At 42.1% G+C, this 115,343-nt stretch carries 85 protein-coding genes, 1 tRNA gene and 2 pseudogenes (2 of these 88 running past the window's edge); 17 read left to right on the forward strand and 71 right to left on the reverse strand.

Translation table 11 applies throughout. The features are described 5' to 3' along the window. The 3 genes in view from ACH9UM_RS12645 to asnB are tightly spaced (at most 31 nt apart) and all read left to right on the forward strand, a layout consistent with a single transcriptional unit that may run on beyond the window. Window positions 1-604, forward strand: the 3' portion of a protein-coding gene (locus tag ACH9UM_RS12645) for a dipicolinate synthase subunit DpsA (protein WP_004847896.1). 293 nt of this gene lie to the left of the window's left edge; the window shows 604 of its 897 coding nt (coding positions 294-897); the start codon falls outside the window, past its left edge; its stop codon occupies window positions 602-604. A gap of 31 nt (window positions 605-635) precedes the next feature. Next, window positions 636-1,229 carry a dipicolinate synthase subunit B gene (locus ACH9UM_RS12650; RefSeq protein ID WP_009243553.1) on the forward strand — a complete coding sequence of 198 codons (594 nt, stop codon included), beginning with the start codon at window positions 636-638 and terminating at the stop codon, window positions 1,227-1,229. Window positions 1,230-1,246: 17 nt separating this feature from the next. Beyond that, window positions 1,247-3,109, forward strand: coding sequence for an asparagine synthase (glutamine-hydrolyzing) (gene asnB / locus ACH9UM_RS12655; RefSeq protein WP_129794983.1), 1,863 nt, complete (start codon window positions 1,247-1,249; stop codon window positions 3,107-3,109). 75 nt (window positions 3,110-3,184) lie between these two features. On the opposite strand, the gene ACH9UM_RS12660 is transcribed toward asnB, so the two are convergent. Both ACH9UM_RS12660 and ACH9UM_RS12665 read right to left on the reverse strand, forming a co-directional pair. After that, window positions 3,185-5,590: a hypothetical protein gene (locus ACH9UM_RS12660; protein ID WP_009320332.1), complete on the reverse strand. Its 2,406-nt coding sequence runs from the start codon at window positions 5,588-5,590 to the stop codon at window positions 3,185-3,187. Between the two features lie 56 nt (window positions 5,591-5,646). Beyond that, window positions 5,647-7,734: an RND family transporter gene (locus tag ACH9UM_RS12665; protein WP_009243556.1), complete on the reverse strand. Its 2,088-nt coding sequence runs from the start codon at window positions 7,732-7,734 to the stop codon at window positions 5,647-5,649. A 178-nt stretch (window positions 7,735-7,912) separates the two neighbouring features. Between ACH9UM_RS12665 and ACH9UM_RS12670 the strand changes: the two genes are divergently transcribed. Continuing rightward, window positions 7,913-8,512, forward strand: coding sequence for a TetR/AcrR family transcriptional regulator (locus tag ACH9UM_RS12670; protein ID WP_400091515.1), 600 nt, complete (start codon window positions 7,913-7,915; stop codon window positions 8,510-8,512). A gap of 299 nt (window positions 8,513-8,811) precedes the next feature. On the opposite strand, the gene ACH9UM_RS12675 is transcribed toward ACH9UM_RS12670, so the two are convergent. Continuing rightward, window positions 8,812-11,886, reverse strand: a complete 3,075-nt coding sequence (locus tag ACH9UM_RS12675; protein WP_303145106.1) for a leucine-rich repeat protein — start codon at window positions 11,884-11,886, stop codon at window positions 8,812-8,814. 172 nt (window positions 11,887-12,058) lie between these two features. On the opposite strand from ACH9UM_RS12675, the pseudogene ACH9UM_RS12680 reads away from it, so the two are divergent. Then, window positions 12,059-13,445, forward strand: a pseudogene (locus ACH9UM_RS12680) (transposase). Between the two features lie 182 nt (window positions 13,446-13,627). On the opposite strand, the gene ACH9UM_RS12685 reads toward ACH9UM_RS12680, so the two are convergent. From ACH9UM_RS12685 to ACH9UM_RS12700, 4 genes are all read right to left on the reverse strand, one after another. After that, window positions 13,628-14,431 (reverse strand): penicillin-binding transpeptidase domain-containing protein, encoded by an 804-nt coding sequence (locus ACH9UM_RS12685; RefSeq protein ID WP_400091518.1) that lies wholly within the window; start codon window positions 14,429-14,431, stop codon window positions 13,628-13,630. Beyond that, a complete protein-coding gene (locus tag ACH9UM_RS12690) occupies window positions 14,424-16,094 on the reverse strand; it encodes an O-antigen ligase family protein (protein WP_004847035.1) in 1,671 nt (556 codons plus the stop codon). The genes ACH9UM_RS12685 and ACH9UM_RS12690 overlap by 8 nt, the downstream gene beginning before the upstream one ends. A gap of 95 nt (window positions 16,095-16,189) precedes the next feature. Next, window positions 16,190-17,017, reverse strand: a complete 828-nt coding sequence (locus ACH9UM_RS12695; RefSeq protein ID WP_004847034.1) for a cohesin domain-containing protein — start codon at window positions 17,015-17,017, stop codon at window positions 16,190-16,192. A 169-nt stretch (window positions 17,018-17,186) separates the two neighbouring features. Next, window positions 17,187-19,700 carry an Ig-like domain-containing protein gene (locus ACH9UM_RS12700; protein ID WP_350308039.1) on the reverse strand — a complete coding sequence of 838 codons (2,514 nt, stop codon included), beginning with the start codon at window positions 19,698-19,700 and terminating at the stop codon, window positions 17,187-17,189. Window positions 19,701-19,942: 242 nt separating this feature from the next. Between ACH9UM_RS12700 and ACH9UM_RS12705 the strand changes: the two genes are divergently transcribed. Together ACH9UM_RS12705 and ACH9UM_RS12710 are read left to right on the forward strand one after the other, a co-directional pair. Then, window positions 19,943-20,887 carry a DDE-type integrase/transposase/recombinase gene (locus ACH9UM_RS12705; RefSeq protein ID WP_370797429.1) on the forward strand — a complete coding sequence of 315 codons (945 nt, stop codon included), beginning with the start codon at window positions 19,943-19,945 and terminating at the stop codon, window positions 20,885-20,887. 232 nt (window positions 20,888-21,119) lie between these two features. Then, complete coding sequence (locus ACH9UM_RS12710; RefSeq protein ID WP_009242906.1) at window positions 21,120-22,094, forward strand: LysM peptidoglycan-binding domain-containing protein; 975 nt, start codon at window positions 21,120-21,122, stop codon at window positions 22,092-22,094. Between the two features lie 363 nt (window positions 22,095-22,457). Here ACH9UM_RS12710 and ACH9UM_RS12715 read toward each other — a convergent pair whose 3' ends face one another. The 36 genes from ACH9UM_RS12715 to ACH9UM_RS12890 all read right to left on the reverse strand — a co-directional run bounded on the left by ACH9UM_RS12715 (window position 22,458) and on the right by ACH9UM_RS12890 (window position 70,760). Continuing rightward, window positions 22,458-22,877 carry a DUF2871 domain-containing protein gene (locus ACH9UM_RS12715; RefSeq protein ID WP_004848314.1) on the reverse strand — a complete coding sequence of 140 codons (420 nt, stop codon included), beginning with the start codon at window positions 22,875-22,877 and terminating at the stop codon, window positions 22,458-22,460. A gap of 93 nt (window positions 22,878-22,970) precedes the next feature. Next, a complete protein-coding gene (locus ACH9UM_RS12720) occupies window positions 22,971-23,390 on the reverse strand; it encodes a hypothetical protein (RefSeq protein ID WP_004848311.1) in 420 nt (139 codons plus the stop codon). Window positions 23,391-23,422: 32 nt separating this feature from the next. Beyond that, window positions 23,423-23,980 carry a TetR/AcrR family transcriptional regulator gene (locus tag ACH9UM_RS12725; protein WP_009242907.1) on the reverse strand — a complete coding sequence of 186 codons (558 nt, stop codon included), beginning with the start codon at window positions 23,978-23,980 and terminating at the stop codon, window positions 23,423-23,425. A gap of 242 nt (window positions 23,981-24,222) precedes the next feature. After that, a complete protein-coding gene (locus ACH9UM_RS12730; RefSeq protein WP_055158686.1) occupies window positions 24,223-30,123 on the reverse strand; it encodes a glycosyl hydrolase family 95 catalytic domain-containing protein in 5,901 nt (1,966 codons plus the stop codon). Window positions 30,124-30,399: 276 nt separating this feature from the next. Next, on the reverse strand, window positions 30,400-31,167 hold the full coding sequence (locus tag ACH9UM_RS12735; protein WP_022003245.1) for a type III pantothenate kinase: 768 nt from the start codon (window positions 31,165-31,167) through the stop codon (window positions 30,400-30,402). After that, a complete protein-coding gene (locus tag ACH9UM_RS12740; protein ID WP_004848302.1) occupies window positions 31,151-31,966 on the reverse strand; it encodes an ECF transporter S component in 816 nt (271 codons plus the stop codon). Before ACH9UM_RS12740 ends, ACH9UM_RS12735 begins: the two co-directional genes overlap by 17 nt. A 110-nt stretch (window positions 31,967-32,076) precedes the next feature. Continuing rightward, entirely contained in the window at window positions 32,077-33,279 is a 1,203-nt protein-coding gene (gene coaBC / locus ACH9UM_RS12745) for a bifunctional phosphopantothenoylcysteine decarboxylase/phosphopantothenate--cysteine ligase CoaBC (protein ID WP_009242910.1), read from the reverse strand. Window positions 33,280-33,416: 137 nt separating this feature from the next. Next, complete coding sequence (locus ACH9UM_RS12750) at window positions 33,417-34,043, reverse strand: formate/nitrite transporter family protein (RefSeq protein ID WP_004848298.1); 627 nt, start codon at window positions 34,041-34,043, stop codon at window positions 33,417-33,419. Between the two features lie 881 nt (window positions 34,044-34,924). Next, a complete protein-coding gene (locus tag ACH9UM_RS12755; RefSeq protein ID WP_004848296.1) occupies window positions 34,925-35,956 on the reverse strand; it encodes a hypothetical protein in 1,032 nt (343 codons plus the stop codon). Then, entirely contained in the window at window positions 35,953-36,513 is a 561-nt protein-coding gene (locus ACH9UM_RS12760; protein ID WP_009242912.1) for an RNA polymerase sigma factor, read from the reverse strand. Before ACH9UM_RS12760 ends, ACH9UM_RS12755 begins: the two co-directional genes overlap by 4 nt. A gap of 388 nt (window positions 36,514-36,901) precedes the next feature. After that, on the reverse strand, window positions 36,902-37,927 hold the full coding sequence (gene queA, locus ACH9UM_RS12765) for a tRNA preQ1(34) S-adenosylmethionine ribosyltransferase-isomerase QueA (RefSeq protein WP_004848293.1): 1,026 nt from the start codon (window positions 37,925-37,927) through the stop codon (window positions 36,902-36,904). A 42-nt stretch (window positions 37,928-37,969) separates the two neighbouring features. Next, window positions 37,970-40,414 (reverse strand): phenylalanine--tRNA ligase subunit beta, encoded by a 2,445-nt coding sequence (pheT, locus tag ACH9UM_RS12770; protein WP_004848291.1) that lies wholly within the window; start codon window positions 40,412-40,414, stop codon window positions 37,970-37,972. Window positions 40,415-40,442: 28 nt separating this feature from the next. Beyond that, the gene (locus ACH9UM_RS12775) at window positions 40,443-41,480 is read right to left on the reverse strand and encodes a phenylalanine--tRNA ligase subunit alpha (RefSeq protein WP_004848289.1); all 1,038 of its coding nucleotides are present in this window, start codon (window positions 41,478-41,480) and stop codon (window positions 40,443-40,445) included. Window positions 41,481-42,051: 571 nt separating this feature from the next. Continuing rightward, window positions 42,052-42,519 (reverse strand): hypothetical protein, encoded by a 468-nt coding sequence (locus ACH9UM_RS12780; protein ID WP_009242913.1) that lies wholly within the window; start codon window positions 42,517-42,519, stop codon window positions 42,052-42,054. A gap of 4 nt (window positions 42,520-42,523) precedes the next feature. After that, complete coding sequence (locus ACH9UM_RS12785) at window positions 42,524-42,979, reverse strand: hypothetical protein (protein WP_004848285.1); 456 nt, start codon at window positions 42,977-42,979, stop codon at window positions 42,524-42,526. A gap of 57 nt (window positions 42,980-43,036) precedes the next feature. Continuing rightward, complete coding sequence (locus tag ACH9UM_RS12790) at window positions 43,037-43,549, reverse strand: hypothetical protein (protein WP_009321272.1); 513 nt, start codon at window positions 43,547-43,549, stop codon at window positions 43,037-43,039. Between the two features lie 82 nt (window positions 43,550-43,631). Continuing rightward, window positions 43,632-45,581 carry an LXG domain-containing protein gene (locus ACH9UM_RS12795; protein WP_004848282.1) on the reverse strand — a complete coding sequence of 650 codons (1,950 nt, stop codon included), beginning with the start codon at window positions 45,579-45,581 and terminating at the stop codon, window positions 43,632-43,634. Between the two features lie 172 nt (window positions 45,582-45,753). Next, a complete protein-coding gene (locus ACH9UM_RS12800; RefSeq protein WP_227077102.1) occupies window positions 45,754-46,206 on the reverse strand; it encodes a hypothetical protein in 453 nt (150 codons plus the stop codon). 66 nt (window positions 46,207-46,272) lie between these two features. Further along, window positions 46,273-46,590 (reverse strand): DUF5344 family protein, encoded by a 318-nt coding sequence (locus ACH9UM_RS12805; RefSeq protein WP_004848279.1) that lies wholly within the window; start codon window positions 46,588-46,590, stop codon window positions 46,273-46,275. A gap of 23 nt (window positions 46,591-46,613) precedes the next feature. Further along, on the reverse strand, window positions 46,614-47,066 hold the full coding sequence (locus ACH9UM_RS12810) for a DUF5082 domain-containing protein (protein ID WP_004848277.1): 453 nt from the start codon (window positions 47,064-47,066) through the stop codon (window positions 46,614-46,616). Beyond that, window positions 47,047-47,412 carry a DUF4176 domain-containing protein gene (locus tag ACH9UM_RS12815; RefSeq protein WP_004848275.1) on the reverse strand — a complete coding sequence of 122 codons (366 nt, stop codon included), beginning with the start codon at window positions 47,410-47,412 and terminating at the stop codon, window positions 47,047-47,049. Before ACH9UM_RS12815 ends, ACH9UM_RS12810 begins: the two co-directional genes overlap by 20 nt. 203 nt (window positions 47,413-47,615) lie before the next feature. Next, window positions 47,616-47,909, reverse strand: a complete 294-nt coding sequence (locus ACH9UM_RS12820) for a WXG100 family type VII secretion target (protein ID WP_004848272.1) — start codon at window positions 47,907-47,909, stop codon at window positions 47,616-47,618. A 58-nt stretch (window positions 47,910-47,967) separates the two neighbouring features. Beyond that, window positions 47,968-50,916: a type VII secretion protein EssC gene (gene essC, locus ACH9UM_RS12825; protein ID WP_400092455.1), complete on the reverse strand. Its 2,949-nt coding sequence runs from the start codon at window positions 50,914-50,916 to the stop codon at window positions 47,968-47,970. A gap of 9 nt (window positions 50,917-50,925) precedes the next feature. Beyond that, entirely contained in the window at window positions 50,926-52,491 is a 1,566-nt protein-coding gene (locus ACH9UM_RS12830) for an FHA domain-containing protein (RefSeq protein ID WP_009242918.1), read from the reverse strand. Between the two features lie 87 nt (window positions 52,492-52,578). Beyond that, window positions 52,579-52,827: an EsaB/YukD family protein gene (locus ACH9UM_RS12835; protein WP_004848269.1), complete on the reverse strand. Its 249-nt coding sequence runs from the start codon at window positions 52,825-52,827 to the stop codon at window positions 52,579-52,581. A 48-nt stretch (window positions 52,828-52,875) separates the two neighbouring features. Beyond that, entirely contained in the window at window positions 52,876-53,934 is a 1,059-nt protein-coding gene (locus tag ACH9UM_RS12840; protein WP_004848267.1) for an AAA family ATPase, read from the reverse strand. Between the two features lie 15 nt (window positions 53,935-53,949). After that, complete coding sequence (locus ACH9UM_RS12845; protein WP_009242919.1) at window positions 53,950-54,867, reverse strand: FHA domain-containing protein; 918 nt, start codon at window positions 54,865-54,867, stop codon at window positions 53,950-53,952. A gap of 39 nt (window positions 54,868-54,906) precedes the next feature. Then, window positions 54,907-56,559, reverse strand: coding sequence for a carboxypeptidase regulatory-like domain-containing protein (locus tag ACH9UM_RS12850; RefSeq protein ID WP_009242920.1), 1,653 nt, complete (start codon window positions 56,557-56,559; stop codon window positions 54,907-54,909). Between the two features lie 40 nt (window positions 56,560-56,599). Then, window positions 56,600-56,728, reverse strand: a complete 129-nt coding sequence (locus ACH9UM_RS12855; protein ID WP_009242921.1) for a hypothetical protein — start codon at window positions 56,726-56,728, stop codon at window positions 56,600-56,602. A gap of 100 nt (window positions 56,729-56,828) precedes the next feature. Further along, window positions 56,829-58,727, reverse strand: a complete 1,899-nt coding sequence (locus tag ACH9UM_RS12860) for a serine/threonine-protein kinase (protein WP_238094834.1) — start codon at window positions 58,725-58,727, stop codon at window positions 56,829-56,831. Between the two features lie 113 nt (window positions 58,728-58,840). Beyond that, window positions 58,841-65,191 carry a hypothetical protein gene (locus ACH9UM_RS12865; RefSeq protein WP_238094833.1) on the reverse strand — a complete coding sequence of 2,117 codons (6,351 nt, stop codon included), beginning with the start codon at window positions 65,189-65,191 and terminating at the stop codon, window positions 58,841-58,843. Further along, a complete protein-coding gene (locus tag ACH9UM_RS12870; RefSeq protein ID WP_227077101.1) occupies window positions 65,188-65,697 on the reverse strand; it encodes a hypothetical protein in 510 nt (169 codons plus the stop codon). The genes ACH9UM_RS12865 and ACH9UM_RS12870 overlap by 4 nt, the downstream gene beginning before the upstream one ends. A gap of 56 nt (window positions 65,698-65,753) precedes the next feature. After that, on the reverse strand, window positions 65,754-66,479 hold the full coding sequence (locus tag ACH9UM_RS12875) for a hypothetical protein (protein ID WP_227077100.1): 726 nt from the start codon (window positions 66,477-66,479) through the stop codon (window positions 65,754-65,756). After that, window positions 66,469-68,214 carry a serine/threonine protein kinase gene (locus ACH9UM_RS12880; RefSeq protein ID WP_370797314.1) on the reverse strand — a complete coding sequence of 582 codons (1,746 nt, stop codon included), beginning with the start codon at window positions 68,212-68,214 and terminating at the stop codon, window positions 66,469-66,471. The genes ACH9UM_RS12875 and ACH9UM_RS12880 overlap by 11 nt, the downstream gene beginning before the upstream one ends. 11 nt (window positions 68,215-68,225) lie before the next feature. Next, the gene (locus ACH9UM_RS12885) at window positions 68,226-69,011 is read right to left on the reverse strand and encodes a PP2C family serine/threonine-protein phosphatase (protein ID WP_009320402.1); all 786 of its coding nucleotides are present in this window, start codon (window positions 69,009-69,011) and stop codon (window positions 68,226-68,228) included. A gap of 60 nt (window positions 69,012-69,071) precedes the next feature. Next, window positions 69,072-70,760: a trypsin-like peptidase domain-containing protein gene (locus ACH9UM_RS12890; RefSeq protein ID WP_004848248.1), complete on the reverse strand. Its 1,689-nt coding sequence runs from the start codon at window positions 70,758-70,760 to the stop codon at window positions 69,072-69,074. A gap of 251 nt (window positions 70,761-71,011) precedes the next feature. On the opposite strand from ACH9UM_RS12890, the gene ACH9UM_RS12895 reads away from it, so the two are divergent. Then, complete coding sequence (locus ACH9UM_RS12895; RefSeq protein WP_022003253.1) at window positions 71,012-72,448, forward strand: helix-turn-helix transcriptional regulator; 1,437 nt, start codon at window positions 71,012-71,014, stop codon at window positions 72,446-72,448. 55 nt (window positions 72,449-72,503) lie between these two features. Here the strand turns inward: ACH9UM_RS12895 and ACH9UM_RS12900 are convergent, their stop codons facing one another. The 24 genes and pseudogenes from ACH9UM_RS12900 to ACH9UM_RS13015 all read right to left on the reverse strand — a co-directional run bounded on the left by ACH9UM_RS12900 (window position 72,504) and on the right by ACH9UM_RS13015 (window position 99,032). Next, the gene (locus ACH9UM_RS12900; RefSeq protein ID WP_009242930.1) at window positions 72,504-72,854 is read right to left on the reverse strand and encodes a DUF86 domain-containing protein; all 351 of its coding nucleotides are present in this window, start codon (window positions 72,852-72,854) and stop codon (window positions 72,504-72,506) included. Next, window positions 72,847-73,317: a nucleotidyltransferase domain-containing protein gene (locus ACH9UM_RS12905; protein WP_009242931.1), complete on the reverse strand. Its 471-nt coding sequence runs from the start codon at window positions 73,315-73,317 to the stop codon at window positions 72,847-72,849. Before ACH9UM_RS12905 ends, ACH9UM_RS12900 begins: the two co-directional genes overlap by 8 nt. Before the next feature lie 375 nt (window positions 73,318-73,692). Then, entirely contained in the window at window positions 73,693-75,966 is a 2,274-nt protein-coding gene (locus tag ACH9UM_RS12910) for a hydratase (RefSeq protein ID WP_004848240.1), read from the reverse strand. Window positions 75,967-76,210: 244 nt separating this feature from the next. Then, window positions 76,211-77,596 (reverse strand): DUF6612 family protein, encoded by a 1,386-nt coding sequence (locus tag ACH9UM_RS12915; protein WP_004848238.1) that lies wholly within the window; start codon window positions 77,594-77,596, stop codon window positions 76,211-76,213. 72 nt (window positions 77,597-77,668) lie between these two features. Then, the gene (locus ACH9UM_RS12920) at window positions 77,669-79,996 is read right to left on the reverse strand and encodes a transglutaminase domain-containing protein (RefSeq protein WP_400091536.1); all 2,328 of its coding nucleotides are present in this window, start codon (window positions 79,994-79,996) and stop codon (window positions 77,669-77,671) included. A gap of 87 nt (window positions 79,997-80,083) precedes the next feature. Then, complete coding sequence (locus ACH9UM_RS12925; RefSeq protein ID WP_009242933.1) at window positions 80,084-80,587, reverse strand: hypothetical protein; 504 nt, start codon at window positions 80,585-80,587, stop codon at window positions 80,084-80,086. Beyond that, window positions 80,571-81,092 carry an RNA polymerase sigma factor gene (locus ACH9UM_RS12930; RefSeq protein ID WP_004848233.1) on the reverse strand — a complete coding sequence of 174 codons (522 nt, stop codon included), beginning with the start codon at window positions 81,090-81,092 and terminating at the stop codon, window positions 80,571-80,573. The genes ACH9UM_RS12925 and ACH9UM_RS12930 overlap by 17 nt, the downstream gene beginning before the upstream one ends. Window positions 81,093-81,403: 311 nt before the next feature. Continuing rightward, window positions 81,404-81,476 (reverse strand) — tRNA-Ala (locus tag ACH9UM_RS12935). Window positions 81,477-81,675: 199 nt separating this feature from the next. Further along, window positions 81,676-82,150: pseudogene (locus ACH9UM_RS12940) on the reverse strand (hypothetical protein); the annotation flags it as partial. Window positions 82,151-83,053: 903 nt separating this feature from the next. Next, window positions 83,054-84,448: an ABC transporter permease gene (locus tag ACH9UM_RS12945; protein ID WP_004848227.1), complete on the reverse strand. Its 1,395-nt coding sequence runs from the start codon at window positions 84,446-84,448 to the stop codon at window positions 83,054-83,056. Beyond that, entirely contained in the window at window positions 84,449-85,324 is an 876-nt protein-coding gene (locus tag ACH9UM_RS12950) for an ABC transporter ATP-binding protein (RefSeq protein WP_009320405.1), read from the reverse strand. A gap of 71 nt (window positions 85,325-85,395) precedes the next feature. Further along, on the reverse strand, window positions 85,396-86,598 hold the full coding sequence (locus tag ACH9UM_RS12955) for a HAMP domain-containing sensor histidine kinase (protein ID WP_302013578.1): 1,203 nt from the start codon (window positions 86,596-86,598) through the stop codon (window positions 85,396-85,398). Further along, the gene (locus tag ACH9UM_RS12960; RefSeq protein WP_009242939.1) at window positions 86,586-87,266 is read right to left on the reverse strand and encodes a response regulator transcription factor; all 681 of its coding nucleotides are present in this window, start codon (window positions 87,264-87,266) and stop codon (window positions 86,586-86,588) included. The genes ACH9UM_RS12955 and ACH9UM_RS12960 overlap by 13 nt, the downstream gene beginning before the upstream one ends. A gap of 194 nt (window positions 87,267-87,460) precedes the next feature. Further along, window positions 87,461-88,279: a CvpA family protein gene (locus ACH9UM_RS12965; RefSeq protein WP_004848219.1), complete on the reverse strand. Its 819-nt coding sequence runs from the start codon at window positions 88,277-88,279 to the stop codon at window positions 87,461-87,463. Window positions 88,280-88,287: 8 nt separating this feature from the next. Further along, a complete protein-coding gene (locus ACH9UM_RS12970; RefSeq protein ID WP_004848216.1) occupies window positions 88,288-89,484 on the reverse strand; it encodes a DUF5711 family protein in 1,197 nt (398 codons plus the stop codon). A 79-nt stretch (window positions 89,485-89,563) separates the two neighbouring features. Beyond that, window positions 89,564-90,772 (reverse strand): LysM peptidoglycan-binding domain-containing protein, encoded by a 1,209-nt coding sequence (locus tag ACH9UM_RS12975; RefSeq protein ID WP_004848213.1) that lies wholly within the window; start codon window positions 90,770-90,772, stop codon window positions 89,564-89,566. Between the two features lie 171 nt (window positions 90,773-90,943). Next, window positions 90,944-91,885 (reverse strand): transketolase family protein, encoded by a 942-nt coding sequence (locus ACH9UM_RS12980; protein WP_400091542.1) that lies wholly within the window; start codon window positions 91,883-91,885, stop codon window positions 90,944-90,946. Beyond that, window positions 91,873-92,709 carry a transketolase gene (locus ACH9UM_RS12985; protein WP_009242941.1) on the reverse strand — a complete coding sequence of 279 codons (837 nt, stop codon included), beginning with the start codon at window positions 92,707-92,709 and terminating at the stop codon, window positions 91,873-91,875. The genes ACH9UM_RS12980 and ACH9UM_RS12985 overlap by 13 nt, the downstream gene beginning before the upstream one ends. A 71-nt stretch (window positions 92,710-92,780) precedes the next feature. After that, entirely contained in the window at window positions 92,781-93,377 is a 597-nt protein-coding gene (gene recR / locus ACH9UM_RS12990; protein ID WP_004848207.1) for a recombination mediator RecR, read from the reverse strand. Between the two features lie 2 nt (window positions 93,378-93,379). After that, the gene (locus ACH9UM_RS12995; protein WP_004848206.1) at window positions 93,380-93,733 is read right to left on the reverse strand and encodes a YbaB/EbfC family nucleoid-associated protein; all 354 of its coding nucleotides are present in this window, start codon (window positions 93,731-93,733) and stop codon (window positions 93,380-93,382) included. A gap of 2 nt (window positions 93,734-93,735) precedes the next feature. After that, window positions 93,736-95,355, reverse strand: coding sequence for a DNA polymerase III subunit gamma/tau (gene dnaX / locus ACH9UM_RS13000; RefSeq protein ID WP_004848205.1), 1,620 nt, complete (start codon window positions 95,353-95,355; stop codon window positions 93,736-93,738). A gap of 37 nt (window positions 95,356-95,392) precedes the next feature. After that, on the reverse strand, window positions 95,393-96,469 hold the full coding sequence (locus ACH9UM_RS13005) for a 6-phosphofructokinase (protein WP_004848203.1): 1,077 nt from the start codon (window positions 96,467-96,469) through the stop codon (window positions 95,393-95,395). Window positions 96,470-96,624: 155 nt separating this feature from the next. Continuing rightward, on the reverse strand, window positions 96,625-97,974 hold the full coding sequence (locus ACH9UM_RS13010) for a glucose-6-phosphate isomerase (RefSeq protein ID WP_044929464.1): 1,350 nt from the start codon (window positions 97,972-97,974) through the stop codon (window positions 96,625-96,627). 107 nt (window positions 97,975-98,081) lie between these two features. Next, a complete protein-coding gene (locus tag ACH9UM_RS13015; protein ID WP_004848199.1) occupies window positions 98,082-99,032 on the reverse strand; it encodes a hypothetical protein in 951 nt (316 codons plus the stop codon). A gap of 454 nt (window positions 99,033-99,486) precedes the next feature. Here ACH9UM_RS13015 and ACH9UM_RS13020 point away from each other — a divergent pair, with 454 nt between their 5' ends. Together ACH9UM_RS13020 and ACH9UM_RS13025 are read left to right on the forward strand one after the other, a co-directional pair. Beyond that, a complete protein-coding gene (locus ACH9UM_RS13020) occupies window positions 99,487-99,729 on the forward strand; it encodes a TIGR03905 family TSCPD domain-containing protein (protein WP_004848192.1) in 243 nt (80 codons plus the stop codon). 90 nt (window positions 99,730-99,819) lie between these two features. Beyond that, entirely contained in the window at window positions 99,820-100,923 is a 1,104-nt protein-coding gene (locus ACH9UM_RS13025; protein WP_004848190.1) for a histidinol-phosphate transaminase, read from the forward strand. A 55-nt stretch (window positions 100,924-100,978) separates the two neighbouring features. Here the strand turns inward: ACH9UM_RS13025 and ACH9UM_RS13030 are convergent, their stop codons facing one another. Next, window positions 100,979-101,686 carry a DUF4230 domain-containing protein gene (locus tag ACH9UM_RS13030; protein ID WP_004848189.1) on the reverse strand — a complete coding sequence of 236 codons (708 nt, stop codon included), beginning with the start codon at window positions 101,684-101,686 and terminating at the stop codon, window positions 100,979-100,981. 269 nt (window positions 101,687-101,955) lie between these two features. Between ACH9UM_RS13030 and ACH9UM_RS13035 the strand changes: the two genes are divergently transcribed. The 4 genes from ACH9UM_RS13035 to ACH9UM_RS13050 all read left to right on the forward strand — a co-directional run bounded on the left by ACH9UM_RS13035 (window position 101,956) and on the right by ACH9UM_RS13050 (window position 107,720). Next, window positions 101,956-103,272, forward strand: coding sequence for an IS30 family transposase (locus ACH9UM_RS13035; protein ID WP_004845211.1), 1,317 nt, complete (start codon window positions 101,956-101,958; stop codon window positions 103,270-103,272). Window positions 103,273-103,698: 426 nt separating this feature from the next. Further along, entirely contained in the window at window positions 103,699-106,305 is a 2,607-nt protein-coding gene (locus ACH9UM_RS13040; RefSeq protein WP_055158699.1) for a YfhO family protein, read from the forward strand. Between the two features lie 40 nt (window positions 106,306-106,345). Then, the gene (locus tag ACH9UM_RS13045) at window positions 106,346-106,792 is read left to right on the forward strand and encodes a GtrA family protein (protein ID WP_009242531.1); all 447 of its coding nucleotides are present in this window, start codon (window positions 106,346-106,348) and stop codon (window positions 106,790-106,792) included. Continuing rightward, window positions 106,776-107,720: a glycosyltransferase family 2 protein gene (locus ACH9UM_RS13050; RefSeq protein WP_004845996.1), complete on the forward strand. Its 945-nt coding sequence runs from the start codon at window positions 106,776-106,778 to the stop codon at window positions 107,718-107,720. The genes ACH9UM_RS13045 and ACH9UM_RS13050 overlap by 17 nt, the downstream gene beginning before the upstream one ends. 11 nt (window positions 107,721-107,731) lie before the next feature. On the opposite strand, the gene ACH9UM_RS13055 is transcribed toward ACH9UM_RS13050, so the two are convergent. The 3 genes from ACH9UM_RS13055 to ACH9UM_RS13065 form a co-directional block, all read right to left on the reverse strand. After that, window positions 107,732-109,630 carry an ABC transporter ATP-binding protein gene (locus ACH9UM_RS13055; protein ID WP_227077118.1) on the reverse strand — a complete coding sequence of 633 codons (1,899 nt, stop codon included), beginning with the start codon at window positions 109,628-109,630 and terminating at the stop codon, window positions 107,732-107,734. Continuing rightward, complete coding sequence (locus ACH9UM_RS13060; protein ID WP_022003285.1) at window positions 109,623-111,356, reverse strand: ABC transporter ATP-binding protein; 1,734 nt, start codon at window positions 111,354-111,356, stop codon at window positions 109,623-109,625. Before ACH9UM_RS13060 ends, ACH9UM_RS13055 begins: the two co-directional genes overlap by 8 nt. A gap of 104 nt (window positions 111,357-111,460) precedes the next feature. Further along, on the reverse strand, window positions 111,461-111,943 hold the full coding sequence (locus ACH9UM_RS13065; RefSeq protein WP_004845993.1) for a MarR family winged helix-turn-helix transcriptional regulator: 483 nt from the start codon (window positions 111,941-111,943) through the stop codon (window positions 111,461-111,463). Window positions 111,944-112,249: 306 nt separating this feature from the next. Here ACH9UM_RS13065 and ACH9UM_RS13070 point away from each other — a divergent pair, with 306 nt between their 5' ends. From ACH9UM_RS13070 to ACH9UM_RS13080, 3 genes are all read left to right on the forward strand, one after another. Beyond that, a complete protein-coding gene (locus ACH9UM_RS13070; protein ID WP_004845992.1) occupies window positions 112,250-113,389 on the forward strand; it encodes a glucose-1-phosphate adenylyltransferase in 1,140 nt (379 codons plus the stop codon). 1 nt (window position 113,390) lies between these two features. Then, window positions 113,391-114,506 carry a glucose-1-phosphate adenylyltransferase subunit GlgD gene (gene glgD / locus ACH9UM_RS13075; RefSeq protein WP_009242536.1) on the forward strand — a complete coding sequence of 372 codons (1,116 nt, stop codon included), beginning with the start codon at window positions 113,391-113,393 and terminating at the stop codon, window positions 114,504-114,506. A 179-nt stretch (window positions 114,507-114,685) separates the two neighbouring features. Continuing rightward, a protein-coding gene (locus tag ACH9UM_RS13080; RefSeq protein ID WP_009242537.1) for a PolC-type DNA polymerase III crosses the window boundary here: on the forward strand, window positions 114,686-115,343 show its 5' portion. It continues 80 nt past the right edge of the window; the window shows 658 of its 738 coding nt (coding positions 1-658); its start codon is at window positions 114,686-114,688; its stop codon lies beyond the right edge, outside the window.

Below are 115,343 nucleotides of genomic sequence, written 5' to 3' on the forward strand. Positions count from 1 at the left end.
TCTTCTGCGGCCCGGTCAGTCTTTGTTTGCCGGGGGCATCCCTCCTTCTTTTAAAAAAGAAGCCGCCGAAAATAACGTCGCTGTTTTTGATTATGCAGACGATATATCGCTTCCTGTTTACAACAGTATCTCGACTGCAGAAGGCGCAATCTGCGAAGCGATCCTCCACAGTCCTTTCAATCTGCACAAAAGCAGATGCGCAGTACTTGGATTCGGAAAATGCGGTCACTCTATTGTTTACCGTTTAAAGGGATTATCCGCAAACGTTTCCGTTTTTACAGATAACGCCGAAGAATCCGCCCGCGCGTCAGTTATTGCCGACAAAAGTTTCCCCTTAAAATCACTTTCCGATCACGCCGGAGATTTTCGCTTCATTTTTAATACTGTTCCGGCGCAATTTATAAATGAAGAGACTTTAAAAAACGTAGATCTTTCTGCTCTTATTATTGATATTGCCTCTTCCCCCGGAGGGGTCGATTATGACGCGGCTCAGCGTCTCGGCATATCTGCTCTGCACTGCTTAGGACTTCCCGGCAAATATGCTCCCGCATCTTCTGCCCGTCACTTAAAACAATTTATCGAATCAAAACTGTATCTCTCATAATTCATGCGCAAAATGAAAGGAGGAATCCCCTTTGTCCTTAAAAGAAACGCAGATCGGAGTCGCTTTTACCGGCTCGTTCTGCACTTACAAAAAAGCATTTCTGGAACTGCAAAAACTTTCAAACTGCTGTGGCTCTGTCCAGACAGTCTTTTCAACCGCAGCCGCATCCACAGACTCCCGTTTCGGTTCTGCCGAATCATTTTATAGGCGTGCAGAAGAAATTACGGGAAATAAACCGATGATGACTATTTCCGAAGCAGAGCCGATCGGTCCGAAAAACCTTTTCGACGCACTTGTGATCCTTCCGTGCACCGGAAATACGCTTGCCAAACTGGCAAACGGAATCACCGACACACCTGCTTTAATGGCGGCAAAAGCCCATTTACGCAACAACAAACCGCTTCTTTTATCTTTATCGACAAACGACGCCCTCGGTATGAATATGAAAAATATCGGACTTCTTTTAAATACGAAAAATATCTACTTTGTTCCGTTCGGGCAGGATGATCCCGAAAAAAAGCCGAATTCAATGACTGCCCATACCGATCTGCTTATCCCGGCTTTGGAAGCCGCTCTTGAGAACCGGCAGCTTCAGCCTGTCATACGCGATATTGTCAAAAAATAGAAGAAGGAGAATTTTCTATGTGCGGAATCGCCGGATTTTTTAACCCATCTGCGGATTATACAAAAGAAAAGAACTACAGAAACCACATTTTAGAAATGATGAATCAAGTTCAAAAGCACCGTGGGCCGGATGATGAAGGTACGTTTCTCTCCCCTCAATGCGGGCTTGCCCATGTTCGTCTGAACATCATCGACTTAGTCACCGGACATCAGCCGATGAGACGCGTCAGAGGCGATCACAGTTGTGTCATTGCATATAACGGTGAAATATATAATGCCCCGGAACTGAAAGCAGAATTGATTTCTGAAGGTGAACAGTTTCTGACGTCCGGCGATACAGAAGTAATCCTTGCCGGATTTATGCGCTGCGGACCATCTTTTATTAAAAAGTTAAACGGAATCTTTGCAATCGCGCTGTGGGATGAATCTTGTCAAACGCTTCATCTGTTCCGCGACAGGCTCGGTGTCAAACCTCTCTTTTATACAAAAAAAGACGAGACTACTATTTTTTCTTCCGAAATCAAGGGATTATTTGCCTATCCCGATATCGTTCCCGAACTTGACCGGAACAGCCTCAATGAAATATTCGCCTTAGGTCCTGCAAAAACATACGGAAAAGGTGTATTTAAAAATATTCTTGAAGTGCTCCCCGGCGAACACATTTCCATTAGTCACACTTCTTTCAAAAGACAGTTTTACTGGAAACTTAGCAGCTGCCTCCACGCTGATTCGCCTTCTGATACAATCGAAAAAACGAGATGGCTTCTCACAGATTCCATCAAAAAGCAGATGCTTTCAGACGTTCCCATCTGCACGTTTCTTTCCGGCGGAATAGACAGCAGCCTCGTCACTGCCGTCTGCGCCGGACATCTGGCAAAATCAGGGGAAAAACTAAATACTTTTTCTTTTGATTTCACGGAAAACAAAACGTATTTTAAATCCAATACATTCCAGCCAAGTCAGGATCGTCCGTTTGCCGAACAGATGGCAGAATTATATGAAACAAACCATCACTTCCTCGAATGCAGCAGTCAGGATCAACTGGATTATCTGTACAAAGCCGTAGACGCGCGGGATCTCCCCTGCATGGCCGACGTCGAGTCCTCTATGTTGTATTTCTGTTCACTTGTCAAACAGTTCAACAGCGTTGTCCTTACAGGCGAATGTGCTGATGAAATTTTCGGAGGCTACCCTTGGTTTCATAAAAAAAGCTCATTTGAAACGAATATGTTTCCATGGTCGCCTTCTATGCAGCCGCGGCAAGCATTGTTAGACGACGATTTTATTCACGAACTGAACATGGAAGAATATGCCCTTAACGCCTATGAACAGACGATTCGTGAAACGCCGGTTCTACCTGATGATTCTCCCGAAGAAAAACGTCGGCGTGAGATCGCCTACCTGAATATCCGCTGGTTTATGGCAACTCTTCTTGATCGGATGGACCGCGCCGGTATGTACAGCGGACTTGAAGCCCGCGTACCGTTTGCCGATTATCGGATCGTAGAATACGTTTTCAATATCCCGTGGGACATCAAATGTCCGGACGGAATTGTAAAAGGTCTGCTCCGCCATGCCGGAGAGGGCATCTTGCCAAAAGAGATCTTGTGGAGACGCAAAAGTCCTTATCCAAAAACTTATGATCCTCATTATGAAGCATTGCTCGCAGATCAACTAAAAGAAGTCCTCGCTTCCCCCAATGCTCCTATACGAACATTTCTTGATAAAAAGAAAGTATTGCGTTTCCTTGATACGCCTTCCGACTACGGAAAACCATGGTATGGGCAGCTTATGGCAGGACCTCAGATGCTTGCTTATATGCTGCAGGTCAATTATTGGATGGAAAAATGGAAGCATCCACTCCCAAGTGGATGCTCCTGAACAGAAGTTTATTTAATTGTCCTTATAAAAAATGCCTCTCCTGCGGCTCAGACAGGGGAGGCATTTTTTCTGCTTTTATTCAATCGCTTCTGTTTCGATTACAAATTTTACATTACCGTCCATCGCGCTGTCTTTTCCGCTGAACGTATCATAGCTGCACTCTTTAGATGTCAGCGCTTCTAACCGGTTCATCAATTCTCCGACCGCACCTTCAACCGTTGTTTTCAGTTTACTCGTTCCTTCTGCATCAAACGTCTTCATTCCGTCCGCCAGCGTCACAGCTCCTTCTGACAAAGTTTTCGCTCCGCTGTTCAAAGCCGACACTCCGTTTTTCAGTACGCTGCTGTTTTCTTTTAACTGCTCCGCTCCTGCCGTAAGCTGACTGTTAAAGCTGCCTAATTGTGTAAATCCTCCGTTTAGCTGTGCGATTCCGGAAGCCGCTTTCGGTACTGATACTGCAAGAGATTGATCTAAAGATGATAGATTCGTATGCAAAGATCCGATTCCACTGTTAAGCCCCTGCATTCCCGTATTTAGATCGTCGATCTTACCTGTCAGCGCTCCCAGTTGATCCAAAGGCAGGTTTTCTCCCGCTTTCTGGATTGCGTCTAATTTTTCTTCTACTTCGGGAAGTTTTGCATTCATTCCTGCAGCCGCAAGTTTTAATGTAAACAGATCTACTTTCATTTTTCCTACTGCATTTTGAACAGCCTGCACATCCACGCCTGACAGATCCGCCTGCACCGGATTTAGTTTTCCTTCTATAGAAGAAAGTTCCGGCATATCGGTCACTTCAGCCGCGGCGTTTTTCGCTTCATTCAGCGCCTGTATCGCATTATCAAGATCTGCAAGAGCCGCTGACTGAGGATCATTTTGTGCGATTTCATTTCTCTTCGCCGTCAGGGAATCTACCGCCTGTTGAATCGTCTGTGAACTTGAGATGGCTTTCGTCTTAGCTGACGTAATCTTTTCGTTATTCGCCGCAATCTGTCCATTATCGGCATCAATAACAGCATTATTTTCGTTTACCGCAGTATTTACGGCAGTACATGCATTTGTAAGATTCGTCTGCAAATCTGAAATTTTCTGAAGCTCTCCTGAAATTGCCTGTGCCTGCGCCGCAAGATCCTGAACCGGGGTTACGATTCCGTTTTGCAGACTTGTTTCCAGCCCTTTCGTTTCCTCAATGAGCGCCTTTCCCATCTCGATCATACTTGTCACCTGCTGCATCACAGCCTGAACAGCCTCTGTTCCGAGAACCTGTACAAGCTGCTGCGTTCCGTCTGCCAATTTCTGCGCTCCTGCCTTAATATCTTTCTCATTCACGCTTGTCAAACTTCCGTCTGTGGCTGCGCTAAGCTGACTCACTGCTGACTGAACCTGGGATAAGCCTGCGCTCAATTCCGTAAGGCTTTTTGCGCCGTCTGCTAACTGTTGTTCCCCATTTACATAAGATACAACTCCATTTGCCAACGTATCCGTTCCATCTGTATATTTCTTGATGCCGTCTTCTAATTCTGCCGCGCCGGAAGAAAGCTGCGCCGCCCCGGAAGACAACGTATCTGTTCCGCTTACCAGTTCCAACGCCGCATTTTCCAGCTCATCAAGAGCGCTTTGCAAAGAACTGTAATCAACGATTTCTTTCACATTCAAATCTTCCAAAATATCGGACAATGCGACCGTATAAGTAGAGGACATCGTAAAATCCGTTACGTCCGCGCTTATCTCAAGACTTTCAGGAAGCGATACCTGCGAAGACGACTGCGAGAAATCATTCATTCCCAGACTTTCTTTCATACCCGGAACAGCAAATCCAAGTACGATATTTCTATTCCCGTCTGACACTACTTTTCCGTTGTCGATCGCCACATTGCTAAACGTCTCATTCGGAAGTATCATTCCTGTCATCATTACAAACGGACTGCTTAGTTCTTCGGATTTTCCGCTTACATTCACCGATTTCTTTGTGTTATTTGTATAATCAATTTTGATCTTCAGATGTCCGCTTTTTCCTTTCAGCTCTGAAGGACTGATTTTCTTTCCATCCAGATAATAGGTCAGTTTCACGGAAACCGGAAGTTCTTTTTCAGTCGTTCCCTGATAATAAATATCTGCGCCGTTTGTATCCCACGTCAGATTATCGCCCGACTCCGAAAAGGTTTCTTCTCCTTTAATATTTTTAATACCGTCAAGTTCGCTGACATCTTTTAAACTTTCTGTCGTTCCCGCATTTTTCAGCCAATCCGAAACTGTTATAAGTTTTACCGCTCCGTTTGCATCTGCATTGACATAAACCGTTTCTTCTTTAAACAGGCCTTCGTCTGCCTGTTCTCCGCTTTTTGTACTTTCTGTTTTCACAGTTTCCGTCTGCTCTGCCGCATATACTGCTGCCGGAGCGATCTGTCCGAATCCGGTAAGCGCCGCCGCTCCGAAAGCCAGTGAAGCCGCTACTACATGTTTCATTCTTCTGTTTTTATTCATAACTGCCAACATCCTTTCCCGACATTCATAGTTTTACTTTTTGTTTCCATTACTTTTTATTGCGCCGTTTTCTTCGCCTTTTCTCCGAGAAATCCAATCGATGTCTTACAGATAATTTTATCAAATATCATAAACATCGCCGGAAGTACAAGTATAACTACGATCATACTGATGATCGCTCCCCTTGCCAACAATGTACATATAGAACCGATCATGTCTACTTTAGAGTAGCACGCCACTCCGAACGTCGCCGCAAAGAAACTTAAACCGCTGCTGATAATTGACGGCATGCTTGTTTTATGAGCGATCGCGATCGCTTCTTTTTTCGACCTTCCGCGTCCGCGTTCTTTCTGATAACGGCTCGTCATCAAGATCGCATAGTCAACAGTCGCTCCAAGCTGAATCGTTCCGATCACAATACTTGCCACAAACGGAAGTTCCGTTCCCATATAATATGGAAACGCCATGTTGACCGCTATTGCAAACTCGATAACCGATACAAGAATAACCGGAAGGGAAATTGACTTAAATACGATCATAATGATCAGAAAGATCGCCGCCATCGAAAGAACATTGACCATTGTAAGGTCTACATCCGTTACATCCTGAAGGTCTTTCATCAAAGGCGCTTCCCCGATCACCATAGCGTCATCGTCATATGATTTCACAATATCGTCGATCTGTGCGATCTGTGTATTTACCTGATCTGTTGCAGATGCATATTCCGAACAAATAAATGCCAGCTCATAGTGATCGCTTTTCAACATACTCTTAATATCGTCCGGGATCATCGAATCCGGCACGGACGGACCTATCAAAGAGTTCATGCTGATCGTCCATTTTACACCGTCAACTTCATCAACCTGATCGAGCATTTTCTGTTTCTGCACACCATCCATATTTTTATCCATGAGGATCATATGCATGTTTCCCATTTCAAAATCCTTTTCCAGTTTTTCATTCGCCACATTACTGTCAAGCGATCCCGGAAGAGACTGAGCGATATTATAATAGATCTTCGTATGGTTGTTTCCGTAAATTGCAGGGAACAAAAGGACAAGGAACAAAACGATCCAGACAGCATAATGTTTCGTAATAAACTCTGACGGTTTATTCATATTAGAAAACAGTGGTCTATGCGTTGTTTTTTCTATCCATTTGTCAAATACAAGAACAAGTGAAGGAAGCAGCGTCACACAACAGAGCACTCCCATAACAACACCTTTTGCCATTACGATTCCGAGATCTCTTCCAAGTGTAAACGTCATGGCGCACAACGCCGCGAAGCCTGCGATCGTTGTCACCGAACTTCCGACAACCGACTTAAACGTATTCGCGATCGCATGCCCCATCGCCCGTTCTTTTTCTCCCGGAAACCGTTTCTTATTTTCCTCATAACTATTCAAAAGGAAAATGGAATAATCCATCGTTACGCCTAACTGTAAAATCGCAGTCAGCGCTTTCGTAATATAGGACGTTTCTCCCAAAAAGATATTGCTTCCGAGATTATATACAATCGCCGCTCCGATACTTATCAAAAACAAGATCGGTACAAGAAACGACGTGGACGTCAGTTCCAATATCAAAAGACAGCAGAGTACTGCGATCACCACATAAATCGGGAGCTCATGCAGGCAAAGATTTTTAATATCTGTAACAACACCTGTCATTCCGCTTATAAAGCATTGCTTATCTGCAATCTGCCTCATCTGTGTCACCGCATCCATTGCCTCGTCCGAAGATGTCGTATTATCAAAAAGAGCCAACATCATCGTTGCTTCTCCTTTAAAAAAGGCTTCCCTTATATCCTTCGGCAGCATCTCGACGGGAAGACTGATATCTGCGGCATCATCGTACCATAACACATCTTTTACATGCGGTACTTCGCTGAACTTTTCTTCCAGCTTCTGTACATCCTTTAGTTCCATATCTTCTACTACGACCATGGAAAACGCTCCCATGCCATATTCATCTACCAAAATATCCTGCCCCTTCACGGTTTCAAGATGTTCAGGCAGATAGCTGAGCAGATCATAGTTGACCCTCGTATTCACGATTCCGAAAAAAGACGGAATCATAAGCAGCGCGCTGACAATCAAGATCAACACCCGATGCTTTGCAATCCACTTGCCTGCTTTGACCACTGAAATCATCTCCTTATTTTTTGTATAATACACAATATATTCCAAAAATGACTAATAGTCAATATTTTTCAACGATAAAAATGAATTTTAGTCATTTTATTGACTTTCTCAATAAAACAATTCATAATATAGGAAAAATAACAAAAGATTAAGCATCAAAAATAAGAGGGGATCTATTATGAGCAAAGTTGAGGATAATAAAAAGCAGAAAGAGAGCACACTTCTCGAAACTGCCTTTCATCTTTTCACAGGAAAAGGATTTGCCAAAACAACAATTTCTGATATTGTCCAACAGGCCGGCCTTGCAAAAGGAACTTTTTACCTGTATTTCAAGGATAAATACGATCTGCGTGACAAACTCATCGTATATAAGGCAAATCAACTTTTTGACGATGCACACCGCGCTCTTGAAAAAGCAAATGTGAGCAGTTTTGAGGATGAACTGCTCTTTACTACGGACTACATTATCGAACGATTTCAAAAAAACCACTTCTTCATGGAGTTTATTGCCAAAAACTTATCATGGGGGATATTTAAAAGTGTCTTTACAAACGGAGATCCTTCTTTCTCCAGCCAATTCTGCGATCACTACATGACCGCTTTGAAAAAATACAATGTAAACTGCCCTGCTCCGGAACTGCTTCTATTCACGATGATAGAACTGATCGGCTCTACAAGTTATAACTGTATCAATAACAGCCAGCCTGTCAGTATGGAAGAATATCTGCCGTATCTGCACAGATCACTGCATCACATATTACTTGCATTTACAGAATAATTACCGCAACATATATCACAGACATTTACAGAATAATTACCACAACATATATCGCCGACAGTCACAGAATAGTTATCACCGCAGATATCACTGGCATCCACAGAATAGTTATCGCCGCAAGTATCACTGACATCCACAGAATAGTTATCGCCGCAAATATCGTCAACGCTCACATTCACGGATGATCGTAGTATAAGAAGAACCCCGCTCCGCCTTTCGGCAAAGCAGGGTTCTTCCCATTCTTACACTTTTGAGATTCACTCACAAAATGCGTTTAACAATACACTTAATAATATGCTTTACAAATATTCAATTTTACCGCAGACATATCTTAAAATCTTCCGCAAGTCTTTTATATCTACTGTTCCGTCTTTTTCCACATCTGCCGCAAGCTTCTGTGTTCCGTTCAATTCCGCCTTCTTACAGATGCTCCGCAATGTCATACGGACGTCTCCGATACTAACTTTTCTGTCGGCATCCACATCTCCTCTAATATACTCAGGAGTATACGCCTCAAAATTAAATTCGTTTTCTTTCGCATACTTCTCCGCAGCTGAACCGGCTACTCCCCGGATCGTAAAGCCTTCTAACTTATAAGCCTGTCCTCCCTTTCCCGACGTCAAATATCCAAGAGCTTTCTCTCCGATTTTTGTTACAGAAGCAGGGACAGTCACTTTGTTTAATTTTTCACATCCGACAAATGCATAATCGCCGATATTCGTTACACTATCAGGAATTTCAATTCCTGTCAGATTTATCTGATCAAGGAACGCATATCCTGCGATTCCTTTCGTACCGGCTTTCAGATTGACAGTACCGCCTTCTGCGATTGTTCCTTTATATTTGTAGTAAACTTTTCCGGCATACACATCACCGTCAGCCTGTGCGTCATACCATGCAGTGTCCCCACCTTCATTATATATATCCCACTTCTCAAATGCATAGCCTCCGATTGCTTCTACCGAATCAGGAATTTCAATATCACTTAACTCTACACATCCGGCAAACGCTTTGTATTCAAGTTCCGTTACTGTATCAGGAATTGAAACCGTCGTAAGTTTTTGGTTACAAGCAAACGCGCTGTCTCCGATTTTTGCAATTCCGTCTCCCCATGTAATTTCCGTCAGGTTACACCATGAAAATGCACTTTTCGCTACATATGCCAGTTTATTTCCAATCGTCACATGTTCAAGAGAAGTGCAATATGTAAATGCTCCCTCTCCGATACTTTCCACAGAATCAGGAATTTCAATCTGTTTCAGACTGCTGCAGCCTTCAAAGGCGTTGTTATCAATTACCTCAAGCTTCTTCCCTAGCGTTAACTTGCTCAAAGACCGACAATAATAAAACGCTCCCTTCTCTATTTGTGTAACACTGTCGGGAATATGTATTTCTTCTAACTTTTCACAGTGTTCAAATGTTTCTTCTTTGATTTTTTTCAGTTGACTGCCTTGTGCGAAAGTTACTTTCTTCAAATTCGTACATGATGCAAACGCTCCGTACTGCAGATTCGTAACTTGTGCCGGAATCGTAACTCCTACTACCGTCTCATTCTCTGTAAATGATTCAGCTCCAAGAGTTTTTACGACTTTATTGTCAATCTTATCCGGTATTGTTACATTACTTTCCGTTCCTGTATATTTCAAAATCTCTACTGTATTATCAGCTAAATTTGTGTATACGAATCCGTTTTTTGTTTTAGCTGATTCGATTTCCCATTGCATATCTTTCTCTAATGCTGCAACAGCAAGGTGATACGTTTTTCCCTGTTCCAGCGAAAGAACAACACCGCTTCCGTCTGCTTCTTCAGGATAATATTTTTTTATCTCATTCCATGCGTCATCATATACTAAAACTCCGCCTTTTCCGTTAAAAGAAACAGAATAATCTCCGGATTTACTTGGTACAAAATCATATGTGTCTGATCCGCCTTTTACAACAGTATATTTTGTTCCTGTCACCGCAGTTTTTGTTTTTGTTTTTTCAATCGTCCATGTAACTGTTGCTGCATCCATCTCGTACAAATGTATCCAATATACAGATCCGGATCTCATAACTACTGAATAGTCAACTTTGCCTTCTAAAGTTCCGATACCGTTTATCTCGAATATCCTCTCTTTAACTTCCAATTTCACATTTTCATTAGAGCGGAAATGATAACTTGCCGTTTCTTCCGGTATAAACTCATAAAAACCGCCTTTTCTCATATCATGAGTATACGTCTCGCCTACTTTGACCTGTACTTTTCCACCAGAACCACCCGGATCACTCGGCGTATATTCAGACTGTTTAATACACCAATATCTTCCATACGGCGCTAAATAATACGCATTCCCGGCAAGCATTTCTTCGGAATAAATCTGATTCCACTCTTCGTCATAAAAACCGCCTTCTACACTATAATATCCTGTCGTTTTCGGAACGAACTTATAGTAAACGCCATCTGTCTCATTAATATACACTTTGTCACACTCTACTTCTTTTTCGATTCCTTTCAGAATTCCCCATTTTCCTGAAGCGTTTTCCCAACTGTATCTTCCGAGTGTAATCTCATAAACATTCTCTTTTTTTAATTTATAAAAAGACGATGAAGATAAAATTTCATTTCCTGTCTGTGTGTCTCTTATCTTAACTGACATCCCCTTTACAGAACGCACATAATAAACCCCGGATTCATCCACTGTCAATCTATAGTACGCCTCAGGCTTCTCCTCATTTAACTCTATATCAAATTCTCCGGGGGTAATATCTTTGACTTTTCCGGCTTTCCATTTTATAATTTTTTGAGATTCTGATGAATAATCTGATAATTCCAAATAATATGTTCCTGCTTTACGAAGTTCAACTCGTGAATTGATAATCTCCACATCTTGTGTTCCGTCTTCGGTTTCTTCCGTAATGCTCGCATACGTACTCCAATAATTATCACCTGTTGCCGTAATATAATATTGCCCGTCTTCTTCAACATTCAACTGATAACGAACAGATGTCTGATCTTCCTGCAGCATAATCGAACCGGATTCTTCCGTGCCGTCTTTCTTGAGAGTAATACTTCCTATCACATCTTCTTGTGACGTTGTATTCAGCATTGCATCTGTGCTCTCTGCGCTCATCCCCGGCAATTTCTGTATATCTCCGGCCGCACCTTCTTCAACTTCCTCTCCCGTAGTTACGTCTTGCTGTGCATCATTTACAGTTTCATCCTGCATCTGCACATCACTCACTGTCTCCTCTTGCTTTGCACCACTTACCGCTTCATCCTGCGTCTGTTCTGCCTCTGCATTTACAGAAACCGGAACTGCTAACACCATCGACAGGCACATCAGAAAAGCTGTAAGTCCTGCGATCACTTTTCTCTCAAATTTTGTGATCATACGCGTCTCTCCTTTCATTTATTTTCTATAATTTAGGTGTTTGCGAAACGCCACAAGCCGCATAAATACGGCATTTTAACTTTTATAAAACAAAACATCTCCTCAACGGATTGTGGTAAAATAGAGTTGCCTAGAAACTATAAACCAACCACCCGAAAGGAGATGTACCTATATGATACCATATAAGCAGCTCACTTTGGCAGAAGTTTTTGAAGATTGCCAAAATAAATTCGATAATGACAAATATCAGTTTCTTTCTCTACTTGACCAAACCATTAATCTTGATGAAATTGTTCCTGTTTCTTTTGTTACTCATTTTCACGCTTCTACAGGAAGACCTCGTAAGCATCCACTTTATCCTATGATTAAGGCTCTCCTTATTCAGCGCATTTTCTCAATCCCGACAGATACTCTTCTGATTATATTTTTAAAATATTCTCAGGAACTACGGGATTTCTGTGGCTTCCGTGTTGTTCCTGATGCCTCAAAATTTACCCGCTTTAAACAGGACTTTCTTATGGACTTACAATCGATGTTCGATCACTTAGTTGATATCACTGAACCGATCTGCCAACGTATTGATTCTAACCTTGCTTCCATGAGTATCTTTGATACTTCTGGAATTGAGGCATGGGTAACAGAAAATAATCCGAAATACGCAAACCGTATCATAAAACAGTTAAAGGCCTTTGCAAAGGCTCACAACTTTGATAAAAACTTTGATCCTTACAAAGCTGCTTACGGCTCAATGCCTGCACACGCTACTGCTAACCCAGCTATCCAACAGATGTACATCAACGGACATTTCTGCTATGCCTATAAGTTTGGTATTGTCACTAATGGTCTTGGTATTGTTCGCGATATTACCTTCTACAATAAAGATTTCCTAAATGCTCATCCTAATATCATTGTTGAAAAGAAATCCGATTCACCAGATGAAGATAAATCACTTGCGGACTCTAAGGCACTGCTCCCTGTTTTGATTGATTTCTTTCAGAAGCATCCTTTGATCAACCCTAAAACTTTTCTAGGCGATGCCGCTTTTGATACCATTGAAATCTACAAAGCCCTTTTGGATGATCTTGGCTTTGAAAAAGCATTTATTCCACTCCGGACAAAACTATCAATGGAAGAAAATGGCTACACCTTCAACGAAAATGGTGTTCCTTGCTGTCCGCATGATTCCACACTTCCTATGAAACGGGAAGGGAGTAAATCTCATCTGAGAAGCAAACTTCCCAGCATGAAGTTTGTATGCCCTAAAATGAAATGGGAATACAACCGTGAAACCAAAACGAAACGCCGTGTCTGCCGCTGTGAGAACCCCTGTACCACATCTTCCTGTGGAAGAATGATTTACATTTACCCCGAAAAGAATCTGCGTGCCTATCCCGGTGTGGAACGTGGTTCCGTAGAATGGGATGAGACCTATAAAATCCGTGTAAACGTTGAAAAATCAATCAACCATTTTAAAGACAGTTTCTGTATTGCCGGTCGTAAAACCCAAAATGAGAAAACACTACATGCAGATTTGTTGCTTGCAGGAATTTCTCAGTTAATAACTGTCATGGTTGCTGATAAAATTCACCAGCATCAATACATACGAAGTTTAAAACCACTCATAGCATAGGACTTACCAACTTCATAAGCCCATGAGGTTTATTTGTTGTGCCAAGAAATGAACGATTTTCACTTCCTATCCCAAGAATCCTGCATGACAGGAGCCTTCGCCTGTTTTCAGTCAGGATTGCGGACTTGTTTCGCAATTACCTACTAAAATCTTTTTCTCATTATCCACATCATAACCGAGCGTATCTTCCAAAAAACGAACCGACTTCTCAACACCGTAATCTTTCAGTACTTTCACGGCTACTGCATTATTTGACTCTTTCAGTGCATCTGCAGCCGTCACATTTTTCCCTGTAAACGGCACGACATTTTCCGGCCATTCTCTGGCAATCCCGTTGTCTCCTGCCACAACTCCATAAGCGCTATCTTCGTACAACGATGACCAACATATCGTTCCGTCCTCAATCGCCGGGCCATATACACTAAGCGGTTTCATCGTCGATCCTGCAAACGCCGGCTTTGTCACATTGTTATAGTTGTCGTTTCCTTTTGTATCACTGTAACACGCCGTCAGATGCCCTTCTTTATCAGTAACCGCCGCTCCGAACCGCTCACATGCCATTCCTTCACCGTCATTATAAGAGCCGATCACCGCATCCAAAGTTTCCCGGTCGAGCCATGTTTTCACTGTTATTTCTCTGTCTGCCAGTATTTTTGCCGCAGTTTTTTCATTCACACCTTCGCGCTCTTGAATCATTTTGACCGCTTCCTGCGAAACGATATCCGCATAAGACTGATATTTGTCTTCACACTCATAACTGATCTTTCCGTCCTGCAATATAAGTTTTGCAATCTCATTTCCGGCCTGATCAAGCACGACCGCTCCACTTTTTTTGCTAAGCATCATCCCCGCCGCCGCAAGGACTCCACATGCTCCGACAGCCAATGCGACCCCGACAATTCTCTTTTTATTCATCCATCCGCCTCCTCATGTCCTCAATGATCTCAAGATTCTCATGAGACAATGTCACTTGCGGACGATCTACGATCTTCCAGCCCAGCGCGCTCGTATTTTCTTTTACCTGCTCCAGCATCTTCGGGATTTCTTCTGCCTTTTCCACGCAAAATCTTACCCCGTCTTTATCGCCCATCTGGTGATACAGGTCATTGCAGTATACTAAAACTTCAAGATAATTCTCGTATTCTTCATACTGATACGGCGCAAGTTCAATCGCCTTTAATTTATATTCCGTAAACTGTTCTACGTCCCCATCCGCAAAAGCCGCCTGTGCCAATGCACTATATGGAAGAGACACAGACTGATTATCCACGATCACTTTTTCCGCAATCGCTTTCATTTCCTCTGCCTTATCCGCTTTCGTAAGAAGAGCCAGCTGCGCCATTGTATTTCCACTGTAAACTTTTTCAGCCGCTTTATAATTTCCCGACGTATAGCAAACGTCCGAAACCCCGCACATAATCGAAAGCGCCGCTGCCGCCGCCCCGGTCAGACCTACAACCGTTCCGGTTAAAACAGGCACTTTCTGCGTCTTAATATTCCGCATGTCAAGAAACAGGATCAGCACAAATCCCATCGCCAGAAACTGAAAGTCATAATCGAACAAGCTATGTAAGATCATAATGCTAAGAACGATCCTGTTCCGGCTTTGCGTCCTCTTCGTAAATACAGAACGTAAAACCGCCGCGCCCATAAATACCGCCGGGATCACGCCTGCATCAAGCAAGATCTGAATCAATTCATTATGTGCATTTACAACTGTATACACACCAGTCTGTACTGACTGCTGTATAAAGTAATAACCATAATATCCGAGTCCGAAAGGATGTTTTAATATAAGCGGGAGCGCATCCTGCACATACAAAATTCTTCCGAGAAACGTACTTGCTCCGAAGGAAATATTTGTAAATCGCTCAAGAATACCTGCGCTTCCTGCTGCAACAGCCAATATCACCGCCACAACGGCGCCTGCCGCCAACACTGAAATAATAACTTTTTTCCCCGAGGACTTTGCCGCAAACACCCATATAACGGCAACAGCAGTTAATACGAATACCGTACGGCTTCCGCTCATAATAATTCCAAATACAGCGGCAACACCATACACGATATCGAGCCAGTCAATTTTTTTGTAATCAAATCTCCACATTACAAGAATCAGACAGATTAGCATAAACAATGCATATGTATTCGGATATTGAAAAAATCCCGACAACCTGCCTGCAACCGATACCCATTGTTCAAAAACTTCAAACTGCATCATAACAAATGAAAAAGCAGTCATAAGACATCCAAGCATCGGAAGAGACGCGATCATTTTCTCTCTTTCGTCCGTCAGACCCGATACAAGTACGTAGAACAATAACAACGGAAGGAACTTCACGACTCCCATAAGAGCCATTCCCGAATCCACCGCCCATAAACAAGACAGAAGATATCCGAACACAAGCACGGCAAAGGCAGCCATATTCAGATCCCACGCTGCTGTGATACGCTTCTTCACATACATTCTGTAAAACAAAACTCCGGTCAGTACGATTCCGGTTACCGCAGACACCGATACATAATACCCGCCGCCCAATATTCCGACTATCACTATACACGTCATTAAAATCAGCATTTTTATCCCGCCCCCGCTCTCGCAGCTTTTACTTGCTTTTATTTGTTTATCGCTATTTTCTGATTTTATTTTTATCACTGTTTTCTGACTTGTTTTTACTTTTGTTTGTTTCCGTTTTTCTTCTTTATCAAGTAAACAACGACGCCTGATAAAATCATAACTCCGAAAAATGCAGCCAGCGCTTTAAAATCTTCAGCTGATAATTTTTTCGATTTCTTATCTTTATCCGCCTTATCAGCATCTTTTTTCCCGCTGTCACCTTTCCCTTTCTCACCTGATTCGGACGAATCTTTTTTATCATCGCTTGATTCCTTTTCAGATTTTGACTTGTCTTTATCCTTATCTGATTTTTTGTCCGATTTATCGTCCGACTTCGATCTGTCTGATTTGTTCTGATCTGTTGAAACTACGGCAAGATCTCCCACAACTTTCTCCTGAAATTCTTTATCCACACCGGAAACTTCTCCTGTAATCGGGTTACTGGACTCCGTATTGTCTACCACTTCATCCGGCTTCATTCCGATTGGGAGCTTCTCCGTACAGTCTTTTTTTAATTTAAACTTCAAATCAACGATAGATCCTTCATTTTTCACTGTATCCGGAACTACATACACAACGATTATTTCTGATGATTCTTCAATATGGTTATAATCAAATATTCCGCCTCCGGCTTTTTCAATCAAATCTCCTGCCTCCAGCGACTGAAATTCCAGAACTTCTTTGTCATAATAAATAGAGATCTGAAAGCCGCCGACTTCCTGGCCTGTATTAAACTCTACCGGAACTGTTACGACGTCTCCCGCTTTTCCTTTTTGATTATCTACATGAAACTCCGTATATACATCTTCCGCCTGAACATTCATTCCGAAAAGACAGACCATGCATAAAATTAAAATAAACTGTTTTATTCTTTTTCCTCTCATCAACCTCTATTCTCCTTACGCTCTTTCCCTTTTATAACATATATTTTTTGCACCTTTTCGGAGCTTTTTGGTATCAAAAGAAATACAATATCATCTACTGTTTTTCTTTCTTCTGATACCAAAAAGCTCCCTGTCGGTCAGTCGCCAACAAGGAGCTTTCTTTTAACTTTTATCTATGCGTTCTTTTTTTGAAAATTACTACGCCTACAATCGCTGCTATGGATAAAAGCATTGCTACTACGAAACCTGAGATGTGGTTGCTATCTCCGGTCTTTACTGCACCGCCGTCAGCCGGTTTCTCATTCTTATTGTTTGTACCGTTTGCTTTTGCTGTTACTTTCAAAGCGTACTCAGCCGTCTTATCTCCAACTTTCGCTGTGATCTTTACATTTCCGGCTTTTACAGCTTTAACAACACCATTTGCATCTACTGTTGCTACTTTTGTATCAGAGCTGCTCCATACAACTGTTTTGTCATCTGTTGTATTTGTCGGATTGAATACTACGTTAAGTTTTGTTGTCTTTCCTTCTTCAAGAGAAGTTACATCACCTTTGATTTCAATCGACTCAAGCGGAATTTCTTCTACTGTTATATCATAAGTAAGTGTTTTCTCAAAGTCTGTGTTTGTTGTTTTTACTGTAATAGTAATCGTCGCTTTGCCGTTTTTCAAAGCTGTTACCATACCATTTTTATCTACAGAAACAACTTTTTCATCAGATGATGCAAATGTATATATTACATTATCTGTTGTATCGATCGGATTCAGTCCGATTTTAATTTGATGTTTCTCACCTTTGAAAAGTTCAGACGGATTCTTCATCTCATCAAGCTTAACATCTGTCAGGTGAATTTCTTTTACTGTCACTGTACAAGAAGCTGTATGTTTTCCATCGACTGTTGTTGCTGTGATTGTAGCTGTGCCTTCTTTCAGTGCTTTTACTGTTCCGTTTGCATCAACTGCAGCTATATCCGCCGCGCTGCTTGTCCATTTTACTTCACGGCTATCTTCTGTATTGCTCGGAATAAACGATACTTCAAGTTTCTCTGTTTTACCTTTCAGAAGATCTGTAATTTCTGTTTTATTCAGCGCAATACTTTCTGTATGGATCGGAACTTTTACTTCACATACTGCTGTGATCTTATTGTTTGCTTTTGCTGTTGCGATAACTTTTGTTTTTCCGCCTGCAACTGCTGTAACAACACCATTTTCATCAACTGTTGCTACGCTCTCATTTTCGCTCTTCCATGTAACAGCTTTTTCATCTGTTGTATCTGCCGGAAGATATGTTACATTCAGGTTTGCTTTCTGACCTTTTTCAACTGTCACCTTGTCCGGTGTCACTTTGATGCCTGTCAATTTTGCATTAACCGTAACTGTACATTCAGCTTTATGTGTACCTACTGTTGCCGTAATCTTTGTTGTGCCTGTTGCTTTCGCTGTAACGACACCATTTTTTACTGTTGCGATCTTTTCATCGGCGCTTGACCATGTAACTGTCTTATCATCTGTTGTATCTGCCGGTGTATAAATCACTTTAAGAGCTTCACTGCTCTGACCTTTGGAAAGTTCCAAAGCTGTTTTATCAAGTGAAATTCCTGTCAGTTTCTTCTCCTGTACTGTAAGTGCACAAGTTGCTGTAAGTTTTCCGACCTTTGCAGTAATTGTTGCGCTGCCGTCTTTTAATGCTGTCACTTTACCGTTTGCATCAACTGTCGCTACGCTCTTATCGCTGCTCTCCCATGTTACTGCTTTGTTATCTGTCGTATCTGCCGGATCATATTTCACTGACAATGTCTTTGAAGTACCTTTTTTCAATGTAAGAGTTGCCGGATCTACAGTAATTTTTTTCAACGGATTGTTTACTGTGATCTTTACACTGTCGCTCTTGCCTGCTGCTGTCGCTGTAATTGTTGCGTTTCCAACTCCGACAGCCTCAACTTTACCTTTTGAATCAACTGTCACAACATCTTTATTAGAACTCTTCCATGTAATTGTCTGACCTTCCAACGCTTCTGCAGGTGTTCCTGTCACTGTAAGTGTCTCGGAAGTACCTTTCGTCATTGTAAAGTCTTCTTTGTTGATCTTAAGAGAAGAAAGTTCGATTGCAACCGGGATTTCTCCGTTTTCAATCTTATTACCATTTTTATCTAATGTTGTTAATGGAACATCTTTGCCGTCGATATCAGTTCTGTCATTATCATTTGTTCCTGTCTGAATTCCTACACAATTAAAGCCCATAAGACCTGAGCCTTTTGCATTCTCATTAACTGTTACATCAAACGTAAAAAGTAATACATCTTTATTTACCGGATTACCTTCCTTCATTTCAAGCAGTACTGAAAATCCACCTGCTGTATATACGTCTTCCTCATCTACAATAAACATAAGATTCTTTTTGAGAACATTATTTGGATCTTGCTCCAAACTGTCCTTCACATATGTATATACCTTTGTGTCAAAATCAAATCCGCCGACAACCTGCATCACGTTTCCATTTGGCTTAAGCCAACATTCAACATGAACCTTATCACCGGGTTTCATGTTTGTGACATCCGTCTTAGTTATAATTGACGGTACATCGTTCGCAGCCTGTACATCCATCTGCGGAACTGCCACAAATCCCGTGATGACCATGACCAGAGCCAAGACTAAAGCTGCGATCTTGTTTAGCTTCTTTTTCATCCCTTTTTCTCCTCTCCTATATTTTGATGATGTGACTAGTATTCCTAGTAAATCCACTTAAACATAATTATTATAGGACTTTATTTTTATTTTTGCAACGCCTATAAATGAATATTTACCTCTGCTTCTTGTAGGATTACAATACATGTGTTACAACTGAATAATTAAAAAGCGGAAATACCTTTTCTGTGTTATGCTTTAAGCTACCAAACCTAAACATTTAAGAAAGGAAGTATTCCCGCATGGCAAGTATAACACAAGATATGAGGTATCGTCTATCCCTGATCCGTTTCGCCGAAAAATATGGTGTCTCAAAAACAGCAATTAAATATAAGACAAACCGCCAGTATATTTATCGTTGGAAGCGCCGCTATGACGGCACAATAGAGTCTCTCCGCGATCGTTCACGCCGTCCCCATCACCATCCCAATCAGCATACACCTGAAGAAATCAAGCTGATCCAAGATATGCGTAGGCGCAATCCCCATTCTGGTCTGGTTGTCTTTTGGGTCAAACTTATGCAGCGCGGTTATAAACGTTCCATCCCAGGATTGTATCGTTTTCTGAAGAAACAGGGAATCTTGGCTCAAAAACTTCCGAATCCCAAATATATTCCGAAGCCTTATGAGCAGATGAAATATCCCGGACAGCGTATCCAGGTCGATGTGAAATTCGTTCCTGCATGTTGTCTTGTCAATAATGCGAAAGGAAAGAAATTCTATCAGTATACCGCCATTGATGAGTACTCCCGCTGGCGGTATGTGGAAGCTTTTGAAGAACACAGCACCTATTCATCCGCACAGTTCCTCAAGCATCTGATCCAACGCTTTCCTATGCCAATCGAATGCGTTCAGACAGACAACGGCGTGGAGTTTACAAAGCGCTTTTCCACTTCCGGCAAAGAAACATTGACTTTATTCCAACGGACTTTAAAAGAACTTGGCATCCAACATAAACTGATCCGACCCTTTACACCACGTCATAACGGAAAAGTGGAACGCAGCCACCGCAAGGATAATGAACGTTTTTATACCTCGCATACTTTCTATTCCTTTGAGGATTTTTCCAAGCAGCTTCAAACCTATAACCGTAGGGATTATAACCAGTTTCCCATGAGACCTCTGGGGTGGAAATCACCACAAACTGTTCTGAGGGAATTTATTGATCGGGGTGTAACATATGTTTGACAAACCTACATATAAATGAATATTTACCTCTGCTTCTTTTATTTATCTATTTTATACATTTTATTGCAAAAATCAGGGGGCGCACACACATTTTCTTCGGCAATACATACAATAATCATAGAAAAAACGAGCCGTAATGCCCCTCTATACGCGCTTGCTTTTTCAGTATTTAATTTGTTTTTCACAAAAGAAACTAAAATATTTACATCAATATATTATTTATGGAGGCATTATGAATATAAAAGGACTTGATGTCAGCGAATTTCAAGGAGAAATCAACTGGGAACGGGTTAAAAACGCAGGCTATCAGTTTGCTATGATTCGTGCAGGTTATGGATTCAATACGATTGACAAACAATTTCAGAGAAATGCTTCTGAATGCAACAGAATCGGTCTTCCGATCGGAGTTTACTGGTTCTGCTATGCTGTCAGTCCTGAAACGGCTATTCAGGAAGCCGACGGCTGTCTGCGCACCATTCGTAATTATAGAATTGATTATCCTGTCTGCTATGATATTGAACAGGCGTCCGCCGCTTATGCTCTCGGAGAAGGTGTCACTATCACTCCGGCTCTTGCAAAACAACTCGTTTCTTCTTTCTGCAATCGTATTGAAGCAGGGGGCTACTATGCGATGTTTTACACAAACCGCAGTTTTTTAGACAATTATCTCGGAAATGATCTTGCAAAACGATATGCATTCTGGTACGCCCGCTATGCGTCTTCCTTCGACGGAACAGACTGCGGTATGTGGCAGTATACAAACGAAGGAAGTGTTCCCGGTATCGGCGGAAATGTAGACCTTGATATCGGCTACATCGATTATCCCGGCATCATCCGCCGGGCAGGACTTAATCACCTGTCTGAAACTGCTCCGCCGCCCGCTCCTCCCTCCGCTCCGACATATATCACTTATACGATTCAACCCGGTGATACATTAAGTGAAATTGCCGAAAGATTCGGAACAACCGTCTCTTCTCTTTCCGCTCTGAACGGTATTTCCGATCCCAATCTTATTTACGCCGGAAATACACTCCGCATTCCACAAGGCGGGAATTCTGCTTCGGTTTATTACACCATTCAGCCGGGAGACACATTAAGCGAAATTGCCGAAAGATTCGGAACGACCGTCGCTTCTCTTTCTGCCTTGAACGGTATTTCTGATCCCAACTTAATTTATGCGGGAAATACACTTCTAATTTCTCAATAACTTTCAGTACCGATAGATTTTTTTATCTTTTCTTTTCAATAAAGCGCGGTTTCTTTAACTATCTAAATTTAAGAATTTCATAACTTTTTTTCGTTTTCTTTTAGACATTAAACATACTTTAGACACATTTTGAAGATATACTGTTCAACAGATAGTTGATAAAACAACTATCTCCCCCCTCATAAAGTAAAGACATCCCGGATAACCGGGATGTCGCACTTTACTCTCATTCCTTTAGATAACTATAAAAACAACGAAACCCGTTAGCCGGAAGGTTAGCGGGTTTTCGCTGTTTATAGAACTGTTCATCTCGTCTGTGGATAGTTCTTAGACAATTCACTATAACTCTAAAAATCATTATTCCTATTGTTTTCGTATCAATTCCCTTTTTATCGCAAACAGCAGTAAGAAAAATGCAATCATCATTCCGATATGAGACAATCCTGCCAGACCGGACAGCATCCCATTCCCCATTTTTCCAAGCTCTATTCCGAGAACCTGCACAATTCCGCGAATAAGCATCATCACCACCATGGCAGGCAATGCGATATTATAGAGAACAAAAAATTTCTTAAACAAAAGATTTTCCGCCAACATTGTTACTTTTGCGAAAAGAGCCGTTATAAGAAATAACAATGTTCCCATCACCAACAGATGAACATGCAGCACTCCTAATGTAGTCGGCTCTGTATATCCGTTCCATTTTGTAAATTCCCGATAAAATACGCCTCCCGCCATTGCAAATATAAAATAAACAATCGCTGTATTTATAATTCTTTTCATATGTATCTTCTCCTTAGTTTTTACTCCTCATCTTTTATGCATCTATACTTTCTCTATACTTCCTCTATACTTTCTCTATGCTTTTTCGTTTACTTATGCTTTCTTCCTGTAAGCCTGTATATAATTTCTTCCAAATAAAACGCCTGCCATGAAAAGTGCCGCTCCCAATCCTGTGTAAAATACAGCTATAAACCGCTCCGGCAGTAAATGGAATGAACGAATAATAATCCCGAAACTTATCATAAACGCCATAATTAAAAATGATTTCAAATCAAAAAATTTATAAAACAGTTGCTTTTCTTCTTCATATCCTTGAATTCTTATTGTATGTTTATTTGTCAACTTATAAAATACCATGAACCAAAAGAGAAGAAACACGATAATTGTCACGATATAATTTATTACAGTCTGATATTCAGCATAAGTTTCAATCCCGATCCTCAAAACGTTAAATCCTGCGATCATCCAGACAAGACTTGCCAAAAGCAAAAGATTCTGTTTCTTTATCTTCATAACCCATCTCCGTTCCACATCAACTCTTTCTCTTAATACAAATAATTTTTTACAAATTCCAAAAAGGACTCTTTTTCATTTTGTTTTTCCAGTAATATTGATAAAAACAAGGTAAATATATAGTCCGTAAAAATTTCGGCAGTCAGATTTTCTGTAAATATCCCTTGACGTATTTTTTCATCATTTTCCAAAAAATGTGCCATTTGATTTTTTAACCTCAGAAAATATACTTCCATCGCCTTTTTTCCTTCTTGTCTTTCTCCTGCCGTAAACCCCAATGCATGCATGGAAAAAAATTTCGGATAACGGCTTCGGCTATTTTCAACACCTTCAAACAACAGGTTTAAGTATTCCACAATATTCTCGCATTTTTCTAAAGTTTTTCCCATTTGAAATATATCTTTCCACACTGCCTCTATTGTAGCAGACAAAAGTTCTGATTTTGAAGAAAAATAATTATACAAAGAACCTAGTGCAATTCCGCATTCAGATGCAACGGTTCTCATATTTACTGCGGCAATTCCTTTTTTTGCCACAATCCCACAGCTTACTTTCAATATTTCTTCTTCCGACGTAACCGCTCTGCTCAACTCTTATCACCGTCCTCTTTATTCTATTCTCCTTTCCCGCTTTCCCTTTTCAGTTTTTTTAATATGAACATTGTTCATGTTAATATTCTATACAATATTTGTCAAGTTTTTTCTCCTGTTTTCCAATTTTTCTCTTTACTCTCTTTTTACAACTTCAAAAGAACCGATTCCCAAAAGAGAATCGGTTCTTTTATATCGCCTCACAATATTATATTATGAAAACTTTATTCTTATTTTTGTTCTTATTTTTTCTTTTTATTTTTGATAATAAGAACTGCCGCCACAACGGCGATTGCAGCCACAAGACCCGCGATCGGAAGCCATACGTTCTTATCGTCGCCTGTCTGTACCGCACCGGAATTGTTCTTTCCTTCCTCTTTGCCGGATGTCGGAGGAACTTTTCCTTTCTCTTCAACAGTCACGTTGACCGTTACTTTCCTGAATTCTTCCGGAATTGTGATTCCTTCTTTTGTCTGAAGTGTTCCTGTCAGTTTATATGTTCCTGCTTTGTCTGCTTTATACACATCTGTGTTCCATACGATTGACAGTTTATCTTTCGCCTTGTTATCAAGTGTCACTTTCACTTCTTTCGGAAGGGCAAGTTTCTCTGCCGGAGTTCCGAATTTCACAGTAAGGTCAGCAAGTTTTTCTACTGCTATAACCACTTTGTCTTCCGGCTGCGGCGGGTCTACTTCTCCGCCTTTTTCTTCTACAGTTACGTTGATCGTTACTGTCTTGAAGTTGTCAGGAAGTTTAATTCCTTCTTTTGCCTGAAGTGTTCCTGTCAGTTCGTACGTTCCCGCTTCGTCTGCTTTATACGCATCTGTGTTCCACTCTACTGACAGTTTGTCTTCTGTCTCGTTATCTAATGTTACTTTTACTTCTGTCGGAAGAGCAAGTTTCTCAACTGAAGTTCCGAACTCAACCGTAAGATCAGTAAGTTCTTCTACTTTTGTAACTACTTTGTCTTCCGGCTGCGGCGGATTTACTTCGCTCTCTTCTACAATTACATTGATCGTTACTGTCTTAAACTTATCAGGAATCTTAACGCCTTTCTTCTTCTGAAGTTCTCCTGACAGCGTCTGTGTTCCGATCTGATCTGCTTTGTAATTATCTGTCGTCCATTTTACTTCAAGTACATCTGCAACACGACCGCCTTCCAGTGTAACATTTACTGTTTTTGGAAGATCCAGTTTATCAGCAGCAGTTCCTTTCTTCACTTTAAGATCGGCAGGTTTCTCTACGCCTACAACTGTCTTTGCATTCCAGTCGTCTACCGTCAGGTTAATTACTGCAGGTACAGCTTTGTTTCCTGATGCATCTACAGCTACGATACGGATACTGTAGCCTTTGCTTTCATCCGCGTTTTTCAATGTATATTCTGTCTTATCGCTTTCAGATACGATCACGCCGTCTACATATACAATATATGTAACTTCGCTTCCTTCCGGATCTTCTGACGGAGCCCATGTGATCTTCACATCTTTTTCACCTTCTTTTACTACGCTGATTCCACTTACCTGTGCCGGAGCTTTTTCATCTGCCGCCGCCACTGTCGTGAACGGCTCGCTGCAAAGAGCTTTTTCCGACTCTACTTTATTATGGTTTACTCCTACGATCATAAATACATAAGATGTACCCGGTTTCAGATTCGTAAACCGCACCGTTGTCTCTGTTGTTGTCACAGGTTCTCCTGCATTATCCGGAACAGTATCTGTAATTGCTTTCAGCGCTTTTGCTGTTCCTTCATGTTCTACAGCATATACTTTATAAGACTCTGCCCTTGGAAGTTTCGTCCATGAAACAGTTGCTTCTGTACTTGTAACTCCCATTACAGTTGCTTTTGCATCTTCCGGAATCGTCGGAGCCGGAATTTCTGCCGCTTCAAGTTTTGCACCTGCTGCGTTCAAGTCTGCTGCAAGCTTATCAGCCTGCTCTTTTGTCGTCTTGTCGTCATTCATTCCCTTAACGGCATTGTCGTATGCTGTCTTAAACTCGTTCCACAGATTTTCTGCGTAATCGTCTTTATTCAAACCGCTGTATTTTTCAATCGCAGCCTGAAGCGCCGATTTATCAACAGAAGCCGCTGCCGGAGTGAATACTTCAAGATAATCAATGTTTACGTTAATGTTTCCATGATCTGTTGCCGCTGTAAACTTGATTGTATGTTCTGTATTTTCCAGATCTGTCTTTTCAAATACGCACTGCTGCGGTGATCCGCCGGATTTTTCTTCCCAAAGAACTGCGTCGCTTTCTGCCTTTCCGTCCAGTTCTACAGTAAATTTGCCTTGCGTATTATTTTTCTGAGCATAGAACTTAATGCCTGTTCCTGTAAATGTATAGCTGAACCATGCTCCTTCTGTACTTGTCTCCGTCTTAGTTCCGCCGTGATGCTTATCAGCTTCTCCTGTGTACGGATTACTCCAGCCTGTTTCACTCCATGTGATCTTCGGATTCTTGGAGTTCTTATCATCCGAGCAGTCCTCGATGATCTCTGACTGCGCTGTCACATCCGGGATTGCAACTGTAATCTCGCATGTGCCTGAGATTTCGGCATTTTCTTTCGATGTCGCTTTTACTGTCACAACACCGTTTGCTGTTCCTGCTGACAGAAGACCGTTTTCATCGATCGTAGCTGCCGCGCTGCCTGATTTTGTTGTAACAGACCACGTAACACCTTTATTGATCGCCTCTGCAGGAGTTACTGCCGCTTTCATCTGAAGCGTCGATCCGGCTTTGCTCACCGTCGTCATTCCGCTTGCAGACGTTACCTCTACTTTTTCAACCCGCGCCGCTTCTGTATTCAATACATTAAACGCGTCAAGCTCTACTTTATCTCTGCTTGCAGATGCATTTTTCTCGCCCATCGCCCGAACTTTAACCGTATGGATTCCGTATTCAAGCGTCTTATCTTTATGCTCTTCTGTAGAGAATATTTTTGCCTGTCTTTTTTGAGTTGCCGAATAAGTATCTGCTGTTGCCCATACTTCTCCGTCGATAGAGATTTCAACTTTACCTCTGTCGTTTTGTGTACAGGAGAATACTTCGATACCCGTTCCGCAGAATGTAAGTTCCGCTGTCTCTGTTCCTGTCGGGTCTTCTAAGTATTTCACTGAACCGCCGTAGTTTCCTTCCTGGCTGATCCAGTTGCCCCAGCTTCCTGTATATTTGATACGTTCGTCCTGATCGTCGATCATGCCGATCATGTTACGGCAGTCATCTACCGTTGCTTCCGAACTGAACTCGCTTTCTTTTCCGTCGATCACAGCCGTAACTTTGTACTTCAATGTTCCGAGCACATCCCAAGCGTCTGTGTCTGTCCATTCTGTCGCTTTCAGTTCTGTCTGAACCTGTACCCACTCGCCGCCTTCAATCTGACGGTATACATTATAAGATACTTCTGTTCTGGCTTTGACCGCATCCCATGTAAGAACTGTCTCTCCGTCTTTGATCTTCGTTACCTTAAGACCTGTAGGAGCTGCAGCTAATGTATTATCAGGGATAGCAGTGATCGTATATGTCTTTCCTGCTTCTGTATTGAAGGAAATACGATCTGAAGTCACCGGTGTGATCTCAACGAGGTTTCCGTCACTGTCTTTTACAGTTGCAAGTGAAAGATTTGCGTACTGAACAACCGCTTCTCCGCCGTTATTAGAGTGGATCGAAGCTTCTGTCAGTTTGTTGTCTGCCCATGCCATATCAACCGCAAAATTACCGCGGGCAAGCAGACCTTTCACATTACCTGTTCCCCATGCTTTCGGAACTGCAGGCATCAGGTCGATGTGACCCATGTTGCTCTGAACAAGCATTTCCGCAACTGCCGCTGTGTAACCGAAGTTTCCGTCGATCTGGAACGGAGCATGTGTATCCCACAGGTTTGTCATAATCTTATTGTTTGTGATCATCTTAGACAATACATCATAAGCCTTATCGCCCTCTGCAAGTCTCGCCCATGTTGCGACACGCTGAGCCATCGCCCATCCTGTCGTCACATCTGTTCTGTTCTGCATCGATACTTTCGCTGCCGCCAGCCACTCGTCATTCTGAGCGATCAAGTCTCCCGGATATAATCCGAGCATATGGGAAATATGACGATGACCATATCCTTCTCCCATCTTCTGACCATTCTCATCTGTATTTAATGTTGTCTCGTTATACCACTCTTTGATCTGTCCGCTGTCACCGATCTCAATCGGTCCTTTTAAGTCAGCCTGATTCTGTTTCCACTGTGCGACTTTCGCTTCGTCAACTCCCAAAGTCTCTGCCGCTGTGATCGTATCTTCATATAACTGCCAGATCAACGAATGCTCATATGTATTACCTGCAGTTCTCGGTCCGTGCTCCGGTGAATAACTCGGAACAGACACAAGCTTACCTTCTGAATCTCTCATCAGCATCTGATCGTACAGCGTCGCTTCTTCTTTCATCATCGGGTAAATATGAGTCTGCATGTACTCTGTATCTCCCGTAAACTCATAATATTCCCAACAGTTCTGAAGAATCCACGGAACGCCTGCCGGAGACCATCCCCAGTCGAATACCCAGCCCGGGTTCGTCCATCCGTACGGGTTGTTCTGTGTATGCGCCATAAATCCGTTTTCAGGATTTGCTTCCGTACTTTCAACTCCTGCGTAAATCTTCGCCGTAATACGTCCCGGCTCTCTGAGCGAATCTACATAGTCGATCAGCGGTTCTGCGCATTCCGCCATATTCGTCGTATATGTCGGCCAGTAGTTCATCTGCAGATTGACATTCATATGATAGTCCGAATGCCATGCGGAGTTATTCGCTCCGACCCAGATTCCCTGCAAGTTCGACGGAAGAGTTGCTCTTCTTTCATTCTTCGTTCCGTCTTCGTTCACAGGAGTCTCTCTCGATGATCCCATCGTCAGATAACGTCCGTACTGGAAGAGCATCAATTCCAGATAACGTTTTTCTGTTTCGGAAGCCGTTCCTTTTTTATATGCCTCCAACAGCTTATCCGTTGTCTTGTCAGACACTGCCTGTCCGATGTTAAGATCTAATCTTCCGAAAATATGATCGTAATCATTTACATGATCTTCTTTTAACGTCTCATATCCGCCGGCTTTTACTTTCGCCTCAGCTCCGGATACATATCCTTTTACCAAAGCAGCGAGCTGTTCTTTTGTCTCGCCTGTACGGTATTTCGGATAATCGTTTTTATAATCCGTTCCGATGGAAGTAATGATCGTGATCGCCTTCGCACCGCTTACCGTGATCTTACCGTTTGTCGAATCGTCTTTGATCTGCCCTGCTGTTCCATCGTCTTTGATTACCTTCGTATAAGAACTGAACTTCAACTGGTTATCTTTAAGCTGTCCGTCGATTGCGATTGCATTGTCGGATACTTTTTTGTCAAACATTCTCGCGTAAGAATCTGCTCCCGGCTGGTTTTGACTTCCGCCTTTTTCCTCATCCGGTTCTACACGAACGTCAAAATCAAGCGTTCCTCCGTCTGTTGCAGTCAGACGTGTTACAAGAACGTTGTCAGGATAGCTTACGAAGTTTTCTCTTGTATAGTGCGCTCCGTTGAGATCATAATTCACTCCGGCTACCGCCGTGCGAAGATCCAGATCGCGCGAATATCCCGAAACGTTATTCTTTGTAACATTTTTGAAATCCAGATACATATTGCCATAACTTAAATAATATCCGTATCCCTGTACTCCGGCGTCATCACTGACTCCGATAAGCTGTCCTGCAAGATTACTGTCAAACCCTTGTCCGCTTTTCAGTTTCTCTTTCAGTTGTGCCATAACCTTGCCGTTCTGACCTTTTGATTCAATATTACCGCCGTTATATTCCGGTCGGCTGTCTGAAGGACCGCCGGACCAAAGCGACTTTTCATTCAACTGAATTCGCTCTGTCTGAACACCGCCAAACACACTGGCTCCAATCGCGCTGTTTCCAAGCGGAAGAGCCCACTGCTCCCACCCCGTATACGAATTGGGCGCCTCTTCATCATACCACAAACGCAAAGCATTTCCCTCCGTTTCCTGTGTCTGTGCCAAAGCAACGTTATCCTCGGCCGCTACAGAGAAAGGAGCTGCCGATACAACAGTCGCCATCGCAAGTGCGACAGATAACGCTTTCCCGCCTGCTTTTGAAAGCTTCCTTTTCATCTTTTTCCTCCTTTAAATTCGCACAGAAGTACAGCCATAAATAAATTAAGCCGAATACTCCGATGCTACGTTGTACTGTTTATCATATCACACTTTTATTATATTTTGTTATATTTTTATGATTTAAAATAGTAAGTTTTTTATATTTTCGCTTTTTTACACATAAATTCAAGGATAGCCGCAGCCATTTTTTGTATATATAGTCTATACCGCGTCTATCCTTTTCTCTTTTTACGTTATATTTACCTTATACACAGGTCGATTTTCTCCGATCTGTCACCTGCAGTTCTTCCGATAGATGATTTCCAGTCCTTTCAAAACAAGATCATCGTCTCGAATAATCTTTCTTCTGCAATGAGGAATGATTTTTTCCGCCACTCCCCCTGTCGCAACTACCGTTACATCGCCGTCCACTTCTTCTGACAGTCGATCGATCAACCCGTCGATCGCCGCAGCGCTGCTGTAAACGATACCGCTTTTCATACAGTCCACCGTATTTTTTCCTATAATATGCCCCGGTTCTTCCAGACTGATCCCGCCAAGCTGAGACGCATTGGCTGTAAGGGAATCAAGAGAAACTCCGATCCCCGGATAAATCATGCCGCCGATATAGTTTCGGTTTTTATCTATAACACAAACCGTGTTTGCCGTACCCATATCAAAAATAAGAAGAGGCGTCGGATATTCCGCAATCCCTGCCACCGCTCCGACAACAAGGTCGCTGCCAAGCTGCGCCGGATTGTCGATCCTGATATTTAATCCGGTCTTGATCCCCGCGCCTACGATAAGGACTTCCTTTTTTAAAATCTTTTCAACCGCAGCTTTTACAACCATCGTAATCTGCGGAACAACCGACGAAATGATACCGCCTTCTAAATCTGCCTTTTTAATATGGTAGATGTCGAGTACGTTTTTAATATCGATCGCATACTCCAGTTCCGTCTTTGTCTTAACAGTTGAAATCCGTTCTACGAACACGCATTTTGAGCCGTCAATGCAGCCGAGCACGGTGTTTGTATTTCCGATATTAATAGCCAATATCATTTCTAAAACCAAGCCTTTCTCTTACATTCTTTTTCAAAAGCGCTCTTCCGATACATAAAGTCAGCACACCTGCCACGATTGCTTCCGGAACGCCGTTTATCCCGATAATAGAAAGAATAAATGTGTATACGCCCGATACCGCCACATTATTTGCCGATGCATATGCTTCCCTGAAAAACAGAAAAATCAGATTCATAACAAGCAGCGTATTTGTCATTGCGCCCGCCACGCCTGCAGTCACAAGTCCAATGCTTGACACACCGGTCTTTTTTGTTTTTTCATTTGAAAAACGAATGATAAGCTTATATACATAATACGGTATAATTCCCACAAGTATGCGGGGAAGAAAACAGATAATCACACTTCCCCATCCGCCGCTTACGCCTGCAATACTGTAAAACGGAGTAAATACAAACGATGTCGGTGTCGGATTCATCGTATTGTTAATAAAACTTGTCAATCCAAAAAGGAATCCTAAAGCTCCGCCTTTTTTCGGTCCCATCAAAAGCGAAGCGATAATAACCGGGATATGTATGATCGTCGCACGGGTAAATCCAAGCGGGATATATCCGAGGAAAGGGGTAAAAGCCATCACACATATGACAGCTCCGAATATTGCCACCTGAACCATACTCATTGTACTGAATTTACTTGACGAGCGCTGTTTCCCCGACGTCTGCCGATCTTTGCTCGCGGTCTTTAGATCCGCTGCATACTGATCTGAGCCGTATACTTCTGCCGTATTCATTTCTTCCGCACATGATACTGTGCTGTTTTCTGTTACTGTTTTGTTTTCCATGTCTGCCTCCTTGTTATCATTCCCTTTCGGGATACAATACATTTGCTTTTTGTCTGCTTCTTATCGTTCCCTTTCGGGATACAATACATTTGCTTTTTGTCTGTTTCTTATCAGACTTTTCTGGCTTCTGCAATCATCGTCAAAAGTTCTGCGGCTGTCTCCTCTTTTGTCATTTTTCCGAGTGAAACTTCCTTCTCTTTCGTGATGACCGTTACGACATTTGTATTTCCGCCGAATCCTGCGCCTTCCACACGAAGACTGTTTGCGGCGATCATGTCAAGCCGCTTCTTTTCCAGTTTTCTTTTTGCATTTGCAATCAAGTCTTCCGTTTCCATTGCAAACCCGCATAAAAACTGCCCCTGCTTTTTGTGTGCTCCGAGATAAGCCAAAATATCGTCTGTGCGTTCCAGCTCAAGCGTCAGATCCGATCCGTCTTCTGTCTTTTTCATCTTGCTGCCTCTTATGTGTTTCGGTCTGTAATCCGCCACTGCTGCCGCTTTGATAATGATATCCTGTTCCTGCGCCCGTTCCTTAACTGCCTCGAACATCTCCTTTGCGGAACATACATTTACAACATTTACAAATGCAGGTTCTTCCTCGGCAGTTGGCCCTGATACGAGCGTCACCTCAGCGCCTCTCCTTGATGCGATTTTTGCAATAGCATAACCCATCTTTCCGGTAGAATGGTTTGTAATATACCGTACCGGATCGACCGCTTCCTGTGTCGGGCCTGCCGTTACAAGGATCTTCAAACCTGCCAGATCTTTTTCATATGCGATTTCCTGCAAAATGACATCGAGCAGAACGTCCGGCTCAACCATCTTTCCGGCTCCGGTATCTCCGCATGCAAGGTATCCCACTGCCGGATCTACAACACCGTATCCGTATACCTGCAAGATCTTTAAGTTGTCCTGCACGATAGGATTTTCATACATGTTCGTGTTCATCGCAGGCGCGATAAATTTCTTACATCTGCATGCCATAACCGTTGTTGTCAGCATATCGTCCGCTATGCCGTGGGCGACTTTCCCGATCACGTTGGCGCTTGCCGGTGCGATCATTACGATATCCGCTTTCTTTGCCAGAGACACATGCTCCACGCTATACTCAAAATTACGGTCAAACGTGTCTACAAGACACTTATTTCCCGTCAGCGTTTCAAACGTGATCGGATTGATAAAATTAACCGCATTTTTCGTCATAAGCACATGTACGTCCGCATGAAGCTTTTTCAGCGCACTGGCAAGATACGCGATCTTATACGCAGCGATACTTCCGGTAACTCCGAGCAAAACTGTTTTGTCTTTTAACATTTTCGTACCCCCTTTCCTTTTGCTCCGCTTCATTATATTGTATCGTATATAAAAAATCAACCTGAACAAATCGTATGTTCAGGTTGAAATCCGCCTTTTTTCAGGAAATGTATTCTCAAAGAAAATCACTGTCTGCATTACGCATTTTCCGAGTTTTTCTGAATCTGCACATGCTGCGTAAGCTTACACAGCAAAATACCTCCCGTACTGTTTCCGAGAATCATAATAAGAAGCGGAACAGCATATTTTGTCGGTGTACTTACAAGACCAAAATAAAACATATTTGCAATACAGTGCTCGAATCCTGCCAAAATAAAGACCGAAACGCAAAGAAAGACTGCGATCGTGCCTAAAATATTCGGCTGTTTTTTAAATGTTGCCACGGCAATATACATCAGCATTCCACAACAAACAGCCAGCAAAAACAAACTAATATATGTATCTGACAATTTCGTTTCTACGATCGGGCCCGCCTTCTCAACCAATCTTACTCCGACACGGGTTTGTTTCATAAGAAACGCCATAATATTAACACCGATTCCGTTTCCGACCAAAGTAATCAATGTCTCGGCACAATTTTCTTTACAGATATATCCGATCTTGCCGGTAAACAAATTCAATTCCAAATTGATAATCGTAAAAAGTCCTAATCCGAATAAAAATGACGCCACGATTGAATTGTCCATATTCAAAAAAACAGTACAGCCGATCCCGATCATCAACCCGGCAACAACAGATTTTTTTAAAGCTGATAAATATTCCATACCTCACCTCGTTCTTTTTCTTCTAAAATTGTAAGTATTCTTAATTAAATGTTGTATAAAACCCGACGATACCGCCCCGGCTCGCAGGCACAACGTGCCTATTATACCATAAATACCGCAAATGTATAGAACTCTTTTTCCGTTTTATTAATCTTCTGTTTAGAAATTTTCGTATTCTTTTATTCTTTCAACATACTTTAGACATATTTTCTCTTTATACTAAGTATCAGATAGTTGATAAACAACTATCCCCCTCATAAAAGTAATGATATCCCCTGAACAAGGATATCACGCTTTACTCTCATTCCTTTAGATAACTATAAAACAACGAAACCCGTTAGCCGGAAGGTTAGCGGGTTTTCGCTGTTTGCAGAAACTTTTACGATTTTTAATCGACTGTATTTCACGATAAATATGTTGTTATAAAAAGAAACTTTTGCTAAAATAAGACAAGGCACTACATGAGAATGGTAGGCGGTTAGTCCTTCAACAGAGAGACCGAACTCTCTGATTACATAGAAATCCTGTTTGCAGGAAATCTTGGAAAGGAGGGCTTAACTTATGAGTGATTTTGAAATGCTCTCCATCGTACTAATGATACTTAGTATTGTTGTAACGATTCTGATAGCGTACATAAATCAATCAAAAAAGTAACCGCCCCTCGACCAAGGAATACGGTTACTTTTTTGTAACTTTATCAAATTTGGACTAACCAACTATCAGTAGTGCCTTATTTATATCTATAATATACCATCCATTAAGCACATTGTAAACATGTATCTTTGTAAATGCGTAAACATTCCTTTAGATAACTATAAAACAACGAAACCCGTTAGCCGGAAGGTTAGCGGGTTTTCGCTGTTTATTATCTTACCTTTTTATTACCTTACCTTTTCCAATGGAAATGTAACACTCCACTTCCCTTTAATGTGCATATTACTTGTTGTGAACTTTCCATAAATAACATAATCCGAAACATTTTTATCTGACAAGTCAAAGATATATTCGCTGTACATATCTTTTTCTCCTTCATCTGTAAAGAAAGAAATACTTGCTTCACAATCAAGAACATCTCCATCACTGTTCTTCAAATAAACATATCCATGATTATCCGTTTCAAGCGCAGAATCATATCTGATTTGAATATGAAGTTTTTCTCCCACATATCCTATCGCCGTAAGAGCAACTCCCGAAACAGGCGAATTTATATCTCCTTGAGATACGAGAGCCTGAAAATCTTCCATATACTTTTCACTATTTGCACCACTCCCACCCAAAACACTATACGGAGTAAAAATCTTTACCGAACCGCTATTCTTATCCAAATTTAATGTCGATATTGAACCTTCATACGTTTCTTTATTACTCAATATTTCCCGCACAGAGAAAGTTATTTTCTCATCTGCAATATCATACTTATCCCATTGCGATATAGAAATCAAAAAAACGGCTGTTTCCGTCTCTGCATCATACTTTATATTTTCACATGAGCTACTGCAGTCAAATGAGGTATTGATACTAAAACTATCAAACAAATCTGTCGTTTCATCAATCCTGTCTTCCTCCAAATCTTGTACAGAAATAAGTATCTTCGCCTCTCCGCTCTCTACATAAGCAGAAATAACCTCTATTTTAATACCATTATCCTCACTTATCATACTAACAGGCTTTAACTTTTGGGCTGCTGACGGAGACAACGTATAGAGAAATTCATAAGCCGGAGAAAAATCCGCAGCTACCAATGTCGAAACAGATAATATAAATACAAGTATAAATGAAGCCGCGGCAGCAACGCTCTTTTGTAAAATAGAACTCTTCCCTGTCCTTTTCTTTTTTCTCTGAAAATCTGCAGCTTCTTCGATATATCGATCATTAATATTGCCAATCGCATCTGATATATCCTTTTTTCTCATACTTCAACGCCCTCCTTTTTTAAATATCGTTTTAATTTTCCTCTAATTCGTGAAAGCCGGACTGATACATTGTTATTACTTATTTGAAACCTTTCCGCAAGATCTGAAATACTATCAGAATACCAATAACGGCGAACAAACATTATTCTGCTTCTCTTATCTAACGTTTCAAGAAAGCCGTCAAGTAAATCCGACAATTCATTTGCTTCCATTTCCTGTTCGACAGTCATTACTGCCATAAGACAGTTCTCCAATTCCTGCAACGCCACATCATAATAGCTGTTCCGCTTAATACAAGTGTTCTCATGGTACTTCGCAATAGATATATTTCGGATAATCCGGAATATATAAGCCCTTAACGGATTTGGATTTTTAGGCGGTATTGTATTCCATACGGCAAGGTATGTATCATTTACACATTCCTCTGCATCACGATGATTTTTCAAAATGTTGCCTGCAATACGTTTACACGCCGTTCCGTATTTTTCCGACAATTCTATAAGAGCCTGTTCCTCTCGCTTATAGAGCAAATCAATAATTTTACTATCTTCTTCCAACGTATCATCCTCCTCTCAGCTATATACTAGGGATTTATCCGCAAATCTTACACCTGAAAACAACAATTTTAAAACCTTTTAAACATTTAATTTCCCCCTGCTTGCAGAAAGTCCTGAAAGGAAGTGCTTGCCAACACTTTAATCCATCGTGATTACTTCAATCCAAATCACACTATATAAAACTGCGGAAACTCAAGGAAAATGAATATTGCATTCAATATTTGCATATGCTATAATGCCAGCAGGCAAAAAGAAACGGCGTATCCATGTTGAGCGTCAACAAAAAACCCACGAGTGCACACCTCGTGGGTTTTTCTATTCCTACTTTTTAGGCATGGGGAGGATTAACCCCATAGGCCGGTTGCCGATTATTTTGTCGTGAATTACTTTACAAAATCAGCATGGCATCTCCAAAGCTAAAGAAACGATATCGTTCTTTCACCGCTTCTTCATAAGCCGCCATAACATGTTCTTTTCCTGCCAGCGCGGATACGAGCATAATAAGAGTTGACTCCGGCAAATGGAAGTTTGTGATCAGGCAGTCCAGCGTTTTAAAACGATAACCCGGATAAATAAAAATCTCCGTCCAGCCACTGCAAGCCTTTAAACGTCCGTTTTCATCTGCCGCAGATTCAATCGTGCGGCAGCTTGTCGTTCCGACACAGATCACGCGTCCGCCCCTGTCTTTGGCATGGTTGATCTTCTCCGCCGCTTCTTCATTTATCATATAAAATTCCGAGTGCATATGATGATTTTCCACATCGTCAACTTTGACAGGACGAAATGTTCCCAAACCTACATGTAATGTTACTCTTGCAATATCAACGCCTTTTTCTTCAATTTTTCTAAGTAGTTCCGGCGTAAAATGAAGTCCTGCCGTCGGAGCGGCTGCTGAACCTGAATGTTCTGCATAAACCGTATTATATCTGTTCTTATCCTGAAGCTGATGCGTAATATACGGCGGAAGAGGCATTTGACCGAGCTGATCTAATATTTCTTCAAAGATACCTTCGTATTCAAAATGGATCAGTCTGTTTCCTTCGTCCACGATATCGACAACTTCTCCTACGAGCAGCCCGTCTCCGAAACTAATCCGCGTTCCCGGTTTTGCCTTACGACCGGGTTTCACGAGCGTTTCCCACACATCATCCGCTCCTCTTTTCAGAAGAAGCACTTCGATCTTCGCTCCGGTTTCTTCTTTTGCTCCGATCAATCTGGCAGGGATTACCTTTGTATCATTTATCACGAGACAATCGCCTTCATTCAAATAATCGATAATCTCACTGAATACATGATGTCCGATCTTACCGGTTTCTTTGTCCACTGTCATAAGTCTGGAAGAGGAACGGTCTTCAAGCGGATCCTGCGCGATCAACTCCTCCGGAAGATCATAATAAAAATCACTTGTTTTCATATTCGGTTTATCTCCTGTTATTTCTAAGAAGCAAGCCTTGTTTTATTGTGTTCTAAGCTCTGCGCCCATTTTCTTTCCGAGTTTTTTCATAACCTGTTCGGCGACGCTTTCGATCTCCTGTGATGTCAGCGTTTTCTCATCAGATCCGATCGTCAGTCTGATCGTTACGGATTTTTTGCCCTGCGGAATCTGTTTTCCTCTGTATTCATCTACAAACGATGCGTCTTTTAAAAGGGCGCTTGCTTTCTTTTTACCCATAACGGCATCATAAATGTCATTCCATACTGCATCGGAATCAAAAAGCATGGAAATGTCATAGTCTGTCTCAGGATACTCTGCAAGATGCTCGAATTTATTCGTTCTTGATTTCAGCGGTTTCAGTTTTGAAGCATCCATTTCAAAAAGAATCACAGAAAGATTCTTAATGCCGCATTCCATAGAAACTTTTTTCGCTACAAGCCCCATATCGCCGATTTTCTCGTCATCAAGGTAAATATTCAGCCACACAACATTGTCAGCCCATACCGGCTTTTCTTCTTTTTTAAACTCATACGCTTCCATATGCGTATATCTCGGCATATACTCAAGAACTCCTTTTGCCTCTCTGAAAAGCATACCGATGTCCTTTACGCTGCTTGCAAATGCCGCTCCGATATGTCTGCGCTGTTCAGGAAGAGATTCCGTCTCATCATATGCATTTGTGTAGTTTTTATCAAAGAACACCTGAGCCTCTTCAAAGATAGAAAAATCATTAAAGTAACGCTCGTTTTTCGCAACCGCCTCGCAAAGGTTCGGCAGAAGAGAAGAACGAATGCAGCTCATATCCGGCGCCGGAGGCGTGGAAAGTTTCAAAACTCCGTCTGTGCTTTGCAGAACTGCGTTTACAAACACATCGTTCATCCACGGATAAGTATATACTTCCTGCATTCCACAGCGTATTGCAAGATATTCTTTAATATTTCTTACAAGACTCTTATCTTTCTGATTGATCGAGTCTGTAAATGTCGTCGTAAACTCTGTCGCCTCGAAATTATCGTATCCGTACATTCTGGCAACTTCTTCCATCACATCGTCTTTAATGGAAATATCTCCTGTCGAACGCCATGTCGGCGCCGTCACATGCATGTTGTCTCCGTCGATCTGAACATCGAATCCAAGCTGCTCTAATTTGCCCTGGATTTCTTCGTTTGTCAAATGTTTTCCAAGTCTCTTCTCAAGCCATGTCAGATTAACGTCAATCTCTGCTCTGTCGAGTTTTTTCACATAATTATCGCAGTATCCTGTCACCTGAAGTTCAGGATAAAGCTCTTTAAAATACTTCATTGAAAGAGCAAGCGCCTGATCGCATCTTTCAGGATCGATTGCTTTCTCATATCTGGAAGACGCTTCTGTACGCGTATCGTAACGAAGCGCCGTACGGCGGATGCCTGTCGCTTCAAAGTTTGCCACTTCAAGAATCACGCGTTCCGTCTTCGGCAGGATCGAATCTTTCGCTCCGCCCATAACTCCTGCAAGAGCAACCGCGCCTTCGGAATCTGTGATTACAAGATCATCTGCGTTTAATTCAAGTTCTTTATCATTTAAAAGAAGCAGTTTCTCACCTTCTCCTGCATGTCTTACAACAATGTGATCCGTAATATTGTCCGCGTCAAATGCATGTGTCGGATTTCCTGTTGCAAGCATTACATAGTTCGTGATATCAACAAGCGCATTGATCGGACGCATTCCTACTTTCCAGATTCTATTCTGCATTTTATACGGCGCAGGTTTTACAGCCACGCCTGACATTTCAACGCCGATATATCTTGTACATCTGTCAGGATCTTCTATCTCGACTTTAAAATCAGACTGAACGTCTGCCCGGAAAGGCTCGATCTTTGCAAGCGGCAAGTTATAAAGAGCCGCGATCTCGCGGGCGATTCCGTAATGTCCCCAAAGGTCCGGTCTGTTTGTCATTGATTTATTGTCGATCTCAAGAAGCACGTCATTCATATCCAAAGCATTTGCCAAAGAAGTTCCTGCCGGAACGTCAAACGCTGACAGATCAAGGATTTCTCCTTCTGTTTCTGACGGGAACAGCTCGCCTAATCCGATCTCATCTGAAGCGCAGATCATACCGAATGACTCAACTCCGCGAAGTTTAGAATTTTTGATCACTACAGGCTCACCCTCGCCGTGCCAGCGGACAACCGCTCCCGGACAAGATACTGCAACGCGCATTCCTTCTTCCAGATTAATGCCTCCGCATACGATGTCTTTGATCTCATCACTGCCGATATTTACTTTACATACTCGCAGTCTGTCCGCATTCGGATGCGGCTCGATCTTTTCGATCACTCCGACGATCATATTTTCAAAACGTTCTGCAAGATATTCCACATCTTCCACTTCGACTGTAGACATTGTCAGATCGTACGCCAGTTTTTTCAGATCTGCATCTTCCGGAATATTTACATAATCTCTAATCCATGATAATGATAATTTCATAGTCTCTCTCCTCGTATCTAAATTGCCTCTATCTAAACTGTTTCAGGAATCTTAAATCTGCGCTGTGGAACAATCTTACGTCATCCACGCCGTAGCGCATCATAACAAGTCTGTCCAAACCGATATTTACATAAAATCCTGTATACTCATCCGGATCAAGCCCTGCTGCCCGAAGAACGTTCGGATGCGGAGAACCGCCCGGCATAACTTCGATCCAGCCGACATGTTTACATACGCTGCATCCTTTTCCGCCGCAAACCTGACACTGCATGTCGATCTCAAATCCCGGCTCTACAAACGGGAAGAAACCGGAACGCATTCTGACCGGAACGTCCGTTCCAAACACTTTGCTCAAAATACTCTTAATCATTACTTTACCTGATGTAAACGTAATATCTTTGTCCACGATCAGCGCCTCATACTGGAAAAACGCTCTCTCATGATGCGCGTCCGTTGTCTCATTTCTGTACACGCGACCCGGATATACGAAACGATACGGCGGTTTGTGTGTCTGCATATAGCGAACACTTCCGCCTGTCAGATGCGGACGAAGGCAAAGCTTCTCATTCGTGCTTCCGCTGTCATGTCCTTCCAGCCAGTATGTGTCCATACTCTCACGCGCCGGATGATTCGGCGGAAAATTCAATTTATCAAACGCATACATTTCACTTGTGATCTCGTCTTCCTCGAACACCTCGAATCCCATCGAACGGAACGTATCGTTCAAGTCATAACACATCTGCGTGATCGGGTGAAGTCCGCCGCCTGTCGGCAGGATACCCGGAACAGAACAGTCAAAATCAGGAGACACTTCCGAAGCTTTCAGCTTCAGCTCCATCCTCTTCTCATCGATCAGGTCCTTCACTTCATTTTTCGCCTGATTCAAAAGTTTTCCCATCTCAGGACGAAGCGCCACATCCACTGTAGGGATCTCTTTCATCAAAAGACTTAATGAACCCTGCTTTCCGATATACGCGCTTTTTACATTTTGCAGTTCACCCTCGCTCACTGCATCAGAAATCTTACCTTTTGCTTCTGATAAAATACTGTTGATTTTATCTTTCATTTTATTTCTCCTTCCCAAATTGTTTTTTCATTTGAACTTCCTCGATGCGGCGTGCGCATCCTCCCTAAGGGATCTATGCCATAGGAAATCGAATTTTTCTATAGCATAATCACCGGAAGTGCCAAACGGCACATTCCGGGATTGTAAGCGGTCGCCAAGGTCTCGGGCAAGCCCGGACTTTGGCCCGTCGCCTATACAAAAAAACACCGTCGCTTGTCTGTTCAACAAGGGACGATGTTAATCGCGGTACCACCCTATTTCAGAGCATCCTATCTGCTCTGCGCTCTCATTGTGTAAAATATTGCTACACGAACATCCGACTTAACGCACAAACTGCTTTTCGCCGGAAGACTCCCATACTGAAACTTCAAGAAGGGTCGCGCGGAATGCTCTCAGCCGATGACACTCCGTCTCTGGGTCGCTCTGCCTACTCTACTCACATATGTTCATAGTCTAATTTCTGAAATTATGATTTTGTTTCTGTTATATTTTTTAATCTCCCGCTTTGTAACAACAAACATTGTTCCAATCGGCTGATTCTAAATTATTTTGGCACAGATTACGTTTTTTGTCAATGACGGAAATTTACCTCCTCTGTCACGTTCCGCATAAGCATTTCCAAAAAGCGTTCTTTCTTAGTTTCTCCTGTAAGCTCTTTGAAGTAAACGCCTTTTCTTGTTTTTAAATAAGCTCTTACATTTTTACTTTCGTAAAAATCTGTCTTGTGAGTCAGCGTCATCTCATCAAGCGCTTGCGGACAACTGATGAAAAGAGACTGCATCGCCTGTTTCGCTTTCGCATTCTGCTCCAATCCGGTCACGGCATCACCATTTGCACAATAAATATGGATGTTCAATCCAAACACGAGCACAAGAGTCTTCGTTTTATTACCGATGATCGCGCTCTCCACCGGTATATCAAATACTGCTAGATAAACCTGCTTATCATTTTCAAGCTGAAGATTCATCTGTTCAAATGTATAATCCAAAGCATTTTGCCTTAATTCCAAATATCGTTCTGACACTTCTTTTATAGCCATAAATTTACTCTCCTCCTGCCAGTTCTGCATAGATATCTTTTATCCTGCGGTACGTTCCATCCTGCTTTTTGTACAGCTTATCATTCTCCGATTTATACAGAGGGAACTTATTTTCCTCAAGAACCTGCTTCAAAATAACCGCCGCATTTTCAAGACACTTTTCTGTCATACAGTTGTCAAACTTTTTTATTCTGTACAACGTATTCCAATCTTTCGCTTCATCTTTCAGATCAAACGTAAATGCCCCGCGGTCTGCATCCAGTGTAACATAAATTTTTGTCGGCTCATAGAAAAATCTGATCTGAAACTGCCCCATAGGGCCGATCGCACTGCTTTCACCGATCACCCGTATCTGTTCGCCGAATATTTTACAAATAATCTTCTTATATTTACACATCATTTCCTTTTGCTCTGTCTCCATACGTTTCCGCTCCATATATTCATATTGTGAACTACCCATTGTCTGAAGCCTGTGGGCTTCCTGTTTCAATCCGATACATGATGTCTGTCGGCAAAATCACAAAAACTTTAAAATCCGCTCTGTTCTTGGGTAACACAACACAGTCACCTGCTCTTCTCCTTCTAACTCATAATACTCATCCGAAGAAATTTCCATCTGATATTCCGTCCACTCGTCATCTCTTCCGCATAAATAGTAATGCCGTGAAATAAGACCATATATTCCCGACGATTCACGCATAGTAACTGACGTCAGACGCACAACCTCCGGTCCTGATATAAGATCCAATACAAGCTTTCCTGATATCCATCCGCCAATACCTAATATCAATACCAGCAGCAATACTCCGAAAACAACCGCCGTTTTATTTGTCTTCCTTTTATGAATGATCGTCCACACACAGCTTCCTCCGATACCGAAAAATAAAACCGCATTTGAACCTTCATTTACCATTCCCAATACACCTGTTTCCGGGATTACAATTTTAACAATCAAAAAAACCAGCACTAAAATCCAAAAAATTGTTGTAAATAAATCTCGTTTCTTTTCTTTTTCATCTCTCGTTTTCATACTCACCGTTTTACAGCCTCCTTATTTTTCAAGCTGCAATCCGCCTTTACTCTGGTCTTGATAAGTCAAATTGCGCTCAGCCTTACTGTACAGCATGCCACAAATCACCCTCTTTTACAAATTTATATCCATGTTGCCGCAAATACTCGATCTCTTTCGCAAAAAAACTTCCGTCTCCGCTGAATTTCGCCGGATCATGAGATAAGTATATATCTCTTCCCGACGCGATTTCAATATCAAGAAATTTCTCATTTACTTTCCACATTTCATCTCTCGAATACGTTTTTGCCAGCTCATCCCACTCATCCAAATTATAATACTGTGCGTCATATTCTTGCGCTATTTTATCATATGAAGTCGATTTTCCGTCCTCAAACTTACCAAGCACGACGGCATCCGATTTACCCTTTCCTTTTATTGCGCCAAATGCGAGATCTTCTGCTTCCTGATTTGTAAATGTCGCAGTCTTTGCGCTGTCTGCATCTGTCTTTGGATGCAAAAAGCTTTCCTGTTTTTTCGCATACTCTGAACGGATTTTTATCACTTCATTGTGATCAACTTTCTTCACCGCTATATGCTCGGACACTTTCTGATTTGCAAAATCCCACGCATCCATATCTGCATCAGATAGTCCCGGAGGGTTATGTTTTCCGCTTTCCATGTTCTGCATCGATTGATTATACCGTTTCGCCTCTGAAAATGTCATATCATCTGTAAACGGAACATGTTTACTTCCCACCTTATCAAGTCCTTTATCCAATCCAAACTCAAGTCCTGTTTTAAGAAGTTCCGTCTGAAAGTCGCCCAAATCCAGCTCTTCACGCGCCCAGTTTGTCATAGTTTCGGCAGTAAAATCAACCGCCATGTCTTTTACAGCCTCTTTTGCTACTCGTTTCGCGCTTTCGCGCGCGATTGCCTTTACTCCAAGACCGGCCCCCGCCTTAGTTCCTTGACCAATAGGAACTAAAAGACCCGCAACCATCATATTTATATTTCCCCATGCGTCATATGCCTCTTGATTCCCCTGAAATACTGTATCTCTGATAAAATTAAAAGACTTACTTGTCAGATCTTTAGCTCTTCCATAATGAACGTCCTGAATGCCCTCTATCGCTTTACTCGCCCCATAGAGAGCGGTCGATCCTCCTGTAACCCATACGCCTATCACAACCGGAGTTGCCATCCCTCCAGTTCCGACGATTGCCAAGATTCCGGTAATTGCCGCAGCGCCTCCTGTCAGCAATTTTATTGCGCCTTCCTCTTCTCTTGCCTTACACGCATCTTCATATTGCTGTGCGAATACTTCCTGCATCTTTACTTCTGCAAGCTCGATCTCTTCCGCATTTTCTTTCAAATACTCATTCGCTGTCAGTACATGCTGACAAAGCTCCGGCATATGTGAATTTCCGAAACAGTCTCCCGACTGATACGATGTCACATTCGTTCCGTTTGTATAATATTCTGTAAGCGTTGCAAATAATGACTGAAGCAGATCTGCCAATTCCCCGTTTGCTTCTGACTTATGCTGCGCTTCATAATCTATAATATTTTGATTGAAGTCTGTTACATTCTGCTTTACTTCTTCCATAGAATCTTTTAAATAATACGAATTAGGCGCCTGCAAAGCAATAAGATCCGATACATTTAACAAACTTGTTTGTACTATTAGAGAAGAATCAGATACGTCTTCGATCTCTGTTTTCATCCGGTCTTTTACAGAAAGTAACGTCTTCTGGGGAATGACTGCATATAAGTCCCCTTCCATATCATAATATCCTTCACGGTAAAAAAGATATTTTGTCCTATATAACTGTATTGCCTGCTGTATAGAAGTAAGCAGCGTCATATGCACTTCTTTCAGATACGTTTTAACAGACTCCGCGCTTTTTCCTTGATAACATTCCATATTTCCAAGATTTTCACACGCCTTAACCCACGGTTCTAACTGACTGACCCATTCTGCCATGCGCCCGTTTGTCTGATCATAAAATTGATCCATAGAACTATACATTATTTTATATTGTCCACTCATAATTTTTCCTCTGATATTTCATCAAAATCTCTGTACAATGTCTGCATATCGAAAAACTATCCCGAAAAATTCCGTAACAGTTCATTTTAACTATTACAAAAATTCCAAAATCCGCTCTGTTCTCGAATAACATCGTACAATGATTTCATGTATATTTTCCAACTCATAAAACTCATCTGCCGATACTTCCAGCCGATACTTCCAGCCGATACTGCTTTCCGTCTTCCCCTCTGCCGCATAAATAATAGTGATGAGAAATTAACCCTGATAATCCGTTGAGTTCCTCTGTTGTAACCGATGTCAGACGGATCGTTTTTGGTCCTTCTATAAGATCTGCTGCGACCTTCCCAGAGATCCAGCCACCGGGAACACATGCTAAAACTGCTAAGCATAAACCGAGAACAAGCGCAGATTTATCTTCTTTTCTTTTCTTGATAGCTGCATAAGCACAGACTGCTCCTACTCCGAAAAATAAAACTGCCATTGACCCTTCGTTCACCATCCCACCTATGCCTGTTTCCGGCAGCATAATTTGCATAACAATAAAAAGCAAAACTGCAATACACAAAATTCCTCCGGCAATTTCCCGAATTTTCTTTTTTCTATCATCTCGTTTATTTTCCACGTTCACTCTTTTTGCTTTCCTTTTTTATTTTTATTTTCTCATGTATTTCTGCTGTTCTCAATCACTTTATTTCAACATTTGAAGACCTTTCCATACACCCTCTAATTTTAAATCTATTTCTTTCAGTTGTTCTCCCGTAGTTTCAATCGCATCAATATCTTTTTTTATAAGTGATTTATAAAGACTTATGATTCTTTGCAGCTGAACGAACTGCTCTGCAAACTCATCAAGAGCTTCTGATCGCTCAGCTCCCCGCGCTCTTTCTTCTACATTCCCGTTAATTCCGTCGGCGCTTGTTCTCATCTGGTCGACAGCATACTTAAATTTCCCATAGTCGAGATTGATCAGACCTGCTACCGATCCCAACGATTGCAACGTTGCCATAGTGATACCTCCTCGTATAATACTTAATTGCAAAGTGTACGGATCTCATTGACAAGAGAATTGATCAAAGATCCTATATGAAGCACATCCCAACTCAACTGCATGTTTTCATTTTCCAGCCTTGTTATTTCATTGCAAAGCGCGTCTACAACATCGTCAATACGCTCAATATAAGTATTGTACTGTCCGACAACGTTTCCTTCTATACTATATACTGTCGCCGTCTGTTCCTTCCCGATCCATTCTCCGATTTCATCACCGTTTGCATATTTTTCCAGTTTTTTCCGCTTTGCTTTTGCCGAATTTTTCTGCGACTGGATACTGTCTCTCGCCGTTTTTAATCTTTCGATCTTTTTTTCATTCGCGGCGCGCTTTGATTCTTTTTCTGCTTTCTCCCGTTCACGCGCGCTTTTTTCGCTGCGCGCCTCACACACTCTTGCCCTTTTTCTTCTTTCCTCAGCCGAGTTTTCCGCCATCTTGAGCACCCCGCTCTCTTACAAGTTTTTCTACGTCTGTGCGTTCATATGGTGATTCCATATACCACTGATTGATATTGTCTACCATCATCTTATCATCGTCATCGTGAAATCCGCTGAAAACAACTTTTACGATATCTCTGTGATTAAAATATAAGATCTGATCTCCGACCAGTCCTTGCGGGTACAGACATCCGCCGTAATCAAAATAACCTTCTTTCCCTGTCGCAACCGACAAAAGCCCTCTGGCAATCACAACAACTTTCTGCACGCCTCCCTTTAAGATCACAACACTTCCAAGCGGAAGATAATCTACCGTCTCTTTTTTTACGTTTTCTCCCATCATGCTTTTCCTTTCTGTTTCAATTCATTTAAGGTAACCGCTCAGTCCGCGCCATTCGTAAAGCCGCGCTGCGTACTTATCATGGCTAACGCTGCTGTACGGCTGAACTGTTACTATTTAAGCTTTTTAAGTTCCGCATTTCCCACAAAAGGGGAAATGCGGAACGCGGTTTTATCCGCCGCTGCCTTTAAACCTGCTTTTTCGTACTATCCTCTGAATCCGCTTGCAATACTTTCGTCTACATTTTCCATATTTTGAGCTGTCGTATTCAACGCTTTTGAAATCTCCGCAAGCAATTCTTCTGCCTGCGTAAACGCCGGCCGCAGACTTTCATAACGTTCTCTGTAAGCCTCGCTTGCCGATCCTTCCCATTCTCCTAAAAGAGACTGAAGTAACGAATCTAATCTTCCGATCATCTCGCTGACATTCCCTGATTCTGTTTGGTACGAATTTGCCCTTTCTCTCATCTGATCCGGTGAAATTCTGATTTGACTAGCCATAATTGCTACCTCCTATAAAATTTTTTATTTATATATACCGGTCTTCCGGATATATATCCTACTCTCCCGCAATGAACGGGGCCTTCAATTTAATACACTCATTTTCTTTTATGTAATATCCGTCGCCTGTCTCGATCGGTTTTTTGAACTTTCTTGTCACGGCGAGCGGCATATCGTAAATCTTCAATTCTGAAATATCTCCGAAATACATCAGATGTCTTCCGTCCCGGATGCCTTTGATCACCTCCGGCGCGCTGTATGGGATCGGCGCATTTTCGATTGCCGATATAATCACGCCTACATTCATGTTCCGGTAGCGTCCGATAATATTTTTATACGATGCAAGCGCCTCTTTACTATTGCTGATCTGCTCGATCGCATCAGGATTATCGATAATAAGAAGCATGTAATCTGCTTCTGCCGGATCGCTTTCGATCCCTTTTGCAAGAAGTTCATATCTGCTTTGCAGTTCTTCTTCGATCTCTTTCAGATAAGAAACGATATCTTCCGCGATCATGCTGTAACGAACGACATTTCTTTTTTCTTTCATGGAAGCAAGCTTCTTCCCGATTCCGTCCGAAATATAAACTTTTGATCTGCCCGGATACATCAATTCCAGCATATCCGCCACATATTTTATCCAGTTATAGCGTCCGCTGCCCTCTCTTCCGACAACCGCCAATACACCAATCGAAGACATACGAAGCATATACGGCATCACATCTTCGTAATTTAATCCTGCCGCCAGGTCGAAATGTCCGCGCATCATATTTCCAAACTGCTGTGCCATATAATTCATGCTCAAAACAGGCGGGATCAACGGGATCTTCCGAGCCACCTCAGTACATTCTCCGTTTCGTTTTTCGATATATCCGCGGATTGCTTCCGCTCTTTCAAATTCTTTTTCTCCTGCAAACGGCAGATACGCCTGACATTCAAGTATCTGTTTATCCACTTCTGCGAAACATCTTCCCGGAAGATGCTCAAGTCTCCTGTTACAATGTTCAAAAATCGCAGAGTATTCGTTTCCGTCATTGCAGAATAACGCGATCCTGTTAGAAAAAGACGACAAATATTTGTATCCGATCCCTGCCGTCTGTGCATTCGCGATCACAATAGAAATTCCGACTGTAATTCCTTCCCGACACAGATTCAGCAGTTCGTCATCATCTTGAAAATACAATTCTTTCAGCGCAGTAAGATTATCTATAATAAGAACAATCTGCTTCATATCGGTGCGCCCCGCCTCTTTGTACACAACAAATGAGCTTACTCCGACAGATAATAGTTTCTCTTTTCGAGTTTCCATCTCTTCCCAAAGCATTTTAAACAGATTTTTCAGTTTCTCATCTTCGGAGGAACTGACAACGCCGCCTACATGATTGAGCGTCTCAAAGTTTTTCAATACCATAGACGCAAAGTCTATAATGTAGATCGCCACCTCATCCGGCGTATACTGTTCCGAAAGACTTCGGATCACATTTTGCAGAATCGTCGTCTTTCCGGTCTGCGCCGAACCGATAATAATCATATTTGCCGCGCTTAAATTCACTGCATACTGATCCTGATTCTGGTGATCGGGATCGTCATAAACGCCGATCCACGCATAAAATCCGACTTCTTTTTTCTGCTCTTGTACTGCCTCTTTTGATACCGGCGGGAATTCGATACACTCTCTAAGCGGAGGCAGACAGATATCGGGAAGCTGCGGTATTTGAATCGAACGGAAATATTCGGACACATAAGAAACGATCGCCTCAAGCTGATTGTTCATCCCTTCCTGTCCTTTGTTCTTTTTCTTTACATAAACCGGAACTTTTTTCCCGCCGTCCGGAACTTCATATATCGTAAATGCTTTTCCTGTTCCTTCGTCTTCTCTTTCCGGCACTCCGCTGTATGCCGGCTGGAACAATTCAAATATCTCATTGTTTCCTACTTGCAGATAAGCTCGTCCGGGTTCTTTGATTTCTGCGGCAAGAGGAGATTTCAGCACTTCGTTACTGTCTTCTTTGCTCTGCACTTTCAGACAGAGTTTAAAACGGGAGTTACTCCATATCTGTTCATTGACCTGACCTGCAGGTTTTTGAGTCGCCAGAATCAGATGTACTCCAAGACTTCTTCCGATACGCGCTGCCGAGATCAGCTCTTTCATAAATTCCGGCTGTTCCGCTTTCAGCTCTGCAAATTCATCTACAATGATGATCAGATGCGGAAGCGGTTCGCTTACTTCGCCCGCTTTATATTTTCGGATATATTTATCGATATGGTTGACGTCCGCCTGTGCGAAATATTTCTGTCTCTTCTGCAATTCTGCTTTGATCGACTTAAGCGACCGATTGATGGCATTCCCATCAATATTTGTGATCGCGCCAAGCAGATGGGGCAGCTGCGCGAACTGATTCACCATACCTCCGCCCTTGAAGTCAATGATGACAAACGCCGCTTCGTAAGGATGATAGAGCGTTGCCATCGAAAGGATATACGTCTGCAATATCTCTGATTTTCCAGATCCTGTCGTTCCCGCAACAAGACCGTGCGGACCATGAGCTTTGTCATGAAGGTCAAGCATAACGATCCCTGTCTTTGAGACTCCGACCGGAGCTGCCATTGACTTCGTAACTTTAGACGCAGACCATCTTGCTTTGAGATCAAGATCTTCCACAGACAAAATATTCAGCATCTTAAACATTGATATATTTTTTATCAGTTCACCTTCCAATGAAACTTCATCCGTACAAACCGGAGCTAACGTCCTGACAATGCGTACTGCCAAAGTGTCGCTGATCTGAGAAGATACAAACGGTACTGTCTTTGATTTCTCCGCTGCGTTGATCAAAACGCCTCTGTAACCGCCGGACAACTGTACGACATAGTCGCATCCTACCGGAATGTCCGCGCGTGTCTGTCCGAAAAACAAAAAAGTGACTCCCAGATCTTTTCCTTTTTCTGTAAACTGTGAGATCGGATGCTTCTTATATCCGTATTCGTCATAGAAAAAGATGAGCAGATGCGGATACTATCTCTTCTCCTGTGCTCTCATTGTCAGCTCTTTGTACAAATACTCAAAAATAAGCGTCTTGCTCTCATCGTCTGTTACAATTCCTCTCGTATCTGTCTGTACGCAGTACGCTCCCGGAAGAAAACGGAACAAGTGCATCCGTCCGGCATGTTCTTTTTCCGCCACGAAAAACAATTTTACATCTGCCGCAAAATGACGAAGCGCCACATCTGTAACGATCAGTTTCAAAAGTTCAAACCGATCTGCCTCTTCTCCTGTAATGCCGACTGCATTTACATTTTTCAGATCACATATGACCGGCGCATTTTGAAGTTCTTTATAAAAACTCGCCGTCTGCTCAGGAAGAAGACTTAAATCGTCTTCAATTTCCAGCTTCTCCTGTTTCTTGTAATTTACCTGACGGGCAGACTCGATCGGACCGCTTCCGAGACGGACACAAAGAAAATCTTCATCCTGCGGCGTCCGGTCAAACAGATCCGGAGAAAATGTTTCCACCTGCTGAATCTCCTGCTCTGCCGGAATATAGATTTCATTACGTTCTGTCCATTCTCTATTTCTGCACTCTTCGATTTCCTGACGTTTTGACGCAATATATTTCTGATATACTTCGATCCGGTTCGCCGTCTTTTCCCGAAACTCTTTCTTTCCCTCCATCACACCGACTACCGCTGTTATGATCGCGATCGTACATGATATAAGAGAAAAAATAATCATCGTTCCTCCCATGAACGCCATCGCGCCTGCCGCGATCAGCATTCCGAAGGACGGAAATAATTTCATAAATAAATTACTTTTCGGTTTCTGCGGCTTTGAAGGCGGATCTAAAATCTCGATCTTGTCCTCACATATCACCGTTTTCAGCCGTGTATTTCTCGAAAATCTCGGATACCCGTTTCTTTCCGGATAATCCCCGAAACCAAGTCCGTTCACTGTCAGATCGCTTCTGATCTCCGCCCACAGTGCGTTCCCTTTTAAGAAAAAGTAATAATCTGCAACGGAAAAGAAATCCCCGTCTTTGATCCATTCTTTTTGTTCTGTCTTCTTCCCGTTGTGATATACTCCGTACTCACTGTTCATAACTTCAAGCGTCCAGCCGCCTTGTCCCCGCGTCAGCCGGACAAATTCTCTCTTTGCATAAACGCCTGATAGTGCAATTTCATATGCTGAGTTGTTTCCGATTGAAATCGTCTGATACCTGTCCAAATTGATCATCCGCTCACAGCGATGCGATCCGCTGTCAAAATCGATCTGAAAATCAATTCTAAATACAAGTCCTTCTGATTCCTGATACCTGACTTCCAAAGTATCTCCGTGGATCACTTTCCGCGTCATATATTTTCGGATATCGCCTTCCGTAAAATAAATGTTGTCCGAACATGTCGCTCTCCATCCACCGCTTTCTTTCACAAATTCAATCTGTATCGATTCAAAAAACAGATCTCTTCTCAAACGCACCGTACAGTCGATTCCCGTTCCTACCGTAACCCGTTCCATATCAGCCGGAAGTTCTGCTTCTTTATAAATCTGATTTCCCGAAAGTATAATCTTATATCTGTTCTCCATATCTTTCCTCTGCCGTTTCCCGCTCCTTATCTGCCGCTGCCTTTGCCGCCGGCAGACTTATCTGATAAGATTCTTCTCTTTTGCGCCTTACTCTGCCATGCTTATGATCGTTCCGTTTCTTACTCCGAATTCTTTTAACGTTCTGTTGCCTTTGAGCAGCATGATCGGATTCTGCGCCTTTAGATAACAATTATTTATATCTGACAGATCGACGCCCAGACCATACGCCTCGTTAAGCGCCGCCGCCAGTTCTTTTGCCGTCAGATCCAGCGGAACTTCTAAATCTACCGTCCGATGTTCCTTATGAATATGAAAAATAATAATCGCCGTTTCCATCTTCTCTCACCACCTGCACTCATATCGTCTTTGTATTGATTTTTCTTTTTACATGATCAAAAATGCCGCTTTCTGCAATCCCGGCGTCTGGACAGGCAGTCCCGATCCTTTCATTTCATACGCCGGAAGATGTTCGATATATTCGCTCACCGTAAATCGATGCGCCGCTGTCGGAAGCAGCAATGCATTTTCTTCCTCTTTCTTAAAATCATTACAAAGAAATATATATTTATCACTATTGTTCCGATTTACATTTTGGATCAGCTCATTCGTTGCCTTCACCGCATATTCCGTCTGTTTTGTCACGATCAATATTTTATCCGCAAGCTGCATAAGAGCCGCTTTTTCCTCGTCAAACACACTGTCTGCATCGATAACGATGTAATCGTATTCCTGCTCTTTGCGGGCTGCTTCTGCTAATAGTGCAAACACGCGGTATGGGATACCCAACGACATAAGCGCCGCTTTAAACGGCGGAAGATAACTGAAACCTTCCTTTCGTATGACATGCCGTACGATCCGATAAACATTGCCAAGATTCCCCGACAGACCCGCATAAACCGAAGCATCTCTGATCGGCTCGCCGTTTTCCAGCATCCACTGAAACGACTGAAGCCGATCCGCATTCACATACAGTGTTTTCTTATAATTACGTTCCAGACAACGACACAAGCCGAATGCAACACTCGTTTTCCCGACTCCGCCTGACGCCGAGGTGATCAATATGATCTTTGTTTCTTTTCCGGCATCCTGTTCGGCATAAAGCGTATCCTTGCATCTGCCTGTAATTTCATTAAAAATCTCCCGCACACTTGTATATTTAAACAAGCGGCAAATGTCGAGTTCGTCCGTCTGTCCGGGTTCGTAATGTTCCGACAATATCATCAAATGCCGGATATCATGTTTTTTCAGCCCGCTGTTATAAAGCGTATCCGACACAAGCAGAATGTCCGCATGCTGCGAAAGTGAAAATAACTGATTAAAATAATCTTTATCCGTAATGATCTCCAAGTCGATCTTATCCGCGAACAGCTCTGCAAATTTCTTTTGTAGCGGAATTACATAGCTTTCATCTGTATCCGCCACAATCACTCTCGGTCTTGCCATATTTCTCTGTCACCTCTATTCCATCACGATCTGGAAATCGCTGATCGCCATTCGTATAATATCTCCGTTTTTCACCGGATATTCTCTGCCCGGAAAAAGCTGCATCCCATTCAAGTATGTTCCGTTTGAACTATTCAGATCTACAACCGCATACCCGGATCCCCTTTTTACGATCTTACAGTGCCTTCTGCTGATCATCTTGCTGAATCCGGCAACGCCGTCCGCTTGCTCCGTACTCTTTCCGATCACATACTCTTGTTTCGTTACAGTCAGACGGATCGGACTGCCTGCTGTCAGCGACACAAGTGTACAAGTCTGATCTCCTCTCTGTGAAGAAACTTTTTCATTTCTATTCAAACTATAAGGTGTACTTGTTTCATCTACTGATCCGCACTTTTCCACATCCGAATCTTCACTGCTGTAACCGGGACGTCCGATGATCTGAAAGAAATCCGCAAACCTCTTATCGTCTTTATCCGAACGTTTTTCTACAGTTTTCTTCAGTTCTCCCCTTAGATGCTCCTCAAATTCCACTACATCTTTATGAAGTCTCTCCGCCACAGGAAGATATACGAACCTGATTTTTCGCGTTGCAGGATCGACCCATATCTTATCTGCCGAAATATCCAGTTTCAAAAGCGAAAGAAATCCGTTTTCTGTCACCCTTCTGACTTCATGCAGAATATTTCCCAAAACAGAAAGCATCCCTTCTGTATCTTCCGCCCCTGACTGGATCGCAAGCGGCAGACAGGATTTCGTATCGTAATACAGTTCTGTCTTGCCGTTATACAGCATCTTCACACACTTCAATAGAAAATCTGCTTCTTGACCGTGCATCATTTTATATTCTGTTATCAAAAAATCTGTCTTATCTTCTAAAATATAAGCAAAGTTCTCTCCACACTGTTCTTCCGTAATCATTCCATCTCTCATTTTCCTGCTCTCATCTTCCTGCTCTCATCTTCGTCTGGTTTATTTTGAACCCGGACGCAAATTTTCCTCCGCCGGAGCGCGGTTCAGTATTTTCAGTTCTCCGTGGTCAAGCTCAAATACTTCCCATACATTTTCAACGCCTGCATTCGGGTCAAGTGTGATCACTGTCGGAGCGCTCTTGCCCGGAAGATATACTTTCACCGTTGCGCCGTACTGCTGCAAAGTTCCCGTCGTTCTGTAGTCAACGACAGAGTATGTATAAACGCCGTTCAGGTCGTTCAGCGTGATCGTCTCCGGTCCGTATCCGTTTGTGTCATCCACATCAAGTTCTGCCAGAAGCCCGTCTCTTCCTTCGCATGTCCGTTTCCTGAAGTTCACGTACAAGTCATCTCCTTTATCCGTATTTCCCCACAGATACGAGTCGAGATCCTGATGCTGTGCGTTCCATTCCAATACGATACGCGCGCTGCCCGCCGCCAGCTCCGGTGAAATCGTAAACTGCTCTCCGCTGTAATTTTTATCTTTCTCCATCTCAAACTCGAACGTTTCATCCACATACCCGTCCGCGCTGATCGTCACTTCGTACACGTCTGCCGCCAGTTCGATCGAGAACGATCCGTCTTTTCCCGACGTAACATGAGTAGAATTTTCAGCGTTTTCTTTCGCTTTAAATTCAAGCTTCGCCGCCGGAACGCCTTCTCCTGTCATAGCATCGATCACAACGCCGTTCAGCGTTCCGTTTTCCGAGCGGTTTTCGTTTGCCTCTTTCAAAATAATTTCATTCCACGCTTTATCGGAAATAATGTTTCCCGACGCATCCGTCTCAACACGGATCAGGAGGCTTCCTGTAGAGAGTTCCACATAAACTCGTTCCTCGTCTGTGATCGGCGCTACTTTGGAACTGGAGATTGCGTTCAGTTCTGCAAGGCTTGCCTTTCCCGGGAAATTTCTGAACAACTGCGAAATCGAATCTAAACGCACGATTTCCGGCATTCCGTCCTTCGCCGGTTTGTCTGTCTTTACATTTACAATATCGTCATGCTCTTTCGTGTTTGAATAACAGCATGTTCCCGCCAGATCTTTATGTACGACTTCTACTTCTCCCTTTCCGGTCTTTACGATCTGCGGATATGAGCCGAACTGATCGCAGTAGTCCGTATAGTCATAATTTTCCAGCTTCTGAAGAAATGCAGTATTAAAAGAAAAAACGCCAAATGACTGCATTGTCTCTTTCTTTGTTTCTGAATCGTCAAATTCCGCCAAAAGCGAACCGTCCTTAATCCCGCTTAACATATACTGGATCTTTGAAGAATTCGTATGCATGTAGCCTCGCTGAAGCAAAACTTTTGCAGCGGAGCTTTCCCCTCTCTTCAAATACACATCTGCCAGTCCGAGATATCCTTCTTCTTCTTTCGGTCGGTCTTTGATCGCATTTTCATATGTAAGCACCGCCAGTTCATACTCTCCGCTGTCCGCATATTTTTCCGCTGTTTTTATTGATTCGTTATACGCGCTCGCTCCTGCCTGCATCCGAAACATCACGATCCCGATAATCGCCCCTGCCAAAAGAAGCAGACCGCAGACGATCAGCAGAATCCGGCTTTTCTTTTTTCCTTTTTCTCCCACTGCTCCTTCTCCTCTCTTTCTTGTTTTACCGAGACGTTTCGTAAACGCCCCTATTTTATTTTTCACGTCCGTTTATCTATCATTTACTCGTTATCTTTTCCGCTATTTACAAGTTGATTTGTTCACTTTTTAGCTTCTCCTTTTTTCTTTGAAGCAAATATAATACGCTTCCTGCTGCCAACGACGCGGCCACGATCACTACAACGCCTGTCACACATATCATGATCCCGCTCATCTTCATTCCCTCCGTTTCGCACTCTCTTCTTGTCTGCATCCTGATTCTGTCTTTTATTTTCTATCTTCAATCTTCGTGCTGCTTCACATCTCACTTCCGATTATTCAAGTTCTTTCATTGTCTCTTCCAGCATTTCCATATCAGGATCTTCTTCCGATCGATCTGCTCTGTTCTCATATAAATTTCTGCAAGAATGATAAGTAAATTTCAGATCGCCTGACACATTTGAATACGTTCCTTCTTCCGACGCCTCGTCCAAATAGTTGTAACAGATCCACATCTGAACTTTATAGTCTTTCGGATAATCTATTTTCATCTCTTCCAGCACATCCGTACTGTCTCTATATTTTCCGAGAACTCGAAGAAGAAGCGCCCTTCCCAAACGATCCTCATATGACGGATCGTTTTTTTGACAGAGCATCTCATAATATGCAAGAGCCTGCCTGTACCACTGATTTTTGACCGTTCCTATCCTCTCTTCGTTTCCTGCCTGATATGCCGTCACTGCCGCTTTTCTAAGAACATTGCTGCTTTCATCTAGTTTCACTGCTTGTGCCGCCGCATCTGCCGCAGAGTTTATATCCCCCTGCTCAAGATATAATTCTGCTTCCAGCAGATAAATTTGTGCATTCAACTCTGCATCCATACTTTTTCCAAGCGCTTCTTCGCATAAAGAAACCGCGCTCTTTTGATCGCCTTTTGCATACATTGACTGCGCCTGAACAAATACAGTAGCTGCCTCATCGATCGCCGCTTCCGGATATTCACTTTGTATCGTCCATATGTCAACCGGACTTCCGTTTCTTGCCATTGCAGTCATATAATCTCTCACATATAAAGAATTCCCGCTGTCGCACGACAAAGCTTCCTCATAATACTTTCCCGCCGTGTCGTATTGTTCACTATAGAAATATCCGTCCCCTACAGCGTGAAGTACCTCCGCCTTCTGCTCCTTATTCCTTTTCATATAACCTTGCAAAGAAGAATTGTTCAGAAGTTCTGTGCCTTCCCTTATTATATTTTCGGAATCCCCTGATCCCACAACGGCGTAAAACTCTTGATATTCCTGCTGCCACAGCTCTTTCCCCCGCTGACGCACTCCTGACGCAATAAGAAAGATTCCTGCCAGAATACAAAATCCCCATGCAGTTGCGGTCAATATCTGAAAGTTCGTCAGACGGCGGTACTTCGGATCGTATTTTTCCATATGCAAAAGAGCTTCTTCCATCTGTTTTGCCGTCCGAAATTTTCTTGAAACGTCCCGTTCCATCGCTTTATCGACGATCCGTTTTAAACCGTCCGCATACGGAATATCAATCTGTGACAGCGCATACGGAACACCGTTTTGAGCATCAGGCAAATACCCGCTCATCATCCGGTAAAAGACCGCTCCCAGACTGTAAATGTCCATTCTCTCATCCAGTGTTTCACTGCTTTTCCTGCCGTACATTTTGTCCATCGCACATCGGAATTGTTCCGGAGATGCATACCGTCTGCTCAGTCCCTGAACTTCCTGCGTTACCGATCCGTCCAGTGAGATATTAAAATCAATAAGGCAAATGTCTCCTTCCGGCGTCACCATAATATTTGCCGGCTTAATGTCGCTGTGAAGGATTCGTGGCTTTCTCGTATGAAGATAATCCAAAACCTCACATAACTCACGCATCCACAACAGAATCGTCTCTTCCGGAAATGTATAATTATGGTCGATATAATACTGCAGATTTTCCCCTGGTATATAATCCATCACCGTATATACGTCGTTTCCTACTTCCAAGAAATCGTAAACCTGCGGCAGATATGTATGTCTAAGCTGCTTTAAGATATCGGCTTCGCCTCTTACATTTACACGGTCCACGCACGTTTCTTTTATTTTCTTTATTACGATCTGTTTTTGAAGATGAAGATGATACCCGATATAGATCACTCCCATGCCGCCTGTTCCGATCTCTCGTATCACCTGATACATTCCGCTTATAATATCTCCGCTTTGCAACATAATTTCTTTCCTCATAAAGACGAAAGGCGGCTGTCCGAATCCGTTTGTTCAGACAGCCGCCTCCTTTTCAGCCTTTTCTTATTTCTGCCGTATTTTTATCAGCTTCAGACTTTTTATTTGCTTTCTTCTTTCTTTTTTCTGATCACAAAGAACCAGATCAGTCCGCCTGCTACGAGAACGATTCCGAGGATCGATCCGATAAGAAGCGGTGTATTGTTGATATACTGAATCCATACACTTGATGTAACAAGCACTTTGTGCATTTCCGAAGTCGTTTCATTTCCTGCCATATCAAGCGCTGCTGCTTCGATCTTCTGCGGTTCTGATGCACCTTCGATCATGTAACTGATCTTTCCGCCTGCCTTTTCAATCTCTTTCTGTGCATAAGTTGCAACTGATCTTCCGTCGATGATTACATCCACGCTCTTAACTGCCGTATTGTCTGACAGGTTGATCGTCATTTCTCTCTCGTCTGCACGATAGCTTGACTCCTCGATACCTGTGATAACAACTGTCGGAGGCGTCTTATCGATTACGAAATCGATATTGCACTCTTTTACTTTGTTGTTCATCTTATTTGTCGCCTTGTCTTCCGAGTCGATCGTAACACTGTAGCGACCTTCTTTTTCAAAGTTTTCTTTTTTGATCGTGTATGTATATTCTTTCCATGAACCTTCGCCGCCGCTTTGTTTTACTGTATAATCGCTGCCCGGCTTCAGTTCTTTCTTCGTTCCGTCCAATCCGTAAGAGATACCGTTGAACACAAGTGAATCTACGTTCACCTCTGTAACAACAAGGTCTTTCGGTTTGTTCGCATATACATCATCAAGGAACTTCTCTGTTGTCTCAGAGAAAATATAGTTTGATCCGAAACGGTTGACTGAGAACATAACCTCTTTTTCCGTTTCATTTCCGGCTTTGTCTTTAATAACCGCCGTCATCGTGTAAACGTCATCCGTCTCTTCATCATGTTTGAAATCTTCCATCTTGATGCTCTCGCCGTTTGCGATATTTGTACGGTTTCCGCTTAATTCTGTCTTGTCATGTTTCGCGCCTTTGATCGTAATATCAACGCCGCTTTCCATGTAGTTTACATCACTGTATTTCACGCCAGGAGCAACTGTTCCGTTATTTGCCGATTTATCTTCGATATCGAAGAACTCAACTTCAGGATCTGTCTTATCTACCGTAAATTTATCCTGTGTGTAATCTGCCGCTGCATTTCCTGCAAGGTCTGTGTAATCAACATCAAATGTATAATCTGCGTCTGCAGAGAATGTTACGCTTGCTGTATGCACGTCTCCGTTTGTGCTCCATCCGCCAAGTCCCGGAGCTGCCACGCCGCTTCCCTGCAAAGCTGCCGTGATCTGCGCGTTGACTTCCGCTGCGTTAAAGTTATGCTCGTTGACTGTAACTGTTGCCGTTCTGTTCGCATTGAAATATCCCGGCGTAGCCGCGCTGTTGTTGTCGTAAGATACTTGGATCGTCGGAACTGTCCGGTCGATCGTAAAGTCGTCTACACGGTTGTAGCTTGATGCATTTCCTGCAAGGTCTGTCGTCTCAAGTGTAAATGTGTAATCTCCGTCTGCCGCAAACGTTACCTGACATGTATGTGTCGCATCGTCAGATACTCCTGCGTTCGCACTGTGTGTCCATCCGCTGATCGCCGGCTGTGTGCCGTCTGTATTCGTGATGTTGAAACGAACTGCGGACTCGTCAAAGTTTCTCTCTATCACAACAACCGTTGCCGTTCTTACGTCTTTGTAGTATCTCTCGTTGAGAGGTGTGTTCAAGTCGTACGTTACGGCGATTGTCGGGTGAGTGATGTCGATTTTAAGAGGAACGATTTCACTATCGTATACATTTCCCGAGAAATCACGGGCATGAACCTGAACTTTCACATCATTACTATTATACTCTGCTGCCGGAATCGTAATATCCCCGCTCCAACTCTGATTGCCTTTGACCGGATTTGCGCTGTTATCTACAAGTGATGGATAACGAACTTCTTTTACTACGTTTCCTGATGCCTTTACGTCATACCATACTTCTTCAAGACCTGAATATGTCTTGTTGTTTTCAGGATCTGTCACTTCGATATGGAGTTTTACATCACCTTTGAATATTCCGTTTCTCGGCGTGCTTAAGTTTGTAATCTCAATCTCCGGTTTCGTCTGATCTGCCACAACTGCAAATTCAGAACTAAAATAATCTACGTTGCCGGCCTTATCTGTTACTTTCAAATACGGAACAAACTGCTCGTCCGGTTCAACAGTAAATCCGTCTCCTGCTGTCCATTCGTCATCTGAAAGTCCTTTAACCTCATCTTTTGACATCGGCTCGTAAGCTTTATAATATTCCTGTGTAGCTACTCCTGCCGTCGTATCCTTGCTTTCAAAAGATACCGGAACATCTTTATTACTGAATCTGTTAAATGTAATTAAATCAAAGAATTTATTCCACCATGTCTCTTCGCCGCTGTTTGTCGTATAAGCAACTTTTCCTTCCGGTACTGTATCGTCTACTGTAAAGAAATGCGGCGCATATGTCACGTTGTTTCCTGCAAGATCCTTATATTCGATTGCAAGAGAATAATTTGCATCTTTCGTAAATTCAAATTCCTTCTCATATATATCGACTCCTGCCGGTTGCCATTTCTTATCACCTTGATTATTTGCATCAGTTACGTAAGCTTCTGTATCTACTGCTTCACCTTCGAGTTCTTCCGTCGCCGTCACGGTAAACGTCATCTGCTTCGGATCGTTTGAGAATTTGTCTCTTATTATGAAATTATGTTCTTTGATGCTGACAACTGCTTTCACATTTTCCTGTGTATACAGTCTGTTCGCTTCCTCTGCGGATACAGAAGTTTCGCTTCCGTTGATATAATACTTCACGGAAATTTCCGGCTCTGTCTTATCAATCGTAAATTCCTGTCCGGCTTTTGTTCCTTCTTCATATTTCACTTCTGCATTCTCATTGTCTGCTTTATCTTTATATGACGGTACGACTTTATAATCGTTATCTTTAGAGAATGTCAGCTTATATGTTACAATTCTTCCATCTGTTCTTTTTGTATCTTCCGTATCTTCCTCACTGTCTGATTCGAACTCACATTTGATTCCATATCTGCTTTCACCTGTATTGATCAGCTCAGTAAGAGTCACGCCTTCCATCGTCTGATCTCCGACTTTCAAATTGAACGTTGCCTTGTTCTCGTCAAAGTTCCTCTCCTTATATTCAATCGTCATCACTCGGCCGGCAGAAAAATACTTGTCATTTTTCACATCATTGTTATTATATGAAACTGTGATTTCCGGAACTGTTGTATCAATTTTCACAGCCTGGCTCGCTGCGAACTTGTTTCCTGCACGATCCTGCGCTGTCACCTTGATCAACACATCATTGCTATTATTATTGGAAGCTTTCACCTTCTCACTGATCGTCTTATGAGCCATCTTTTTGATCTGCTCTAATGTGTAACCTGATTTTTTATCATCCGCGTTTTCATTTTCTACCGGATACTCTTCTTTGTAAGTCTCTTTACCTTCGCAATATGTCTGAACCGTTACTCTTTCGATACTTGATGTTGTTACAGTATCCTCTTTTCCTGTTTCTTCATTTAAGATCTTTCCATCTTCTACATCAACAGTAAACGGAACGTCTGCATTATAATATTGGGAACTGTCTACTCCTGTAATTGAAATCGACGGCTCTTCTACATCAACGATCACTCCATTTGATGCATATACGCATGTATGTCCTACATTATCTGATACTTTCGCAAGAACGATATACTCGCCCTGAAGATTCTTCAGCTCTCCGCTTTCCGCTTTGATTACCGGAATACTTTTTTCCTCTTCTCCAAGTGAAACCCACTGATCTAATGTGATTGCTTCAATTTTTGCATTTACTTCATCAAACCCTACGTCTGAAGCCTGCGGTCCGTCAAGCTTCCATACATAATAAGCGCTTGCCTTCACACCACTGTATGCATTTTCACTTGCAAGTACAGCCTGAGGAACATCGCTTGCGCTGACATTTTCAAATGAATAATAGCTCTTTTTATACTGATTGAAAGAAATAACCTGTCTTAAAGTATCGCTTGCAACCTTTGTCTCTCCCCATTGACCAAACGTAAATCTCGGATCTGTCGAGTCAACATGAACTGTAAAATCAATTTTCTCTGTCTTTGTCCACGGACGAGATGCTTTCTTGAGGTTTATTTTTACATTAATATTTTTATCTGTGTCTTCTTTAAATGTAACTCCGTCAGAGCCGTCTTTTCCTATTAAATCCGTGCTCTTCACATAGACTTTTACCTGATCATATAACTTAGACATCTCAGAGCTTTCTTTTATTTTGAAGATCAGCTTTGTTCCGACCTCACTTCCGTTTGTCCAAAGCTCGTCTGCTCCAGCCTGATAATACAGACGATCTGACGCCGGTGTAGGCTCACCGTTTGGTAATACTGCTGTTATCTCCAGCGCATCTAAAATATCTTTTTCAACTTTAGACTGTTGTTTTACCGTCAGATCTCCGATGTTATCGGGGTACATTGCATTTCCTGCTGGGATTACTTCATATCTGTAGTTTAATCCCGCATTTTCCGTTGTTATATTCGGAACAATCGCATCTTTATATGGTGCATTTTCTTCTGTTACTGCAATAAGAATTTTTCCATCGACCTCGTCATAAGTTACCTTATTAAGTTCAACTGTTACATGCGGAATTTCAATTCCTGTATTCTCCGCATTTTCTCCTGACACAAATCCATTGTCTTTTACGTCTGCATCTTTATTAAGAGTAACTACTTTCGCTTGTGCAGATTGAATTTCATTAAACATATCTAATTCATAATTACAATCTGCAATATCACTTGTCCCAAAATACAATGTTCTTCTCGTAACAGTTGTTTTCCCTTCAAAAACATTTTCACCTTTATAAGTAATCTCATACCATTTCGATGACAATTCTGCTTCTTTGAAAGAATCCGCTGTTATTTTAACTTCATTACTTACAGTAGATGGATCAGCGTCATCTTCTGTCGTATTCCAAAGTGTTCCTTTCACACCTTCGATTTCCAAAACATCTTTTTCAGCATTCGTTCCATCGTCTCCGTTTACGAGAAGTGTTCCGTCAACGACTGCCCCGACTGTAATATCCGCTGATCCGTCATACACCTTAGACGCATCTTTCACTGTCAGGTTTTTGCTTACATCTACAGTGATTGCTTTCGGTTTCGCAACGATGTAATACTCCATTTGTGCTGCCGCATAATCATCAGTTTCTGCTGCTTTTACGATCACTTTCGCTGTTCCCGAATGTCCGTCTTCCTTTAAGGAAATCTTGCCGTCTTCACTGATCGTAACAATATTTTGGCTTTCTGTGTCATTTTCATCAAAACTATATGTAACTACTCTGTCTTTGACATCTTCCGCCTTCAATTCGACAGTCTTATCAATGCACTCACCGTATGTGATTTCCTGTCCATAAACTTCTTCTTTCTTGCCGTCATTGTCTGTATCGAGCTCGATTTTCTGTTCAGAAGTCAACTCATGCGTTTTTCTGTAAACAGCATCTTTATTCACTCCCGAAAAATCATTGTATAATGCATCGTTTGCATAACTTACCGTACAATTTAATTTTCCGAAAAATACATCCTGCTCTGCATTCAGAACAATTACTACAGACGTTATATCTTTTGTTTTAGACGCAGTTTTCGTATATGTGCTTCCCTGATAAGAATACTGTAATGTCACCTGACCTTCCGCATCAGCCGGAAAACCTGCAACAGTTACGCTGATTTTATTTACAGCGCCCTGATCAGGATCTAAACTGATCGAAATATCAGATGTATTTATCGTTTTCTTATTAACAATAATACTTTTTGATGCCGTCTGTCCTTTTGCTGCCGCTGTCACATTTACCGTTCCCGCTGCCGCACATGTGATATTAAATGATGTGCCTGTTCCGCTTGTCGGCGCAGCTGATGCACCGTTTGCCGTCCACTGATAACTCACTCCTGCAACCGGATTTGCGATCTGCAAAGTTACATTCTGTCCGGCTATTGTACTGTCAGATGCTGTGATCGTAAACGGTTTAAATCTAAGTTTCTGATTCATCTGAGTATTTTGTTCCGTAGGCGTTACATTTGCCGTGTGAGTTTCATACCCTTCTTTTGCTAATGTAACGGTATACTCAGCATCTTTTGTCAGAGTCAGCGTCGCTTTACCATTTTGTCCGGTTTTCGCTGTCACAGCCGCAGTATCACCTGTCTGTGCCGACACTGAAACGTCTGCCAACGCGCCGTCTTCATCTGTAACGGAAACAGTGTACTCTACTTCTGTTCCGCCTGCCGCCTGAACCGTCATACCTGCATCCGGCAGTACCCAAGTCAGTACCATCGCCAGCGCAAGGACGAGCGCACATATCCTTTCTTTTAGTTTTTGCTTCTTTTTCATGCTTTCATCCCTTCCTGTTCTTCTTTGTTTTGCCGTTCTTTTGTCTGTCTCTTCCTCTGTCTGTTCCGGCTGTTCCATATATAGAAATACACGTTTCCGTTAAACAGAAAATGTGCATAAACCCCTGCAAGCGCAAATACCAGCGCCGTAATTGCCAGAAAATCATTCACTTCGATATGAAGCGCACAATAGATTGTCGCTGCGATCGACACGATCATAACTGCGTCTGCCGCAATCGCAGGCGTATTACTGAAAAAGCAGATCACTGACGGAAGTTTCCGTTTTCCTGCCTGTTCTGTCAGAGGCTTCGCCTTTCTCGCCAAAAACAAATATGCTACGATTCCAAGCAGAAGACCGAGCCAAAACAATGCCCCCGCCGCATATCCGATCTGTGTAAGATCGCCGTTTTTGTCAACGGCAAACGGAATCAGCGCCGGAGTCAGTGCAGACAGGAGAAATAATCCCATCACACCGAGAAATCTTTTTTTTACTGTTCTTGGTTTCAATCTGTTTCCTTCTTTCTGCTGCAAGATAAATCGATTAATATCTTTTTTTGTTTTCTTTAAACGATCTCATTCGTATGGATTTCCATAATTTCTTTTTTAATAACGAAATTCCATTCCGGTTTTTCATTTGTCTTTGCCTGAACAAACGACGTTTCCATTTCCGGCGTCAATAAAGTTGTTTCTCCGAATCCGGCATTTCTTTGTGCCGCTGTGCCGCCGTTTCTACCGTTGAGCAATGTCGTTTCTTCACTTCCACTGTTCAGCAGAGTCGTTTCTTCACTTCCGCTGTTCAGCAGAGTCGTTTCTTCGCTTCCGCTGTTCAGCAGAGTTGTCTCTTCGCTTCCGCTGTTCAACAAAGTCGTTGCTTCACTTCCTCCGTTATCAGACGCTACCTGCTGTGCTGTGTGAAGCTGCATTGTATGTTCTCTTCCTTCCGGATCTGCCGAATGGTAAACTTGTTCTGTGTACGCCGCGCCGTCTGCCTGTCCGCCTGCTGCCTGCTGCGCAGACATAACCGGAGGTATCCTTCCGCTTGGCGTCGTATAAAGGTCTGAACTTGTCGGCGTCGAATAATAATCCTGTCTTAACTTTCCTGTCTTTGCATTTTCTTCTTCCATCTGCTGAACGCTCTTTCGCTGCGCCCTTCCCGTGATAGCGTTAAACACATCGCGTATTTTAAATTGAAAGAAAAAGAAAACGCTCAGCGCCGCAAATAAAATTGTCAGCACAAGACAGATAATAAATCCGATATGAAGTATATTGATGATCTGTTCACTCTGCATCAGCATCCCCTCCTGTTCCCCGGGATTCAAATGCTACCTGCACATGCTCTTTCGCGCTGCTGATATTGTTCAGAATCTCCTGTTTTTTCTGCTCGTTGATATCCGTCTGATTTGCATTCGTCGATGCAAACGACGTTGTCTCCAGCATCTTTTTCGTTTCTTCAAGTTCTCCCAGAAGTTCGCCTTTTGTCACTCCCGCACGTTTGAAATCAAGCGCGTTTTCATCGATCCTGTATACAAGTTCTTTATACATTACAAGAGCTGTCTCAGGATTTACCACACTTGTAAGATCCCCGTCTGTCAGGCTGACAAGATCGATCCAGTAGTCTCCGTAAGAAGTTGTGCTATATCCGCTCTCATCCACTGAATCAAGAGAAGCATAGTACGCCGCGATACTTGCGAATCTTTTCGACAATTCCTTTTTATCTTTATCAAGGCTTTCGCTTTCCGCCGCTTTTTCAAACCATGTTTGAGACATTGATTTTCCGCTCTTTTCTCCTCCCTCATATGAATAAAAGTACGCCAGTCCCATTTGAAAAGCGAATTCGTCGTATTCTTCTTTATTTCCTTCAAAATAACTTTCATTTGTTCGGTTTCCGCTACCTTTATATCCAAGAACCGACGTAAGCCGCGCTGTCTCTTCTCTGTCAAAATCATTTTCCGACCCGTCTGCTCCGCGGATGCATAACTGAAGAAGATTGTGATACGCTTCTCCTCTTCGCGGGTCTATCTTAATTGCATCTGTGTAATATTTTTCCCGTTCACTTTGTTCCGGCGAGTTCGCCGCCTCTTTTATATATCCTTCATAACTGCTCTTTGTCGTCATCGTCTCTCCGACTTTAAATCCGACGCATCCGAGAAGTGATGCGGCAGTCAGCGAACACATTGCAACGAACGTCCGCCATTTCCTCATCTGCCGTTTCCGGTATTCCTGATCTAATTCTCCGTAATGCTCCAGCGCGTACATCAATTCCGCGCACGACTGATAACGGTCGTTCGGATTTCTCTGCGTACATTTCAGTACGATTTCTTCCAATCCTGACGAGAGCGCCGGATTCCATCTTCGGATCGGGTACATCTCATACGGCGGAAGACTCGGATTATGACCTGTCAGCAGATGGTACATCGTCGCACCCAGCGTATAAATATCAGTACGGGCGTCCGTCTGCCCATGTCCGCCGTACTGTTCGGGCGCTGCATATCCCTGCGTTCCGAGACAAGAAGTATCTTCAATACTTGTCTCTTTAAACTCACGGGCTGTTCCGAAGTCGATGATCATGATCTGTCCGTCCGGCTTCAGCATGACGTTTGCCGGTTTTAAGTCTCTGTAAATGATCGGCGGTTTCCTCGAATGAAGATACCCGAACACATCGCAGATCTGTTTCGCCCATTCCACAACCCGTTCCTGCGGCTGCGCGCCTTCTTTTTTCAACCAGTAATCGAGCGCCTTTCCTTCGATATAATCCATTACGATCAGGAACGTATCATCCCTGTCGATCACATCGATGATACTCGGTAAATGCGGATGATTTAACCGTTTCAAAATGTCGGTTTCCGCGATCAGCCCCTGCCGTACAACTTCGTAATCTTTCACGCCGTCTTTTCGGACTTCTTTGATCGCCCATTGTTTATTTGCCCTCTCATTCATCGCAAGATAAACGACACTCATTCCGCCCTGACCGATCTTATTCAGTATTTTATATTTACCGTCTATAATTGATCCTATTTCCAGCATATATTTATCCTCTAACACACCTTAAGGAGAACGACTGAAATATTATCTTTCTCCTGACGTGATTTATTCAATTCCGTACAATAGACCGCTGCATCTTTCAGCGCTCTTTCCGTCTCCATTTTTTCAGGATTCATCAATTTATAAAATTCCTCTTCCGTGATCACATGGCGGAATCCGTCAGAGCAGAGCATATAAACTTCGCCCGACTTATATTCTCCCTGTGTAAACTCCGGAATGATCACCTCGCTTGCTCCGACGCATTGAAGAAGTACGTTCCGCTGCGGATGCACTCTCGCCTCATCCGGCGTCATTCTCCCTGCATCGATCTCTTTTTGTACAAACGTCTGATCTTTTGTCAACTGAGTCATCCCCTGCCCGTCAATTTTATAGACTCTGGAGTCGCCCACATTCATCGTATAATATTTCCCTTCTGCCATCAGAAGTACCGCCGCAGTTGTTCCCATCGCAATATGGGAAATCTTTCCGTGATCGGCGATTCTTTGATTTACATCAAGGATCAGTTTATTTATTTCGTTTTCCAATTCCATACGGTTAATCCCATCAGCCGTCCTTCTCCGATAAAGAAGTTCCGGAAACTGAACTTCAAACCACATAGAAAATGCCTTGATCAAAGCGGCGCTGGCGACCTCACCTTTGGCAAGACCGCCCATTCCATCACAAACTACAGCAAGCATAACGTCGCCGTAGTCTGTGGATGCCTCTTTGATTAAGACAGAATCCTGATTCGTATTCTTTTTAATTCCTCTGTCACTATGTACAACACTTAAAAATCCCATTCTGCCTCTCACTGCCCTTTACTCTTTTGTCAATTATAATCAGCGCTTTTATCGTTTAGATCATGATGCATGAAATTCAAATTCTTCATCCGAAATCTTCAATGTCGATCTGTCTGTCAGCAGTGTTTCCTGATATGGATTTAACTGAACTCCGTTTACAAACGTGAAGTTGCTTGACTTCTGATCTGCCGCATAGTAATCAGAACCTTTCTTTGTGATCACTACATGATATCTGCTGACAGAAGTATTATCGGAAATACAATAGTTCACTCTTCTTCTTTCTTTTCCGATTGCAAAGTTCTGTGAATTGATCGTAATCTTCTCACCGTTTTTCTTTCTGATCAGATAAGCGCTTCCTGCTCCGTTAAGTAACGTTGTTTCGCCTGCTCCCGAATCAAGCAAAGTAGTCTCGCCTGCTCCATCCGGCTCTGCCTGATACGGCTGTGCGTAAGGCGCTTTCGGCTGTTCCGGTGCACGGTTCGGAGGTACTACAGCTCCGTTCGGCTGCTGAGGCATTCCTGACGGAGGAACATTTCCGTTTCCTGCCTGTGCTTTCTTTTTCTTCTTGCTGTTAGAAGAAACTACGATAATAATGATTACTACTACAACAACGATCACTCCTGCTGCGATTCCGCCGATCAACAGGAAGTTCATTCCGCTTTTTTCTTCCAGATTTTCAACAGCAGCTTTTACATCTGATGTTGCCGATGTCACCTGTGCGTCTGTAGCCTCTGTATCGTTCGCAACTTTTTCTGCTTCTGAGATTGTATCGTTGAGAACTTTTACACTTTCTTCTGTGTAATTTTTCGTATCAACTGCTTTCGCCTTTGTAATTTCACTCTTAAGCGCTGTTACAAGATCTGCGTCCGGTCCTTCTTTTTCTTCCGGCTCTTCTTCATCAGGAGTCTGTGTTGTTGCCTGTGCCCCTGCATTAATATAGGAGATACCGAATGTGTCAAGACCACTCTTGATCGCGTTGATCTGTACTGCGTAGTATTTCTGATCTGAGCTGTTTCCATATGTAAATGTATTAACACCGATTACCGACTTGTTGGAATCTACAAGAGGACCGCCGGAATTTCCATGGTTAAGCTGTGCAGTGTGCTCGAAGAAATCAGCTCTTCCTCCGACTGTCAGCTTAGAAATCGTTCCGTCTGTTGCAGATACGTCAGCCGCCGTATTAAACTCTTTATTTTCGATCGAGTCTTCCGGGAATCCGTATGCGTTTACTGTCTGTGTCTGCTGAACTGTACTGCTGTCTCCCAAAGCAAGCGGTTTTCTGTCATAAATCTTATCCGACAGTTTCATTGCTACATAGTCCATCGTCTGACTCTGCACACTGTCATGGATCGTTGCCAGCACGCTCATGTCACGGTTCGCATATACTCTGATCTTCAGATGCGGATCGTTGTCTTTTAATTCGGATAATCCCAACGTTTCCATTGCCGCGCTTCTGATCGTCACACCAGGAGCAATCTCTTCATTCAAATTGAAAATATGATAGTTGGAAAGTACATACTCTTCATTGATCAAAAAGCAGCTTCCGCCTGACAACGCTACACTGTTTCCGTTATCATCTTCATACTCAAGCCATACCTGAAGCGTTCCGTCCGCCGGATTTTCCGCAGCGCTTATCGCTTTGGTATTTCCCGTCGATCCAGTTTCTGCTGATACCGATACATTCATGCCGATGATCATGCACATGAGTGTAAGAAATACCAACAGTTTTTTCGTTAGTTTTTTACCCATAATCTCTTCCTCCTGCTACATATAATATTTGTCATTATATGTATAATATAGGGTTTTCCTTTGTTCTCAAAGATGTGTCAACCTTTGTGGTCAGCTTTTTTGTCGGATTTTTATAGATTTTTTATATTTGCTTTTATATAATTATCCTGTATTAGTTTGTCTTTCAAAAAGTAATACCCCCCCCCTGGTATTTTGCCATGTGGGAGTATTCTTTTTTACCGAGGAAAACATGTGAGAGGGAGATTAAGATTATGCCGGATTTTGCGACATTATTATCAGAACATATCCACAATAAAAACATCAAAACTTACGCTCTTGCCCAATACTGTAATTTGGATCGATCCAATATGTACAAGATTATAAAAGGGCAACGAAAACCGTCTTCTTTAGAAATGGTAGAAAAAATGTGTAAATTTATGCATTTGTCGCCTTCAGAACAGGCCGATATGGAAGAATCATATCACATTGCCCTGATCGGACGCGAAAACTATTACAGGAGAAAAGCCGTACAACAGTTTTTTGAAGAATTCCGTATTCCGACACTGCAGCTTCCGGCAACTTCACCTTCCAATGCGTCCGATTACGCCGACAATGCTACCTTGCTTCATTCTCATCTTGAGATCAATCGCTCGCTCCTTTACATCATCGCCTCGGAACTGAAAAAATCAGGTGGAAAGATCAGTCTGCTCATCCAGCCGGATTACACGTTTCTTATGAACATTCTTACAGCAGGTGGTTATGCGTCCTCTTCTGTAGACATCGATCACATTATCTGCCTGAACAATAACCAGAACGTGTCATTTGCACGGCAAAATTATAATCTGAACTGCCTGAGAAATATTCTTCCTCTGTACAGTAATCATTATCAATATAACTGTTACTATTACTATGATGATATTGATGCCGTAACTTCAGCGTTTGCTTTATTTCCTTATGCGGTTATCACTACTGAATATGCCTGTCTGATTTCTTCAGATATGCAGTCCGGCTTTATTACTAAAGACCCGGAGTCACTAAAATTATTTTCCTATCTGTTCAGTCAGTACCTGGCGCAGACAACACCCCTGCTTCGCCCGGTCACAGATTTAGGCGGACAAATACAGTATGTCGAAAATACAATGCAGAACATAACCGAAGGTTATTTCTTTCAAATGCTTCCGTGCCTGACAAGGTTTTTGACAAGAGACATGTTAGAGACTTACATTGTAAAAGATCTTCCACACCGAAGCGAACTTCTCGACAGACTTCAGAACTATTTACATGAACTTCAATCAATTCCCGCTTCTGCCGACCTTACGTTTATCTGTTCTATCGAAGGAATAAGAAAGTTTTTAAATACCGGCCGCGTCGGAGAGTATCCTGCATATGCATATACTCCGCTGAACTTAAGCGATCGCCTCTTTCTGATTCGGCAGTTGGCAAACTCCATGCTCAACGAGCATAATCGGCTTTTGAAGCGGGCGATCGGCATGATCGACCATGAATTTTACCTCTTTGCCGGACGCCAGTACGGCTATTTCATGTTTCAGACTTCAAATACAGACCGGATGATCTACCTGAACATCGAAGAACCCGGACTGCTTTTTACATTTTTTGATTTTTGCGATACGCTTGACGATGAAATATTCTTCACATCTGAAGAAGCTTATAGAAAAATACACGATCTGATTCAAGAATACAGTAAATAAAAAATCCCCTGACCGCCGCAGATGTTTCTTTTGCATCTCGCTGTCAGGGAACTTTTTATTCTTTTTTGCAACGGCAGATTCCTTCCAATATTCCGATCAATTCCGGTATATCTTTTTTTACCGTATCATATACAATCGTAAGGTCTACATTTCCATATTCATGTACAATTCGATTCCGCAATCCTTTAATAGCTCTCCACGGAATGGATGGATATGTTTTTTTAAATTTTTCTGTCAATTTCTCGGAATTTTCTGCCACCTGTATTAGCCGAAACATAATAGAATCAACAAGAATCTCATCCTCTTCCAATTTCGATTTTGACAGGCTCTCTGTATGTGTTCTAATAAAAGTGAGGTCTGTAATAATCTTATCAATATAATATTGGTCAGTCTTCTTATTATCCATAAATTTTAATTCCATCCTTTAATATTTCATTTATCAATTCCAAATTAGACTCTAGCTGTTCACGGTTCAGAATATCAACTCTTTTATGAAGTCCTTCTCTTATTGCTTCTACCAAACCATAAAAATGTATTCCGGACACCGACGTTCCAATTAAAAGATCTACATCACTAGTTTCTGTCGCTTTTCCTTTCGCATAAGAGCCAAAAAGATAACAATACTCTATATCATAATCTGCAAATACATCGGTACACACATCTTTTATCTTCTGTATGCTTAATATACCATGATCTTCATCCACAAATCCATATTGTTCTAGTTTTTCGAGCATATACAAATATTTTATTGACGTACGCTTAGCTGCATCAGTTTCATAATTTTGATAAGTACGCAATGGCACTCCTAAATATTTCGCACATTCCGCTTGGGTTAGTTTTTTCTGTTTCCGCAGTTCTCTCAGCATCATATTTTTCCACCTCATTCAAATGCTACCATAAAATATGGAAACGCGCAATTAAAACGCGCAAATTTCGCGTATTTTTTGCAGTTTAAGCACGCATGTTTTGCGTATTATTACTTATCAAAAAACGCAATTTCTATTTCTTTTATATTTCCATAAATTCTTGCACATTTATTATACCCGTAATCACCTCTTATTATCATCTACATAACATTTTCATCCCCACAAACTGCACATCCACTCTAATACTTTCAGCATACTAACCCCCACACTCAGAACATCTTTCACACAGAAATGAATTTTCCGTTACAAAAAATCCCCTGACCGCCGCAGATGTTTCTTTTGCATCTCGCTGTCAGGGGATTCTATTATTTTACTGTTTTATTTTGTTGCCTTATAGTAGTTGATCAGACATCCATCCAGAATAATCTGTCTCTCGGCATCTGTCAGATCCCCGAGTTTCAGCTGGATCTCTTTCAATTCATCACCAACAACATATGCGTTGATAACGTCTTTCTTTTCCTCAACTGCTTTTCTCACATTCGGAACGAAAATGTAATCTCCGTTTTTAAACGGAAGCGCCTCATGATCCGCATCTGTCAAAAATGGAAGCATTCCCCAGTTAATCAGGTTGGAGCGATAACGTTTTGTCGCATATTCTACAGCAATGTTTGCCCAGCCTCCGAGAACTTTCTGGCAGGAGGCAGCCTGCTCACGAGCCGATCCATCTCCCGGTTTTACTGCGAAGATCGTACTTCCTACACCGACATTTCCTTCTCCGACTTCCGGATACGCTGCCTGGATCTTAGACATAACCGGTTTCAGTTCCTCCAGAGCATCAAGAGGACATGTTCCTGCCTCGATTGCTTTCTGTGCTTTCTGAACTTCCTTTGCTCTTCCCACATATGCGGGATCTTTTCTTGAAAGTGCAAACTCTGCAAGTCCAAGCGGATTAGAACGATACGAAGACGTCTCTCCTGACGGAATAAGTTCATCTGTTGTCGTTACCGGATCGTGGATTTCAGATACGACCTTCACGATCAGATTCTCAGGAAGCGCCGACATCTCCGGCCAGTCTTTAATATTCGGACCAAACTGGATCTCTACATTCGGATCTGCTTTGCCTTTGCTGTCGAACACACGATTCGCATAAATATTCTGATCAAAATGATACTTCTGTCCTTTATATTCTACATCAAATGCCGTAGCAGGCGTCAGATATCCTTTATTTGCCGCTGTCGCCGCAATGGAACGAGCATCCATAAGAGCAACAGAAGAAATCTGACCGCTCTGAAGCTTGCTTCCTTCACGGTTCGGGAAGTTTCTCGTTGTATGACGGATAGAGAACGCATTATTTGCCGGTGTATCTCCCGCTCCGAAACACGGACCGCAAAATGCTGTTTTTACAACTGTTCCCGCTTCCATAAGATCGGCTACGACACCATTTTTCACAAGTTCCATATAAATCGGCGTACTTGCCGGATATACGCTGAACGTAAATGCATCCGATCCGATATTATGACCTTTGATGATATCTGCTGCCGCACAGATATTTTCAAAACCGCCTCCCGCACATCCTGCGATAATTCCCTGATCTACATAGAGTTTTCCGTCTCGGATCTTGTCCTGAAGAGAATACTCTACAGCTCCGTCAAGACTTACGAGAGCTTTCTGCTCTACGTCATGAAGGATGTCTGACAGATTTGCGTTCAATTCATCAATCGTATAGACGTTGCTTGGATGGAACGGCATTGCGATCATCGGTTTGATCTCACTTAAGTTCACACGAACACATCCGTCATAATATGTAACCGCTCCCGGATTTAATTCTTTATATTCTTCTTTTCTTCCGTGAATCTCATAGAATTCTTCGATCTTTTCATCTGTCGTCCAGATGGATGAAAGACAGGTTGTCTCCGTCGTCATAACATCTATTCCGATACGGAAATCAGCGCTTAAGTTTTTCACGCCCGGTCCGACGAATTCCATTACTTTATTATTAACATAGCCGTTTTTAAATGTAGCCCCGATAATTGCAAGCGCAACGTCCTGCGGACCTACCCCTTTCATCGGCTCGCCTTCAAGATAAACAGCGATCACTCCCGGCATCTTAATATCATACGTTTTGTTCAGGAGCTGTTTTACAAGTTCAGGACCGCCTTCTCCCATAGCCATTGTACCAAGTGCGCCATAACGTGTATGACTGTCCGATCCGAGGATCATCTTTCCGCCGCCTGCGAGCATCTCTCTCGCAAACTGATGGATAACTGCCTGATGCGGCGGAACATACATGCCGCCGTATTTTTTCGCACATGTCAGACCAAACATATGATCGTCTTCATTAATCGTACCGCCAACCGCACAAAGGCTGTTATGACAGTTTGTCAATACATATGGAATCGGAAACTTCTCAAGACCCGAAGCACGGGCTGTCTGAATAATTCCGACAAAAGTAATATCATGTGATGTCAATTTATCAAATTTAATCTGCAGGTTCTTCATATCAGAAGAAGTATTATGCGCCTCTAACACGCCGTAAGCTATCGTGTTTTTCGCTGCTTCTTCTTTAGAAACCGAAACCTGTGCGCTCCCTGTATCTTCAACAATCTCAGTGCCATTGAGCAAATACACACCGTTTTCATATAATTTAATCATATGAAACCTCCTTTTCGTTTGTCAATTTTACGCTATTTCTATATATTATCATACTTATTATGAAAATGTAACCAATACAGCAAAAAAACAACTTCTGCATACAGTAAAAAAACAACTTCTTCCGGAATCGTTCAGCCATACAACGAAAAGGGCGGGAATATCTTCCGCAAACGAATTTCCGGAAAGACCTCCCGCCCTTTTTCAGGCTATGATATATTTTTTCAAGCTTTATCTCTCGAAATCTTTATTCATAACACTGCAGGGTAATATTTTCGACAAGACCCGTTTCTGCATCTGTTTCAACTGTACATGAGTTGTCGTAACTTTCTTTGTCATACCAGTAATAAGTATTTCCATATTCTTCATCTTTATACGAATCCGTCGGTTCGCCGTAAGCTGCAAGAACGTCCGCTTCTTTCGTTCCAACCGTAATTCCGCCCGGGAACAAAACTGTCAGTCCGCCTTCTTCAAGATCATAATCATCTACAGAAATCGCTCCTACGATACAATCTTTCAATGCTTTCGGATCATCTCCTGTGTTTACCATATCCGCCATAATCGTATTTCCGTTTTCGTCTTCAAACCATGCCAACTCATATTCGCCTGCATTTACAACATAGTCTTCAGGTGTATATTCTCTGTCGAGTTTCAGACCTGTGGCTTCCAGATCTGCCAGACTGCACGGAAGCTTAAGAACTTTATCGTTGATCTGAACCGTATAGCTGTCCCATTTCGCGCCAAGTTCTTTACTCTGCTCTGCCGGTTTATCCGCTTTTTTATCGTCGTCTTTATCTTCTTTGTCCTCTTTATCGTCAGACACTTCTCCGCCTGCTTTTTCAATCACATCGTTCGGAACTTTAATCTCGCCTACACTGTCATATTCATGGTATGTCACTTCGATCGAGCATGCCGAAACATCAACGCCTTCTTCTTCCATCGCCTTTTCCATAATATCCTGCATATCGAAAGAAATCTTTGCCGGAAGAATATCATCTTCATAAACGGCGATCGTACACGGAAGTTCAAGATCTTTGATCACATCTTCGTCAATTTCAGAACCTAAGCTGTCTGCCATACCTGATTCCATCATGCCCACAATGTCAGAGCCTTTAATCTCGCCTTTCATCTCAAAACATTTTTCGCCGTTTACTTCCACCTTTTCTTTGGACATCTCAAAAGATTTTGCGTGTCCTCCCATACTTCCTGTAAGATCCGAAAGTTCTCCCGCCATATCTGCCGCAGAATCATCCATCTCTTCTTTTTGCCACTGATCGTTCGCCATCGTATACACAATATACTGATCTTTTTCTTTTACAGTATACATTTCAATCTCTGTTCCGACATTGGTGCCCATCATTTTCATGTCTACCGCGCCTTTGGCGTGACTTTCTCCTGATTTAAGATCCATGTCGATATCCATATCCATCTGGATGCCGATCGTAGTTGTATCGTCTCCCATCTCCATATCCATCTTCATGTTTGCCACTACCGACTCTGTGTCTTTCATGTTTTTCGCCATGTCTTTTAATAAGTTTTCCGGAGTCGCCTTTTTCCCGCATCCTGACATAAGCGCCGCTGTCATCATCGCTGCCATTCCCAGTGTCACTAATTTGTTCCTACGTTTTTTCATACCTTTTCCTCCTCGTTATATATAAATTTATATTATATACTTTTATATTTTCTGCTCTCGCTCTGTTTTCTTTTATTTTTCTCTTCCTTCTTCGTCTGTTAAATAAATTACCCCAAGCCAGTAATATCCTCCCAGTTCTCCGCTTCCGTATCCTTCGACTACTTCTTGTGCGATCTTCATAAACTCTTTATCGCTTAATGTATAATCTGTACGCAATACCGCAATTCCCTCTTCTTTTAATTCATTTTTAAGCGGCTCAAAAATTTTATTTTTCTCATAAAATTTTCCTTCTATCCGGTAAAACTCTTTGTCATCCGACTTTGCTTCATAATCTTTCACCTTATCGTCAAGTACAAAACGTTCGTCTTCTACAAGCACTTTGTCTGCCGCGTAATCGGGAAGATTTAACAGCGCATTTAAGATCAACTCATTATCGTTATTCGTGGAATCTACGATCCTCCACTCCCCGTCTATTTTAATCTTATTCCATGCGTGGGGAAGTTCACCGTCCAGATTTCCTGTCACAACGATACATTCCAGTCCGGCCTGCTGCGCCAGAAGTTTGAATGCTCCGGCATAACTTGAACACACTCCTGTTTTATTTAACAAAACGCCATACGGTGTAAAGGAATCATTAAACTTTGCATCGACTCCGGCAAAATCGTTTTCTTCTGCATTTTCAAGCGCGTCCATATCGTATTCAGCAGTATCGCACAGATATTGATTGATCGCCATTTCTTTCTCAAGTTCTGTCATATCGTCCGTAATAATACTGTCTACAACACGTTCTGCCTCTTTCGAGATTTCTTTTTGTTTTTTCTTTATTTCTTCCGATTTTGTATCATATTTGACATGCAGTGTCTTTCCGCCGTTTGCGATTGACGCCCCCGTCACTCCGAGTACCATTGGGTTTTGATAAACCGCTTCTTCCCATGCATCCAACAGATAATCCGTATCTGCACTTTCCGGAAATTTCTTCAAACTGATACTTGTGTTCGCATTGAGCATATTTACTGCCAGATATTCACTCAAAGCGCTATTTGCAGTGACTTCATACTTTCGTTCACTCTCTCCCGAAGACTCCTTTTCCTCTTTTTCACTTTCGGTCTCGCCTTCCACTTTCATCTCCGGAGTAACCGCACCTGCACGATTTCTTAATTTCTCTTGTCTGATTCGAACCTTTTCCAGTTCTTCTTTCCAAGTATCAGTATTATAACTTTCTACGACAACAACTCCGTCAAATCCTGTTCCGTCAATCTTATACGGAACTTTTACGATATTTTCACCGCTCCATGAAGCCTTCTCTTCCTTCGCGCTTTCAAAATCATAATTAATCAGCTTTTGTACAAGCGTTCCGTCGCACATCGTCACCCATTTATATGACGGCATTTCGCCGAACGACTGCGTATAATTTGAACCTTCCTCATTCAGGCTCATCTTCACTTCTTCCGTAAAAGGAACTTTACGCGCAATATCTGTTTCCCTGAACATATTGCTTAAAGCAGATGTTCCGTCCTTTGATACTGCTATAACGCAGTAATAAGTTTCATACTCTGTATCTTTCGGTATCGCTTCGTTTCCCTCTCCGTACTTTTCAATAACGTATGGCTCCCGGCGATCCGCTTCCGACACATTATAAGTAATAAACTTTGCCGTTGATTCGGGAATCCATTCTGTTCCTTCTGTTTCACCTTCGACCCAGCCGTCTCCGGATAATCCCATCTTTTCTGAGGACGTCATGCTCATCACATAATAACGCTCTGCTCCCGGCACTTTTTTCCATCTGAAAACCGGAAATCCTTCCTCATTAATCCCAAGAGTAACTCTCGGTGCATTCTTAACTTCTGAATCGACGGTAAACACTGTCACTATCGGTTTCTCCAGTTTTTCTCCGGTTTCAAGATCCACATATTGAACCATATAATACTGTGGAAGATTACCCCAGTCATTCAACTCTCCTTTATCAAACAAAGACGAATCTGCCGCTTGATATCCCGGCGCATCCTCGTCAAGACCTTCGCTCATGATCCCGCCTACACTCCATCTCGGAGGTGTAACTGATAATTCCTTTGTTTTTTCATCCCACTCAAAATGTGATCCGATCTGATAGGTGAGTTCCGGATCTTTATACACATTTACGATCTGTGTATATTCCGTAAATCCGGCATTCATTATATCAAACCCCATTTTCAGCTTAAGCCTTTCGTCACGGGCCACGCCGCGGATCGGATCGGCATATTCATACTTTTCATTATATTTTTTTCTGATAGAATCCGCCAGTTTTGCAGTCTCCATCGTTGTCTTCCCGACGTTTTTCTGCTGCGGACCTCCGCATGCGCTTAGCAAGACTGCCGTTACTGCCAAAACACTGATACATGTTTTCAAATATTTCTTTTTCATAAGCATTTCCTCTTTGATGAACAACAAACAGTTTTTTTTTGCGTTTCTGCTTATAATACCTTTGCCGCATCCAAAAGGTTACGTCTTTTATAAAGTTTTTTTCAAATATTCTGTCAGATTTTCTTTATCCCCTTTTTCTTCTGTCACATACCAGATTTTCCCGTCTTTTTCAAACACTGCATGAAGAATTCCGTCTTCCGTTTTTCCTATATATACTTTTTCTCCGTGAACCCTTCCCGGCTTCAGCTTCCACAGCTCTTTCGGGATATTCTCGTCATCCTTCTCCGTATACTTTTCAACTTGAATATCTTCCCACTCTCTCGTCTCTGATATGTCCTTTTTTCCGAGATTTAATCCAATCTCCATCTCTGATGAAGCAAATGTCACATCTTGTATCACAATCTTGTCTTTAAACGCCGCTCCCCATATACCAAGGCAGACAAAACAAAAGCATGCCGCTATTGCCGTATATTTCCACAATCCGATAATTTTGCGGCGGCGCTCCTCTCTTTCAGCTGCTTTTACCGTCCGGTTCACTAATTCTTCCGGGACATGAATGCTGTCATTTACTTTCTTATATTCGTCCCACACAGTCAAACTCTCCTTTCAAAGCTTCCTTAAGCATCCCCCTGCTGCGATACAGGCGGGTTTTTACAGCCGACTCCGAAAGTTCCAACATCTCAGCAATCTCAGAAACAGAATATTGTTCATAGTAAAACAAATGTACTGTACTCCTGTAATCTGCCGGCAGGCGAAGAACTGCCTCATATATGAGATTCTCCGGCAGATCCATCTCATAACTGTCCGTGCTCTGAACATCCCTGTCTATAGAAACTGTCTTTTTCCGAAACGCACTATCAAACTGTTTCTTGCAGCAATTAACAGTTACTCTCAAAAGCCATGCCTTCAAATGCTCTCTCCCCTGAATTCTTTCTTTATACTTTACTAATCGGAGGAACACTTCCTGAAACACATCTTCTGCTTCACTTTTATTTTTCATTTGTACCAGAGCAAGCCGATAAACCATATTTCCATGAATACGGATGGCTTCTTCTACATTAATTTCTTCATGACTGCCCTCTGTTTGACCTCTCATATATAATACCTTTTCCCGTACTTAAACGTCACATAGATTTTATGTTTATTTTTTGATTATATCTTACTTTTTTTCTTCATACAAGAACAAAGTAACAAACCCGGACTTTGGCTCGTTGCACAATATAAAAAAGAATCCTGCTCGCAAGATTCTCCGCCTGCGGCGGGTCGCTTTAGCGACGTACTTCTTTTCCGCCGCAGTGCGCTCCTACACGGAGCGTTTTTTATGCTATGGAACATTACGGAGTAATTTCCTATAGCATAAAAAATCCGAACACTGACTAATGCCAATGTTCGGATCTTTATTTAAAGTGGAGAATACGAGAGTCGAACTCGTGACCTCCTGCTTGCAAGGCAGGCGCTCTCCCAACTGAGCTAATCCCCCATAGCGTTCTTAGAACTTTTATAAGATATCATATTCTAAGAAACTTGTCAAGTTTTTTATGAAATTTTCGACAAATTCATGCCAAAACATGCAGCTTCCATTTCCCACTTTTCGTATTCGTTGTAAAAAATATATAAATACACCTTCCAGACAGGGGAGAAATCAAAACTTATCCCCCATTTTATAGATTTAACTATGATCAATTTATACGAAGATAAAACTCTTCTATCAGACGAGCAATATTTTCTTCTGTATCTTCAAGCTCATCTGCAATTTCGGAAATTGTTTTTCCTTTTTCGAGCTTTTTTTGAATGAGAGAACAGGTTTTTTGAAGATTTCCTTCTTCTCGACCTTCTTTACGACCTTTATTAAGTCCAGCCTGTTCTCCACTTTGATATTTTTCGCATTAAATAATCAGCAAGTATTCCTTTTTCAATGCACTCTTTTATCGCCTTTTTATAAGGTTCTTCCACACCGGAGATCTGATAGTTCTGCACGATTTCCATAAACTGGCTATACTCTTTCAGCACTTGACATTTCTCTAAAATCTCATGATGTTCTTCCGGTCGGATATTAATAACCTTTACTTTTAATTCCAAACTTGGTTCATTATCTTTTACAATATAAGCATCTGACAAGCGCAGTTCTTTTTCTTTTGCCCACTTTTCTTTTCCTACCATAGGCTCTCCTTTCATGTGCATGAATGAGTCCTATCGTACAAGTAAGAAAACACTCTTAAGTTTTTTCTCTCAAAGCTTTTTCTCCTAAAGCTTTCTCTTATAACTTTCGGTGAAACTTTTTTCTTCTGTTAAGAATCAGTATACGAAAAAAAGAGACGTTCTACAAGACTATCCATGCAAATCTGTTTCGTTGTGTTCTGGGTAATTTTGAGGGAATTCCTCTGACCGACGAAGCTGTCGGCATCTTTCACAAAAAGAATTTCTGTGAGTGGATTTATCATAACATATCTCTTCTTCAGAGACAATGATATATTTTATTTATACATTCCCCTAGTCTCTTTTACTGACAAAAAGAAAACTACCAGAAGAAAACTATTTATGCTCATAAGAATCATCAATTTCCCCATCTCTATTTCTCCGCTTATAATCGGGAATATGTATAATACATTTTCTTCTGTTAAAATATCGAATTGACAGAAAGACCAATATCCTAGCGAAGCTAGATAACCTATAATGACATTATTTCCTAATTGTGAAAAAAGAAGTCCTAAAATCCCCAGAAAAACAGCATACAGAATTGTCACGGTTACATATTTTAAAAATGGAAAACTGCAGTTTTGAAGCCGCATAATACTTGCGAATATAGTAATCATAACTGTAATCATCCAGAAACTGCATATCAGCCGAATGCTTACGCTCTTTCTATATGACCATACTTTCGTATAAACAATCTCTTTTACGGAAACTTCCAATTCTTGCCTTATTATAGGAATGAAAAGAAATACCCCTATCAGAGCTAACGATTGTCCGAATACATCTGCGGAATGAATGTTGTCTAAATTAGAAATTCCTCTTATAACCGGGATAATGAATGTATAGACAGCCGCCAGTAATAAACTATTTTTGAATGTGAGCGGTAAATCGATCCTTAAAAAATCCAAAATGCTTTTGCAAAAAGAAATCATAATTTAACTTTCCACCTCTTTTCTTGTTATATACTACAACAGATAATGCTATCAATATCAAAGACAAGATCACAAACAGTCCTCTATTCAAACAGATCAAATTAAAATCTTGCTTTATAAGTTCAGAGCCTCGTAATAAATTATGCCGTATCATCAGCGTAAATATTTTTGTATCTCCCGATAACGCTGTCAAAGAGGTGTCAATAAACCACCATACAAACTGTACCAAAATAGCTATCGGCATAGATGTTAAAATTGTCAAGAACATTCCTGAAGAAGTAACAATCATTGCTGTCGGTAATAACCACCAAACAATATATTTCAGAAAAGCAAACACATCTATTGCAATACCGGTTTCAGCAGAAAATTCAATCAATGGAATTAACGACTCAAAACTCAAAATAGTTATCGGCAATAACACTGCCGCAAGCATTGCTAAGAAACGAATCGTAATAAGCTTTGTTGTTCCGATCTGTTTACAGTCAATCAGCTCATTCATACGGTTTCGTCTATCCTTCAGCCAAAAGATAACTACTAAGAACACAGGATATAAACCTAAATCTCTTGTCATATAATCGCAAAACAATCTTGCAAAAGCAGCAGAAACTTTATCATCATAAATCGTTTTCTCATATTCATTCATTGCTTCTTCATAAGTCATTTCTGCCAGACCATAATATTGCAATAAATTTTCCATAGAATAATTAGAACCTGTTCCAATGATACTTTCTGCTTTTTTCATAAGCTCTTGAAATTCCTCGTAAGAAACTTGAGCTACAAATTGTTTTGTATAATCAGTATTTTCAGTTGGTTGTTCTTCATTTCCCATTTCAAATGTAAAAGCTCCATTTTCACTTTGTGTTCCGTTACTGCCAAAGTGAATAACATTTCCATTTACAGCAGGGAAATAATCATCTGGAAGATGATTGATCTGCTGTTCATTTAAGCCTGTTATTTCTTTGATTATATTTAAAATCTCTTTTTGCTCGTTCTCATTTAAAACTACTTCCTTATAATAGCTAAAAGGATATGTTGCATAGGAATTTGCAAGATATTCCATAATTAGCTTGTCAGTACCACCGCACATAATTTTATCTGGTACTTCTTTATTTTTCATTCCATAGCTTTCTTTATTTTTTTCTGGTTTTTCTAAAATCGAACCACCAGTCAGCCCGGAAGAAATAGATACCTCATTTCCTTGCGAACCAGTTATTTCTTTTGTTGTTACACCGTAAAAATTTTCATGCCAGCTAAAAAGCAGCAATCCAATAAACAATACATATATAAAGCTAAAACAAATTTTTTTCAATTCTTTAATAAACAGCATCTATTCCACCTCCTGCTTGAAACTTGATAAGAGATACATATAACTGTCCTCTATCGTAGGCTGACATGAAACCCATTCTTTTTTTGGTGCAGCGTTTGATAAAAAGCGACAAGATACATTTATTCCATTTTGATAAATACTGATAACACGGTATTTCTGTTTAAACTGATTTAATTCATTTTGCAGAATCGTGGTAGTATAGACTTTTCCGTTTCCAAGCTGTAACAACTTTTCTATTTGTCCTTCAAAAACAACAGTTCCGGAAGATAAAACAGCTGCTTTAGAACAAGTGGCTTCTATATCACTTGCTATATGCGTAGATAATAAAATAATTCTTTCCACTGCCAATTCAGAAAGAAGATTGTAAAAGCGTAATCTTTCTTCTGGGTCAAGTCCTGCCGTCGGCTCATCAATAATCAAAATTTTCGGATCATTTAATAATGCCTGTGCAATACCGAAACGACGTTTCATACCACCGGATAAATTTTTAAATCTTTTATTCTTCTCGTGTTCCAAATTCACTTGTTTTAAAAGTTCGTTGATACGCCTCTTACGAATATTGTTTGGAAGTTCAGTCAAAATCCCAAGATAATCTAAAGCAGAATAAACCGTCATATTTGGATATATCGAAAATTCCTGTGGAAGATAACCGATTATTTTTCTGATTTCTTTTTTCCTTTTTATATCAATCCCATTGATTTCTACCATTCCCGTTGTCGGCTCTGACAATGTAGCCAATATACGCATAAGCGTTGTCTTACCGGCTCCGTTTTCGCCTAACATTCCATACATTCCGATCGGTATATGTAAAGAAATATCTTTCAACACATTTTGTTTCCCGTAGTTTTTATTCAAATGTTCAATACTAATTTCCATAAAAAAACCTCCTTACGTTTTTTGTAAGGAGATTATTTCATATAAAAGTCAAATTTCAGAAAAGTTTCCGCCTATTTTTTAATCTTGATTGTAATAATTGCTCCACGATCCGGAAGATTGTCTAAAAATATATTCCCTCCGAATTTTTCACTAAGTATTTTACAGATAGATAATCCTATGCCAAAATTTCCACCGTTTGAAGCGGAACTGAAGAAGAAAGAAGCTGCGGATTTTAATTCTTCAGATGTAAAACCTACTCCATCATCTTGCATTGAAAAATACAAATAATCCTCTTTTTCTTTGATTGAAAATATAATTTCTTCATGTGAAAAGCGGAGTGCATTGTCAAAAATATTCTCTAAAACTTTTGATAACATCGCTTTATCTGTCGATATAAAATCAGAGTTTGAAAAATCCCGTATAACAAGTTTTTTATTCTCTCGTGCCGCTAAAATAGAAAATTCTTTTGTTATGTCGGCAATCAACTCTTTCAAATTATAATTATCTTTTTTGATCTCAATATCTTCCATTTTTTGTATATCTTTCACACACTCTACATATCGTTTTAATCTATCGACAGCTTCTGTCATATTTTTAATCGTTGTCTGTAAGGTTTCATTTGTAAGAGTTTTTCTTTCGATTGATTTTTCCAAATAATCAAGATAGCCATTGAGCACCGTGATCGGCGTTCTTAAATCGTGTGAAACAGAAGCCGTCAGCGCTTTTCTCTCTTGAAGCATATTCCACATTTTACTATTGCTTTTGTAAATCTCATTTTTCATATGTTCAAATGTATCACATAACTGCCCCAGCTCATCATCAGATGTGTATTGTATCTGAAAATCTAAATCCTGCTGTGAAATGTGGTACATACCATTTTTCAGATTTTCAAGCGGTATCTTCAATTTCCATTTGTAATATAATTTTGCCACCATAAAAGAAGCGATTATAATATAGGCAATGGGTAAGGACACCATAAGAATCGTAATGCACCAATAATATAATTGATTTTCTTTTGAAAGTTCTCCATGTGTATATTTCTGCGGTACGGCAGTAACCCCGTTATTATTTTCGGTGTCATTACTATCTGCGTCTCTAATTACATAGTCTGTGATGATAATAGGTCTTGTATCAAGTATTTTTTTCTGGATAGATGAACATGTCAATATTGTAATTACTGAAAGAGCGCTGACCAGACTAAGACAAAATACCGCCAGCAATACTAATGATCGTTTTAGCGACATCTTTTGAAATACTTCTCTTATTTTTCCCATTTATATCCGACTCCCCAAACTGTAGTAATATAACCTTTATCCGTAAACTCATTAAATTTCAGACGTATTTTTCGTATATGCTCTTTGATAACAACGCTGTCTCCATTGCCGTCAATGCCCCAAATATTTTCATAAATTTTTTCTCTGTCAAAAACCTGACCTGCATTAGAAGACAAGAGTTGTATAATTTCAAATTCTTTATTTGACAATTCAATTTTATGCCCTTTGATATAAAGACTTCTATCAGAATAATCAATAATAAGATCTTCTGAAAATTTACTTTTTGTCTTGTTATGACTTCTTTGTTCGCGTCGTAAATGCGCCGAAATTCTTGCCAGCAATTCATTTACAGAAAATGGCTTCGTAATATAATCATCTCCGCCTGCCATTAACCCGTTGATCTTATCCTGCTCAGATACTCTGGCAGTGAGAAAAATAATCGGACAAGAGATAAAATCACGAATAGAGACACATAAATCCAAACCGTTCATGCCATCCATATTGATGTCTAATAAAACTATGTCCGGCGAGTAAGATAATTTATCCAAAGCCTCTGCCGCATTGCCGGCAGTATAAACAGAATACCCTTCAAATTCAAGCTGTAATTTCAACATATCTAAAATAGACTGTTCGTCATCTACGATTAGGATCTTATATTTTTCTTCCACAAACTTTCACTCCTTATCAATGAGATTAAAAATCTTATAACAGAAAAAAGTCAATTTTTCGCCAATTTTTAATTTCCCTATTAAAATTAATTTTATCACAAAATAAAAAAAGTTACTGTACATCAAAATACAGTAACTTTCAGTTACAAAATAACATTTTGTTTATTTTTCCAACAGCCCTCTTCTATACAGATTTAAAATTTTAACAGGCGGATCAAAAGCGGATTTGTTTCATATAAGAAACGCAGAATACTACTCTTTTCAACCATTTCAAAGCATGCGCTTCCCGCCTCTGTCGTATAGGCAAGCGTCATGATGAGAAATCCGATCCACACAATGACAAGCGCAAGCAAAAGACCGAGCGCTCCTCCGGCAATATGATTTGCCAGTCCAAGCACCGGAAGTTCCCCAATAATATTCACAGCAAACATCAGCGCCTTCACAAGAATGATCGCCAGCAAAAATGTCACAAGAAACGACAACAGATTCAATACAAGATGCGATGCATATGCCGCCACATATCTCGGAAAACTTTTCACTCCCAGCTCTCCGTAAATCGTGCTGTTGTTATTTTCTATAAGCTGATCTTTCAAAAACCGGGGAAGAGGGGCTTCCTCAATCAAGTTGATCTGCACATCTTTCGGAATATCTCCGATCACACTTAAAATATCATCCGCCGTAATGCCGAGCACATCCCAGTCCATCTCGTTTAACTTGGAGATGTCTTCCGCCGTAAGATTTTCCAATGGCGTTCCTGTCAGATCGATCGACTGAAGCTGCTCAGACGTTATCTCCGGCATAAATTTCTCAGTAACTTTACTTTCTAAGAAATCATCTACAGGCGTATACTCCTTAAGCGCTCGTGTAACATGCGGCGAAAGGAACAGCACAAGAACAAGAGTCAATATTGTTGACAAAAGGGAAAGTCCGAGTTTTAAAAATCCTCTAACATACCCAAAAGCAATACAGATAAGAAAAATCGTTCCTACAATGATCAAAAGCCAATTATCCATAATCTCTCCTATTTCGTCAGATAAATTACCCGTAATTCATCTGCGCTCATCACATAGTATCTGTTCAATCCCGAAGCTTTGAAAATCTCCAGCGCCTCTGTTTTTATGTCTCCTTCAAATTTTACGATTCCGTTTGCGGTCACGATACAGCACTTACTTCCTTCATACATAATAACTTCGCTGCCTTCTATCTTTGCATTTTCGTATCGTCCCGAAATCTCTTTATTAAGTATCCTCTCCCCAAACCGATCATACAGCCGCAGCTCGTATCCTGATTTTTCACTGTTAAGCAATATAAGCCCTATATATTGGTCTGAGTGAAATACGCTCTGTATCTCCTGTCCGATCGATATCTCTTTTTCTTTTTTCGGTTCGGCTTTCCCTTTATAGATGACGATCGAGTTATCTCCTACTACAACAGAGCGGTCGCTTCCCATAAAGAAAATGTCTGCCATGATCGTGTCTGAATATTCATCCGATGCAACGATCTTATCCGGCTTGTCCTTTCCACTCTCTCCGAAATTATAATAGATCACTTTTGACTTCAGCACGGCGTCGTCTGTATGAAAATAAGTTACCGCCAGCATCTTTCCGTCGTCAGACATATCCATCGCAACAGGATAACCCATTACAGGAACAGTTACCTGCTGCTCCACTAAAACATTGCCCATTGCATCATAAGAAATGATCTTCGGCGCAGTTTCATTTTTCAGCAGAACTGTCACAATTCCCTGATCCGAAATCGCCATATTTTCAATCGGAAGACTTGTCTCAATCTCGCCTTTCAAACCTTCTTCGGAAAATACAAGAATGCTGTTTCCTCCGATATCTCCTACCGCAAACGCTTTTTCTTTCACCTCAATGATCGGATTTTTCAGTTGTGTCGACTGAATCCACTTTTCTTCGTTTTTCTTATTTAAAAAAACAACGCCATCCCGATTGTATCGCACGATTCCATTTGCAAAATGGGCATAATTACTTGTATCCGAACTATCTGTCGAGTACCTGACCGCCGTTCCGGCTTCACTATACGCCTTATTCGTGAGCATCAGATATGTTCCGCTTACCGCAAGAGCAATAAGAATAACCGGCACAACAATCTTTTTTAATTTTTCCCTGTGTATTTTCTTCGTTTTAGCACGAACTTCACTTAGATCATCGGGGGGTGTTACTATTTTAAAATCCGTTTTTTTCTTTTGTGTCATATAACTCCCCTTCTTTATATTTCTGTTTTATGTCCTTTTTATTTCCGCTAAATCTATTCGCCAACATCTTACCATACTTTCATGGCAATAGCAATTTCTGTCCGATATAAATAAGATTGCCGTCCGTAATCCCGTTCATTTTGCAAATCGTGTCTACATGGTCAAGATCGCCGTATATCTTACGGCTGATAATCGCCAGCGTGTCTCCTTTCTCTACAATATAAACCCCGTCCTGACCGTTCGCGCTTCCAATAGTCTGTTCATCTGCCCCCTGCGCAGAATCGCTTCCCTCCGGTTCTTTTTTATCATTGCTCTCAGACAGGCTGTTTTCCGGATTTTCATTTTTCTCATCTTTTCCGTCTTCCTTTTGACCTGACACACTTTCCTCCTTTGTTTTGTTTTCATCTGCGGAATCTGCATCTGTCTGTCCTTTTACTGCTTCAATTTCTGCAGATGTGGGAACAGATCCGTCATCTGTTGTTTCTTCTGACGTTTTCCCATCTGACGCAACTGTCTCTTTATCTAAAAATCCAAGCGTGTTTTGTACCGATTTCATCCTGTCGAAACTGTTAAACAACGATACCCCCATAATTACAAGTATCAAAATCACACAAGCTCCCGCAGCATACATCAGACTCCCCGGCCGTCTGCCTTTTTGATGCTCGCTCCGTTTTCTAGCCAAAGAACGAAAGTCCTTTGCAGCTCTGTCTTCCACTGTTTCCGACGCTGACGCCCCATTTTTTTTCCGGCTGGAGATCATATAATTCTGCATACACGGATTTTTTTCATAATATGTGTAATGCCCTCCGATCTCCAGCAAGTCATTCATTTTATGTACATAATATGTCTCTTCTTTTTCTACCGGATCTTTCATAATAAAAACGGTATTTTTCTTCGGAAATGATTTTTTATGAAGCTTTACGGTTTCCGGTTCCGGAATGAGCGGCGCTCCGGGATGTACTACAAACCATCCTAGCATTTCCCCGTCTTCAAAATACTGTTTGCAGTCTTCATATGCGTTTTTCCATGCAGCCTCATCAATCACATATTCTTTATCCGACATTTTCAGATCATGCATCTGAATCGCACCATAAATATAAACATAATCTTCATCCTCGCCGTTTTGAATATCTCCGACAAGAAAAGCCCCCATAGGGTCTGTGCCTGCTTTCTCACATTTCTCACACAATCCGGCAAAAAATGTATCTACATAATCTTCCACATAAATTTTAGGACTGTCGCTTACATTTCCTATTTGACGCACGTTTTTCGGTAACTGTCTTTCCATTTATACTCATCCTCCTAAATCAACTGAATATTTTAAAAATCAACAATGTTTCTATCGGCGTTGATATGAGGATAGCACAATAAAAAAAATGATTTTATCAGTTATTGTCAGAAGAATTCGACATATTATAAAAGATGCCGCTCAAAATGAACAGCATCTCCTTTTGTAATATTATGATACGAACGCTTTTACTTTTTCATAAATACCGTTTATGCCAAGTCCGTATTTTTCGATCAGTTCAAGCGCCGGACCTGATTCTCCATACACATCGTTAATTCCGATCTTAAGCACTTTTGTCGGAACATTTGCGGAAAGCACATCACATACTGCGCTTCCAAGTCCTCCGATAACCGAATGCTCTTCGACTGTAACGACTTTGCCTGTTTCCTGTGCGGCCGCAATGATAAGTTCTTCGTCAAGCGGCTTGATCGTATGAATATTGATCACTTTTGCATCAATACCTTCCGCTGCCAGCTTCTCCGCTGCCTGCAGACAGTTGTTGACAGGAAGTCCTGTCGCAATGATCGTTACGTCTTTTCCTTCTCGAAGCACAACGCCTTTCCCAAGTTCAAACTTATAACCCGGTCTGTCATTGATCACCGGAACAGCCAGACGTCCGAACCGCATATACACCGGCCCTACATATTCGTAAGCCGCGCGCACCGCCGCTCTTGCCTCTATGTCATCAGACGGATTGATCACAACCATTCCCGGAATCGTACGCATCAAAGCAATATCTTCATTACACTGATGTGTCGCTCCGTCTTCACCTACGGAAATTCCGGCATGTGTTGCTCCGATTTTTACGTTCAGATGCGGATAACCGACTGAATTTCTTACCTGCTCATAAGCCCGTCCCGCCGCAAACATTGCGAAGGAACTTGCAAACGGAACTTTACCCGCAGCCGCCAATCCTGCTGCCACGCCGATCATATTACTTTCCGCGATACCGCAGTTGATGAAACGTTCGGGATATGCAGCCTGAAATAAACCTGTTTTTGTCGCAGCCGCAAGATCCGCGTCAAGCACAACGATCTCTTCATGTTCCGCCCCAAGCTCTACCAGCGTTTCTCCGTAACTTTCCCTCGTCGCAATCTTCTTTACTTCTGACATAACGCTTCACCTGCCTTTTCCAAATCTGCCATCGCGATTTTAAATTCCTCGTCGTTCGGCGCTTTTCCATGCCATCCCGCCTGATTTTCCATAAAAGAAACTCCTTTTCCTTTCACAGTCTTGGCTATGATCACCGTCGGACGTCCTTTTACTGATTTTGCCTCTTTAAATGCAGCGTCAATCTGATCAAAATCATTTCCGTCAATATTGATCACGTGAAAATTAAACGCTTCAAACTTTTTATCTATCGGATACGGAGAGTTCACTTTTGTAATCTCACCGTCGATCTGAAGATTATTATTATCCACGATCACAAGAAGGTTATCCAGTTTGTGGTGAGACGCAAGCATCGCCGCTTCCCACACCTGACCTTCCTGGATCTCTCCGTCACCGAGAAGTGTATATACGCGGTAATCATCACCCGATATCTTTGCCGCAATCGCCATTCCTACAGCCGCAGAAACTCCCTGTCCGAGAGAACCTGAAGACATATCAACACCCGGAATGCACTTCATATCCGGATGACCCTGAAGATAAGAACCTGTATGTCTCAGTGTGATCAGATCTTCTTTCGGGAAAAATCCTTTCTCTGCCAACGCGGCATAAAGCCCCGGCGCTGTATGTCCCTTTGAGAGGACGAAACGATCTCTGTCCGCTTTTTTCGGGTCTTTCGGATCTACATTCAATTCCTCAAAATACAGATAAGTGAATAGATCCGCCGCGGAAAGTGATCCGCCCGGATGTCCTGCTTTCGCACTGTGAACCGATGTCACAATTCCCTTGCGGACTTCATTTGCAGTTTTCATCAACTTTAACTTGTCCATAATGTCTCCTCTTTAATGTCTCCTCTTTCTTACTTCTGTTTATTACTTCTGTTTATTATTTCTGCTCTATCTTACAGTTCTGTCCTGCCTTCAAGCGCTCTTAAAAGCGTCACCTCGTCAATATATTCCAAATCTCCTCCGACCGGAACGCCGCTGGCAATCCTGCTCACCTTTATTCCCGCCGGTTTTATGAGTTTGCTTATATACATTGCCGTTGTCTCGCCTTCCAGACTTGAATTCGTTGCAATGATCACTTCATTCACGTCTCCCTGAAGCCGTTCCATCAGTTCTTTCAGACGGATATCTCCCGGGCCGATTCCCAGCATCGGAGAGATTGCCCCGTGGAGCACATGATATACTCCGTTATATTTTCCTGTCTTTTCATACGCTGCCAGATCCCGCGGTGTCTCAACGACCATGATCGTTTTCTTGTCGCGATCCGGATTTCCGCAAATCGGACAGGTTTCCCGATCTGTAAGTGTACAGCACACTTTACAATACCGCACATTTTTCCTTGCGTCAATAATTGATTTTGCCAAACCTTCCACTTGATCCAGCGGCATGTTGATCACATGAAACGCCAACCTTTGCGCCGACTTGCTGCCAATCCCCGGCAAACGGGAAAATTCTTCGATCAGACGGCTGATCTGATTACTGTAATATTCCATCCTTAAAACATCCCCGGAATTCCGCCGCCCATGCCGCCTGTCAGCTTAGACATAGCAGAACCTGTCGCCTCATCGATCTGACGCAGCGCCTCATTTGTCGCCGCAACGATCAAGTCTTCCAACATCTCAATATCATCCGGATCAACGACTTCTTCCGCAAGTTTTACTTTTGTCACTTCGCGTTTTCCCGAAACAGTCACTTCAACCGCTCCGCCGCCTGCCGTCGCCGTAAATTCCTTTGCCTCAAGCTCTTTTTGCTGCTCTTCCATCTGACGCTGCATCTTCTGCGCCTGTTTCATAAGATTTGCCATATTTCCCGGCATCGCTCCACCCGGAAAACCGCCTCTTTTTGCCATAATCAATCCTCCACCGTTATCTTCATATTGATCTTTTGTTCTATATCTATGAATGTATCCTCAAAATGTCTGCCTTCTTCTACATGACGCACTTCTACTTCCACACGTTTTCCGATCCGTTCTTCGATTAATTTTTCCAACTCTTCAACGTGATCTTCCCGCCCTACGACGCTTGCCGCAAGACTGTCCGGAAGAACGATCAAAAGCCGGTTGTCTCCGCCCAGACTTAAGCGGGCGCTTTTCAGATACCCCTTTATAATACCTGAAGCTTCTCCGGCAATCATTCTAAAATTCTTTACGACTTCCTGTACGTCTTCGGGAATCGCATCTGGAATTTGCGGTCTCTGCGCACGAGCGCCTGCAAAATTGCCCTCGGTGTTTCCATTAATCACCGATCCGCCTGCGATCTGCGCTCCGTCTCCGTTTACATAGACGATCTGCCCCTGCATATTTGCTGAAGCTTCCATGCTTTTTTCCACTTTTTCTTCCACCGCACGGATCCGCTCTAAAATAGTATCCTGCTTCGTTTCCATTGCCGGAGTACATAATTTAATCAAAGCCACCTCTAGCATGATTCTCTTTTGCGTCGCATATTTTAACTGCCCGGAAAGCTCTGAAAAAACACGGATATACCGGAATAACGCTGCTGTCTCGATCATCCCGGATTCTTCTTTTAACTGCATCATATTTTCCGTAGACACATCCAGAACATCCTCTATATTATCAGATGTTTTTACGAGAAGCAAGTTCCTTAAATACCATGTAAAATCTGCCGTAAGCTGCGTCAGATCTCTTCCCTGCATTACGAGTTCCTCCACAACGTCGAGCACACCCGGCACATCCGTATTGATCACTTTCCGCAAAAGTCTGCTGAATACATCCGTATCCACCGCTCCCAGCACTTCCAAAACATGCTCGTATGTCACCTTCTGCCCAAGATAGAATGCAATACACTGATCAAGAAGACTAAGCGCGTCTCTCATCGATCCGTCCGCCGCTTTCGCTATATAGCGCAGCGCTTTATCCTCTGCTTCTACATGCTCTGTATCCATCAATTCCTGCATACGTTCCGTAATCGTCTCAATACTGATCCTCTTGAAATCATAATGCTGACATCGTGATAAAATCGTGATCGGAATTTTATGAACTTCTGTTGTGGCAAGAATAAAGATAACATATTCCGGCGGCTCTTCCAATGTTTTAAGAAGCGCGTTAAACGCTCCTATAGACAGCATATGTACTTCATCAATAATATAAACCTTATATTTTCCTTCTGTCGGACGGTACGTCACCTCTTCCCGAATCTCACGGATATTATCAACGCCGTTATTAGACGCCGCGTCAATCTCAATCACATTCATAGACGTACCTGCCGCGATCGACTTACACATCTCGCACTCACCGCACGGACTGCCGTCAACCGGATGCTCACAGTTTACCGCTTTCGCAAATATTTTCGCAACCGTTGTTTTTCCCGTACCTCTTGTACCGCAGAAAAGATATGCATGTCCGATACGGTTTGCCTTGATCTGATTCTGTAATGTTGTAATAATATGATCCTGCCCTTTTACATCTCCAAACTCTGCCGGGCGAAATTTTCTATAAAGCGCCGTATATGACATGTTTTACACCTCTGCCTGATTTCTTAGTTTATTTCGTTTATTCATCGCCAAAACTGATACCTATTGTTTTCGCTTCTTTGATCAATCCGCATTTCGGATCTACCATCTTTAATTTTCCCGCCACTTCTTCAAGCGGAACTGCCGTCGTCTCGCCATCTCTCATAGCGACCATATATCCGTATTTTCCTTCCAGTATCATCTCGGCCGCCTTTGCTCCGACCCGAGTTGCAAATACACGGTCGTATGCACACGGAGAACCTCCGCGCTGTGTATGTCCCGGAACGGTAATTCTTACTTCCTTATCTGTCGCTTCTTGGATCTGCTCTGCCAGCTCATATGCGATAGACGGATATTTTCTCTTGGAGATCTTCTCTTTATATTCTTTCTTTTTCAGTTTTGCATCCTCTTTCGAGATTGCACCTTCCGCAACCGCAAGAATCGTAAACGGTTTTCCTTCTCTCGACCGTCTGTTGATCACATCTGTGATCACATTGATATCATAAGGGATTTCCGGAAGAAGGATAATATCCGCGCCGCCCGCTATACCTGCATGAAGCGTTACATATCCTACTTTGTGTCCCATTACCTCTATAATAAATACACGGCTGTGGGACGTTGCCGTCGTATGGATTCTGTCAATCGTATCTGTCGCAATATCCACCGCGCTCTGAAATCCGAATGTCATTTCTGTTCCCCACAGATCGTTATCGATCGTCTTCGGAAGCGTGATCACATTCAATCCCTCTTCCCGAAGAAGATTTGCCGTTTTATGCGTTCCGTTTCCTCCTAAAATAATAAGACAGTTCAGATTCAGCTTATGATATGTATGCTTCATCGCCTCTACTTTATCGAGCCCGTCTTTATCAGGAACTCTCATCAATTTAAACGGCTGTCTCGATGTTCCGAGAATCGTTCCGCCTCTTGTAAGAATGCCGGAAAAATCTTTCGGTGTAAGCATACTGAAGTCCGCATAGATCAATCCTTTATATCCGTCTTTAAAACCGTAGATCTCCACATCGTCCCGTTTGGAGCAGATTCCTTTCACAACTCCGCGCATCGCCGCATTTAATGCCTGACAGTCTCCGCCGCTTGTCAACATTCCGATTCTTAACATAACGCACCCTCCTTGATCGTATCATCCGTGCATAACGCACCCCAAAACTGTTTTTCTGATATTTGAATAGTTTCTATAATGCAAATAAGCAGCCGGTAATTCCGACCGCTTATTATTATACTCTATTTACGGAAATCCAACAAGAAATTTTAAAACTACAGTCTCTTAAGCAGTTCTTCTCTTTCTTTTTCAAATCCCGGTTTTCCAAGCAGGGCGAACATATTCTTCTTATAACTTTCAACACCCGGCTGGTTGAACGGATTAACGCCGAGTAAATATCCGCTCACTCCGCATGCAAATTCAAAAAAGTAAAACAATTCCCCGAGATAAAACTCATTCTGCTCCGGAATCTTTACCATAAGGTTCGGCACATTACCGTCCGTATGCGCAAGGATCGTTCCGTTCATCGCACTCTTGTTAATGAAATCAACATTTTTTCCGGCAAGATAATTCAATCCGTCAAGATCTACCGGTTCTTCGTTGATCACAATCTCTGCTCTTGATTTTTCTACATTAAGAACCGTCTCAAAAAGAATTCTGTTTCCATCCTGAATAAACTGTCCCATAGAATGAAGATCTGTCGTAAGATCTACAGATGCAGGAAAGATTCCTTTCTGATCCTTGCCTTCACTCTCTCCGTAAAGCTGTTTCCACCATTCGGATACATAATGAAGACTCGGTTCGTAGTTTGCCAGCACTTCCACAGTTTTTCCTTTACGAAGAAGAATATTCCTGACAGCCGCATACTGCATTGCGCCATTCTTTTCAAAATCAGCTTCCAAAGCCGCCTTTCTTCCCGATGCCGCTCCTTCCATTAATTTGTCGATATCCGCTCCGCTTACCGCGATCGGCAGCAAACCTACTGCAGTAAGAACAGAGAAACGACCGCCTACATCGTCCGGCACAACGAATGTCTCGTAACCTTCTTCTGTGGCAAGATTTTTCAACGCTCCTTTCGCTTTGTCCGTCGTTGCGTAAATCCTCTTTGCAGCCTCTTCTTTTCCGTATTTTTTCTCCAACAGTTCTTTAAATACGCGGAAAGCGATAGCCGGTTCCGTCGTCGTTCCCGATTTGGAGATCATATTGATTGAAAAATCACGATCTCCGATCACATCGATCAGATCTTTTACATATGTACTGCTGATACTGTTGCCGACATAATAAATCTCCGGAGATTTTCTCACTTCTTTTGATACAACGTTCGCAAAAGAGTGTCCGAGAAATTCGATTGCCGCTCTTGCTCCGAGATAAGATCCGCCGATTCCGATCACAAGAAGCACTTCCGAATCTTCTCTGATTTTCTCAGCCGCTTTTTTGATCCGGTCAAACTCATCTTTATCATAATCAACCGGAAGATCGATCCAGCCGAGGAAGTCGTTTCCGGCGCCCGTTCTTGCAAGCAGCTTTTCCTTTGCCTGCTCTGCCAGTTCGCTCATATACTGCATCTCATGATCCTGTACGAAACCACATGCCTTTGAATAATCAAATGTTACTTTGCTCATCACAATCCATCCTCTCTGATACTTATTTTATGATTTATCTTTTGTCTGTTTTATAGATCCGGCAGAATTACTCTCCGCCATATACTCTTATTTTAACAAATATACACTTCCTAAGCAAGAAATTCCTCCAGTATTTGCCGTATCGTCTCCTCTCTGATCTGCGGATGCCCGCTGTCCGGTTCGTGTTCTCCCCCTCCTCTGCCGACATTTTGACTGAGCTTTTCCGCTTTCTTTCTCTCTTGCGGCTCGCCTTCGATATTAATAGGAAGCCGTTTCTCTACCATACTGCTCCCTGTCTCATCTAAAATCTCTCTGACTGCCTGCGCCCGCCATTGTTCATACTCCGTCTCCTGCATTGTTGCGGCGCCTTTTGCGTTTTCCTTTCTATCTGCCCTGTTCTCCTGCACCGGTACTGTACCGGCAGACGCTCCTTCTTTCTTATCGTCCGCCCCGGCAAATGTTTTTTGTTCTTTTACTTTTCCACCTCCATTTACATTTTCTGACGGGATTACGTCAATAAATTCTTTTTCTTTCCTGTTCTGTCTTCTTACCCTGACAGCGCATACATTTTCCAAATAATCGACCATATACATTTTAATCGCTTTTATCTTATACGGCTCGTCCGACATACGAATGATCACCATAAGAAGCACCGCTTCCGCCGCCCCGCCTGCTATGTACTGATAAACCGTTTCCGTAAGTCCGCCTTCCATGTAAGAAAGCGCCGCGCCGATCACCGCTAAAATACCGACAAACCAAACAGACAACAGCTCGATCTGACGCCATGTGTGTATCCGAAACAAAAATCCTCTGTATTCATAGATATATTTTTCTACAAATACACCGACATTTTCCACAGACTCATGCGCCATACAGGCATGTTCGTATTTTGCCTTTACAAGTTTCATCAGCTTATGCGTACTTTTCGGCATATTTCCAGCCGCTTTTATCAATCTGTACAAGGTCATCCGGTTTACGATCTTTGCCAGCACCCCAAGTATCCCGACTGCCGCCATCACATACATGACCGATCCGGAACTTACCATCATTGTCTCAAGCATAACAAGCCCTCCTGTTTTTTTATCTTTCACACGCCCCGTCTGTCAACGTCCGCTTGTGTTTGTAGCCATTATAAGGCAGGATTTCTGTCTTGTCCGCAAAAACCGTTCTACATTTTTCTACACCGCGCAGCCTTTTCTTTTGTAGGTTTCCCGATTTTCTTCTTTCTCCTTTTTTTCGTGCCGCGCATTTTTTTGCAGATCATCTCATACTGTTTTAGATATACTTTTTATTTTTCCTCTCAACTGCAAGCATCCTCTCTCTCTGACTGTAATATGTATAAATACGTCTCCCTTGTTTTTCTCTTTCTTCCTTTCTGTTCCCGTTCGATTTTCAACCGACTGCACTCATGTCGACTTTTCTCGAAAACAGACGCACAAAATTTGTATTTTCTTCCTCTGTTTGTTATAATTCCTTTTATAAAAATGAAGAAATCTGTTTTCAGGAGGTAAAATCATGGAATACAAACCAAAGGGCGTCTGCTCACGTCTTATTCATTTTGACATCGTGGACAATAAAGTAAGAAACGTATCTTTTGTCGGAGGATGCAGCGGGAATCTTCAGGGAATTTCTCACCTCATCGAAGGTATGGATGTAGATGAGGCGATCTCGCGCATTGAAGGCATCCGGTGCGGATTCAAACCGACCTCTTGTCCGGATCAGCTTGCCATTGCATTAAAAGAAGCTCGAAACGCTTAATAAGATGCCCGGCAAGACAAACGCTTTATTTTTTGCACGTTAATATTTTACTGTTATTATTACTTTTTTAATCATCAGGAAGGAAATGCTATGAATACAAAACCTGTTTTCCACGGAAGCGATATCGAAAAAATATGTGAATACTATCATCTTAATCAGGAGGATATCGTCAACTTCGGCGCAAATGTAAATCCTATCGGTATCTCCACCCATGTAAAACAGGTTCTTGCATCCCATTTGGATCTTCTTTCCTCTTATCCCGACCGTGACTATCAATCTCTTCGGAATACCGTTTCAGAATACTGCGGCGTTCCCGCAGACTACGTACTGCCCGGGAACGGCTCGAGTGAACTTATCTCTCTTTTAATCGAAACACGCGCCCCAAAGCGCACCCTTCTCCTTGGACCAACCTATTCGGAATACTCCAGAGAGTTGTCACTTTCAAATAGCAAATGCAACGAGTTTCTTTTAAAAGAAACTGATGAGTTTATTTTAAATGTAGATTTTCTCTGTCAGTCGCTCCTTGCCGGAAGTTATGATTTTCTTATCATATGTAATCCGAACAATCCTACGTCATCTGCCATTCTCCGATCTGATATGGAACGTCTTCTTACATTTTGCGAACAGCATGACATCTTTGTCATGATAGATGAGACTTATGTTGAATTTGCCCCTGTTATCGAAGACGTCACAGCAGTACCTTTTACGAAAACATTCAAAAATCTAATGGTTTTACGAGGCGTGTCAAAATTTTTTGCAGCGCCCGGAGTCCGCTTAGGTTATGGTATCACGGGTAACATGCCGTTTTTAAAAGCAATGAAAGAAAAGCAGATTCCCTGGTCTTTGAACAGCCTCGGCGCTTTTGCCGGAGAACTCATGCTGAAAGACGAAGAATATATCAGACAGACCCGCCGTCTCATTCTTTCCGAACGGGAAAAAATGTACTCTGCTTTAAAAGAGCAGCCTGCTTATAAAACATATAAGCCATACGCTAACTTTCTGCTTGTAAAACTTCTCCAAAAAGAAACGACCGCCTTTGACGTATTTACTCACTGCGTCAAAAACGGTCTTATGATCCGCGATTGTTCTTCCTTCAAAAGTTTAGACGGAGAATTTATCCGGTTTTGTGTTATGGACAGCAAAGACAATCAACGTCTTCTCGACGAACTCTCTTTCCTATGCCGTCAAAAATAATATAAAATAAAATATGGCGATTGCAGCGGCTATGATCCCGAGTACAAGCAAGATTTTATTTTTCATTTGTATTCCCTCCTTCTCCTCCTTCAAATGTGATTTTATAATCATCTAAATCATATGCCTGAGCAAAGTATCCTTTCAGGATCGTCTTTGCATTACTTCTTGCATTCTCATAAAGCCCGTTTGCCACCGCGTCTTTTTCGGCCTGTTCTTTTAGTTTGGCAAACGCCGCGTTATTCTCTTCCAGACGGATCTGATTGAAAATGCTTTCCTTCTCATGATATACACGAAACGAATCTTCATCAACCTGCGAACTTAAGATTCTGACTTCAGGAAGTTTCACTTTGATAGAATCTTTTTTTACTTCATATCGAATCTCGCCAAAATCATATCCCGCCTTTACGATCACATTGTAACTATAGATATATTTACTCTGCGTAAACGGAATGTCAATACCGAACAATTTTCTTACATCTTCGGTAACATTTACTTCTGTGCAATTTGCCTCCTGTGTCGCCAACTCCCCGATATCTTCAAACCCAAGTTTGGTCGTCTGGCTTTCATGAGTAATATAGCGTTTCATACCGATCGCTCCCGCGCCTCCCGCAAGCGCGATAATCGCTATAATAATAAGTATCTTTTGAATTTTCCACGGAATCTTAATTTTGAGTTTCCTATTTTGTTTCTTTATTTCTCTTTTAATTTCCTTTTTCAATTCTTCTCTTGTATCTTTTTCCTCTTCACTATATCTTTTGTCCATACATTCTCCCTTCACACACCCGTACTGTCTGCAGCGGATACAATCTTACACATACTGTTTTTTATGCAGATTTCCTGTTCTTTACCGGATATCTGCTCTCCTTGATTATACCAGATTTCTTTCGCCTTTGCTCCGCTATTTTGCAGAATATGACTGCAGCCTTAAATGAAAAACTAAATTCCACCATCATGCTGAATTTAGTCTTACTCTCTTCTTCTATATCCTATATTATTTTAGTACCTTCTATCCGCAGTAGAAAAGAGGTACTTATGTGTAAATCTATCCCTGGAAATCAAAAGCATATGACAATGGATCAGCGTATTATAATTGAAAAAAGGTTGGATCAAGGAAACTCCCTCCATAGCATTGCGCTACAGTTAGGAAAAGATCCAACCACTATCTCCAAAGAAATTAAAAAGCACCGCACTATTCAGGAACATAGCCACTTCAATGAATCAAAAAATAAATGTGCTCTAATAAAAGACTGCAAAAAAAAGAATATCTGTGAAATCTATGCTCCGATATGCAAAAGAATGTGTAAACTCTGCAACCACTGTAATTCCCATTGCGATGATTTCATTCCTCGCAGTTATCATTGTTCCAAACTAGATAAAGCTCCCTTTGTATGCAATGCTTGCAGTAAAAAAAGCGGATGCCGTTTGGATAAGGCTTATTATAGAGCCACGATTGCTCACAGGGAATATCGAACCGTTCTGATTGAATCGCGAACTGGTATCAACATTTCTCCTGAAGATTTGATAAGGCTGGATGAACTGGTTTCCCCACTGATTATGCAGGGGCAGTCCCCTTACATGATCCTACAGAATCATCCGGAGATCCCTTACTCAGAAAAAACGCTTTACAATTACATTGAATCCGGAGCTTTGAGTGTTAAAAATATCGATCTGCCTAAAAAAGTAAAATATAAGCTCCGTTCTTCCGGCTCTTCTGAATTAGTTGATAAAACAATCTATGAAGGTCGTACTTACAAAGACTTTCAGGCATTTTTAAAAGAGTTCCCGGATACAAGAGTTACTGAAATGGATACCGTTCTCGGCTGTGAAGGTTCCCACAAGGTGTTACTCACTTTCCACTTTTCCGAATGTTCTTTTATGATGGCGTATCTTCTTGACAGCAAAGAATCCGATCATATAAAAAATGTATTTGACTCCATTGAGCATGCGATTGGAACCTTTTCTTTTGCCTCTGCTTTTTCGCTGATTTTAACGGACAGAGGCGGTGAATTTCAGATTCCGGATGCATTGGAATGTGGTGAAGACAACCTGATTCGGACAAGTATTTATTATTGTGATCCGATGTGTTCCTGGCAAAAGCCGCATTGTGAAAAGAACCATGAATATATCCGAAAAATATGCCCGAAAGGAACATCCTTTGACGATTACTCGCAAAAAGAGATCAATCTGATGATGAGCCATATCAACAGTACTCCAAGACAAAGCCTTGGTGGATTGTCGCCTATGGCTCTTGCAAAAATCATGCTCCCACATGAACTTTTAAATTTTTTTGCTCTCACTGAAATACCGGCAGATGAGATCGTATTAACGCCTGCATTATTGAAAAAATAAAACCAGATAATAAAACAAATCTGCGGATAAAGGCTCCATATCACACATACCAGACAAGTGGAATTTAGTCTTACAGAGCAGATTCCAGTTGTCTCATTAGCATACATTTTTATTGCAGAAAAGCATTTATTATCTGGTTAAATTCCACTTTAAAGGATTTGACACAATTCGTCAAACCCTAAAATATCGAATTTAGTCTTCTGTATGGAATTTACTTTTACATATGGAATTTACTTATTCACTCAACCTTCGTTATATTTGCTTAATTTCCGTCAATTCATTCAATATTTTTTTAAGATTTTGTCGGTTTTTCTTAAGAATTTTTCTTTTTATTTTCCGCAATTTATTAAGACGACTATAATATCCTGTTTATGTCAGGAAATAAAGGGAATCCTGTAAATAACACTTAAAGGAGTTGCATTATATATGAAGAAACTCATTTATCCGGCAGCGCTTATTCTGCTTTTTATTATATTGACAACGACAATTCTGCCTGCCGACGCCGTCTACGGATCGAATACGGACTGGCTCTCCCAACATGCCGCTCTTGCGGAAACGATCCGTGACGCCTGCGTGGAACAGCACACGCTTCTTCCCGACTGGATCGATCTCGGAAGCGGAAGCAGCGGATATCAGTTTTCTTATTATGGATTTTTAAGACCTGATATTTTGATCGGATGTCTGTTTCCGCAAGTTCCGATGGTTTACATCCTGATCGGCTATATGCTTGCACTTTATCTCGCTTCCGTTCTTTTATGTTATATGTGGCTGCAAAGCGAGGATATTTCCCCGTTCTTTTCCTTCATCGGAAGCGTTTTATTTTTGACTGCGGGATGTCTTTTCCATATGCATCGTCAGATCATGTTTGTCAATTATCTGCCGTTTTTGATCCTTGCTTTTTTGTGCGTGAAGAAACGTAAGTTTCGCTTTCTCCCTCTTTGTATGCTTCTGATCTGCCTGCACAGCTTCTATTTTGCGATCGCCGCATTTGCCGCGATCGGCTGGTACTGGCTGAGAACGGAAAAAGAGACATTTTGGAAAGATTCGTTTTTCAAAAGATATATCCCTTCCGCCGTTCTTTCCGTATGCATGGCGGCGGCGCTCCTTCTGCCGACAGGACTTGTACTGATGGAGCACAGACGAAGCGGCGGCGGATTTTCTCTTTTGAAAATATTAGAGCTTTTCGGACCGAATATCTCTATGAACGGCATCTTGTTTAACGAATACGGACTGGGGCTTACATTGATCTGCTTTTACACGATACTTGCCGGATTAAATAAAAAAAATCCTGCCAAAAAAGAATTCTTTCCTGACAGCGTTTTATTTTTATCTTTCGGATTGTTCGGTATCTTTTCTTACATTTTAAACGGAACGCTCTACGCCAGACCGAAGATACTTATTCCGTTTCTGCCGCTGTTCATCCTGCACTGCGTACGTTACTTAAAATCAGCGCACACCGAAACAGACCGCGTTTCATCGTATCCGCTCTATCCGTTTGCCGTAATGCTTCCGCTTGGTCTGCTCTGGTTCAGTCAAGTTCAGTTTCCGTGGATTTTGATCGAACTTGGTATTCTGTTTTTATTTTGCCTGATACAAAGACGGAAACAAAACCTTATTTTGCAAATGTTTAAAAATCCCCGCATTTTTGCCCGGGTAGAATTGCTCGTCTATCTGCTCATACTGATCGCCCCGGTCGGTATGTATATTACAACTGCCAGAAAGGAAAACTGGGTAAAGAAAGCAGATGTTTCGGCAAAAGAAACTTACACAAAACTTGCGGAAATTCCGATGGATCCGCTCTATCATTTTGACAGCCTGACCGAACCGCTTGCAAACGGAAACCGCGCCCCAGAAGCGAAAATAACAAGAAGTTCTATGTATTCTTCTGTGACAAACAGCGCTTACTCCGACTTGTATTATGACGTGCTGAATACACCGATCCGAATCAATAACCGGATCGCGCTGCTTACTTCCGATAATCCGTTCATGCTTCATCTTCTTGGCGTTCGGTATATCGAGACAGAAAAAGATCATATTCCCGCCGGGTATACACCTCTGTATTCTTCGGCAAAAGACACGGTGGTCGCAGAGAATAAAAACGTGCTTCCGAATGTTTATTTTACATCGGATACAATCTCTGAAAAAGAGTTTGACCGTTTCAATCAAATCGAACAGTTGGAAGCGATTTCCCGCAAAACCATAATAGAAAACACTTCCACTGATACGGACAGCGACGTTTACCTCCCCGGAAAGTTTATCACTCCTTTTGCCCCGAAACTGTCGGCAGACGGCAAACTTCCCGATAGTTTGACTATCAAAAAGACTGCCGATAAGTATGACATAATCTCAAAATGTCAACAATCGTTGACATTTTATGTTGAAAATACAGGTTTTGGCAACATTTTGTTGCTTTCTTTCCAGGTGGATAATAAAACGATCGATCCTGTTGTCATCGACATTAACAACATACGCAATAAGCTTTCGGGACTATTTGCGCCTTACCCAAACGGAAACAATATGTTTCACTATCAGTTTTCAGCGGACAGCGACTCGGGTATGACAAAACTAAAGGTTACTTTTCCAAAGGGTCATTTCACTGTCAGCAACGTACAGTGGCATTTATGTAATAAACATATTTTCGACGACAAGAACACAATTACAAAAGCGGTCTGTGACAGCAGAACCGAACGCAGCGCCTTCCTTTCAGGCACGACTGTTTTTTCCGGAAGCATCCATGCAGAAAGCAACGGGGTTCTCGCATCTGCGATTCCGCGGCAAAACGGACTTGAGCTTTACATCGACGGCAGACGCACAGATATTATCCGCGTAAATAAAGCTTTTGCAGGAGCACATATCGAAAAGGGGACTCATAAGATCGAATTTCGATTTTCTCCTCCCGGAAAACAAATCGGCTGTATCATCAGCCTGATATCTCTGTTGTGCTATTTAAGTTACCTGATTTTTACATTTGGAGTCTTTACTTCAAGAAAAACACAAAATATTACAACGGCTCACCATAAAAACGCGCTGTAAGAAATTCACTATAATCATTATAAGAAAGAGGGAACTGACTTTGAAACGAATTTACTTAAGCAAAGAACTGCTCACTTACATCATTACCGGAGGAATCACAACCGGAGTTAATTACATGTTATACGGACTTTTTCTATTTTTTCACGTTCCGTATATTGCATCTAACAGTATCGCATGGACAGGCGCGGTTATCGCCGCCTATGTTCTGAACAGAAAATGGGTCTTTCGGTCAAACAGACGGATTCCCGAAGAGTTTTTCTCCTTTGCTGCTCTACGATTTATCACACTGCTCGTCGAAAACGTTCTGCTTTGGCTTGCCGTCGATCAATTATCACTTTCTTTGATCGGCTCAAAATTAATCGTAAGCGTCGTAACCGTGATCGGAAACTATGCGCTCTGCAAATACCGCGTTTTCAAAACTGCCGCTCATGGGCAGGATCAAAATATGATCAGAAAGGAGCTGCTGCCATATGACAATCAAAAATAATCCTGCTGACGATGTGATCAGCATTATCGTTCCGTGTTTTAATGAGGAGAGCGTTCTCCCCGCTTTTTACAGCGCGGTTTCAGACGCCGCATCCTCGATCGAAGGCGCTGTCTGCGAATTTCTTTTTATAGATGACGGAAGTTCTGACCGAACGGCAGAGATCCTTCAGCATTTTACAGAGAAAGACGAGCGTGTCCGTTTTCTTACATTTTCCAGAAACTTCGGAAAAGAAGCCGCCATGTACGCCGGACTTCAAAATGCATCGGGAGACTACTGTGTATTTATGGACGCCGATCTGCAGCATCCGCCCGCTCTGCTTAAAAACATGTATCACGCTGTCAAATACGAAGGATACGACTGCTGTGCAGGACTTAGAGAGGACCGAACCGGAGAAAATCCGATCCGCACGTTCTTATCCCGCTCTTTCTATCACTTGATCGGGAACGCATGTCATCTCGATATGGGAGACGGAAAAGGTGATTTCCGAATGATGAACAGAGCTATGACGGACTCTATTTTGGAACTCAAAGAATACAACCGCTATATGAAAGGGATCTTCTCTTTCGTTGGATTTGATACAAAATGGATTCCGTTTCACAACACTGAGCGCGCCGCAGGAAAAACAAAATGGAATTTCCGCTCTCTGTTCCGCTATGCAATGGACGGAATGTTATCATTTTCTTCCGCCCCCGCTTCCCTGCCCGGCTTCATCGGCATGTTTCTCCTGATCGCCGCCGTTGTCACAGGACTTGTTTCCGTTTTCACCGGACATAAAGCAAACTGGATCCTTCTGCTTGTCTGCCTGATCCTCGCGTTGAACGGCATACAGATGATCTTCCTGTCACTGCTCGGACAATATATGTCGAAAGATTATATGGAAAGCAAGAAACGACCGATCTATATTATAAAAAAGAAAGGGGGGTTTTAACCCCTCCTTTTCTACGACAGCTCTAAGTTTCCTGTATAAAGCTGATAATACGTTCCTTTCTGTGACAGCAACTCATCATGTGTTCCACGTTCGATAATACGTCCGTGTTCCAGCACCATGATCGCATCGCTGTTTCGGATCGTCGAAAGTCTGTGGGCGATTACAAATACTGTACGCCCTTTCATAAGGTTATCCATACCTTTTTGAACGATACTTTCTGTTCTTGTGTCAATAGACGATGTCGCTTCATCCAGGATCAGTACCGGCGGATCGGCAATGGCAGCTCTTGCGATCGCAAGAAGCTGACGCTGTCCTTGAGACAGTTCTTCTCCGTCTCCGCTCAAGCGCGTCTCATAACCTTTCGGAAGCATTCTGATGAATCCGTCTGCATGAGCCAGCTCTGCTGCCTTATAAACTTCCTCATCTGTCGCATCCAGTTTCCCGTAACGAATGTTTTCCATAATCGTTCCTGTAAACAAATGTGTATCTTGAAGAACGATACCAAGCGATCTTCGCAGATCAGCCTTTTTAATCTTGTTTATATTAATATCATCATAACGGATCTTTCCGTCCTGAACATCATAGAAACGATTGATCAGGTTTGTGATCGTTGTCTTTCCCGCTCCCGTCGAACCGACAAAAGCAAGTTTTTGTCCCGGCTTCGCGTACAGAGTCAGATCATGAAGCACCATGTGGTCTTCCGTATATCCGAACGTCATATCATAAAATCTCACGTCGCCTTTCAGCTCCGTATATGTCACTGTGCCGTCTGCCTGATGCGGATGTTTCCATGCCCACAAGCCTGTTCTTTCTTTACACTCCGTAAGATTTCCCTGTGCATCCTTCTTTGCGTTTACAAGAGTAACATATCCTTCGTCTACTTCCGGCTCTTCATCCATCATATTAAAAATACGTTCCGCACCTGCAAGAGCCATGATGATTGAGTTAAACTGCTGGGCAATCTGCATAAACGGCTGAGTAAAGCTCTTCGTAAACTGAAGATAAGACGCCATCACGCCAAGCGTAATGTTTCCGATGCCGAGTACCGAAAGCGCGCCGCCCAGTACAGCAGTCAAAACGAACTGTAAGTTTCCCATATTTCCGATAACCGGACCCATGATACTTGCAAACGTATGTGCCTTTGATGAACTGACGAACAGACTTTCATTCAGCTGATCGAATTCTTCTTCCGAAATCCGTTCATGGTTAAATACTTTCACGACCCGCTGTCCCGTCATACGCTCTTCCACAAATCCCGTGATACTTGCCAGATCAAGCTGCTGCCGTACAAAGTATTTTCCGCTGTTTCCTCCGACCATTCTCGCAACAGCCGTCATCACCCCGATCATCACAACGGCGAGAACTGTCAGGATCGGACTTAAAACAAGCATCGCAATAAATGTGACTACGATCGTAAGAGCCGACATAAGCACCTGCGGGATCGACTGATTGATCATCTGACGAAGCGTATCCGTATCGTTTGTATAAAGGCTCATGATCGAACCGTTTGTATTCCGGTCAAAATAACGGATCGGCAGTTTCTGCATATGTTCAAACATCTCGTCGCGGACACGTTTCAGCACGCCCTGCCCGATCACGACCATAAGTCTCGTGTAAATGAAGGAGGCAATTACGCCGCTCAAGAAAATACATGCCAATATACCAAGCGCCTGATACAGTTCTGTGTAATCCGGACTTTTTTGCCCGATCAGCGGGATAATATAATCATCCAGCAGAAACTTCAGCGACAATGAGACCGAGATCGTCGCAATCGAACTGACAAGAATACAGATCAGTACGATAATAAACTGTACTTTATATGTTTTCGTCACATATCCGAGTAGACGTTTTGCTGTTTTTAATGTATTTTTATTCAACGACGGTTTTGTCGGTTTCTTTTCTTTACTCACTGTCCTTTCCTCCTTTCATCTGTGATTCATATACTTCCCTGTAAATCGCATTCGTTTTCAGCAATTCCTCCGATGTTCCGATTCCGCTGATCTCTCCTTTGTCCATTACGATAATAACATCCGCATCCTCTACCGAAGAAACTCTCTGCGCAATGATGATCCGTGTCGTATCCGGAATCTCTTCTCTGAAAGCCTGACGAATCAGCGCGTCTGTTTTCGTATCTACCGCGCTTGTCGAGTCGTCCAGAATAAGGATCTTCGGCTTTTTCAAAAGCGCCCTTGCAATACAAAGTCTCTGCTTCTGACCGCCTGACACATTATTTCCGCCTTCTACGATCATCGTCTCATATTGATTCGGAAACTCTCTGATAAATCCGTCCGCCTGCGCCAGCTTACATACGCGTTCTACTTCCGCATCACTTGCAGTTTCATCACCCCAACGGATGTTCTCATAGATACTTCCTGTAAAAAGTACATTTTTCTGAAGAACGACAGACACCTGATCCCGCAAAGCTTTCAAATTATAATCCCGCACGTCTGTTCCGCCGACTTTCACTGTTCCCGACGTCACATCATACAGTCTCGGGATCAACTGCACGAGCGTTGACTTAGCGCTTCCCGTACCGCCGATGATTCCGACGATCTGACCGCTCTTTATATGAAGGTTTACATCTTTCAACGAAAGATTGCCTCCCTCTCCCGCATAACTGAAGTTCACATGTTCAAATTCGATATCTCCGTTTGTAACTTCCGTAACTGCATCCGCTTTGTCTTCCATTTCCGGTACTTCATCCAAAACTTCGTTGATACGTTCCGTAGACGCTTCCGCGATCATGATCATAACGAATACAAACGACACCATCATAAGAGACGTCAGTATCTGAAGTGCATAGACGATCACACTTGTCAGCTCTCCTGTAAGCATATCTCCGCTTATGATACTTTCGCCGCCGATCAGCACCATTGCAAGAACGACTATATACATAGTAAACTGCATCGTCGGAGAGTTCCAGGCAACGATTTTCTCTGCTTTTGTAAAAAGCCGGAATACAATACCCGAGATCTTTCCGAATTTTTCAACTTCATGGTCTTCCCGAACGTACGCTTTCACGACGCGGGCTGCGTTGACGTTTTCCTGAACGACATTATTCAATTCGTCATATTCGTCAAACACCTTGATAAAATGCGGGTGCGCTTTCTTTGCGATAAAGATCAAAAGTCCTCCCAAAACCGGAATCGTGATCAACATCATAAATGCGATCGCAGGACTGATCGTCACCGTCATGATCAGGGACATCACGATCATGATCGGCGCTCTTGCGAGCAGACGGATCGTAAACATATACGCCATCTGTACATTCGTAATGTCGGTCGTCAGTCTTGTCACAAGACCCGGCGTTGAAAAATGATCGATATTACCGAATGAAAAATCTTGTATTTTATAAAAAATATCATGTCTTAAATTTTTAGCATATCCCGAAGACGCTACCGCCGCAAGCTGACCTGCCTTCGCTCCGAAAAAAAGCGCCACGACCGCAAGCAGTACGAGCAAAGCGCCCAGCTTTATGATATATGCCATATCTCCGTTCATGATCCCCACATCAATAATCTTCGCCATCAAAAGCGGAATGAGAACTTCCACAAACACTTCCGCGGCTACAAGAACAGGTGTCAGAAACGATTGTTTCTTATACTCGCGCACTGAGCGCAGTAATTTTTTATCCATCTTTTCTATTAGCTCCTCTCTCTACTATTGATTTTTGTTTACATGCTGCTTTCTTTCCCCCGAACTGTTTCCCTCCCGGCACAGTTTCCTTTGATCGGCTTTGATCACACTGCGCCGGCTGCCGCCGTCTTTTGTTTTTCGGTACAGCATTTTTCATCTTCAAACAAATTGGCGGAAATCAGTTCCAGCGTTTCTATACAAACCGCCATTTTTTCATCAGGTATCCCCTGACGGATGATTTTTTCCGTACGATCAATGTTCATCAATACATGTTCTCTGACTTTTTCCGCTTTCTCTGTCGGCACGATCTTTTTCAGCCGCGCATCCCGGTCTTCTGCTTTCCGCAAAATAAATCCGTTTTTTTCTAAAAGCTGTAAGATTCCCGTCGCTGTGGATCTCCGGATCTGAAATTCCGCCTCAACATCCTTCTGGTAAATATCCCTGCTCATTGACTGAAGCAATATGTAATGAAGTACATGCCTTTGCATATTTGTCAAAGAATCCTCTTCCTCATGACAATTCATTCTCCGCTTCAGTTGATGCGAGATCCGATTGATGATCTTTCCTACGTCACACCGCTCTTCCATAATCCATCCTCTTCTCTTTCTGATTTCCGTATCCGCATTTTTCGTATTGACTTTTCCTTTTTTACGAAGTCGTTTGACCTCTGTATTATGCACAAAATTATAATAGTTCGGGTGCTAACAATATAGTATATGTAGCAAAATTTTTAATGTCAATCCTTTTTTCTGTATTATTTTTCAATTTTCTGTATTATTTTATAATTTATACTATTTTGACGAATTTTTTACTATTTCGCACAATAAAGTATGGCATTTTCACGAATAGAATTGTATAATAAAGGGGAGTAAATTATAAGGGAGGACTCAAGCATGAAACAAAATAATATGTTAGCCATGATCTTGGCCGGTGGACGCGGTTCCCGTCTTCATGACCTGACCCAGAAAGTCGCCAAACCGGCTGTTTCATACGGCGGAAAATATCGGATTATTGATTTTCCACTCAGCAACTGTGCCAACAGCGGAATCGACGTTGTAGGCGTATTGACTCAGTACGAATCCATTCTTCTCAACAGCTATGTAGCTGCCGGAAGACGTTGGGGATTGGACGCGAAAGACAGCGGCGTCTATGTACTCCCGCCCCGTGAAAAATCAGATGCCAATCTTGATGTTTACCGTGGAACTGCCGATGCGATTTCACAAAACATAGACTTTATCGACACGTATTCTCCGGAATATCTTCTTATTCTCTCCGGCGACCATATTTACAAAATGAACTATGCAAGGATGCTCGCATTCCACAAAGAGAGTAAAGCCGACGCGACAATCGCAGTCATTGAAGTTCCGATGAAAGAAGCGAGCCGATTCGGTATCATGAACACCGATGAAACAGGACGCATCGTAGAATTTGAAGAGAAGCCGGAACACCCGAAGAGCAATCTTGCTTCCATGGGTATCTATATCTTCAACTGGAAACTGCTTCGCAAAACGCTTCTTGCCGATATGAAGAACGCGGATTCCAGCCACGATTTCGGAAAAGACATTATCCCGGCGCTTCTCAATGACGAGAAGAAGCTCTGCGCTTACAAATATAAGGGATACTGGAAAGACGTCGGAACGATCGACTCCCTCTGGGAAGCAAACATGGATCTTCTTGACAAAAACAATGCACTTGACCTGAACGATCCGGCATGGAAGATTTACACAGAGGACGTAACGGCTCTTCCGCAGTATATCGGCGCCGACGCTGTTGTTGACCGCGCTTTTATCACACAAGGCTGCGTTGTCAACGGTAAAGTTAAAAATTCTGTCCTGTTTACAGGAGCAAAAGTTGCCGAAGGAGCACAGGTTATAGACAGTGTTCTTATGCCGGGGGCAGAAGTTGCCGAAGGAGCTGTCGTTACACGCACGCTCGTTGCAGACGGTGTCAAGATCGGTAAAAACGCCGTTGTCGGAAGCGCTGACAGCAAGAATATCGAACTTGTGGCAAAACGTGTAAAGGGGGATGAATAATATGAACAGAGCTTTTGGAATTATAAATTTTGCCGGAAATCATATTAAAGTAGACGGTCTTCAGGATTTTCGTCCTGTCGGCGCTTTCTCTTTCCTCGGACGTTACCGCATCATTGATTTTCCGATTTCTAATATGAGCAACAGCGGAATTGACAATATCGAAGTATTTATCAGAAGAAAACCTCGCTCCCTTACAGAGCACCTCGGAACAGGCCGCCATTACAACATCAACTCAAAACGCGGCAGTCTGAATATCATGTATACAGAACACGGTCAGATCGGCGACATTTACAGTACCGACATTACCGCTTATATGGAAAACATAGAGTGCCTCGAGGAGATGCCTCATGAATACGTTGTCATAGCTCCGAGTTATATGGTTTACAAAGCTGATTACAGCGAATTTCTCGACGCTCATATCGAATCCGGCGCGGACATCTCTATGATGTATCACTCGGTCGATAACGCCAAAGACGCTTTTTTGAACTGTAACGCTTTGAATATCAACAAACAAAAAGGAGTTCTTGCAATCGAACCGAATCACGGAAATGCGAAAAACCGCAACATTTCCATGGATACATATGTTATGAAAAAAGATCTCTTCATCGAACTTGTTCGCAAAGCAAGCAAAAGATCATCTATGTACACGTTTGCCGACATTCTTGATGAAGAATCCGAAAATCTTGATATTCGTGCGGTATCCCACCGTGGGTTCTTTGCGATCATTAATGATTTTAACGCATATTATCAGGCAAATATGTCTCTTGTAGACCTGAATAATGCCGGAAGTCTTTTCGACAAAGACTGGCCGATCTACACGCACACGAACGATTCCTGTCCGACTCAGTATTTTGAAGGAAGCAAGGTGACTTCTTCTGTTGTTTCCAATGGATGCCTGATCGAAGGAACAGTTGAAAATTCCATCATCGGAAGAGGATGTGTTATCAAATCCGGCGCTATTGTAAAGAATTGTATCATATCTGCCGATGTTGTTATCGGAAAAGGCGTTCATGCGGAAAATCTCGTCGTAGATAAACATGCGCGTCTCATCCGCGGAAAACGTATCATCGCCGCTCCTGAAAAACCGGGATATGTAAAACGAGGCGATAAACTTTAAGTTTTAAAATAAATGAATGTAAACCTTCAAGATTTTCCCTCTTGATTATTCAGGGAGTACATGGTCGAACATGCGTCATGTACTCCCTGCCCCTTTTTCTGGATTTTCTCCATTTTTTCCTGTATAATGATCTGTATCTGAAACTGCTTACATACACCCGAAAAGGAGTACGAACTATAATGTTAAAATCTTATATCGCCTTCGATCTTGAAACAACAGGGTTAGATCCGATGAACAATGAAATTATAGAAATAGGCGCTTTAAAAGTCAGAGACGGAAAAGTCAGCGAACGCTTTATGGAATTTATCAAACCGCAGGAACTCATTTCGCCCGCCATCACAGGCCTAACCGGTATATCAAACGATATGGTCGCATCTGCTCGTCCCGCCCGTTCTGTTATCACAGACTTTATTGATTTTTGCGAAGAAGATATTCTCATAGGTCACAACATCATCTTTGATTACAGTTTTACAAAGTGTACGGCTGCCCGTGAAGGACTTCCGTTTGAAAAAATGGGGATCGATACTTTAAAAATCGCCAAAAAAGTGCATCCCGAACTAGAATCCAAAAGCCTTAGCGCTTTATGCGAACATTATAAAATAGAAAATAAGGCAGCCCACCGCGCTTATTTTGACGCGCTTGCAACTGCCAAATTATATCAGACGCTCTCCCATTATTTTGAACCTGACAATCCAAAGACGTTCAAACCGTCGCAGCTTACATATAAGATCAGGAAGCCTCAGCCTGCCACACCAAAACAGCTTGCTCTTCTTGAACGTCTGACAAAAAATAAAAAAACGTTTTCTCATAATACAGAAGCGTTCTCTTGCAATGCAG

The sequence above is a fragment of the Mediterraneibacter torques genome, assembly GCF_044591705.1.
Taxonomy (GTDB): Bacteria; Bacillota; Clostridia; order Lachnospirales; family Lachnospiraceae; genus Mediterraneibacter; species Mediterraneibacter torques.

Bases quoted from the DNA above. Each gene is read 5' to 3' on its own strand.
- ACH9UM_RS13060 (WP_022003285.1), bottom strand. From the start codon at position 111,356: ATGGATAAAAAATTACTGCGCTCAGTGCGCGAGTATAAGAAACAATCG.
- ACH9UM_RS12660 (WP_009320332.1), bottom strand. From the start codon at position 5,590: ATGAATAAAAACAGAAGAATGAAACATGTAGTAGCGGCTTCACTGGCT.
- ACH9UM_RS12855 (WP_009242921.1), bottom strand. From the start codon at position 56,728: ATGAGCGGGATCATGATATGTGTGACAGGCGTTGTAGTGATCGTGGCC.
- ACH9UM_RS12920 (WP_400091536.1), bottom strand. From the start codon at position 79,996: ATGAAAAAGAAATATTTGAAAACATGTATCAGTGTTTTGGCAGTAACG.
- ACH9UM_RS12830 (WP_009242918.1), bottom strand. From the start codon at position 52,491: ATGGAGAACAGATATAAGATTATACTTTCGGGAAATCAGATTTATAAA.
- ACH9UM_RS12945 (WP_004848227.1), bottom strand. From the start codon at position 84,448: ATGCTGTTTATTAAAGAATTGAAAAAAATTTGTTTTAGCTTTATATAT.
- ACH9UM_RS12790 (WP_009321272.1), bottom strand. From the start codon at position 43,549: ATGAAAACGAGAGATGAAAAAGAAAAGAAACGAGATTTATTTACAACA.
- ACH9UM_RS12865 (WP_238094833.1), bottom strand. From the start codon at position 65,191: ATGAAAAAGAAGCAAAAACTAAAAGAAAGGATATGTGCGCTCGTCCTT.
- ACH9UM_RS12950 (WP_009320405.1), bottom strand. From the start codon at position 85,324: ATGGAAATTAGTATTGAACATTTGAATAAAAACTACGGGAAACAAAAT.
- ACH9UM_RS12980 (WP_400091542.1), bottom strand. From the start codon at position 91,885: ATGTCAGAAGTAAAGAAGATTGCGACGAGGGAAAGTTACGGAGAAACG.
- ACH9UM_RS12905 (WP_009242931.1), bottom strand. From the start codon at position 73,317: ATGATGCTGAGAGAACTGCGGAAACAGAAAAAACTAACCCAAGCGGAA.
- ACH9UM_RS12845 (WP_009242919.1), bottom strand. From the start codon at position 54,867: ATGAGAGATGGAATGATTACGGAAGAACAGTGTGGAGAGAACTTTGCT.
- ACH9UM_RS12715 (WP_004848314.1), bottom strand. From the start codon at position 22,877: ATGAAAAGAATTATAAATACAGCGATTGTTTATTTTATATTTGCAATG.
- ACH9UM_RS12975 (WP_004848213.1), bottom strand. From the start codon at position 90,772: ATGGAAAGACAGTTACCGAAAAACGTGCGTCAAATAGGAAATGTAAGC.
- ACH9UM_RS13020 (WP_004848192.1), top strand. From the start codon at position 99,487: ATGGAATACAAACCAAAGGGCGTCTGCTCACGTCTTATTCATTTTGAC.
- ACH9UM_RS12705 (WP_370797429.1), top strand. From the start codon at position 19,943: ATGGCAAGTATAACACAAGATATGAGGTATCGTCTATCCCTGATCCGT.
- ACH9UM_RS12985 (WP_009242941.1), bottom strand. From the start codon at position 92,709: ATGGACAAGTTAAAGTTGATGAAAACTGCAAATGAAGTCCGCAAGGGA.
- ACH9UM_RS12675 (WP_303145106.1), bottom strand. From the start codon at position 11,886: ATGATCACAAAATTTGAGAGAAAAGTGATCGCAGGACTTACAGCTTTT.
- ACH9UM_RS13050 (WP_004845996.1), top strand. From the start codon at position 106,776: ATGACAATCAAAAATAATCCTGCTGACGATGTGATCAGCATTATCGTT.
- ACH9UM_RS13040 (WP_055158699.1), top strand. From the start codon at position 103,699: ATGAAGAAACTCATTTATCCGGCAGCGCTTATTCTGCTTTTTATTATA.
- ACH9UM_RS12740 (WP_004848302.1), bottom strand. From the start codon at position 31,966: ATGGAAAACAAAACAGTAACAGAAAACAGCACAGTATCATGTGCGGAA.
- ACH9UM_RS12820 (WP_004848272.1), bottom strand. From the start codon at position 47,909: ATGGCTAGTCAAATCAGAATTTCACCGGATCAGATGAGAGAAAGGGCA.
- ACH9UM_RS12890 (WP_004848248.1), bottom strand. From the start codon at position 70,760: ATGGGTAAAAAACTAACGAAAAAACTGTTGGTATTTCTTACACTCATG.
- ACH9UM_RS12685 (WP_400091518.1), bottom strand. From the start codon at position 14,431: ATGAATAAAAAGAGAATTGTCGGGGTCGCATTGGCTGTCGGAGCATGT.
- ACH9UM_RS12795 (WP_004848282.1), bottom strand. From the start codon at position 45,581: ATGAGTGGACAATATAAAATAATGTATAGTTCTATGGATCAATTTTAT.
- ACH9UM_RS12965 (WP_004848219.1), bottom strand. From the start codon at position 88,279: ATGGATAATTGGCTTTTGATCATTGTAGGAACGATTTTTCTTATCTGT.
- ACH9UM_RS12875 (WP_227077100.1), bottom strand. From the start codon at position 66,479: ATGCAGAGTGAACAGATCATCAATATACTTCATATCGGATTTATTATC.
- ACH9UM_RS12690 (WP_004847035.1), bottom strand. From the start codon at position 16,094: ATGCTGATTTTAATGACGTGTATAGTGATAGTCGGAATATTGGGCGGC.
- ACH9UM_RS12755 (WP_004848296.1), bottom strand. From the start codon at position 35,956: ATGAGAAAAAAGGATATATCAGATGCGATTGGCAATATTAATGATCGA.
- ACH9UM_RS12780 (WP_009242913.1), bottom strand. From the start codon at position 42,519: ATGGCTATAAAAGAAGTGTCAGAACGATATTTGGAATTAAGGCAAAAT.
- ACH9UM_RS12895 (WP_022003253.1), top strand. From the start codon at position 71,012: ATGCCGGATTTTGCGACATTATTATCAGAACATATCCACAATAAAAAC.
- coaBC (WP_009242910.1), bottom strand. From the start codon at position 33,279: ATGTTAAAAGACAAAACAGTTTTGCTCGGAGTTACCGGAAGTATCGCT.
- ACH9UM_RS13030 (WP_004848189.1), bottom strand. From the start codon at position 101,686: ATGGACAAAAGATATAGTGAAGAGGAAAAAGATACAAGAGAAGAATTG.
- asnB (WP_129794983.1), top strand. From the start codon at position 1,247: ATGTGCGGAATCGCCGGATTTTTTAACCCATCTGCGGATTATACAAAA.
- ACH9UM_RS12995 (WP_004848206.1), bottom strand. From the start codon at position 93,733: ATGGCAAAAAGAGGCGGTTTTCCGGGTGGAGCGATGCCGGGAAATATG.
- ACH9UM_RS12730 (WP_055158686.1), bottom strand. From the start codon at position 30,123: ATGAAAAGGAAGCTTTCAAAAGCAGGCGGGAAAGCGTTATCTGTCGCA.
- ACH9UM_RS12900 (WP_009242930.1), bottom strand. From the start codon at position 72,854: ATGGATAATAAGAAGACTGACCAATATTATATTGATAAGATTATTACA.
- ACH9UM_RS12750 (WP_004848298.1), bottom strand. From the start codon at position 34,043: ATGGAATATTTATCAGCTTTAAAAAAATCTGTTGTTGCCGGGTTGATG.
- ACH9UM_RS13025 (WP_004848190.1), top strand. From the start codon at position 99,820: ATGAATACAAAACCTGTTTTCCACGGAAGCGATATCGAAAAAATATGT.
- ACH9UM_RS12910 (WP_004848240.1), bottom strand. From the start codon at position 75,966: ATGATTAAATTATATGAAAACGGTGTGTATTTGCTCAATGGCACTGAG.
- ACH9UM_RS13065 (WP_004845993.1), bottom strand. From the start codon at position 111,943: ATGGAAGAGCGGTGTGACGTAGGAAAGATCATCAATCGGATCTCGCAT.
- ACH9UM_RS12670 (WP_400091515.1), top strand. From the start codon at position 7,913: ATGAGCAAAGTTGAGGATAATAAAAAGCAGAAAGAGAGCACACTTCTC.
- ACH9UM_RS12860 (WP_238094834.1), bottom strand. From the start codon at position 58,727: ATGTTGCAAAGCGGAGATATTATAAGCGGAATGTATCAGGTGATACGA.
- ACH9UM_RS12695 (WP_004847034.1), bottom strand. From the start codon at position 17,017: ATGAGAGGAAAAAGAATAAAACAGTTTATTTTAATTTTATGCATGGTC.
- ACH9UM_RS13015 (WP_004848199.1), bottom strand. From the start codon at position 99,032: ATGCTTGAGACAATGATGGTAAGTTCCGGATCGGTCATGTATGTGATG.
- ACH9UM_RS12805 (WP_004848279.1), bottom strand. From the start codon at position 46,590: ATGGCAACGTTGCAATCGTTGGGATCGGTAGCAGGTCTGATCAATCTC.
- dnaX (WP_004848205.1), bottom strand. From the start codon at position 95,355: ATGTCATATACGGCGCTTTATAGAAAATTTCGCCCGGCAGAGTTTGGA.
- queA (WP_004848293.1), bottom strand. From the start codon at position 37,927: ATGAAAACAAGTGATTTTTATTATGATCTTCCGGAGGAGTTGATCGCG.
- ACH9UM_RS12720 (WP_004848311.1), bottom strand. From the start codon at position 23,390: ATGAAGATAAAGAAACAGAATCTTTTGCTTTTGGCAAGTCTTGTCTGG.
- ACH9UM_RS12700 (WP_350308039.1), bottom strand. From the start codon at position 19,700: ATGAAAAAGAAGCTAAACAAGATCGCAGCTTTAGTCTTGGCTCTGGTC.
- ACH9UM_RS12880 (WP_370797314.1), bottom strand. From the start codon at position 68,214: ATGCTGGAAATAGGATCAATTATAGACGGTAAATATAAAATACTGAAT.
- ACH9UM_RS13070 (WP_004845992.1), top strand. From the start codon at position 112,250: ATGAAACAAAATAATATGTTAGCCATGATCTTGGCCGGTGGACGCGGT.
- ACH9UM_RS13035 (WP_004845211.1), top strand. From the start codon at position 101,956: ATGTGTAAATCTATCCCTGGAAATCAAAAGCATATGACAATGGATCAG.
- ACH9UM_RS12775 (WP_004848289.1), bottom strand. From the start codon at position 41,480: ATGAAAGATAAAATCAACAGTATTTTATCAGAAGCAAAAGGTAAGATT.
- ACH9UM_RS12930 (WP_004848233.1), bottom strand. From the start codon at position 81,092: ATGAGAGGTCAAACAGAGGGCAGTCATGAAGAAATTAATGTAGAAGAA.
- ACH9UM_RS12955 (WP_302013578.1), bottom strand. From the start codon at position 86,598: ATGGGAAAAATAAGAGAAGTATTTCAAAAGATGTCGCTAAAACGATCA.
- ACH9UM_RS12785 (WP_004848285.1), bottom strand. From the start codon at position 42,979: ATGGGTAGTTCACAATATGAATATATGGAGCGGAAACGTATGGAGACA.
- ACH9UM_RS12970 (WP_004848216.1), bottom strand. From the start codon at position 89,484: ATGACACAAAAGAAAAAAACGGATTTTAAAATAGTAACACCCCCCGAT.
- ACH9UM_RS12835 (WP_004848269.1), bottom strand. From the start codon at position 52,827: ATGGAAACGGCGATTATTATTTTTCATATTCATAAGGAACATCGGACG.
- pheT (WP_004848291.1), bottom strand. From the start codon at position 40,414: ATGAAATTATCATTATCATGGATTAGAGATTATGTAAATATTCCGGAA.
- ACH9UM_RS12840 (WP_004848267.1), bottom strand. From the start codon at position 53,934: ATGGCAAGACCGAGAGTGATTGTGGCGGATACAGATGAAAGCTATGTA.
- ACH9UM_RS13005 (WP_004848203.1), bottom strand. From the start codon at position 96,469: ATGTTAAGAATCGGAATGTTGACAAGCGGCGGAGACTGTCAGGCATTA.
- ACH9UM_RS12915 (WP_004848238.1), bottom strand. From the start codon at position 77,596: ATGAAAAAACGTAGGAACAAATTAGTGACACTGGGAATGGCAGCGATG.
- ACH9UM_RS12710 (WP_009242906.1), top strand. From the start codon at position 21,120: ATGAATATAAAAGGACTTGATGTCAGCGAATTTCAAGGAGAAATCAAC.
- glgD (WP_009242536.1), top strand. From the start codon at position 113,391: ATGAACAGAGCTTTTGGAATTATAAATTTTGCCGGAAATCATATTAAA.
- recR (WP_004848207.1), bottom strand. From the start codon at position 93,377: ATGGAATATTACAGTAATCAGATCAGCCGTCTGATCGAAGAATTTTCC.
- ACH9UM_RS12885 (WP_009320402.1), bottom strand. From the start codon at position 69,011: ATGGGATTTTTAAGTGTTGTACATAGTGACAGAGGAATTAAAAAGAAT.
- ACH9UM_RS12815 (WP_004848275.1), bottom strand. From the start codon at position 47,412: ATGATGGGAGAAAACGTAAAAAAAGAGACGGTAGATTATCTTCCGCTT.
- ACH9UM_RS12735 (WP_022003245.1), bottom strand. From the start codon at position 31,167: ATGATATTGGCTATTAATATCGGAAATACAAACACCGTGCTCGGCTGC.
- ACH9UM_RS12810 (WP_004848277.1), bottom strand. From the start codon at position 47,066: ATGGCGGAAAACTCGGCTGAGGAAAGAAGAAAAAGGGCAAGAGTGTGT.